Origin of the sequence: Shewanella xiamenensis, from assembly GCF_014647135.1 — a bacterium.
GTDB classification, from domain to species: Bacteria; Pseudomonadota; Gammaproteobacteria; order Enterobacterales; family Shewanellaceae; genus Shewanella; species Shewanella xiamenensis.
Window position 1 is genome coordinate 1 of record NZ_BMOP01000011.1, and the last position, 115,343, is coordinate 115,343.

A 115,343-nucleotide genomic window follows, 5' to 3' on the forward strand; every position below is an offset into this window, starting at 1 on the left:
TATGAGGACATAGTGGATGCCTGCAGCCAGGCATGGAACAGCTTTATCAGTTGTACAAAACGCGTGGTAAAGATGTGCTCTCGGGAATGGGCAAAGGTGACTGAACTTTAATGCGGAATGGTATAACAGCAATGTTAGGGCTTTTTCGTCTTTGGAGTTTATCTATTTTAATTGTCGCAGAATCCTGTTCTACAGCATTTATCCCTCTCATTTATTGAGCGCATCACTGTGTGATGTACCATACCAATCGTATTCAATATCTGTTCATTTAGCGGAGTACAAAGCACTTTAGGCAAGGTGAAGGCTTGAAGGCATAATGGGTTCTGCCAAAAGCCTTGAGCGCAGCATAAGCGCTTTACCATGCAGTGAACACCTGACAGCCTCAAAGGCATCCTGCTTCCTGTGGGGTTGACTTAAAATGGAATAACTCTTTCTGCGTTAATGCGCCTCGAATTGAAATACCTGTAAGGCTATGAACTGATGAGATATTTGATTTGGCTGGTTTCAATGGCGAGCTAAATTTAGTGGTATCGGGACAGTGTCAGTGGTTTGCTTAAATGAACTTGAGAATGAAAATACTCGACTAAAAAGCGGTTAAAGGCTGAAGTAATAGCAGAGATGATAATCCAATTTTGTTGACCACTATAAATCCCCCTTTAGTGATTAGAAGAATATAGCCTACTTAAAAATCACTAAAAGTGAGCCATAGGGATCGCTCTTATCGGCCAGATTTAAACTGGTTTATAGCGTCTCTAAGGCTAATATTCTGTCAACTAAATAGCTTAAAAGCTTTGTTTGACTAAGAATCGCCATTCCCAACTGTTTACTGAATCGCCCCCCGTGTAAGGTACCGAAAAATCGATATGGGCGACGTTGCCATAACTGGATCTAGATGAATAAATCCGCGCGCCAATACCTATGCTACCTAGCGGGCCGTTGACTTCGTTATTGTCGGCTAAGGGACCGCCAGAGGCTTGGCCTACATCCGCAAAGACTGCCCAGCCGAGTTCGGCTAATTGGTATAAGTTGATATTCGGATAATTGCGGATTTCGGCGGTAAATAACCATTGGTTATCCCCTTGTTGATATTCGTTGGGATAACCTCGTACTCCAGTTTCATCCCCAAGTCCTTGAGTTAGATCGAGATAGGTATTATTGGACAGGCTTGCCCAAGCTTTGCCATAGGCAATCCATTTTGGATTGATTTGATAGAAGTATTCCGCTTGTACATTAGCCTGAAAAGTGTCTTTTTGCGTGGTGCCTAGAGTGCTGGTCGCGCCCATTTCCAGTAACCAAAGATGTTCATCAAATTTATAACCCCTACTGGTTTGCCATTTAAAGTGGTAACCCACTGGGTTATTGTCGCCGATATCATTGGTTTCAATACCGAGTTGGATATAGTGATGCCATCCTAAGTTAAAGTCTTCATTATTACGGATCAGGTGCACGTTGTTGAGTATCTGAAAATCATCTTGAACATATTCATAGGCAATCCAGGGATACATAAAGTCCCTATCATGTGGTAACTCTGAGTTGGGATACACCTCTGAATTGGCAAACTCGTGTTTGTCTTGGGTAAAGCCAGCAATAAAGCGAGACAGATTGTCGTTGCTTCTATTGAGTAACCAACCATATTGCAAATTAAGGTAATCGACAGTGTGGGCAAACTCGTTCACCTCTTGCCCATTTTGTCTCAAAATATCGGTGCGGCTATCATCTAAAAACTCGGCCGAGTACATGGTCTCAGTATTCAATGAATAGAAAGGCTTGCTCACGTACACATGTTTAGCTTGGCCGTCACTATTATCATAAAATTCAGCGGCGACAATGCCGTGATCAATAAAACTCACGGGTGCCTCAAAGGCAAACTTATAGCCAGTGCGGGATTCGTTAGATTGATACTTTAAGCGGGTGCGAATGCCAGTACCTAGAAGGTTATCTTCTTTTACGCCAAAGGAATAACGAGTGTCACCTCCTGAGCTGCTAAAGCTGGCCGTTGGCAGTAGCGACCAGTTGTCCCAAGTTTCAATAATAATGGATTCATCTTCGAGGGGAGAATCCGTTTGGGGATCCTTCTCACTTGTATAAACTTTGGCATCACGAATATAGGGTTCGGCGCGCAATAAACGTTGAGACTCATCGAGATCTTTTTGGGTGACCGTATCGTTTTCGCTAAAGGTAAGCTTATCGCGAACCACATATTCCTTGGTATTTATATGCAGATAGTTCGCCCAACGGTGGATAAAAAATGCATCGGGATCTGACTCGTCGAAGATAGGATTGCTTACAACGATGATCTTACTAACCTTTTTTGGGGCTTGATCCGAGGTGGTTTTGGGCGCAACCTCATCCGCTGTGGCTAGGTTGACTAGACCACAGAGGCAACAAGGTAGAATCGATGCATACAGGGTAAACTTCTGCATAAAACCACTCCCGTAAACTGGATGGCAACAGCTTAAGGTTCTGCTGCTTCACAATTTAATAACACACGGGATATGACGATTAGTCAAGTAAACATTTTAATAAGATTATGATTTTACATAAGGTTATTTTAAGAATAGGGCTGGAGTTGGCGCCAGCCCTGAGGATGAATGTTATAGCGTACGCCTTGGTGGTACTACGACGTTGGCAAAAATCAGTCCGGCGATAAGCGACATAAAGATCAAAAAGATCTGCGAGCCAATATGGGATTGGTTAAGCATAGTTTCGCCGGAGATCAGCGCGTTCAGCCCTATGTAGGTTTTACTGCCGGGTACTAAGATCACAATGCCTTGCAGCAATGCAATTGAGGCGGGAGCCTTCATCCAACGGGCATAAAGATTGGAGTAAACTCCTACGGCTAGGGCACCAAAAAAGATCCCCACCGAATCCCCAAAAAAGTGCCCACCTAACATGGCGGAGAAAAATGCGACAATTCCCGCTAGAACGCCCCAAGGCGAATCTTGCATCCGTGCTTTAAAGATGAACACCAGCGCCATAGAAAGGATGGGCACCGCCGACCAAATCGCCCAGCGAGGCAATCCTTCCGGTTCGATATAAATGGCCTCACCGAAGAAGGCTTTACCAATTGCCATCCCCAAAACTGCACCAAAATATAGCTTAAACAACAGCATACTGGCGTCCATGATCCGCGCTGTGCCCGAAATCAAATCGCGTGCCGCCAGCTCAGCAAGCCCCAAGGTTAAGGCTAAACCGGGAATAAAGATGATGATCGAGGAGAGGATCACCACCGGAATATTAATATTAGGGTCGATGCGGGCAATGGCGCAGGCGGCAATGGCGCAAACAATCGTCGCGAATGGCTCTAACACTTCTGCCATGCGAGTCGAGCGCTCGGCGCGGTATACAAAGCCATAGACTAGCAAGCCTAACAAACCAGACCAAAAAACATCGTTCCACCCTGTGCCCATCAACATGGCAAATGCCGCTGCTGAGGTGCCGAAGGAAAAACAAGTTAGTGCTGGGCCGTAGGGGTTGGGTTTGTTGGCAATTTCCTCTAGCCTGTCTAAGGCTTCGGTGAGCGTGCGTTTACCTGAGGTGAGTTCATCCACCAGTTCATCGGTGCGGGCGAGAGAACCTAAATCCAACTCGCCGGGTTTTACCCGCGCAACATGGTTATATTCTTGATCGGTATCGTGTTGTAATACGAAGGTCATGGAGGTCGGCGAGATTAAAAAATAACCTTCGATTCCGAGCGTCCGAGAAACGGTTTGTAAATGGGTTTCAAGACGGTAAGCGGGTGTGCCAAACTTATGCAAAGCCTTACCTAGCTTAATGATAAATTTACGCTTTTCGAGAAACTGTTCGTTATCCAATCGGGCTATTCGCTGTATAAAAAGTTGTAAGAGATTGCGCGCGCATATTAACCTATCTCGTCACTAAAAGGTTAATGGCTTTTAACCTTAATACAAATAAATTGCTGAATTTTTGCGGTGTATACCGCGCTTATGTTAATTAAAAGGGAGTTGCTATGCCATTAATCGTAACAGGGTTTTACGCCAGCTTGACTGGGTTGTTAATCATTGCTTTAGCGTATCGAGTGGTGAAATTAAGACGAAGCCAAAAAATCGGTCTCGGTGACGGCGGTAACGATGCTTTAGCACTGGCGAACAGGGTGCACGCAAATCTAATTGAGAATGCGCCCATCGTATTGATTTTAATGCTAGTGGCCGAGGCGGGTGGCTTAGCGCATTTCTATTTGCACTGCTTTGGTACTGTATGGATTGTAGCGCGTTTACTCCATGCTATTGGCTTAACTCAAGGCAAAGGCGGTTATCATTTCGGCCGTTTTTGGGGCGTGTTGCTCACTTGGTTGGTGACTATCAGCCTAGCCCTAGTCAACTTAGTGCATTTTTCCCAAAGTCTGTAACTGCTGGGATAGGTAATGGCCGTCTAAGCCATATCCTTAGCCACTTTAGGGGTATTAAGCGCATTGGCGTAAATACCCCGAAAAACACCTCGGCTGCTGTTTTTTTAATCGCACTTATCCCTGTTTGCCTGCTATACTCCGCGTCCCTAAATCGGTGCGGCTTGCTTTTGTCTGCACCTTTGTTTGACATTACGCTTTTGGGTCAAAATCGATGCAAGTTGAATCCACACTGTTTAGCCATCCCAAGTATTGGGCCGAGTGCTTTGGCACTGCGCCTTTTTTACCTATGTCTCGCAAGGAGATGGAGAAATTAGGCTGGGACAGCTGTGACATTATTATTGTCACTGGCGATGCCTATGTGGACCACCCAAGCTTTGGCATGGCGGTCATTGGCCGGATGTTAGAAGCCCAAGGCTACCGTGTCGGGATTATTGCTCAGCCCGATTGGTCGAGCAAAGATGCCTTTATGCAGCTTGGTCGCCCGAATTTGTTTTTTGGTGTCACCGCCGGCAATATGGATTCGATGATCAACCGTTATACCGCCGATCGCCGAATTCGCAGCGATGATGCCTATACTCCTGGCGATGTCGGCGGTAAGCGCCCCGACCGCGCTGTGACGGTTTATACCCAACGTTGTAAAGAAGCTTACAAAGATGTGCCTGTCATTATCGGCGGCATCGAAGCGAGTCTGCGCCGTATTGCGCACTACGATTATTGGTCGGATAAAGTCCGCCGCAGCGTGATTTTTGATGCCAAGGCCGACATTTTAATGTACGGCAACGCCGAGCGTCCGCTGGCCGAAGTGGCGCGTCGTTTAGCGGCGGGCGAAGCGATTGCGGATATCCAAGATGTGCGCGGTACTGCCGTTATCCGTAAAGAGCCTATGCCCGAGTGGCGTGGGATGGATTCTCGCAAGATAGATCAACTACATAAGATCGATCCTATCCCGAACCCCTATGGCGCCGACGATGTGGGCTGCGCCAATTTATCAGGCCCATCGGATGTTAAAATTTTCGATAACGATGCGCCAAAGCCTATCAGTGTGCAGCCGCCACGCCCTAAGCCATGGGATAAAACCTATGTGCTGCTGCCTGCCTTTGAAAAGGTCTCTGAGGACAAATACTTATACGCCCATGCTTCGCGGATTTTGCACCAAGAGCAAAACCCTGGTTGTGCGCGGGCGTTGTTCCAGCCCCACGGTGACCGTGGCGTGTGGGTGAACCCACCAGCTTGGCCACTCAATACCGACGAAATGGATGCCGTGTTCGATTTACCCTATAAACGGGTGCCGCATCCTGCCTACGGCAAGGAGAAAATCCCTGCCTATGACATGATCAAAACCTCGATCAACATTATGCGCGGTTGCTTCGGAGGCTGTTCATTCTGTTCGATTACCGAGCATGAAGGCCGGATTATCCAGAGCCGTTCGCAAGAATCGATTATCAAAGAAATCAAAGATATTCAGGATAAGGTTCCCGGTTTTACTGGGGTGATTTCTGACTTAGGTGGCCCCACTGCCAACATGTACCGCCTCGGTTGTACCAGTGAAAAAGCGGAGAAAACCTGTCGCCGTTTATCATGTGTGTATCCATCGATTTGCGGCCATTTAGGCACAGATCATAAACATACGATCGACTTGTACCGCGCCGCTCGCGCCGTGCCCGGCATTAAGAAAATCTTGATTGCTTCGGGCGTGCGTTACGACTTAGCGATTGAAGATCCTGCTTATGTCAAAGAGTTGGTCCAGCACCATGTGGGCGGCTATTTAAAAATCGCCCCTGAGCATACCGAAGAAGGGCCGCTCAGCAAGATGATGAAACCCGGCATGGGCGCTTACGATAAGTTTAAAGAGCTGTTCGATAAGTTTTCTAAGGAAGCGGGTAAAGAGCAGTTCCTGATCCCTTATTTTATTTCGGCGCATCCGGGCACGACCGACGAGGATATGCTTAACCTCGCACTCTGGTTGAAGGAGCGTAAGTTTAAGCTCGACCAAGTGCAAAACTTCTATCCATCGCCAATGGCGAATGCGACGACCATTTATCACACTGAGTTGAACTCACTGAAAAACGTCAAGCACACCAGTGAGGTGGTGCCAGTGCCGAAGAAGGGCCGCCAACGCCGCCTGCATAAGGCGCTGCTGCGTTACCACGACCCAGCAGGTTGGCCAATTATCCGTGAAGGCTTGATTGCCATGGGACGTGAAGATTTGATTGGTAACAGTCCAAATCACCTCGTTCCACCAGAAGGGCGCAACGAACGTGGCCCTAAATGGATGAAGGATGCCAACCAAGGGCAAAAAGCCCTGACACGCTTCTCGGGTAATCAGTTTGATGAGCGTAAAGGCAAAGGCGATGCCAAGGGCAAACCGAGCGCAAGCAAGCCTAAGGGACCAAAGTCTGGGGCGAATGCGGCGCAAGGTCAGCAGCCTAAAACCAGCCGTCCGGGAGCTAAGGCGCCTTTTGGTCAGTCGGGCTTTAAGGGAAAATCAGAGCAGGGTAAGGCTGGCCACCAAGGTCGCGGAAACAAAGCCTCTTCAGGCCGTCAGCACGCCAAGTAACGGTGAAAAAAAGCCACTCCAGTAAACCTATTTGGAGTGGCGCAGAGATGATAGTAAACCAGCGGTACCATCCAATGAGTGTGTGGCGAGCGTTTGTAGACGGAACGTGCGCCGCACCTCGGTCTCAAATGGGCCCACGGATATGAGGAACGTGAGCCACTATCCCTCAATGTACGGGAGAGCCTGATGAAGACTTTCCATTCCTAAAAGAAGTAGTTAATCCCTACCGCAAAGCCATTATCTTCCTGCGCTTCGAGTGCTGGATCATCCATATTGCTGAAATCTAACTTCATTTCGGCAAACATCACAGTGTCGTTACTGTAACGGTAGTGCAGGCCAAGCATGGCGAATTGGCGGGTCCATTTGCCTTGGATGGGCGTACTGGCATCTGTATCTAAGTCCAAATAGCTGAGGACAATCATAGGCACAAAGCCATTATCGAATTGATAGGCCGTCATCAGCTCAGCGCCAGTAGCGTCGTAGAGTTCGCCGCCGACTAGCTCATTGTTCTTACTCTGATGGGCGTTAAAGCCGACGTAGAGACCGCTGGCTTCGCGGTTATCGGCGTAGTGATAGTAATCACCATACATGGCGCCGATACCGACGATTTCGTTGGTTTCATCGACTTGAGTGTTTCCTAGGTGACCTTCAAAGTCGCCACGGTTAACGCCGGCGAGCAGTTTAAATTTGTTGGTGAGTGAGTAGGTTAGGCTAGCGCCGTAACTGCTATCGAAATTAAGCTCAGAGTTAGCCATTTCGCTGCCGTCATCGTTTTTTAAGGTGACATCACCATTGGTTTTGGCGGCGTATTGTAGGGCGATTTGCACTGGGCCAAAGCTATTGCGGTAGATAAACGCGGAGTCGGCACGGCCAGTTCCGGTTAAACCGCCATCGCTAAAGGCATAGGCACCGACACTATATCCGGCGAAGACGTTCGGTAAGTCCGTTGTGCCTGCGACATCGTAGTAAGCGCCCCATTGCTTACCAAAGCTGAGGCTACCCCATTCATCGTGTGACATACCGACATAGCCTAAGCGGTTGTAGAGGAAGTCTTCGGTTTTTTCGGCGGCCAATTTGCCACCTTGCATCACTAAACTGTCATCGCTAGACACCATGTTGATGCCCCATTCCGTGGTGGCAAAGGCGGTCCAGCCATTTCTCTCGCTGCGTTCAAAGCTAAATCGTACTCGGGAGGAGTCATCGATTACTGAGGTATCGTGGCTGTCGTTGAGTGCCGCGAAGCCTAACCAACCGCTTAAATCTAATGAATTTTTTTGATCGTTATAGAGTTCAATCGCTTGGCTGCTGGTGGCCACCAACAGCATAGGTAGCATTAACGCTATGCAGGTTTTTTTCATCATTCCACCGAAATTTGGCAAGTTTTGTCTGGGGACCTTAAGCACTGTGGCTTAAGGTCCCTAAAGACGGATTGCTGTTAAGTTTCTTATTTATTAAGGGATTAGACTCGCAGGTGCATTGTGCTCACGCCGCTTTGATCCCAACGCTTGGGGTTTTATTTGAAATCACCCCGTAGATGGTCCAACCGAAGAAGGTCGCGATAGCACCTAACATCACAGCAGTTTCACCAGAGCTATAGAGGGCGTAAAAGCTATACAGAGCACCGATAATCGCAATCACGTTGGCGACACGGGCTTTGTTCGCTGGCACCTTGAGTTGTTTTTGCATCACACCTAGCGCTGCCATCGACAGGATATAAGGCACAATGTTAGTTACCACCGCAAGGTTAACGAGCGCTTCAAACTGTTTGCTCAGTGATGGGCTGATAGTCATCAAAGACAGCAGGGTTTGAATCGAAACGATGATGGTCATCCCCCAAATTGGCGCATCTGCTTTGCTGACTTTAGCGAACACTTTAGGGAAGAAACCTTCATCGGCAGAGGCTTTAAACACTTGCGCGATAGTGAACTGCCAACCGAGCAATGAACCTGTACAGGAGATAATGGCGCAGGCCATTACGATTTTACCCACAACAGGGTTAAACATTTGCGCGAAGGCTAAACCAAAAGGTGCGTTTGAATTAGCAAGTTCGGCGTTAGGCACAATCCCAGCTATCACGTTGGTGGAAACGATATAGATAAGCGCCGCTCCTAAGGTTCCGCCCATTACGGCGATAGGAACGTTTTTCTCTGGGTTATCAACGGCCTCTGAGTTAGCACAAGCCGATTCTAAGCCAAGGAATGCCCATAAGGTCATCGCGATAGAACCGCCTAAGGCTTTGAAGAACGGCATATCATGTGGGTTCCATGCGCCTTTATAGAGGTCGATGTCGAACCAGAACCAACCGACTAACGACACGCCAATCACTGGCAGAATAATCCCCCACACGGTCACGCTGCTCACGCGGCCTGTAATGCGAGCACCACCAAAGTTTGCGACAGTGGCTAACCAAAGCACGCCAATGGTGGCAAGACAGATAGCCATTGGGCTTAAGTTCACTTCGAGCAGCACCGCGGCATAACCCACGGCGGAGATAGCGATGGCGACGTTAGCGATAAGTAGCGAAACCGCATAGGTGTAGTTCGCCATAAAGTTACCGCTGCGGCCAAAGGCATATTCGGCATAACCGCCCATACCACCAGTTTTTTTACTGAACATCCCGCATTTTGCAAACGCAAAGGCCAGCGCGGTTGAGCCTGCGGCGGTCACAAGCCAAGAAAGCACAGAGATAGTACCGACTTGGGCTAATTGGGTGGGCAGCATGATAATCCCAGAGCCCATCATATTAACTATGGTGATAATCGTTAATTGGACAACGCCAATTTTATTTTCTGATTTACTCATAATAATGACCTAATAATATAATTCATTATAGAAGGTTGAAATTGACTGTAGAGCGGGGTTAATTAACTCTACAGTCAGATTCAATTATTTATTTAATACATAACCTAAGGCTTGGATTTTTCCGTCTGGGGTGCTTTCGAGGTAAACACCTTGTAATTCTGGAGAGAATCCGGGTAATAAATTGATGCCTTCTTCAAGGGCTAGGAAATAACGTTGTACTGCGCCACCCCATATTTCACCTGGCACCATACATAACACCCCTGGTGGATATGGCAGGGCGCCTTCTGCGGCAATTCGCCCTTCGATTTGTGACAGTGGCACTAATTCAACATTGCCGCGAATAAACTCGAGGTTAGCTTCCTGTGGGTCCATTACTTTTGTTGGGAAGTGAGCATGGCGGAACATTTCTTTTTGCAGTTGTTTTACGTCATGGCTTACATAAAGGTTGTGCATTTCTTGGCAGAGTTGACGAATGGTATAGTCTTTATAACGAGCTTTATTGGCGTTATAGACGTTTGGCAATACTTCCGATAATGGCGCATCTTCATCGACTAATTTCTCGAAGCGAGATATTTGCGACACTAAGTGCTGCATTTTTGCCATATCTTCCGCAGGTGTCATCAAGAATAAAATCGAATTTAAGTCGCACTTCTCGGGAATAATATTATTTTCACGTAAGAAGTTAGCCAAAATCGTCGCGGGAATACCAAACTCAGTATATTTACCGGTTTCGGCATCAATACCTGGCGTAGTTAATAGGAACTTACAAGGATCAACGAAATATTGGCCTTTTTCATAGCCCTCGAAGGAGTGCCATTTTTGTCCGGGTTCAAACTCGAAGAAACGTAAATCATCGGCCATTTGTTCAGTTTGATAATCCTGCCATGGGCGCCCCTCGATCATACTTGGGATAAATGGCTTGATATATTTACATTTTTTAAGCAGTAACTTACGCGCTTCAATACCGGCTTTTACCGCTTCACGCCACAGATAACGGCCGCTGGCGCCTTCGTGCATCTTAGCGTTCACATCCAATGCCGCAAACAGCGGGTAGAAGGGGCTGGTAGAGGCATGCATCATAAAGGCGTTGTTGAAACGTTTATGGTTGCAGTATCTGGCTTGGCCTTTGATATGTTTATCTTTTTTGTGAATTTGCGAGGTTTGTGAGAAACCGGCCTGTTGTTTGTGTACTGATTGAGTCACGATAATACCGGGATCGTCAGGTGTCAGTTCCAGCAGCAGTGGCGAGCAGTCGTTCATCATAGGAATAAACTGTTCATAGCCAACCCAAGCCGAGTCAAACAGGATGTAATCACATAGATGACCAATACGATCAACCACTTGGCGAGCATTGTAGATGGTACCGTCATAGGTGCCGAGCTGGATAATCGCTAAACGGAATGGACGTTGTTCATCGGCTCGTTCTGGTGCTACTTCGCGAATTTGTTCCCTTAAATAAGCTTCTTGGAAGCAGTGGGCGTCGATACCGCCAATAAATCCGAAGGGGTTACGGGCAGTTTCTAAGTAAATCGGTGTTGCGCCCGCTTGAATTAACGCGCCATGGTGGTTGGATTTGTGGTTATTACGGTCGAATAACACTAAATCACCTTTAGCAAGTAGCGCATTGGTAGCGACTTTATTTGAAGAAGAAGTCCCGTTAAGCACAAAGTAGGTTTTATCGGCGTTAAATACCTTCGCCGCGTATTTTTGTGCATCCAGCGGCGCACCTTCGTGGATCAATAGATCACCGAGTTTAACGTCGGCATTACACATATCTGAGCGGAAAATGGTTTCACCAAAGAAATCGAAAAATTGGCGGCCCACAGGATGTTTACGGAAGAATTGACCACCCTGATGGCCTGGGCAGGCAAAGGTGGAGTTACCCATTTCCACGTATTTTTTCAGTGTGCCAAAGAAAGGTGGTAGTAGAGCTTGCTCATATTTTTGGACGGCGGTTTCGACCTGTTTTCCATAGAAATCGGTATTGCTACCGCAGAGTTCAAATACCCCGGTAATCGAGGAGCAAATATCATCTGGGAAGGTTTCTTCACAGCAAACGGATACGAAAATAGGCAGTTTTAATCCGGTATTTTTAATTTTTTCAACAATACCATTTTTAACATCATCAACAGAAACTACAGCCGCGCCCACATCGCAAAAATCTGTGGTTAATACATTGACAACTTCTCTGTCTATTTCAAAACATGATCTAACAGATAAGCTGGCGGCAACTTTTAATGATTTCATCGTTAATTTCCCTTTTACTTTAAAAAGTTTTGGATACAACTTGGCCTATACCTAATTAAAAATATTAATGGTATTAAATTAGATATGGCTATTCCGTGTGCAGATATGATGAAGCTATAAGTCGTCCAAGAATAAATAGATAGATTTATTCAAAATGAATGACTTAGCCGCAGCGTTACTGCACGAGCAAAAGAATGCTTTGATTTAGGTGCGAGATAATAAACCTGAAAAAAAACAGTACGATAAGTGTATGCGCTTACGAGGGCAATACCACTTTAGACCTGTTAATTGGTCTACTACCTACGCGAAGATTAGCGAAGGAAGATAAATGAATGGTCGAAGTAATCACGTTGGCTAGGCATCATGATATGTCTAGTACGTCGAATATGTGCCATGATTTTAGATTTCCTCTTCATATACAACTCCATTATGAAATTCGAGAAAATTATTAATTCGTTTTATTACGGCATGGAGTTTATCTAGGTGTTGCCAATAAAAATATGATCGGTGTCTTATTTTTAATTAACTGTAATTATTTATTGCAATAAGTTTTATCTGTGTAATTACAGTCAATCATCCTTAAGTATCATTATCTAAATAACGAAAGTAAATATTGTCAGTTTATTTTTAAAATTAAAAATGCATAAATTTATAAATAATAAATATCTAATTACGCGCAAACTACAGTATTAATTTGCTTGGTGATTTATAGGGTACGCCATCCTTGCATAAAAATGCAGATGAAGTCTTTACAAAATCACTTGAGTGCTTAAATATGACAAAAAGTCGACACTTTTTCTCAATTTTGAGCATTTAGGGAAGAAAATTGGCGTTTTGAGGCAGGTTTGCCACTTAAGACTGACGTAAATTAGCGGTGTTACGTATCAATTGGAGATTGTGATGAAGCATTTACATAAGTGGATAGTCGGAATTGGATTATTTACCGCAGTATTAGGGTCGGTGCAGGCCATGACCTTATCGAGCAAAGATATTAGTGAAGGTCAGCAATTATCGAATCAATTTGTTTTTAATGGGTTTGGCTGTACAGGCGCAAATATTTCGCCCCAACTTGCTTGGCGCGATGCCCCTGAAGGCACGAAAGCCTATGCGGTGACGGCGTATGATCCCGATGCACCCACGGGCAGCGGCTGGTGGCATTGGGCAGTTTATAATATTGGTGGCGATCAACAGCAATTAGCGCAAGGTGCGGGTTCTAAAGCCAATGCATTACCTAAAGGGGCGATTGCGCTAAAGAATGATTTTGGCACCACCGACTTTGGTGGCGCCTGTCCACCGCAGGGGCATGGCATGCACCGATATGAATTTACAGTGTGGGCGCTACCGTCGCCATTAGAGTTACCTAAGGATGCCTCACCCGCGCTGTTAGGCTTTATGCTCAATGCACAAGCTTTAGGGCACGCTAAGCTGACCGCAGTGTATCACCGCTGATATTACAGGGCTGATGTATGATCCGCATGTTTGAATACGACTCGAAACAGGCGCAGTCACTCTCACGGGTGCCTGTGCATCAGCCCTCGATTATTAGAGTGATCCAAGGGGAAAAGTCGTTGCTTTGGCAAGATGATACCCTCGCCGTGAATGCGGAACAGCTATTATTGTTACCCGCCGGAAGCCATATCAGTTTCGTCAATCGGCCAATGAGCGGACGTTACCGAGCGGTGCAACTCGTCTTGCCCTATGAGTTGCCCTCAGGCGTTACGCTGGCGGCAACCGATAGGACGATGCCAAAGCCTACACAAACGATCTCACGCTCGGTCGATTTTGCCTGGAATGCGTTACTGCATAGTCTGACCTTGGCGCTGCCCACATCGGTGCAGATGCATTATTTAGCCGCATTATTGTTAAGTTTGCCGCAGCAAAGTAGTGTTAATTGGCTTTATGGGCATAAGCAATCGAGTGTCACTCAAGCCGTATTGGCAATACTGAGTCAACATCCTTCTGCCCCATGGCAGCAAGAGGAAATCGCCGACAAGTTGCATATGAGCAGTGCCAGTTTAAGACGTAAACTGGCGCAGGAAGACACTAGCTTTAGGCAATTGCTCGCAGAAGTGCGCTTGTGCCAGGGTTTAGCACTATTGCAAAACTCTAGCGATTCAGTTTTACAAGTCGCATTGTCTTGCGGGTACTTGTCAGCAGAAAAATTTTCAGCACGCTTTAAACAAACTTTCGGCCTGACACCCGCTGCATATCGCCGTACACTGTGAGTCGTCAATATCGCTAAATTAGGAAGTAGACATGGCAGAAGAGCAATTCACTGAAACTGGTTTTTGGAACAAAATCAAAATGTTTGGTCGCCAGGCTGGGCGTGAGGTGGTTGAGCGTGCTTTGTGGCTTTACTATGCTGCGCAAAAGCCTAATACACCTACGTGGGCCAAGTCGGTAATTTTTGGGGCCTTGGCGTATTTTATCTCGCCTTTAGATGCGATTCCCGATTTAACGCCGTTAGTCGGTTTTACTGATGATTTAGGGGCGTTAGCGGCGGCGTTGACTATGGTAACGCTTTATATTGATGATGAGGTTAAATCACTGGCTGCGGCTAAGTTAGCGTTGTGGTTTGGCGATGAGCCGACAACGCCTAAATCCTGATGTCTCTGTGCATTAAACCTTAAAAATATGATTTTATTAGTGGTTAATGAAGATGAGTTGGCTTAGTTTTTTGAGGGTAAAAAAATTTTCTGTTAAACGTTTCACTATTACGCAATTGCGCTATATGCTAGCGCTGTTTTGTGAACCCATTGTGTGTGTTTAGGCAAATAAATGAAAAATATTATGGTGGTGATCCTGTGGTTGATAGGAGTCTCTGCCGCCACTCCCGTGTTCGCCGATAAGGCCTCGCCAGAACAACTCGCTCGTCTGTACCTCGATTTTATGGCTCAAACTAGTCGTCAGAGTGAAACTCTGTGGCCGGGATTTCGTCTCGACGATAAAGTCCACCTCTTCAGCTATGCGGGCAGTGTTTGGTTACGTCAGCCCGGTGGTGAGATTATTAAAGACAACAGTGTGTTAGAGTCAGTTAACCTTCACTCTGGTCTATCAGTTAATTTTGGTTTTCCTCAGTATCAAGGGTTGGCTGGTGTGCTGATCCAGCTAGAGTCTCCCACGATTCAATTTGATAGTACGACAAAAACTGCCGATTTGCCTTTCGTGATTTGGGCTGGCAATAGCGTACATGAGGCGTTTCATTTTTACGCTCAATCCGAGTGGCGTGTATTAGAGGACGCTCGCCGCTATGAAGGGGAGGTCTACCCGCTTAATTTTGATGCGCGCTATTACCGTCTTCAGTTATTCAACTCGCTCATGTCAGCCTTAAAACAGCCCGAGCAACAAGCATTGTACTTAGGCCATGCGGCTTACTGGTTGCAGGCATGGCGTCAAACGGCGCCTAACGAAGATAAAGTCAGTTATGTGAGTGATTTAGTCGAAGGCAGTGCAAAATACGTTGAGTTGATTGCGGGCGCGCGCTTCCTGAGCCAAAACCAAACCTATCTCGGTTATCAACAGATACTGCTGCAATATGTGCAGGATTATTATCAACAGCAGCAAATGCTTGGCGGTTGGACGGCCGAAGCTGAGAATATCGGCGCACTTGCGGGAATACTGTTAGATAGCACTCAAGATGCCTATGTGTGGAAGGAGTCGGTGATGTCGGGCATGTTGCCCGTGGATTTACTGCTCGGCCGCATTAAGCCGATTGCGCCTCCTGTTGGGCAGAATATGACGCAGAAGAAACGGCTGCAGGATATGCTGGCCTACTATCCGGCGACGGAGCAAAAACTGACACAGTTGCTTAAGGATGTGCAGGACCCGAAAGTACCGTTATTGGTGATGCCGAGTGTGAGCGATAGCAGCAGTTTTATCGATGTGGGTGAGGTGCGCTCCGGGTTTTATGTGGTGCCCTATCAAGAAGAAATGACCCAAGCCTATTTAGGGATGAGTTCACAATTCAGTAACTTAAATCTAAATGGTAGTCCTTTGTTAGATGTACCTTTACAAAATTATTGTGAGGGCATTGAAGCTGCAACTCTGTTACCTTTGGGGTTCACCTTTCAGCGCGAAGGTCAGTATTTGGTGTTCAATGAGCCGGAAATCCATGGCACCATCCGGGTTTCTGCAAGTGTTGTTGAGGGAAGAACCCTCTACTGTGCGATGAATTAATATGAGAAAAAATCAGCTCGAATTTACCTACATGCGTGGCATCGCGATTATTTTTATCGTGCTTGGCCACAGTATTTATAACTCTGGGGAAGGGTTTCCGTTATTGCTGGAAAATTTACTCAGGGGAGGCACGGCGTTGTTCGTGTTTATCTCTGGTTATTTTTTTCATCGGATTTTTTATAAGGATTTCGATTACGGTAAGTTCATGAAGAATAAAGTGCAAAATGTGCTTTATCCCTTCTTAGTGGTTTCCGCTGTTGGCTTATTCTGCTTAAGTTTACGCTGGATTTTTATGGAGCATCAGCCACTTGAACAGTTGTTGCTCAGTATTTTTTATACCGTACGAAATGGCTACATCTTGTATCCGCACTGGTATATCCCGTTTATCATGGCGGTGTTTTTATTCTCGCCAGTGTTTTTGTGGTTTATCCGCTGCTCGCAGCAAATGCGTTGGACGCTATTTGTGCTGAGTTGTGTAGTGGCAATCCTACTCCACAGACCCATAGGTAACGTCAACTTCATCCATTCAGTGGTTTACTATATGCCTTTCTATTTGATTGGTATTCTATACTCCCAAGATGAACATATTGTGACGCGCTATGGCTCGATTTTCAGTGCATTAGCGGTGATCTTCCTGATCGTCAGTCTGGTCGAGCAAAGCTACATAGTGCAGCACATTGGTAACTACCATAAAGCGCCGTTTGAATATAACGGCATCGACTGGCAGTTTATCCAAAAACTGAGCCTGTGTGTGTTGGTGCTTAACTTCTGTGATTGGCTGTCAAAACGTAGTCGCTTACCTTGGCTTATCGAAATCGCCGAAATGAGTTTTGCGATTTTCTTTATCCATCCGCTGTTCGATATGTTGTTTAATACCACTGCAACGATATTCCGTTTCCGTTTTCCGCCTGGGTCTGCTATCACGAGTATTCTGTTCTCGGCCGCGATTTTTCTCTTCCTGATGGTGGGTAGTATTATCACGGCACGCTTTATCAAAAAACGTTTAGGTAACCGTTCTCGTCTTTACATCGGTTGGTAATCCTTCACAAGTACAGGGGAATTAAGTTTAAATTTATTCCCCTGTGTTAGCGTGTTTTGCATTGAATTTCCCATGGAAAACATAATGCAAACTATCACCTTAGCACGTCTTGGAATTGTCGGCCTATGGATGGCAACGCCAGTATTTGCCAATGCGACTCCCAAACCTGCACTTGCCATAGAACAAGAGACTTTCTTCAATCAATTAGCCGCCCATTGCGGTAAAGCGTTTGCGGGTAAAGTCGTCTCAAAGGACAGCGCCGATGCGGCTTTTCGTGATAAGTCATTAGTGATGCATGTGCGAGAGTGCAGCGATACTGAGCTGAAAATCCCATTCCATGTGGGAGACGACCATTCCCGTACTTGGGTGATCACTAAAACGGATCAGGGGTTAAGGTTAAAGCACGATCACCGCCATCAAGATGGGACTGAAGATAAAGTCACTATGTATGGTGGCGATACCGTCAGTATGGGAACCAGTCAAAAGCAATCATTTCCCATCGATCAGGCATCGATTGATAACTTTATGCAAAATGGCCTAACCCAGTCTGTCACCAATGTGTGGCATATAGAAGTTACGCCAAACACCTTCAGTTATTTACTCACTCGGGAAGCTCGTCATTTTCAAGTGGATTTTGATCTAACCCAACCGCAGCCTTTACCGCCAGTTCCTTGGGGACATGAGTAGGTTAAAGCGTAATTAAAACAAAACCTCTGAGCTTTTCGAGTTCAGAGGTTTTCTGGAAGCAGTCTTGTAATCTTAGTTAGCTCTAGGCTCGAAGGTAAAAGATTGTCCCGCCAGTGCGGCTTCAAACATTAGTCCACCCTTGGCAACGGTAAAGACCGCCATGCCATTGATATAGGCTGCGGTGGCAGATTGATTACCACCGGCTTGACCAGCGCCTGCCGAGTTGCCTGTGGTGCCCGCTTTGGCGTTAGCGCCCATATTAATGGCAACGGCAGAGGCTTGGGCATCAAACTCAAAACTGCCACTGGTGAACTCATTGTAGGATTTGGCATCTTTAAAGAAGATGATTTCACTATAGGCTTGTCCACCTAATTGAAATCCAATAGATAGCTGGGTTAGGCTGGAGTCTCCCATATATTGTCCCGCTTGAAAAACCCGACCTTTGCCGTAGGCGGCGCCAATACCAATCCCACCTTTGCCAACTGTTGGAAAGAGGGCGTAGCCATAGGCGGTATCAAAAAATTTGCGGGTTTCTTTGGCTTGGTGAAAATTTTTTAAAGCCTCAGTGTAACTATCATCTGCTTGCGCAGCTGGTGCCAGTAAACTGGCAATCAAGCAGGTCGATGCGACAACAAAAGATAAAATTGATTTCATGGCGTTCCTCCTTAAGTCTTGGTTCCATCAGACTACCCTTTGTTGTCACAAATGACAGCCTAAAGCTGCGTTAATGTCAGCTCGGATTCAGTTTTTCAATAAGACATGCTGCCAGTTTTGATTGCTAAGCGATGGTTTAGTTCTGAGGTGGATTGGGCGTGGTAGTCGATTTTTCCTTGCTATCGTTCGATTCTTGCTGCAGTTGCTGAATAAATTCAAACTCCTCTGGGGTGAGCACTCCTGAAGATGAAGATTCAACTTTGGGTTTAGGCACTGATAAATGGCCTTTCAAATACGCTGTGCGAGTGATCTGCTTTAGACCATAGGCGGCAAGTAAGTAAAAACTTAATAGTAAGCTTAAGCGGGGTAAGGCGTGGGATAAGGCTGAAAGCGAGTCGCCTAGATAAAAAGGCAGCACAACCACAAATACACGCAGTAGCCAGTTAAATAACATCGCTAAGGTTAGGCCAAATAACCAGCGGAACCGGATGAGTTTCAAGGTGTCCTGTGGTGCATCGCTCAATGGCGGTTGACTGACTTTATATTGTTTAAGTAGATGCCACAGAGCGACAAAATAGGCAGCTGTTTGAGTAAACAGCAACAACGGCATTGCTAAACTCCAGTGGCTGAAATCGATCGTCAGCGGATTATTAAAGAATTCAGCCTGAAACCAAATGGCGTTTTTATGTAAGTTGAGCCGCAAAGTAATATCTATAACTGCAAGCAGTAGTGTGATAATCGCCGGCCAATAATGCCATGAAAAACCAATAGGCTCAGTATGTTGCTCTAAACTGCGTTTGCAATAGAGGTAAAGCAGTGGCATGAGTAAAAAATAAATCGGGGCAAGCAAATTAAATAATATGTGGATAGGAATTGGCGTGTTATCACGGTTAAGCATTCCCGTCAGAAAATACAGTGCGATGAGACTTAGAAAAGCCGCCAATAGCTTTTGATTATTGTCCGAATGATAAAAGTAACGAATATAAATAGCTAACGCGAGGCAATGTAAGCCACCAAATAGGGATAACCACCAATAGGCTTGAGCAAAAAATGTATTAAATTCGTTCATTTTGTCACCTCGACGACCTGTTATATCAGGGAAATTCGAGGCGAAAAAGCATTCCTAGGTATTTTTCTGTGAAATGGCGATGCGTTGATGACGATTAGATGCGGCTTCGGGGACTGACGCAGGTACGGGATGACGCTCGGCCAGTAAGTGTTTGATTGCACGAATGGGGTGCGGTAACAGCATTCTCGGCCCCGCGAAAATCATGATCTCTTTGACCTGCGCCTTTTGGGCGGGCTTGTAGCAATGCACTGGGCACTTATTGCAGGTGGGCTTATCTTGCCCATAGGGACAACGGTCGAGGCGAACGGCTGCATACTCTAGCAGTGCTAAACATTCTTCACACAGGCCGGATGCCGTTTGGCCTTGGTGCTTAGCTTTGCAATAGATCTTCGCCATCGCGCTAATGGTTTGATGCTCGTAGCGCAGTTTGCCTGTGAGTAGGGCCGCTGAGTCCATGGGAATACCTTAGTCTGTTACTCGGTTAATCCCATCATAAGCAGCGGCTCGGGCTTGTTCAAAATTGAAGTCTCAATTTATGAAGATGCGCACAAAATAGGACTTTAAATATGCATCACCTTATCGGCGTCCAACGTCCATCGAGTAAGATCCTGCAAAGTGCCAATTTGTGCGCCTTCGAGTAGCATCTCCATATTCACTCCGCGTGCTTGTGCGCAGGTTTTACAAAGTAAAATCGGGACTTGCTGAGCGCTTAGGATCTCAAACATCTGTTGTAGGTTGTAACTTAAGTCAGGGGTTGTTTGATGCTTAAGGGCGCCAAACACCGCATCTGACATTAAAAATATTTTTAAATCAACTTGTTGCTCGGTTTGGTCCTTCAATGCTAACGCAATGCGGAGGCTATTGAAGAGTTTTTCAGTGCCATAGGGGCTGGCGTGGGCAACGATCAGAATGTTTTGCATTAGGCTTTCCTTAATTTTTTGCAAATGGTCATAAACCCTAACAGTCTAGCCTAATTGCGCCCGTCGATTTGCGCGCAAGATCGGATAAAACGGCATAAATACTTGATTTACACAGACACTATGGACTTTAATAGCGGTTAATCTCTGCTCAACTTTTGGACAGAACCCTTGCCAATTGTAGGTTATTAAGTCGCGTAGGCAAGCCAACTGCAATCGCTTCTGATGGGAAGCAGCCATTAAAGGTGAAGAAGAATGAAGGTCTTGGTCGTTTTTATACTGATCGCTATCGGAGTATTTCTATTTCGTCGTGCCCAGCGCTTGGCGAAGGAAGAACAAGAGGCAATGATGGCGAAGAAATCAACCGAAAAGACAAGGGATACCAGTGCTTCGCCTGCTGTGACCGAATCTGTACCTGAGGTTGCTCCGACAGCTCATCACGCGCCTGAGGATGCTCACTCTACTACGAAAGCGCCCGAAGTCGAATTAATGCCAAGGGAACTTGAGCCAGCCAATCGCGTTGAGCTGAGTGAAGATATTATCGATGTCGACATCTCTGCTTCAACCAATAGTGATAGTGTGATTATCGTCGCGGATGTTCATTCTACCGATGACAAAGAGGCTACAACGGCGCAGCCTGTCTCTCCTAAGGATGAAGCTCCGGTCATCAAAGCGAGTGAGGCTCAAGAAGAGCCAGTAGTCGTCGATGCGCCCGTTAAGGCTAAAGAAAGCGTCGAGAGTTCGCCTGAGGTAGCGAACACTCACTTGGTAAAAGATGATTCGCTTGCAGAACTTGGTCCTTGGGCAAACGTGACCCTGCAACGTGCAGCGGAAGAATACCAAAGTGCAGAGACTGCGCTGGTGCGCTATAACGCATTACAAAACGTGATTGGCGAGTGCTATAAGCAGCGCAAATCGGCCGAATATTTAGCCTATGGTGCAGCGCTGCATGGGTTGTATCTTGCGTTATTCCACAGTGCGAATGCCGAAAAGCCCAAAGATCTTGAGCTTAAAACCCCAGGTTTCATGCAGCTTGCGACCCTGTTAAACGATACCCAAGACTTTGATAAAGCAATTGCGCTCTGCCAAGAGGCGATCAAACTTGGTTTAACGGATGGCACAGTCACGGGATTTGAAGGACGCATTAGCCGTATCGAGAAGGCGCAGGCGAAAGCGACGATGGCCTAAGGGCATTGTCTGCCCGCGATAGTTGAGTTCGAGGTTTTGGTGCTCAAACGCGATTAACAATGCGCTTGAGATACCCTTAGCCGAAAAGCGGTTATTTAACTGGGTAAAGCCGTGTAGAATCCTGATACTTACCGCGCAAAAGGCGAACTAAGGTTCGCTTTTTTTATGGGCTATTTTTATGAAGTGTGTTGCGAGCTGTTTTAACCGAATTGTCAAAATGAAATTACCCTTGGCCATCTTATTTGCTAGCCTCAGCCTTGGCTTGAATGGTTGCACTAAAACGTCTGAGTGGACCTTGTTCTACTATAACGATGTGAGCGCTCCACCTGCGGCACCGCTGCAAGTTGATGATATTCATGGCTATTACGACACATTGGAACAATGCCAGCGTAAAGCTCTTGGTATGCAGAGATTAAAGCAAGATGATTATTTTGGCGCGGGTGCTTATCAATGTGGGCACCTCTGTGGGCTCGATGATAAGTCAGCGCTGGTGTGTAAGAGCTTGAGTCAATAGGTGGATAGAGATGAGGTTCAAACAGGATTTTTTCACCCAATTGCCTGAGTTTTACTCTCAAGTCTATCCGCAGGGAATAAGCAATCCCCATTGGCTGGCGTGGAGTGAAGATGCTGCCAAGTTAATCGACTTACAACAGCCGACGGATACGTTATTGCAGGGATTATCGGGTAACGCGGCTGTTGAAGGTGCAAGCTATTATGCGCAGGTTTATAGCGGGCACCAGTTTGGTGGCTATACCCCTAGATTAGGCGATGGGCGTTCGATTATCCTCGGTGAAGCAATCGGCCCTAATGGTACATGGGATGTGGCACTCAAAGGCGGCGGACCGACCCCTTATTCTCGTCATGGTGATGGCAGAGCAGTAATGCGCTCTGCGGTGCGGGAGTTTCTCGTTTCTGAGGCATTGCACCATTTAGGTGTGCCAACGACCCGTGCCTTGGCGGTGATCGGCTCTGATATGCCCGTTTGGCGCGAGAGCCAAGAAACCGCAGCCATTACTGTGCGTTTGGCGCGCAGCCATATCCGTTTCGGTCATTTCGAATTTTTCTGCCATAGCGAGCGTGGTCAAGCCGATAAGCTGACGCAATTGCTCAACTTTACCTTGAAGCAGCATTATCCGCATTTGAGCTGCGATCTGGCGGGTTATAAAGCTTGGTTTTTACAGGTGGTGCAAGATACCGCCAAGATGATCGCCCATTGGCAGGCTATCGGTTTTGCCCACGGGGTGATGAACACCGATAATATGTCGATTCTTGGTGATAGTTTCGATTTTGGCCCGTTTGCCTTCCTCGATACCTTCCAAGAAGACTTTATTTGCAATCATTCCGATCCTGAAGGGCGTTATGCCTTTGGGCAGCAGCCCGGCATTGGGCTGTGGAACCTGCAACGTTTAGCGCAGGCGTTGACGCCTGTGATCCCGTCAGATGATTTAATTGCCGCTTTGAATCAATATCAACATGCTCTAGTGCAGCATTATTTGATGCTGATGCGCGCTAAGTTAGGACTCGCTGAGCGAGCGGATTCGACAGCCGAGCAGGATCAACAGGACTTAGAACTCATTGGCCGCTTTACCGTGTTGATGGAGAAAAATCAGCTGGATTACAGCAACACTTGGCGTCGATTTGGTCAGCTTGATCCTAGCAGTGTGCACACGCCTTTGCGGGATGATTTTATTGATCTCAACGAGTTCGATACTTGGTATCAGGCATATCAGGTGCGGCTTGGTAAGGTTACTGATGTTGAGGCGTGGCAGCAGGCGCGTAATAACATCAATCCCAAGTATATTTTGCGCAACTATTTGGCCCAAGAAGCGATTATCGCCGTTGAAGAAGGGGATCTTGCGCCGCTACAGCGTTTGCACCAAGTGTTGCGTCAACCGTTTAGCGAGCAAGCTGAGCATGACGATCTGGCCAAGCGTCCTCCGGATTGGGGGCAAGGGCTGATTATGTCGTGCAGTAGTTGATGGAAGTAAAGATGAAATTAAACGCCATTCAGTTAGATAGCGCCGCGTTAAGCTTAAGTGTGAGCGGTGATATCGATTTTGATCATTTCGAAACCTTTGCCGAGCCGTTAGCCCAGGCCTTAGATTGCCGCGTGCGCGAGCGTCAATGGGGAGCCGATCGTCATCAATGGTTATTGGAGTTTGAAGGTACAGCACTTTGGCTCAATTATGAGTTTTACGGCAATATCTGTTGGCTGAGTGTGGAGCGTGAGGCTGATGTTGAGGTGCTAGAATACCTTGCCACGCTGTTAAGCCGCCACTTATGAGCGCGCCACCATTTAATGAGAGAGTTCCAATGAGCCTAGATACGTTAAATCAACACCAAAGTGCTATCGATAATGCTGATTCGGGAGCGGCCTTTGCTTTTCAAGCTCTAACACCGGATTTGATTTTAGATGCTATCGAAAGTCTTGGCATTTACCCTGAAACGGGCCTACTTGCACTCAATAGCTACGAAAACCGCGTGTATCAATTTCGCAGTGATGAAGGGCGGCGCTATGTAGTGAAGTTTTATCGTCCAAATCGTTGGACCAATGCGCAAATTCAAGAGGAGCACGATTTTGCCCTCGCGCTTGCCGAGCAGGAAATCCCGATGGCGGTGCCAGCCTTAGTGCAAGGGCGTACCTTGCACCATTTCCAAGGTTTTCGGTTTGCACTGTTTCCTTCCATCGGTGGTCGAGCCTTTGAGGTCGATAATTTAGAACAGTTGGAATTTGTTGGCCGTTTTATCGGTCGTATACATCAGTACGGCGTGCAGTCGGTTTTTCATGCCCGCGAACCGCTCAATCCGCAAATCTTAGGCGATGAGCCTTTGGCGTGGTTGAAACAATCAGAATTAGTGCCGACTTCTCTACGGGTCGCCTTTTTCACTGTGGTCGAACAAGTGCTGGCGAAGGTCAACACCGTTTGGTCGCAGCAATGTTTCAAACCGATTCGCTTGCATGGCGATCTACACCCAGGGAATATTCTTTGGACACCCGATGGGCCGGGTTTTGTGGATTTAGACGATGCCCGCATGGGACCTGCCATTCAAGATTTATGGATGATGCTAACGGGGGATAGGGCACAGCAGCAACTGCAACTCGAGATATTGCTCGAAGCCTATGAGGAATTTTGTGAATTCGATACGCGGCAACTGGCGTTGATTGAACCCCTACGCGCATTACGGATGGTGCACTATAACGCTTGGATTGGCAGGCGTTGGCAAGATCCGGCTTTCCCTATGCATTTCCCATGGTTTGGGGATGAAAAGTATTGGGAGCAGCAGATTTTGGCATTTAAGGAGCAACTCGCGGCACTTAATGAACCACCGCTAAGTTTGATCCCTTATTAAATGTGTGAACAGGGTGGGATTTACGTGGCTCTCTTGCCTAACGGATTGAACTCTCAGCTTGAGTTACACTCAAAAAATGAAATATGTTAGGCTCCAGCTATTTTAGATAATTGATTTAAGGAAAATTCATGAAAAAAGCATTACTTATGGCGGCAGCGCTGTTATTGGCTCCATTAGCGGTTTCGGCAGCGGAATACAAAGAAGGCGTACATTACACTGTGATTAATGATGGTCCCGCGACAGCTAAACCTGAAATCACCGAGTTTTTCTCTTTCTATTGCCCACATTGCTACAACTTTTCGAAAACGGTTGTGCCTAAAATTTTGGCTGAAAAGCCGGCAGGTGTTGAATTTAACCAAGCCCACGTTGATTTTATCGGCAAAGAAATGGGCGTAGAGATGTCACGCGCTTTTGCGGTTGCTCATCAACTCAATGTCGATGAAAAAATCGATGCGGCTTTATTTGCTGCCATCCATGACAAGAAACAACACTTTACTAGCCGTGACGATGTGCGTGCCTTATTTGTGGCTAATGGCGTTGATGGTAAAGCTTTTGATGCCGCAGCGGATTCATTTATGGTCAAAGCCCAAATGGCGAAAATGAAGCGCGATACTGAAAACGCGAAACTTTCTGGCGTGCCTGCAATAGTGGTGAATGGCAAATACCGTGTTGAAACGGGTGCGATTAAGTCCTATGACGAGCTATTAGACATTGCTTATTACTTAGCGAGAAAGTGATTATCTTAGGATTGCGGTGATTTAGTCATCTAATTGCAATCTAACTCATTGATAATGAATAAGTAACACAAAAGGAGCCGAGCGCTCCTTTTTTATTGGCCGCATCAAATTGTCCACAATACGTTGAACCAGTTTTGCGGAGAATGCGTATTAGGATTTAGGCAAAAAAAAACCGTACTTCCGATAATGGAGAGTACGGACTTGAGCCATATGGCTCATTTTTACCCTGAGTAACACGGATGATTTTAGATAAGCGTCAAAATAATGTCAATAGTCAAAATATTGACGTTTTGATTTGTATTTATCATTGCTTTATTTTTATAAATTAAATCAATTTGTTATTTTGTATTTATTGTAAGTTTTGAAAATAATTCTTTATCGATGAAACTCAATTGGTCATCTTTCTGTCAAATGACTGTGGTCAATAACAACAAAAATGCCTGTAGGGGGTTATATGAGAGTTTTCCCTGTCTACGCACCTAAGCTTATTGTTAAGCATGCGCGTATTTTTCTCACTGGCGTGATATGGGTAAAAGACTTAGGTCGATTGGAATTTGAAAAAGGAAGATTTTTATTACCGAGAAAAAGCCTGCCAAAAGTAAAGCAGGCTATCTTAGAGCTGAACGAATTGATTGAAGCGCAGAATCATCAAACTAAAACAGCTTAGATTTCACTATTGAGCAAGCCAACAAGTCCGGTAACTTTCTCGTTCCAAGAACTCAGTTCTTGCTGCAATTGTTGGTTTTGCTCACTTAATTGTTGGTTTTGCTCACTCAAGGTTGACGTCTTTTGCTTCTCTTCCTCTAGCTCCATTTTTAGAAGCTCGATAGTTTCGAGTGTAGCCTGGATCTTGGTTTCCAGTTTGGACAGTAATTCAAGGCTCATCTGGAGAGTCCTATAGTTTCTGGATGGGACTGTGATTCTAGCAGTGCCAAGAGCATAAGGAATAGCAGTCTTTGCCGTTTGGCTAAAAAATACCCGATAACGGAGTGCTAATTTAAGTTTTTTTGCATTTGTTATTAACTCGTTAGTATTCTTGGTTTTATTTTTTATCGGAATGGCCCATGTTGTCGAATTTGCTCGCCATACTTCCCCTGTTGTTAACCCTAGTATTAGCCCTTTGGTTGCGACGTACCTTAGTTGCCCTAGGTGTTGGTATCCTCTCGGGCGCCTTGATTATTGCCCACTTCAATATACTGCAAAGCTTAAGTTATCTTGTGGAGATAGGCGTTAAGCAGTTTTATAGCCAAGATGTATGGCAATGGTGGCATTTAAACGTGCTAATGGCCATGTTATTGCTGGGGAGCATGACACAGCTACTTGCCCGAAGTGGTGCGGTAGGGCAGTTCGGTGATTGGTTATATCAGCGTATTCGTACGGGCCGACAAGCGCGTATTGGTGTCGTATTGCTGGGTTGGTTAGTGTTTATTGATGGTATTTTTAGCTGCCTTGCCGTGGGCCATGTGTGCCAACCGTTGAGCCAGCGTTATGGTATTCGTCAGACGCAACTGGCTTATTTAGTAGACTCTAATGCGTCGCCGCTTTGTTCACTCTTGCCTTTTTCTAGCTGGGGGCCCTATGTGATGGCGCTACTGGCGGGACTCAGCTTTTTACCCGTTTCAGCCCTTGAAGCCTTTATCGAGGTGGCCTTATCCAATTTTTATGCGATTACAACTTTAGGTTTGTCGTTGATTGTGGCCTGGTTTGGGGTCGGATTTCATCCTGTGGAGAGGGCTGCGTTGGGAGCTGAGCCGTTGGATGCTGATCATGTTGAAATTGTATCGCCTAGCACCCAAGGGAATCCTTGGCTGTTGTCCATTCCGATGCTGACCTTACTGTGCGCCTCTGTCGGTTTAACTTTCTGGTCTGGCGCGCAGCAGGTGCCGTCATGGGATATTTCGGCTTGGTTAGCCAAAGCTGATATTGGCGCTGCGATGCGCGATGCGTGTTTGTTATCGACGTTAGTGACTCTAGTATTGTTGATGCTGTCGGGCCGAAGCATTGGGAAACTGCTGGGCGATTTAGCCCATGGGGTGCGGATGATCGCCTTTGCTATCGCGATTTTACTCTGCACTTGGATGATAGGTGCTGTAATCCAAGATCTGGGCGTGGCGAGTTTATTGGCCGATTGGGCAAAATGGTATTTATCCCCCAGTTTGCTGGTGGCGGGGATGTTCCTACTCTGCGCTATCATGGCCTTTGCCACTGGCTCAAGCTGGGGAACCTTTGCGATTATGATCCCCATCGGCGGAGAAATCGCCCATAACATGGATGCCAGCTTGCTGTTACCTGTATTAAGTGCGGTGATGGCAGGCTCGGTGTTTGGCGATCACTGCTCGCCAATTTCCGATACCAGCGTGCTGAGCGCGACGAGCTCAGGCTGTTTACCCCATGACCATGTGGTGACTCAACTGCCCTTCGCATTAATTGCTGCTGTTGCGGCATTAGTGGGATTTCAGTTAGTCAATTTATCTGTGGCAACAGTGTTTGTATGGTGTGGCGTGATATTTACGGCGCTAGGTTTGCTCATGCTAATGACGCGCTTTTATCCACCCTGGCTGGGCGCTCGTTCGCAGACAAACTAAGCCTTTCGGGGTAAAATGGTCACAGAATTAACTATCTGATTTAAGAGATTATCCCTATGAGCATTACCCGTTTAGATGTTGGTACACGTATGAGCAGCATAGTGATCCACCAAGGTACAGTGTACTTATGTGGCCAAGTGGCGAAGGATAAGTATCAAAACATCACCGAACAAACGACGACTATGCTAGAGGAAGTTGATACCCTGTTAGCGCAGGCGGGCAGTTCCCGTGAGCACTTGTTGTCAGCCACTATCTATCTAAAGGATATGAATGACTACGATGCCATGAATGCCGTTTGGGACGCTTGGGTACCACAAGGTCATGCGCCTGCCCGTGCCTGTGTACAGGCGGCGATTGCCGAGCCCGAATATTTGGTTGAAGTCTCTGTGATTGCAGCTGTAGCCAAGGCGTAAACCGCGATCGACAGCTAAGTCAGTCGTAAAGCCAAGTTAATACTTGGCTTTATTCGTCATCAGGTAATTGCTGCCAGAGATTCTGGTGTCATATCCGTCGCAACAACGCGATTTTCAATTAAAACAAGATCTTCAGTTAGAAATAGCGAGCCAGATTTGCCGGAATATTTGGGCTGTGCGAGGCATAATGTGCCTGCAAGCCTTGGGAGATGGCTTCAATATCCAGTGTTGGTAAATCTTGCGCTATGATGGCCGCAGCCCAAGATGCGTGGAGCTTGAGTTGAGTATAATGTTCAGTTTCAACAAACCGTGCCAACGAATAACGGCTGCCACCTAATCCGTGTCCCCAACCTTCGCTAACGTCAAAGGGGGAATCGAGTCGCTTGCTATCAAACTCCACCAAGTAGGGAGATTGGCCGTGGTGACCACCAGTCCAATCGCCTAATTCCAACAGCAGAATCATCCTTGCCATTTATTTTTGCTCCTTTGTTATTGGCTCGCAATCATAACACGGCCAAAACTAGCAGCGGGATCCGTCGGCGTGATGGCGATAATGCTATCTAGCCGCAGTGTTTGCTGGCCCGCTTGATGTTCAACGACCAGCCATTCAGTCTTATCGGCATGGGTCTGAGTCGTAATTGCCCGTGCTTGGCACTGGCTGCCGTCCTGTAACTCAATCTTGAGCCAATAGCTCCGAAGGCAAGCCAGCTCAAGGTAGTCATAATGGGCACAGGGGATCATTTTATAGTCAGACATCATCTTTCTTCTCAGTTGAATGATTTAGGTGCAATTCAAGGTCTCATCACTCAGTGATAGGAGGATTGAATATGAAATGCATCTTACTCGTTGGTCTTTTGTGGTTGCAGTGGTGGCAACCTGTATTTGCTCAGACATTGGCCCCATTTCAAGCGCAGAGTGCCGTGACCCGTCCTTATATTATCGAACTTTACACCTCGCAGGGATGCAGTAGTTGTCCGCCCGCCGAAGCTTGGTTATCTGGGCAGTTTAATAAGACCGATTTATGGCAGAAATATTTTCCGCTAGCCTTTCATGTGACCTATTGGGATTACCTTGGTTGGCGGGATATTTTTGGTCAAAAAGCATTTAGTGAGCGCCAATATCAACATTTAAACCAAAAGCATACACGGCAAGTGTATACGCCACAGTTTGTGATTAATGCTAAGGAGTGGCGTGGCTGGTTTTCGGGTGAATTAACCGAGATTTTTGCCGTGCCTCAACCTGAGGTGGGTGTGCTTAAAGTGCGTATCGCCAACCAGCAGCTTGAGGCGAGTTTTGTGCCACAGCAACCTTGGGGGCAGCATAAAGATCTGAGTCAAGCACGTTTACAGTTAGCACTCGTCGGCTCAGGGTTAACTAGTGAAATTAAACGCGGTGAGAATCGCCATAAGCAGTTAACCCATGACTTTGTTGTATTTAGCATGCAATCAATCCCTGTGAGTGTCCGTGCGACGGAGTTTGCTGCATCAGATTCAGCACTGTATTTTGAGCAATACCTCAATAGCATTCCGGCTACGGCGCAGAAGGCGCCGCAGTTAGCTTGGGTGGTGTGGTTAACGCTAAATGAAGAGCCCATACAAGCCGTCGGTGGTTGGCTTGAGGCGAAGCAGGGGGAAATCCAAAGTCAATAAGGGAAGTAGAATCAACCTATTCAAGATTACGGCAAGCTAATAAGACATTTTTGCAGGGTTATTTTATCGGCTAAGACTTTTAGATGAATCTCACCTATTGACTTTATTCCTGTCGCTACCTAGTCTGCTTGTTCAGTAATCAAGGTGGTATGCGATGGAAATAAAATACGATTTAAAACCTGCGTCCGAACGCCGTACTGAGCAATTCAAGCCCGAAGGAAATGTGGGCTTCGGTAGCCTCAGAACCGATCATATGTTTTTAATGGATTATCGCGATGGTGAGTGGCGCGATCCTCGTATTGTGCCCTATGGCCCGTTTGAAATGGCGCCGGGTGCGATGGCCCTGCATTATGGTCAGTCAATCTTCGAAGGCGCAAAAGCCTTTATGCATCAAGATGGCGAAATTTACACGTTCCGCATCAACAAAAACGCCGAGCGTATGAATCGCTCTGCGGATATTGTCTGCATTCCTAATATTGATGAGCAGATGCAAATCGATGCGATCAACGCCTTGATCGACGTAGACCGTCTTTGGTTCCCGATGCAAGAAGGTGCCTGTTTATACATTCGCCCCTTTATTTTTGCGACCGAAGACCGTCTGTCTGTAAGCCCAAGTTCGCGCTACACATTCTGCGTGGTGTTAAGCCCAAGTGGTGCTTACTACGCGGCGGGTGTGAATAAAGGCATTCGTCTACTGATCAGCAAGACTTACCATCGCGCCGTATCGGGTGGTACTGGCGCCTCTAAAGCAGCGGGTAACTATGCTGCCTCATTGCGTGCGGGTAAAGCTGCCGCACAGTTTGGTGCTTCGCAGGTGCTGTATTTAGATGCGAACAACCAACAGATTGAAGAAGCGGGCGCGATGAACCACTTCCACATTCTGAAAGACGGCACAGTGATCATCCCAACCTTCACCGATACCATTTTAAAATCGATTACCTCGCAATCTATTATGGAGCTGGGTGAATTGCTCGGCTGCGAAGTGCGCCAAGAGACGGTCATGCTGGATAAGTTTATCGCCGATATCGAATCCGGTGAGATTATCGAAGCGGGTGGTTTTGGGACGGCTGCCGTAGTGTCTGCTGTCGGTTCCTATATTTTTGAAGATGGCCGAGTGGTGACTGTGGGCAACGGTGAAGTCGGTGAGCATATTCAACGCATCTACAAGCTGTATACCGATATCCAGAAAGGCCATATTCAAGGCCCTGATGGCTGGGTGAGACGCGTTGAGCGTATTGCACCTTAATAGTTTCTAAATCAATACGATAAGGCTCCATTATGGAGCCTTATTCTTTTTCGTCTTGCCGCTTTTGTATCTGTTGTATTAAAAGTGTTTGGCAATCTTTGGCGCTCAGCGGTTTACTCAGCAGAAAGCCTTGGACTTGATCACAGCCTTGCAGCGCCAAGAAGTTAAGTTGTTCTTGAGTTTCAACCCCTTCTGCCACCACATTCAACTCTAGGCTGTGGGCGAGAGCAATAATCGCGCTGGTAATGGCCGCATCATCGGGGTCGTTGGTTATGTCGCGCACAAACTCGCGGTCAATTTTTAAGGTATCGATAGGGAAACGTTTAAGGTAACTCAAACTTGAATAGCCAGTACCGAAATCGTCGACAGCGATGGTTAAGCCTAATGCTTTGAGTTTTGAGAGGATATTAACTGACTCCTGTGGGTTGCCCATGATCATCGATTCAGTTAGCTCCAACTCAAGAGCCTGGGCGGGAAGTCCTGATACCGCAAGGGCTACTTCAATGGTTGAGATAATATCGGCCTTTAACTGTCTAGCAGACAAGTTAACGGCCATGGTGATATCGCTAAAACCTAACTCATTCCATTCGGCCAGTTGTTGGCAAGCGTGGTTAATCACCCAATGGCCTATTTGATTGATCATGCCTGTTTCTTCCGCGAGGGGAATAAACTCGGCGGGAGAAATGGGGCCTAATTCTGAATGCTGCCAGCGCAGTAGTGCTTCAAGCCCTGTCAGAGAGCCATTGCGTAGGCAAAACTTAGGTTGATACACCAAGCTTAACTCATTGTGGGCGATTGCTTGTTTTAACCCCGTTTCGAGCAGCATATGGCGAGTCGCCATCTCATTGAGTTTATTGGTGTAAAACTGAAAGTTATTTCGCCCGAGAGCCTTAGCATGGTACATGGCGGTATCGGCAAATTTAATTAATGAATCCACATCTACAGCATCATTAGGATAGAGACTGATACCTATCGAAGTGGAGATAGTGAGGGATTTGTCCTCTAATAAGAAGGGCGCTTGAAAGGCTTTGAGCACTTTTTCCGAAATTAACGTCGCTGCTTTAGTTTTCGCCACACCTTCTAGAATAATGGTAAATTCATCACCACCCAAGCGGGCTACGGTATCTCCTTCGCGGACGGCATTTTGCAGCCTATGGGCCACTGCTTTGAGTAATAGATCGCCAATGTGGTGCCCCATAGAGTCGTTAATGTGCTTAAAACGGTCGAGGTCTAAAAACAGTAGGGCGACAATATTATTCGATCTATGTGCTTGAGATATCGCGTGATTAAGCCGGTCTTGGAATAAGGTTCGATTAGGCAGCCCTGTGAGCGTGTCAAAGCTTGCGAGGAAACGTAAATCTTCCTCGGCCTTTTTACGCTCTGTAATATCAGTAAATACCGCCACAAAGTGGCTAGTTTCACCTTTTATGTCAATTACTTGATTTATCTCGAGCCACACCAAAATTGCTCTACGGGCCTTATTGCGGATCCAAATTTCTCCCGCCCAATGTTTATGGCGTAGTAGTTGCTGTTCAATGCTATTAAACAGATCCCGTTGTTTTCTACTATAGGCTAAGTGAATTAAGTATTTATCACTAATCTGCCGCTCTGAATAACCAGTTATATTGCTAAAAGCGGGGTTTACCGAACGGATTCGATAGTCTAATCCTGCCACCACGACGGCTTCATTCATGCTATTTAGCACTTGTGAGGAGAGTACCAGCTCGTTTTCGATCAGCTTGCGCGAGGTAATATCCCGAGTTGTGCCCGTCATACGAATGGGATGGTCCTGCCCATTAGCTTCAACAACTTTACCCCGCTCAAGGATCCAAACCCATTTGTTGGGCGAATGCTCAATGCGGTATTCCACTTCAAAGAAGGGAGTGCGTCCTTGTAGGTGTTCGGCTAACTCGTGCCTAAATCTTTCCCTATCTTCAGGATGAGCATTGTCGTGCAGTAGATGGTGACGGTTCCATTGAGGGACAGGTATATCTGTATGCGTTCGGTAAACCTGTTGTTCTTGGATATTCCAGTCCCACATTCCGTCGCCCGAAGCCCAAAGCGCCAGTTTAAGCCGTTCTTCAGATGCACGAATGCTAGTTTCAAACTCTTGTTGTTGGCGACGTTTTTGTTTGCGCCATTTTACTATCCATATCAGTAGAGTCAGTGTCAGTAGAATATAAAGCGCATAGGCCAATTCGGTGCGATAAAAAGGTGCATTGACGGTTAAATCGACCAAAAGCGTATAGTCACCTTGACGGTTGTATTCAAGTGAGTGGCGCACATGGAGCACGTAGTTGCCTGGATCGATATTAGTGAAGGTGATTTCATTGCCTGTCGGTAAATCGTGCCAATGGTTATCAAATCCTTCGAGGAAATAACTAAAGCGGTTTTTTCCTGTATAGCTAAAATCCAGTGAGGTGATTTCAAAGCTCACTAATTGATCTGCGTAGTTCATTACGATTTTCGGCGGATGACTCAGATCTAAAATCGTCTGTTTTTGGCCGGCAATTTTATATGCGGTGAGTGCTACCTTCGCTTCACCCCTTTTGTCAGGTAGGATTTTAGGGTTAAAGCGATTGATGCCATTAATTCCGCCAAACCAGAGATCGCCATCACTGTCTTTAAGCTTTACACCACCGTTAAATTCCAGTGCCTGTAAGCCTTCCTGTTCGTTGAAATTAATAATTTTGTTATTGGTAGGGTTTAATTTTCCAATACCGGCATTGCTACTGAACCAAATATGATGCTCATCGTCCTCCAGCAGAGCGTAAATCGTATCGCTGGGTAGACCTTGTTCACGGGTATAATCACTAAAAATGGGCAATAAGGTTTGATACGATAGCCGACTAATGCCACCGTGGGTCGCAAACCAAATATCACCATTACTTGCGACTAAGATATCCCTAATGCGGTTATTGATAATGCTGTTTTTGTCATGGGGGTCATGGTAAAAAACGTCGCCATGCCCTGTTTGTATATCTAATTTTACTAGTCCATTGAGCGAACCAATCCACAGAATATTATTATTGGCCCTAAGGGTGAGTAACAGGTTTTGTGTAGGATGAAAATTTTCAATGCCTGTTAGCGAAACAGGCGTAAATTCATCATTTACAGTGGATTTCCGATATAGCGCATGGGATGTCGCTACCCAGAGCCTATTTTGATCATCTAACTCTAGACTGCGGATATAGTTCGCTTCTGCTGAGGTGTCTTTGCTATCTGCTACATTGAGTAGGCTAAATTCACCGTTTGGAGCCAGACGCCCTAGTCCATAGTTACTGGCAAACCAGAGGACGCCTTGCTTATCTTGAATAATCGAGCGCAGAGTGAGGTTTAAGTATTGAGTCCCTAACCCTAATGCCTTGGCAAACAAAGTGCTGTAGTTTTCATATGTTTTACTATTTCGTGCTAACCGCTTAAGGCCAGCGCCTTCTGTTCCTATCCACAGTGCCTGATCTTGGCTGCGGTAAAGGCTACGGACATTATTGCTCTGTTGAGGTAATTCGGTCGTATATTCAAACAGATGCTGAAAATATTGACGGCGAGTGTTGATCTTATTCAATCCAGAATAACTCGCGCCGAGCCATAGATTGCCAAAAGGATCTTCTAGCAGGGATAAGATATTGTTTTCACTGATACTGTTTGTACGTTTGGGATCAAATTTATGATAAGTGGCAACGAATTGATCTGCCTCTCTTTCTAATTGTATTAAACCCGCTTCAGGTCCGACGACCCAGAATTGTCCTTGGGATGTTTGAACAAAATCTTTGATATAGGGAACATTATTTTCTGCTTGCCAGATGATAGTCCCTTGTTGAGTGGTCAGATCATAGTGCCAGAGCTGATTACCAAGCGCTAAGCTAATTGCTCGACTTGAATTGGCTTTAATCTGATAAGCAATCACATCCTGCGGCACATTCAGCCGCGTAATCGTATTTGCACTTACAGCAAAGGTACCATTATCCCTGGTTCCTGCGAGTAAATAGGTGTTATCAACATTGGCAAGACTGGTGATATAGGGTTCAACGCTGGTTCCTAGTGAAACTTGGGTTAAGCGTTTTGTTCTTGTGGAAAAAGAAAACAAGCCACTTTGAGTGCCAATCCACAGCGTATTGCCGACAATATTGAGTTTAGTGACCCTGGGATCGGTGAGACCCTGTTCTATGCCAATGCGTTCAAAGGTGCCTGTTTTTAAATTGAGCCGATTTATACCTTGGCTAAAAGTGCCTACCCAAAGATAACCTTGGGCATCTTGGATAATATCCGAGATATAACTTTCTGAAATGCTTTGAGGATCATTAGGGGAGTGGATAAAAAGATTGAAGTTGTAACCGTTATAGCTATGGAGTCCATCTTGAGTGCCAATCCACAGCATGCCAGCACTGTCCATAAATAGGCTGGTGATTGTGTTTTGGTTTAACCCTTCTTCACTGCGGATATGCTCAAATTTAAGCAGTGTATTTGCCGCATTAAGCGGTAATGCCAAGCCTGCGGGAAGCACCGCAACAAAACTGAGAATGCAGAGCACGCTAACGATTAGTCTAAGGATTGGTTGACTCAAAGCTACCCCTATCATTCCCTACTTTTTCCCCAATTTTGGGAGGTATTATTAACGTTACTTTAGGAATGTCGCGTTAAGAATGAGACTGACGCGATCTCAGTTTTAAAATTAAAATAATGGTTAATTTATTCACAGATTTATATAGCGTAAGGTGTTTTTATCAATATCAGCTGTGACCAACGCAAGTTTAGCATTTTTTACCGAATGCCAACATATTGCAGCTCGCAGGGAAGATAAATAAAAAAAGACCTTGCCGGAAGGGGGAGAAGCAAGGCCTTTGGTTGAACTCTATTGATAGGGTGATATCAATCAACTTGAAGGTGCGAATCAGTTGTCTGGTTTTATACGGTGGGCACGCGTACAAAACCCTCCATCAGCACTCGGGCGCTGCGGCTCATAATGGCTTTAGTCACTGTCCATTCGCCGTTTTGTTGCATGGCCTGTGCGCCGACGCGAAGGGTGCCTGAAGGATGGCCAAAACGTACCGCTTCCTTCTCACCACCGCCTGCCGCGAGATTGACTAAAGTGCCGGGAATCGCCGCCGCGGTACCAATCGCTACGGCGGCCGTGCCCATCATGGCATGGTGTAGTTTGCCCATAGATAGGGCGCGTACCAGAAGATCGATCTCCTCCGCTGCAACTGCTTTGCCGCTGGATGACACATAGCTTTTGGGCTTAGCCACAAACGCTACCTTTGGCGTGTGTTGGCGTGCGGCCGCTTCATCAATATGTTTGATAAGCCCCATACGCAGTGCGCCATGGGCGCGAATAGTTTCAAACTTGGCAAGGGCAGCGTTATCGCTGTTGATATCGTCCTGCAGCTCAGTGCCTGTATAACCCAAGTCTTCGGCATTGATAAAAATGGTCGGGATACCCGCGTTAATCATGGTGGCATTAAAGCTGCCAATCCCGGGTACTTCGAGTACATCCACTAAATTACCCGTTGGGAACATGCTGCCACCATCGCCGTCTTCGTCAGCGGCGGGGTTCATAAATTCGATCTGCACTTCGGCGGCGGGGAAGGTCACGCCATCGAGCTCAAAATCGCCAGTTTCTTGCACCATGCCATCGGTAATCGGCACATGGGCAATAATGGTTTTTGCAATATTGGCCTGCCAAATACGCACGGTGCAGATACCGTTTTGTGGAATGCGATCAGCATCAATCAGCCCATTGCTAATAGCAAATGCGCCGACGGCGGCGGTCAAGTTGCCGCAATTACCGCTCCAATCCACAAAGGGTTTGTCGATAGACACTTGGCCAAACAGATAGTCAACATCGTGGTCGACTTGGCTGCTTTTAGACAGAATAACCGTCTTGCTGGTGCTGGAAGTTGCGCCGCCCATACCATCAATCTGTTTACCATAGGGGTCGGGGCTGCCAATGACGCGCAGCAGTAGTGCATCACGGGCTGGGCCGGATACTTGGGCTGCTTCGGGTAAATCTTGCAGGCGGAAAAATACCCCTTTACTGGTACCGCCGCGCATATAGGTTGCGGCTACTTTAATTTGGGGCGGGAAAAGATTCTTGCTCATGCTATTAACTCCAAGGGGAATAGCGAAAAGGTTAGCGTTGATATAGGCGGCAAGCTTGTCGGCATTACCGCCTTTTAGCGCGAGCCTTACTTCAGATTCGACTCTAAAAAGTCCTGCGCAAAACGCTGTAGTACACCGCCAGCTTCATAGATTGATACTTCTTCGGCGGTATCTAAACGGCAAGTTACTGGCACTTCGACGCGCTCACCGTTTTTACGGGTGATGATAACGGTGAGATCTGCACGTGGCGCGATATCACCAACAACATCAAACACCTCGGTGCCATCGATGCCATAGGTGGCGCGATTCTCGCCCGCTTTGAATTCAAGCGGTAACACGCCCATACCGACTAGGTTAGTGCGGTGAATCCGCTCGAAGCCTTCGGCGACAATGGCCTCAACGCCCGCTAAGCGCACGCCCTTGGCCGCCCAGTCACGGGATGAACCCTGACCATAGTCGGCACCAGCGATAATGATCAGCGGCTGTTTGCGATCCATATAGGTTTCAATGGCTTCCCACATGCGGGTCACTTGGCCTTCTGGCTCGATACGCGCCAGTGAGCCTTGCTTCACCTTGCCATCGACTATCGCCATCTCGTTTTTGAGTTTAGGGTTGGCGAAGGTCGCGCGCTGGGCGGTTAAATGGTCGCCCCTGTGGGTCGCGTAGGAGTTAAAGTCTTCCTCTGGTAGGCCCATCTTGTGCAGGTATTCGCCCGCCGCGCTGTCCATCATAATCGCGTTCGATGGCGATAAATGGTCTGTGGTGATGTTGTCACCTAATACCGCGAGTGGACGCATGCCCTTGAGGGTGCGTTCACCCGCTAATGCACCTTCCCAGTAAGGTGGGCGGCGGATATAGGTCGATTGTGGACGCCAGTCGTACAGTGGGCTGACTTTATCGCCATAGTCGACGCTCAGGTCGAACATTGGCTCGTAGACTTTGCGGAACTGCTCTGGCTTCACGCTTGCCGCAATCACAGCATCGATTTCGGCATCCGTTGGCCAAATATCGATTAAGCGCACTGGCTTGCCGTCTTTATCGTGGCCTAACACATCTTTCTCAATATCGAAACGAATGGTGCCCGCAATCGCATAGGCAACCACTAACGGTGGCGATGCGAGGAAGGCTTGCTTAGCGTAAGGGTGAATACGGCCGTCGAAGTTACGGTTACCGGATAATACGGCGGTGGCGTAAAGATCGCGGTCGATCACTTCCTGCTGAATCATCGGGTCGAGTGCGCCGCTCATACCGTTACAGGTGGTGCAGGCAAAACCGACGATACCAAAGCCTAAGGACTCAAGCTCGGGTAATAGATTGGCTTCTTCTAAATACAGTTGTACCGCCTTAGAGCCGGGGGCAAGTGAGGTTTTCACCCAAGGTTTACGGCTTAAGCCTTTGGCATTGGCGTTACGTGCCAGCAGGCCCGCCGCAATCACGTTGCGTGGGTTACTGGTGTTAGTGCAGCTAGTGATGGCCGCAATAATCACTGCGCCATCTGGCATTAAGCCTGGCTCGTTTTCAACCACGCCGCTGATGCCGCGCGCGGCCAACTCTGAAGTCGGAACGCGAGCATGGGGATTTGATGGGCCAGCAATGGTACGCACTACCGATGATAGATCAAAATGCAGGGTACGTGGGTACTCGGCCTGCTTGAGATCATCGCTCCACAAACCTGTGGTCTTGGCATAGGTTTCAACCAGCTTCACTTGCTCGTCGCTACGACCCGTCAGGGTTAAGTAGTCCAGTGTCTGTTGGTCGATATAGAACATGGCGGCGGTGGCGCCAAATTCTGGCGTCATGTTAGAGATAGTCGCGCGATCGCCAAGGGTTAAAGCCTCTGCGCCTTCGCCGAAGAACTCAAGGTAAGAAGAAACCACTTTTTCCTTACGCAGGAATTCGGTCAAGGCTAAAACGATATCGGTAGCGGTGATGCCCGGCTGAGGTTTGCCTGTGAGCTCAACGCCGATAATGTCGGGTAGACGCATGTATGAGGCGCGGCCCAGCATCACGCTTTCGGCCTCAAGTCCACCCACACCGATAGCGATAACGCCCAGCGCATCTACGTGTGGTGTATGGCTGTCGGTGCCCACTAAGGTATCGGGGAAGGCCACGCCATCACGGGCATGGACCACGGGTGACATACGCTCCAGGTTAATCTGGTGCATGATGCCGTTGCCCTGTGGGATCACATCGATGTTTTTAAACGCTTTTTGAGTCCAGTTGATAAAGTGGAATCTGTCTTCGTTGCGTCTGTCTTCTATGGCGCGGTTTTTCGCAAAGGCATCCTTATCGAAACCACCATATTCCACAGCTAGGGAATGGTCGACAATCAGCTGGGTCGGAACCACAGGGTTAACCTGCGCCGGATCGCCCCCCTTAGCGGCAATCGCATCACGCAGACCCGCTAAGTCTACCAGCGCGGTTTGCCCTAAAATATCGTGGCACACCACGCGGGCCGGGAACCATGGAAAATCCAGTTCCTGTTTTGATTCAATAATTTGTTTTAGTGAGGCGGTTAGCGCCTCTGGCTCGCAGCGACGCACTAAGTTTTCCGCTAACACACGCGAGGTGTAGGGTAGTTTAGCGTAGGCGCCGGGGCTGATGGCTTCAACGGCTTCACGGGTATCGAAATAGTCGAGTGCTGTGCCTGGTAAGGGCTTGCGATAGAGGCGATTCATAGCTGTGGTCATAGTGGTAATGTCCGTACCTATTTGTACTTCGGTGGCCGCTATCGCAGCCACATAGGGTAAATTCGGCTCTTTTATTAAGGCGTTAGACCTAAAGAGCTCATGCGGAACTGACGCTTAGCGCCAGTTCCTGTTGTGTTATTAACGCTCTGCAATCGGCACGACTTTACGTAGCGCTACACCCACATAGTCGGCACTTGGACGAATAATGCGGTTGTTTGAACGCTGCTCCATCACATGTGCTGCCCAACCCGTTACCCGTGAACAAACGAAGATCGGGGTAAACAGCTTGGTTGGAATGCCCATGAAGTGGTAAGCACTGGCATGGAAGAAGTCGGCGTTACAGAAGAGTTTTTTCTGTTCCCACATCAGGGCTTCACAGGCGACCGATACGCGGTAGAGGCGATCATCGCCATAATCTGTGGCCAGTTTTTCTGACCATTCTTTGATGATGGCGTTACGAGGATCTGAATCTCGGTAGATGGCGTGACCAAAGCCCATAATCTTTTCTTTGCGCTCGAGTTTACCCATGAGCACATCGCGGGCATCGGCTTCGTCTTTCATATCTTGAATGAGTTCCATCGCCGCTTCGTTAGCGCCGCCGTGTAGCGGACCACGCAGTGAGCCGATAGCACCAGTGACGCAGGAATGCATGTCCGACAGGGTCGATGCACACACACGGGCGGTAAAGGTTGAAGCGTTAAACTCATGCTCTGCATACAGAATTAATGATACGTCCATTACCTTAGCGTGCAGCGCCGATGGCGCTTTGCCGTGCAGCAGGTGCAGGAAGTGAGCACCGATTTGCTCATCATTGGTTTCGGTTTCGATGCGTACACCATCGTGGCTAAAGCGATACCAGTAGCAGATGATCGATGGGAAGGCCGCCAGTAAACGGTCGGCAATTTGGCTTTGCTCGCTAAAGCTGTGCTCGGCTTCGAGGTTACCCAGCATAGAGCAACCGGTACGCATGACATCCATTGGGTGGGCGTCGGCAGGGATACGCTCTAATACTTCTTTTAATGCCTGTGGCAGGCCGCGCATGCCCTTAAGTTTGGTCTTGTAAGCTTCGAGTTGTGCTGTGGTTGGCAGCTCACCGTAGAGAATGAGGTGTGCGACTTCTTCGAAGGTGGCGTTTTCGGCCAAGTCCTTCACATCGTAACCGCGATAGGTCAGGCCGCTGCCCGATACACCTACGGTACTTAATGCGGTCTCACCCGCGCTCTGGCCACGTAATCCTGCACCACTTAATTTTTTTGCGTCTGACATAATCCTTCCCTTCCGTTAACGCTATGGTTATTGCAGACAGGCTCAATATTGGCCGTCTACCTTTTTGGTTAAAGCTGCATAATGTTGGCGAAATACTCGTTTCGACCTTATGTAGGGTTGCAGCGTGTCGGTGATGCGTGAGCCGTTATTTGAGGTCGCGGCTCGCGCATCTGGGTATCAGTAACAACGCGAAGCCTAAGCTTCTACTGACGTCCATGGTCTGTACTTATCTTTTACTTATCTTGGCTAAACAATTGATCTAACTTGTCTTCAAAGGCGTGGTAGCCCAAGTACTTATACAGATCCGCACGGGTCTGCATAGTGTCTAATACATTGCGTTGATGACCATCATTCATCAGCGCTTGCATCACTTTCAGTGCGGCTTGGTTAGCGGCGCGGAAAGTGCCGAGTGGGTAAAGCACCATGTCGGCGCCCGCTGCGGCAAGTTCTTCTTTGTTGAACAATTGGGTTTGGCCAAATTCGGTCATGTTCGCCAGGATTGGTGCGTTAACCTGAGCCTTGAAGTGACGGTATTGGTCCAGCTCAGTTAAGGCTTCGGCGAAAATCATGTCGGCACCCGCGGCGATATAGGCTTTTGCACGTTCGATACCCGCTTCTAAACCTTCAACGGCAACCGCATCGGTGCGCGCCATGATCACAAAGTTAGGATCGGTACGGGCATCGACGGCGGCCTTGATACGGTCAACCATTTCCTCTGTGCTAACGACCGCTTTGTTGGGTCTGTGGCCACAACGCTTTTGTGACACTTGGTCTTCCATGTGCACGGCGGCAACACCTGCTTTTTCAAATTCTTTAATTGTTCGGGCGATGTTGAAAGCGCCGCCCCAACCTGTGTCGATATCAACCAGCAGTGGCAGTTGGGTTGCAGAGGTGATACGGCCAGCATCGATCAGCACGTCGTTCATCGAGGTCATGCCTAAATCCGGTAAACCGTAGGAGGCGTTCGCTACACCCGCGCCCGACAGATACAGGGCTTGGAAACCCGTTTGCTCCGCCATCAGGGCGAAATAGGCATTGGTGGTGCCGACGATTTGCAGCGGTTTTGAGTTAGCAAGAGCTTGGCGAAAACGTAATCCTGCGCTTTGGGTCATGGTCTTGTCCTTATCCTATTAAAAAGTACTGAATGATCAGTATTCGATGCTTATGGGCCGCAACGCCTTAGTTAATATTGGCTAAGGTTTCTTTCGCGGCGGCGTTAGCTTGTAATTCAATCAAGCGTAATTCGGTATTTTTACGGCCTTGCTCAATATGGCGACGCATCAACAGGCTAGCGAGTTCACCATCACGCTGGGCGATGGCTTCGACTATGCGTCTGTGTTCGGCAATGGCTTTTACTGGGCGGTTCTTATTGGTGCACTGATAGCGATACATCCGCAGCAGATGATAAAGCCCGCCAATTAAGGTTTCTTGCAGATGTTTATTGCCGCTGGCTTGGATTATTTGATAGTGGAAGTCGACATCGCCTTCCTCTTGAAAATAGGTATCGCCATTGGCCAGCGCGGTTTCTTGCACGGCGAGCAGGTCTTGCAACTTCGCCAGCTGTTCTGGGGTAATGCGGCTAGCGGCGAGTTCGCAGGCCATACCTTCGAGCACGCTACGTAATTGATATAAATCGTTTAACTCGCTCACTGTGAGTTGAGCAACACGGGCACCCACATGGGGCGCGCGGACAACGAGACGTTGTCTTTCTAAGGTTTGCAGCGCTTCACGGGTCGGGCCTCGGCTGATGCCATATTTTTCGGCGAGGGCTTGCTCGTTGATCTTACTGCCTGCAGGCAGTTCACCCTTGATGATGCTGGTTTGTATTTGCACCAAAATTTGATCGGCTAAGGTGGTCGACGATTTTTCGCTGGCGAGGGATTTCACTTTATTCGTTGGGCTCGTCGAGGCATGGGCCACTGAGCTTTGGGTGTCATCTATGGGGAATATGGTCTCTTGCTTCAACATACTGCGCATCACTCGTTGATTGCTGGATTGTCGACAATGGGTAAAAAATAGTCCTGTCAAATGCCATTGTCAACAATATGTTTACTTAGACGTAAGTCTATACTTCTGGCGTTTTGATTTTTAGCTGATGTATTTGTTGGTTATTTTGTATTTAATTTGATTTTGATAATTTTATCTTCTCTATTTTTTAATTGGTAATTGTCGACAATTTTGGTGTCGAGTGATGTCAGATGGTGCGATCAAGCACAGCTTTTACCCCATTGCGACTTATTGAGTACAATGCAGAGGAAGTATTGGTCGGCACTCACAGGGTGAAGGTATAGAGGGGCAAGATGGAGAAAATCCTCATTAGCAGTTGTTTGCTTGGGCAGGCGGTGCGTTATGACGGCGGTCATAATCTGCTGCAAGACGAGTGGATGCAGCGATGGCAGCGAGAAGGGCGGATAGTGGCGTTTTGTCCTGAATGCGCGGGCGGATTACCCACACCAAGGCCTGCGGCCGAGCGTGTTGGCGATCTAGTGCTAACAGCGCAGGGTGAAGATGTAACAGCGGCTTTTAGGTTGGGAGCACAAAAGGCGCTTGCTTTGGCTCAGGAGCAAGGCATTAAGATAGCGATTTTAAAGGCGCGTAGTCCTTCCTGTGGTAATCAGCACATTTATGATGGCAGTTTCAGTAAGCATTTAATTGCAGGGCGGGGAATGACGGCCGAACTTCTGCTGGCGGCAGGTATGAGTGTGTTTAATGAAACGGAATTAGCAGAAGCGGCAATGAGGCTGGCACAGCTAGAAGTGGAATAAGCGGGCTAGGTAAGCCTAACCCGCTATCGACTCACATACGTTAGTGAAGCTGCATTCGTTAATCTGTATTAGTGAAGCTGTGTGTGGGTGCTGGTGGCACTATCTGTTAGCTGCTGATGTTGCTGCAAGAGTGCAGCAATTTGATCATCTTTTTCCGCCCAAACTTGGTTTAACCAACGCTGAAACTCGACCCGATATTCCGATTCTGAAAAGTAGCGAGTAGCGTCGACCTGCGGTACTGGCAAGGCTCGCACCCGTACAATAATCTTGCGTACTTTGCCGTTCATTACGCCAAATAACACATCGTCTGGCGCATCCGGATACACTACCGTCACATCCAGTAGGTTAGTAAATTGCTCACCCATGGCGGAAAGTGTAAAGGCAATACCACCTGCTTTAGGCCGGAGTAAATGACGGTAAGGTGAATCTTGGCGCTGACGCTTATCTTCGGTAAAGCGGCTGCCCTCAACGTAGTTGATAATTGATGTGGGCATATTTTTAAACTTCTCACAGGCACGGCGAGTGGTGGCTAAATCTTTACCCTTAAGTTTCGGATTTTTCTTGAGTTTTGCCGGGCTGGTTCTGTCCATAAAAGGCATGTCGAGCGCCCAGCAACCTAGGCCCATAATAGGGACATAGATCAGCTCTTTTTTGAGGAAGAATTTCAACATGGGGATATGGTTACGCAGCAGGTAAGTCTGCGCGGCAATATCAAAGCCACTGAGGTGGTTACTGATTAGCAAGTACCAGCTGTTTTTATTGAGCCCTTCAAGTCCTTCAACATCCCACTCGATTTTGGCAATCAAATACAAAATGCCACCATTGCAGGTTGCCCATGCCCACATAAAACGATTCATCAGTCCGGTCACTGCATTGCGTGCGCCTTGAGCTGGCATCAACATTTTCACTAAACCACCAAGGCAAACCAAGGTTCCCCAAAGGGCGGTGTTAATGATCAGCAGGCTCAGACTGAGAATAAACAGCACTGGGCCGGGGAGAAAATTCAACATAGAGGTTTTACCTTACTTCTTGGTCCGCTTGCCCAGCCAATTGGCTGATCACTTGATCTTTAGCGAGCCAAAGTTCATTCAATTGTTCTTGGAAGCTAATTTTAAACTCGCGATCATTCATATAATCGCCACGCATATCTGGCGAAATATCCTTCACTGTTATGTGTACTTTAACCTTTGGCAGCTTGCCTGTCAGGTAGTCCCAATAGCTTGGGACGCTATCTGGATAGTAAATCGTGACATCGACTAGCTTGTGGATCTGTTCTCCCATGGCGGATAGCGCAAAGGCCATGCCGCCCGCTTTAGGTTTTAACAGATGTTGGAACGGTGAGTTTTGTTTTTTATGTTTGGCCTTAGTAAAGCGTGTTCCTTCGACAAAGTTCATCACACTCACTGGCTTAGTCTTAAACTTTGCGCAGGCTTTACGGGTGATCTCGATATCTTTGCCCTTGAGTTTTGGGTTCTTTTTAAGTTGTGCAGTGCTATAGCGGCGCATAAAAGGAAAATCTAATGCCCACCATGCTAGCCCTAACACGGGCACATAAATCAGTTCTTGTTTCAGGAAGAATTTCAAAAACGGGATTCGACGATTAAATACGCGCTGCAGGATCAAAATATCGACCCAAGACTGATGATTAGCGATCACCATATACCATTCTTTGGTAGAAAATTGGCTATCGCCCGAGAGCTCAATTTGCACTGGGTGCAGCACACGTTCAATCACCCCATTGACGCTTATCCAAGCGCTGGCGCAAAAGTCGAGAAAATAGCTCGTCGCCGTTCTCAACACAGGCAAAGGAATAAGTTTAATGAAGCTGCCCAGAACAATGGGTACAACCCAAAACAGCGTATTCACGACATAGCCTAAGAAAGCTATGCACCCTTTTAATTGTGAAAACAACGTCCCCATTGGCGCCCCCTGATAAAAATTGGAGGCCTATGTTACTCGGTGTCGGCGTTTGGCTCAATCTTAGGGCGGCTGGTCGGGGCATTTGTTAATATTTCGAGTCTCAATACTGTTGGGATAAACGGGCCAATAATTTATCCATAGCCCGATAACCTAAGGCTTGGGCGAGGTGGCGTCTTTCGGTATTGGGGGCCTGCTCAAGGTCGGCAATGGTGCGGGCAACCCGTTGAATACGATGAAAGCTGCGCACGGATAATCCTAGTTTAACGACGCTCTGTTCTAAAAAAACTAGGTCAGCATCATTGATACCACTAAATTGCTTAAGTTGTTTGCCTGATAGTTCGCTGTTAAGCACGCCCGCTCTGGCGAGTTGAATATCGCGGGCGCATTTTACTCGTTTGGCGATTTGATGGCTGGTTTCGCCTTGTGCCGACTGTTGCGTTAGGGTGCCTGCGGGAAGTTTGGGGACTTCGATGGTGAGATCAAATCTATCTATAAACGGGCCAGAGAGTCTGGCGAGATAGCGCTGGATTTGATCGGGTGTAGCTCGATTGGGGCCGTCGATATCGCCACTCGGGCTGGGGTTCATGGCGGCGATCAATTGAAAACGGCTTAAAAAGGTCAGTTTTGCCGCCGCGCGGGAGATCACCACTTCACCTGTTTCCATCGGTTCACGCAAACAGTCGAGCACTTTTCTTGGAAATTCAGCGACTTCATCCAGAAATAATACTCCGCGATGGGCCAATGAAATTTCGCCAGGCTTAGGAATACTGCCACCTCCGACTAAGGAAATTGAGGAGCAAGTATGATGCGGCGCGCGAAATGGTCGCTTAAGAAAGTCCTCAGGTTTGATATTGATGCCCGCGACGGAATGAATTGCAGCCACTTCTAAGGCTTCTTCATAATTGAGTGCAGGTAATAGCGCCATCATGCGGCTGGCTAGCATGGTTTTGCCAGTACCCGGCGGGCCTAGCATCAAGAGGTTATGGTTGCCTGCAGCGGCGATTTCAAGTGCTTGTTTAGCTTGGTATTGACCTATCACCTCGCTAAGGCAAGGCGTGGACTGTGCCGGCTCATCCGAGATCCACTCGAGCTGTTGCTCCAACATGGGGAGTGGCGCTTGTCCATGGAGAAACGCCGCTAAACTTTGCAAATGGGAGCCAAAGTAGACCTTAGGATAGCCAACTAACTCGGCATCGTGGCGATTATCGAGTGGCAGAATTAACTGATTATTATGGCGTTTAGCCGCAATGATTGCTGGTAGTAATCCTTGGCAGTGGCGGATTTGCCCTGAGAGGGCAAGTTCGCCGACAAATTCGGTATCCTTAAGGCTTGTGTGGGGGATTTGCTCTGAAGCAGCCAAAATGCCGATGGCGATAGGTAAATCGTAGCGGCCGCCTTGCTTGGGTAAATCCGCCGGCGCGAGATTAACGGTTATTCGCCGCATCGGAAACTCGAACCCCGCATTGATCAAGGCGCTGCGTACCCGCTCGCGGGCTTCTTTGACAGAGGCTTCTGGCAAACCCACCAGATTAAAAGCCGGCAGGCCATTACTGAGATGCACTTCAACCGTGACTTCGGGTGCTTCAACCCCACAACTGGCTCGGGTATGCACGCAGGCTATCGCCATAAACAAATCCTTTTGTTGATCTTTTGAGCAGAGTTTGAGTGTAGCAGTAATTCGCCTAAGGGTTTTCAATTCACAGGATCGCTGCCCGCCTGCGCCGCAAGCTGCTGACTCAGGCTTTAGCGTTAGCGTGATAGCATCGGCAATTTGACCTGCTGATCGATAGCATATATTTGATAGAAATGATAAAAAGCAAACATTGGAGTCGTGAGGTCAATATGGATATGTTATTAGCAGAAAATTCCCCCATTCGTCAGCAGCTGCTAGAGCAAAAGCTGGCGCAGTTTAAAGACCCACATCTTGCCCACGTCCTCTCGGCGTTTATTCGCAGTAGTGTCGATCTCTATCCCAGTGCAAACGAAGACTATAGCCAGTTAGGTAACAGCCGACTGGGTGGATTGCCGGATTTACCTGTAGGGAGGGATTATCCGGTGACCTTGGTCGGAAGGGAGGCGATGCTGGATGCTTACGCTGAGGAATTCGACCACACTCGCGAGTATATCGAGGAGCATTATGGGTGGTCGCAAGATTGGGATTGGGACGAGGCTGCGCAAGCCTTCCGTGTGCCGATGCAATTTATCGCACAAATCAATTGTAGCGAACTGAAGGCGTTGCAATCTTATTTGCCTCGAGAGGGGCGATTGTTGTTCTTTTTGGAGCGCTGGCGATTCTCGGAAATGCTTCGCGGCCATGTCTATTATGTCGGTGAAGATCAGCAACTGAACTCTGGGAAAGCGATTGCCGCACTTAAGTTCGACGATGCGGTATGTGCAAACTATGAGTATGAGGCGGCTTATCAACTTCAGGGGATTGCTAGCATTAAGATGATAGCCCCTGACATGATTAATAGTGACAACCCGCATTTAGTAAGGTTAGCCAAGGCTCGTTTACAAGCGCTACCTGAACCGCAACAAGCCATGGTGCTGGAGGCCCTAGCGGTTGTGGATGATGAATTGATACCAGAGTGGCAAGATCAGCTCAAGGGCTATGAGCTGATACAATTGAATGAGCAGGGGTTAATTCCCGGTCAGATTCTCACTCAATCGCAATGGGCTAATACCGAGTGGCAGTCATCTAACTTGCAGGCATTGCTCGTCCCCGAGCAGCCACTGCCGTATTACGATGGTATCGTCAGCATTAATGATTATGGAGATAGCCGCTATAAAGCCCCCGAACTCCACGCCGCGGCAGAGTTAGGAGGCAATGCCGAAGATTATCTGGTGCTACTTAAAGTCATCTACAGTGAGCATTCTATGCAATTGAATTTTATTATTCACCGAGACGATCTTGCATCGGGAAAATTCGAGCGCATTTACTGCATTTATGACAACTAGCTGAGCTATAACCAGCCTTTTTGTTTGGCAATGCGGGCGGCATCGATACGGTTGCTCGCATTGAGTTTGGCGATGGCTTCGGATAAATAGTTACGTACCGTGCCTTCGGCAATAAACAGCATCTCGGCAATTTCGGCGGTGGATTTGCCTTCGCTGGCAAACCGAAGGGCGCGGCGCTCTTTATCATTGAGGGGGTCGACATCGCCAATTGCCATCATTGCCAGCTCAGGATCGATAACGCGTTTGCCCGCCATCACTTGTTGAATTGAACTGACGAGGGTTTCTGAGGGCGCATCTTTTAGCAAAAATCCACCGACACCCGCTTCGATAGCGCGTTTAATATAACCTGCGCGGCCAAAAGTTGTGATCACCACCACTTTGGTTTGGCTATGTTGCTCCTTTAGCCAAGCGGCTAGTTCCAAACCAGTTCGTCCCGGCATTTCAATATCCGTCAGTAACAGGTCAAAATGCTGTTGTTTGAGAAGGGTTAATGCTTCGTCGCCATCGCTGGCTTGGGTAATGGTAAAACCGCCAGCAAGGGTTAGCAGTGCCGCTAGTGCACCGCGCACCATGGCTTGATCTTCTGCCAATAGAATCTTCATTAATCTGTTGCTCCCTGCAAAGGTAAAGTAACGCTAAAGGCATATCCCTGCTCAAGATTATAGCGTAAATGACCTCCGAGGCTATCGAGACGTTCACGAATACCTGTGAGCCCATTTCCTTCGATAAAAGGTCTTGCTAAGGCATTATCTTTAACCTCGACATTAAGGGTATTTGCCTGCTCACTAAATTGAATGCTGCATTGGCTCGCGTTGCTGTGGCGCAAAATATTATTCACGAGTTCAGTTAAAATCAGCACAAGTTGGCTTTCTGTTCTGGCGGGTAGTTTTGGTAATTCACCGATTAACTCTACGTAGATGCCTTTGTCCCTGAGTGAATGACATAGCTGGGTGATGCAACTTGCTAAGCCTTTGTGTTTATAGTCTGAGACGGTATGCCTTATTTGGCTCAAGCTTTCCCGCGCAATTTGTCCTAGCTCTTGTAGTTGAGTCGTTGCAAGTTGATATTCTTGTTTCGCCAGTAGTTTTTCGGCCAATTCAGCCTTTAGAGCAATCGATGACAAACTGTGCCCCATAATATCGTGCAAGTCTCTGGCGATACGCTCCCGTTCAACCATAGTGGCTAAGGTGCTGATCTCTTTGGCGCTTTGTCGCTCCTTCAATCTATGCTGGTAACGTCTTCGCTCTGCTTTACCGAGCATACCAACCCCTAATACTAAGGCTGAGCCGTACATTGGAAAATAGTAGCTATTGAATTGACTAACGTAGTTGAGCAAGAACAGTGTAACTAGTATCCCGAGCCAGCATAACAAGCTAACTCTAAAGGAATAAAAGAAACCAATAAAGAAACTGGCAAAGGTAAAGAGTGAGATGGACCCGGGATTAATAGGGGTAATGGCTATAGCAAGTACTAACATGCCGATAATAGGCCGATGGGCGCTGCGGAAATTACAGCGGTAGGTCCAAAAATAGCAGTAAATAAAGGGAACCAGCACGGCTAAAATTAAGATAATTTGCCAGCTAGGATAAGGCGTAATAAACAGCGGTATCAGATAAAACGCGAGGTTTATTAAGTACACCCATGCGAGCTTGCGTTCCAATTGTAGGGGGTTATTTGTCATATCGCTTCGCCTAAGATCCATTTTGCGGCTGCTGAGAGTAGGATTGGCCGTAAGCATTAGCCAATCCTTTTGCCTTTTCTGGGGTTATTTTGCACTTATTTGCTGATTTTGTTGAAGTAAAAACTTAGCCCAACCATAATCTTTTTCCACTTGCAGCGCCTGTTGCCAATCTTCGATAGCCCCTTGGGCGTCACCTAACTCCTGTTTTGCGAGTCCGCGCCAAGTGTAAGCCTCTGCCTCACCCCAGCAAATGTTCTCGCAAGGTTGATTAAATCGCTCAATCGCATTGCTGGCGAGTGTCTTGGCAACTTGCATGCTGCCTCCAAACATTGCTGGCGTATTATAGGCGGCAATCGCTTTTACTAATGTGACCCGCGGATTAAGCGGCGCCAGCTGTTCGGCCTGAGCAATGGCGTTAGCTGATTTGATCCCAAGCGCAGCGCCTTTGCTGTTATCCAAGGCGATTTGCATACCATACACGGATGATAATAGTGCAAGGGATTCGGCATCGGCTTGGCTGTTGGTTAAGGTTTCTAAGCTTGCTTGAGCCGAGGCTAAGGCATTCTCTGCCATTGTTTTTTGTCCGATCACATTAGCGCTGATGGCTAAGCGATAGTTAGCATAAGCTGCCTCGTAATCTTGAGTGACAGTGCTGAGCTGTTGCAATTTATCAATATTCAGCGTGTTAGTCGCTTTGTCTACTTCAGCGATATTGGAGCTTGAGTTCGAGGCCGCGAACGCAGGCGTGCAGGCGAGAGTAAGGCTTGATAACAGTAAAAGTGTTTTCATGGTATTTCCTTATTGAAGTGATAACCCATTGCTTGGGGACGGCTTCATTATCAGAAATACCTTGGTCTGAGTTCAGGCACAAAGGTCATCAATAGTGCATGACAAATGTCATGTCTTAACCCTAAAAGCAAAACACCGGAGTGGCTCCGGTGTTTTAGTAATTTAAGGTGAACGCGTAAATCGTTAGACTACCGCTTGGCTGCTAGCTTGGTTAACGAGGTAAACCATGTAGCCTAAGTAAGCAATAAGCAGCGTGGCACCTTCGCGGCGACCAATTCGTAGGCCAGACCAAGCAAAGGGTAAAATGATTACGGCTAACGCTAGCATGACAATAAAGTCTAAGGGTTGGAAACCAAGCCCAGATACAGGATAAACGACGGCGGTCACGCCAAGAATACCTAATATATTAAATATATTTGACCCAACGATATTACCAATAGCAATATCGCTTTCGCCTTTGAGTGCCGCTAAAACCGAGGTCACTAGCTCTGGCATACTGGTACCAATAGCGACAATAGTCAGGCCGATAATGACTTCACTAACACCAAATACTTTGGCTAAATCAACAGCGCCATTCACAAATAAAATGCCACCGCCGACTAACATTCCGATGCCGACAATAATAAACGCGATTGAAAGCAATGGATTTTTAGGACCTTCTTCAATCACTTCACCATCGGCATCAGTAGTATTTTTGGCGCTGAAATAGCTGAAAACCAAGTAGCCGACAAGGAGTGATAATAAAATGATGCCGTCAGTCAGGCTGAGTTCGCCATCTAGCAATAATCCCCAAAACAGCATAGAAGCGAGGATCATCAGTGGAATATCCCGTCTTACCATCTGCGATTGAACTTGGATCGGGCGAATAAGCGCAGTAATTGCCAAAATTAAGCCAATGTTGGCGATGTTAGAGCCAATCACGTTACCCAGTGCAATGCCGCTATTGCCTGCCAAGGCTGACTTTACGCTTACCGCAAGCTCTGGTGCGCTGGTACCGAAAGCCACAATCGTTAAGCCGATCACCAGCGGCGTAATCCCAAGACGAAGTGCAATGGAGCTTGCGCCACGGACTAAGGCCTCTGCGCCTAAGGTTAAAATAATAAAGCCGCCGATAATTGAAAGTGCAATAAGCATTTTGGACTCTGTTAAACCTGATTGAGTGAATTAATTTAAGGTGTATCACCTTACGCTGATAGGCGCACATGATACGTGTTTTTAATTTGCTTTGACAGAATATGTCATAAAAAAGCACGCCGAAGAGCGTGCTTTAATCATAACGGTGCGCTTTGACGTTATTTTGCGACTAACTCATCTTCCCAGCGTACTTGAGCACCACGGATCCCGTCCACCCTTTCGCTAAAGGCTTTCTCAAGCACGTGGCGCTTGATCTTCAGTGTGGGGGTTAATACATCGTTTTCGATGGTCCAAGGTTCACTCACCACCACAATGGCATCCACATGTTCGTGGGATTCTAAATGTGGATTCACACTATCGAGTGTCGCTTTAAGGGAAGCGCGTACTTCTTCACGGGCTTGTAGGTTAGCTCCCTCAGAGAGTTGCACTAGGGCTACAGGGTGCGGCAAACCAGATCCAATAACACAAATCAGCTCCACATGAGGATCTTGTGCAAGCTTGCGCTCAATGGGCACTGGTGCCACATATTTGCCTTTAGCGGTTTTAAAGTTGTCTTTCACGCGGCCAGTTATCGTCACACAACCATCGGTATCAATGGCGCAGAGATCGCCGGTATGGAAGAAACCATCAGCATCGAAGGCCGCCGCGGTGGCTTCAGGTTGCAGATAATAGGCGGTCATTAGGCCTGGGCTCTTAATGAGTAGCTCGCCATCTTCACCTTGGCGGATTTGGCAATCCTGCACGGGTTTACCCACAGTGCCGATTTTACGCGCATCGAAAGGGTAGTTGATGATGGAGTAAGCACAGTTTTCTGTCATGCCCCAAGCCTCACAAATATCCAGCCCAATACTGTGATACCAGTGGATGAGTGAGGGTGGAATAGGCGCTGAGCCAGAGCCGAGTAAACGGCAATGGTTGAGTCCTAAGCCCTTATGGATCTTGTGTTTTACTAGGCTGCTAATCAGTGGAATTTTTAGCAATAGATTGAGTTTGCCAACACCAATCTTGTCGATAATGTTCTTTTGGAACAGGCTCCACAGGCGTGGAACGGAGAAAAACACCGTTGGTTTAGCGCGCTGCACATCCGCAACGAAGGAGTCTAAGCTTTCGACGAAGGCGACTGTACTGCCTGAATAAAAGGATGAGCCTTCAATCGCCACGCGCTCGGTAATATGGGCTAACGGTAAGTAGGACAATAATCTATCTTTACCATCTGTACGTAGATCGCGCACCACCGCTTGGCAAGTCCAACCATAGCTAGCATAGGTTTGAATCGCACCTTTAGGTTGACCCGTTGAGCCCGAGGTATAAATCAGCGTCATTATCTGATCGGGTTCGGCTAATGGCGCTTCAATCAACGGGTTGCCCATATTGAGCAATTGTTCCCATTGATATTGAGCTGGCATGGTGTCGTAGGGCATCGCAAGGCGCAGCAATTCGCCGCCGACACCGGCTTCTTGATCGGCCCAATGATCGAGCTTACCGAGGACAATCGCTTTAGCCCCACTATGCTGCAATACATAGCGAATGGTATCTGGATTCGCAGTCGGATAAATAGGAACGCTGATATAGCCGCCGTGCATCAGGGCGAGGTCGGTGATAAACCATTCGGCACAGTTTTTAGACAGAACGGCAATCTTATCGCCCGGCTCTAAGCCTAAATGACGCAACGCGCCAGCGAGTTGTTGGACTTTTTCTTGTACTTCATTCCAAGTGAAATCAAGGTATTGCCCCTTGATTGGCTGGCGCAAATAAATCTCATCCCCACGCGTATTCGCCCAGTGCGCCAGCATTTCAATTGGCGTCTTAATCGCTTTATCCATAGGCAATTCCCTGTTCTTTATTGTTATTTTCACCCCAACATAGGTGCCCAGTATGGCGAGTTTTGTGAGGCCGCGCAAATAGTTTGCAAGATTGTAAAATCACTAAATCTGCAAAACAGCCTAATGGGCGAGTATGAAATGAAAATGAACTTAATCACAGGTCAGAGCAGGAGCCGCAGGGCGCATTAGGCAATAAAAAAGGCGCCTAAGCGCCTTTCATATCAGTTGAAGCTTACAGCTCCATCACGCCATCCATTTCGACTTGCGAATCTTTAGGTAACTGCTTCACACCGATAGCGGCGCGAGCTGGGTAAGGTTGGCTGAAGTAACGGCTCATGATCTCATTCACTTTGGCGAAGTGGCTTAAGTCCGTTAGGAAGATATTGAGCTTAACGATATCGTTGATTGTGCCGCCAGCTGCGGTGCAAACAGCGGTTAAGTTTTCAAACACTTGCACGACTTGCGCCTCAAAATCATCGCTCACGATTTGCATTGTGCTTGGCACCAGTGGGATTTGGCCGGATAAATATACAGTGTTGCCGACTTTAACCGCTTGAGAATAAGTGCCAATTGCCGCTGGGGCGTTTTCGGTCGCGATAATGATTTTTTCTGCCATGACGCTCTCTCTAAAGTAATGATCAACGATTACGGGATGTACGCAACACCTCGGGCAGTACCCGGATACGGCGCATCACGTTAGCTAAATGGATCCTATCCTTCACCGAAATCCGCAGGTTAATCAAGTAAACGCGGCCATCACGCTCTTCGGTGCTAAGGTTGTGAATGTTCGAGCCTTCGGCGGCGATAATTGAGGTGATCTTCGCCAGCGCGCCTTGGTGGTTAACAATTTCAACCCGCAGATTGGCTTGATACTCGACGCCTTCGACATTGTCCCACTGTACGGGAATGTATTTATCGGGTTCGCCTTGGTAACCGCGAATGTTAGCGCAGTTTTCCATGTGGACGACTAAGCCTTTACCTTGGCTCACGTGGGCAATCACCGCATCACCAGGGATGGGGCGGCAGCAGTTAGCGAAGGTTACTAACATGCCTTCGGCGCCACGGATTGGCATCAGGTGAGAATCGCGGCTCTCTTGATTCTCTAAATTATCGCCAATCAAACGTTGGGCGATGACTATGCTCATGGCATTGCCAAGGCCGATGTCGGCGAGTAAGGAATTTAAATTGGCGTGCTTGGTATCGCGCACGACTTTATCAATCTGCTCGGCTGGAATGCTATCGAGTTTGGTTTTACCCAGCGCATGGTTAAGCAAGCGGCGGCCAAGGGCGATAGCATCGTCCGCTTTTAGGCTCTTAAGCACTTGGCGGATTTTTGCGCGTGCTTTACCCGTCACCACAAAGTTAAGCCAAGCGGCATTCGGACGCGCGCCTTTGGCGGTAATGATCTCAACGGTTTGGCCGGAGATTAATGGCTGGCTTAACGGATAAGCTTGGCGGTTAACGCGGGCGCCGACACAGGTGTTACCCACATCGGTGTGGACTTCATAGGCAAAGTCGACGGCGGTGGCGTTAACCGGTAATTCTAAAATGCGACCTTCGGGGGTAAACACGTAAATCTCTTCGGGGAAGAGTTCGGTTTTGACGTTTTCCACGAATTCGAAGGAGGTGCTGGCGCTCTGTTGCAGTTCCAGCAAGCTTTGCATCCACTTGCGGGCACGCACTTGCGTGGTGGTGCCTTGACCATCGGCACCGCCTTTGTAAGCCCAGTGGGCCGCAACCCCTTTATCGGCCATTTGATCCATATCTTCGGTACGAATTTGGATCTCGACGGGTACGCCGTGGGGGCCGAATAACGAGGTATGTAGCGACTGATAGCCGTTGGCTTTGGGGATAGCAATATAATCTTTAAAGCGACCTGGACGTGGTTTATACAGGCCATGCATCGCACCGAGCACGCGATAACACGTATCGATGGAGTCGACAATCACGCGAAAGGCGTAGATATCCATGACTTCTTGAAATTGCAGCTCTTTACTCTGCATCTTGTTGTAGATGGAGTAGAGGTTTTTTTCGCGGCCTTTGACTTTGCCTTTAATGCCCGCATCGTTTAGGCGGGTTAACACCGCAGCCTCAATGCCTTGAATGAGTTCTTTACGGTTGCCTCGGGCGGCTTTCACTACTTCCTTTAATACCCGATAACGCATGGGATAATAGGCTTGAAAACCCAAATCCTCTAACTCAGTCTTGATATTGTGAATACCAAGTCGGTTGGCAATCGGCGCGTAAATCTCTAAGGTTTCACGGGCAATACGACGGCGTTTGTCAGGACGCAGCGCGCCTAAGGTGCGCATGTTGTGGGTGCGGTCGGCAAGCTTGATGAGAATAACGCGGATATCCTGCGTCATCGCCATCATCATTTTGCGAAAGTTTTCTGCTTGAGCTTCTTTCTTATCGCGAAATTTCAGCTTGTCGAGCTTAGACACCCCTTCAACCAATTCAGCCACCGATTCGCCAAATCGCTCGGCTAAATCTTCTTTGGTGACATAGGTATCTTCGATGGTGTCATGCAGCAATGCCGCCATCAGCGTCTCATGGTCGAGACGCATTTCGGCGAGGATGCGGGCAACCGCAACCGGATGGGTAATATAAGGTTCGCCGCTAGTGCGCATTTGCCCTTCATGGGCATCACGCGCAACTTGGTAAGCCTGCTTGAGCAATTCTACCTGTTCAGGTTCTAAGTAACCGGAAGCAGACTCCTTTAGACCTTCAAACAGATACAAGTGGCAGCTCTCCTTTACCCAAACAGGTGTGACTCAATCAAACTTATAGTGAACGGCCTTCAGCGATAGCTGCAACAGCTGCGATTTCAGCAGCTTCACGCTCACGCACAGTTTGACGCTCATCAGCATCTAAAGTGTGAGCATTCACTAAACCTAGTTCGATTTCACGCAGGGCGATAACCGTTGGTTTGTCGTTCATCTCTTCAACCATAGGGTCTTTACCCTGCACGGCGATTTGGCGAGCACGACGCGCCGCAACCAGGATCATATCAAAACGGTTGCCGATTTGTTCTACGGCGTCTTCTACAGTTACGCGAGCCATGTGTTGAAACTCCAGTTTATCTAGGGAAAAAATGACGCAAAATTGTACACTATGGCAGTTAGCCTGCCAACAGATCGTTAAGCATATCATTTTGCGCGTGGATCTGACTAGCACCCGTTAAGCGTTGGCTGCGAATGATCGCCCGCAGATCCGCCAGTGCTGTGTCGAAATCGTCATTGACGATAATAAAATCATATTCTTTATAGTGCGACATTTCAGAAACCGCCTGTGCCATACGGCTGGCGATCACATCCTTGCTGTCTTGGCCGCGGCCAGTCAGGCGACGCTCTAGCTCATCCCGTGAGGGTGGCAGAATAAATACGCCCACGGCTTCTGGCATCAAAGCTTTGACTTGTTGGGCACCTTGCCAGTCGATATCGAGGAACACATCAATACCTTGAGTTAAGGTGTGCTCAATCACATGGCGCGATGTGCCGTAGTAATTGCCAAACACTTCGGCCCACTCAAAAAAGGCATTTTGCGCGATCAGTGCTTTAAATTCTTCAACATTAACAAAATGGTAGTGTTGACCATCAACTTCACCTGGGCGCGGCGCGCGGGTGGTGTGCGATACTGAAACCTGCATATCGGCAGGTTTGTCTTTTAACAATGCCGAAATTAGCGAGGATTTACCCGCACCACTTGGCGCTGACACAATAAATAAATTTCCGCGTGCGGTCATGAGCTAAATATCCAGTTGGTTAACGCAAGAAGGGCCCAGAAAGCCGAGTATTATACAGATTTTGACCTTAAAAACGCTAGGGCTTGTTAGCCAGCAATTGTTGTCTATTTATGTTTTGCGACAGTTAACGCTGCCGTTGGTGCATTTTTACGGTTTACTGTGACTCAAAGATCGGATACTGAAAATCTCTGCGTCCCTAAGCCTTGCTGAGCTTGAGAATTAAGCCTGATTTAGCTTTAGATGGATATAATCAGCATTTTTGCTTATCTAGCGTCTTATTGCACTGACAATTGCGGCTAAATTCGTTACGCTCATGCCTATGCGACATTGAGAGTCGTGTGCGCTTGAATTATTTCACTATAAAGGAAGGGTCGTGCTGTTAAAATCTCTTTTCTGCCTTCACGGGCGTGATTCCCGCCCCCGCTTTGTTGCTATCAGTGTTGGTGTCTATTTAGGCATATCACTGGCTGTCGCCGCATTTGGGGCGAACTTTCTCATGTATCTTTTAGCGTTAGCGGGCCTGCCTTTACTCGCCCTCACGGCGCTGCGTCGTTTAAATGATGCGGCTAAGCCTAAGGCCTTGGTTGCAGTCTTTATTCTGCCGCTACTGATTTTACTGGCGCTGTATATTGTGGCTGCGCCACCAGTATTGGCGATATTAGGGTTAGTGTTGGGGGCTGGCGCGACTTTTTGGGGAACCCGTTTGAAGTCGCCAACCATAGTGGATTACCGTTTTGGTTATTATGGACCAGCACTCGATGCGCCTATCTCGCAGGCGATCCCCCGTCGCCGAGTTGAACCTGTGATCACGCCAAAGGCGGCCACGGCGCAAAATGCGGTGCCTGATGTATCAGTAAATATTCCTGTTGCGGCTCCGGCAGAAGCTTATTCCCAGACAGAGCCAACTATTTCGTCTGCTGTTGCTGAGCCAGAACTTGAGGTGTTGCGCCAAGATGAGCTGCGCTTTGATGCCTTAACTAAGATGACTGCCAATCCAGCGGATTTTGTGGTGCCTGATGCTGTAATTGAGGGGCATGCCGATTTTCGTCCCGCTAATCCGAGCCGAGTAGAGCAAACGCGAATCGACCTCGCCGAGGTCGATTTAGCTCAAGTGGATTTGCAGGGAGAAGAATTTAAGCGTGCGCCGCTTGATCCTGCTGAGCACAGTGATGAGCCGGTGTGGCGCTTTGATCCCGATGACAATGCCGATGTTTTTAATGACACCGAGCATGCTGAAGAAGTGCGCCGTCGCCGCGCCGAAGCTAAAGAATCCGGTTCTATGACCGAATTGTTTAGGGGCGTCGCGGAGTTTTTTGCTCCTTACCGTCGTTATATTAAGTTGCCTAAATTACCTAAGCCGGAACGCCGTTACTGGCTGCCTGTCGGCGGCGGTGCGGGCGCTGTGTTGTTAGTCTTGCTGGTATGGGGATTATGGCCTAGTTCCGATGAGTCGCAGGTAGACGAATCGGTTGTGCCAGCGGTGCCTTCAGCACCTATTGCAGCAAGCGATCGTGTGACCTTAGATCTGCCCGACGGTTTTTCGGTGGCATTAGAGCAAGATGTATTAATTATTCGTTGGTTGGGTGAACGCGACAAGCCGCAAAACCTGTGGTCTATTGCTACGGCGAAGGGTGATAAGAGTTGTAGTGCATTAGTGTTTAATAATGGCACTGAGTATCGCACTATCACTGTGGATTTGCTTGCCGACTCTGCCACTGAAGCGCGTTTCACGCCGCTTGATACCGCTAATATCATTACCGATTTAGCCCGCCGTGGCAGCATTGGTTTGTGTGGTTATAAGTTCAGCCTCAAAGGCAGCCAAGCGGTTTTAGAGCCAAATCGTGCCTTTGGAACTTATTTAGCCCGTTAAATAGATAAAAATAAGCTTAAATGCTAGTCAGGATTAGAGGGGTAGATTACACTTTTGCTCCTCTTTTTCTCCGATCTTGTGTTACATGCGCTCGCATAGCCGATGACGGCGAGGTTCGGGAAAATTTCTTTAATACGAACTGAAAACTCAATCCCACATGAATACAGATTTGACCTTAGTCATTATGGCGGCGGGCCTTGGAAGTCGTTTTGGCGGCGATAAGCAGTTAGCCTCCCTTGGGCCAGCTGGCGAACCCATGTTGGTGTTATCTATTTTATCGGCTATTCGCAGTGGATTTCAGCGTGCTGTATTAGTGATCCGCCCTGAGCTTGAGGCGGAGCTCTCCGGGATATTGACGCAGTTTTTACCCGCAAACTTTGAATATCACTTTTGCTACCAGTCATTAAGTGATTTACCACAAGACGCAATGCTTGCTGATTTTAGCCATCGTTTAAAGCCTTGGGGGACAGCACATGCGCTCTGGTGTGCCCGCGATTGGGTAACAGGACCAATGGCAGTGATCAATGCCGATGACTTTTACGGTGACAGCGCCTTTGCCTCGTTAGCACAAGGCTTAACCGCCAGACCTAAGGATTGGATGATGGTGGCTTATCCTATCGAGCTAACGTTATCTGAACATGGCGGAGTAAACCGTGGCTTATGTCAAGTTGAGCATGGGCAGTTACGCTCGGTCGCCGAGTGGTTAAATATTCAAGCTCAAGATGATGGTTTTGTGGGCGAAGGGCCAATGGGATTAGCAAAGCTTCCTTCACAGTCGCTGGTATCCATGACCTGCTGGGGCTTTTCGCCAAGCATATTTGATGTTATTAAACAGCAATTAACCGCATTTATTGAACAACAGGGCCAATTGCCGAAATCGGAGTGTTATTTGCCTGCTGTGGTTCAGGCGGCAATTGAGCAAGGTGTGCCCGTTTATGTTGATGTGGCCAGCGAACCTTGGCTCGGTGTGACCTATCCGCAGGATACTGTCTGGGTAAAGCAAAAATTAATGGAGTTATTGGGTGATAAAACTCATTAGGCAGTCAGTGTTGCCTCATTTTGGAATTGAAGCCGACGAGGCAAAAATCTCAGCGTTAGGGAATGGTCATATTAACGACACCTTATTAGTGCGTTGGCCTACGGGTGAATTGGTGCTGCAACGTATTAACACCCAAGTGTTTAAGACGCCGCAGGCGCTGGTGAGTAATGCCGATAAGATCAGCCATCATTTATGCGCCAAGGCATTGCAGCAGCAATATGGTCTGCAAGTGGTTAGCCCTTGTCTTACCCAAGAGGGTGAACTTGCTATTGATTTAGGTGAGCAGGGATTTTGGCGTGCGATCAGTTATTTACCCCATAGTTTAAGTATCGAAGTGGTGAAGTCTGAAGCGCAGGCTGAAATGGCCGCCAAGGCCTTTGGTCACTTTGCCTGTGCATTAAGTGATTTTGACGCCACCGAGCTTGAAGATGTGATCCCGCAGTTTCATCACTTGCCTGGGCGGATGGAAATGCTGCGCCAAGCGGTGCAGCAGGATAAAGCCAAGCGCTTAGAGTCGTGCCGTCAATGGGTTGATTACGCGCTGTCGCAGCAAGGTTTATTGGATGAACTGGCTGAAATCTCGCCGCAGTTACCGCTGCGGATCTGCCATAACGACACGAAAATCAACAATATGTTGTTTGATAAGCGCGACATGTCGAGCATGGCGATTATCGATTTAGACACCTGCATGAAAGGTCATCTAATGTATGACTTTGGCGATATGGTGCGTACTTTCTGTTCGCCCGAGGAAGAAGATTCTACTGCCCTTGAAAATGTTAAAGTGCGCCAGTCGATCTTTGCCGCCATTTGCCGTGGCTATTTAAGTGAGCTCTCCGAGGTATTAACTGAGGTCGAAAAACGCAGCCTTTGGCTTGGGGCGCGAGTCATTTGCCTGATGATCGGCGTGCGTTTTTTAACGGATTATCTCAATGGCGACGTGTATTTCCACGTGCACCGTGAGGGTCATAATCTGGATAGAGCGGCGAACCAGTTTACCTTGTATCAAAGCCTGTTAGATCAAGAAGCCGAGTTAAAGGCTTGCTTCTAGCCCTAATCAAACGCCCCAAACGGGGCGTTTTGTTTTTTGCTTATATACGACATAATTGCACCATTAAAAACCCTTAGTCGCATATGGATTTGGCTTGGAATGGGCAACCACGAAGTACCCACTGCATTAACTTGCGCGCGCCGTAGCGCCAGAAATCTCTGGTTAAGATGTACTCTGCGTCGTTCACAGCAGGAAGCCGTTGCCTCATCGATGATGACGGCAACCAGCGATAACTTTTTTAACGCTTACGCGATTTTTCTCGGTGCTAGTCTTGCGCAAATGGGCTTTGTTACTGGTTTACCGCAGCTCTTTGGGGCGATGTCGCAGTTAGTTTCTGTCTGGTTAGCGAGCCATTTTTCCCGTCGCGGGTTTATCGTTTGCTGCGCAGCTTTGCAAGCTGTTGTGGTATTGGCGATGGGCGTGTTGGCGGCCTTTCGCCCCGATCACGCAGTGTGGATATTTATCGCGCTCGCCGTGGGATACCACGGTTTTATTAATCTTATCCAACCCCATTGGCGCGCGTGGATGGGGTCTATCGTGCCTGAACGTCGCCGTGGCGCCTTTTTCGCGGCGCGTACCCGCTTAACCATGGGCGCATCCTTAAGCGTGTTCTTTATTGGCGGTGGTATTCTGACCTTGACCGATTCGCAGCAAATGGCCTGGTTGGGTTTTACGCTGCTGTTTTCGATTGCCGCCATGGGGCGTTTTGTCTCGGCTTGGTTATTACTGCAAATGCACGATCCTGATCCGCGTGAAGCCAAGCAGTGCGGCGTGTTTATCCAAACCATTCGCAATTTTCGCGGCGCATGGAAGGATAAAACCTTTCGCCAGTACAGCTTGTTTGTGGCCAGTATGCAGGCGATGGTCGCCATATCGGCGCCATTTTTCGCTGTGTATATGCTAGAAGACCTGCACTTTAGCTACATCGAATTTGTGCTCGCGAGTGTGGCCTCGATAGCGACTCAATTTGTGACGCTAAAGTTTTGGGGGCGATTTAGCGATCAATTCGGCAATCGTTTGGTGATGATTATTACCAGTTGCATGATCCCAAGCTTGCCATTGTTATGGCTGTTTTCCGATAACTATCTGTATATTCTCCTTATTCAGGCATTTTCGGGCCTCGCGTGGAGCGGCTTTACCTTAAGTACCGCCAATTACCTTTATGATATTCGTCCCTTTCGCAGTGACTTTGCGACCTATGCAGCGTTGCAAGCGTCACTCAGTGCGGGATTCGTATTTGTGGGGGCGATGGTTGGCGGCACGATAGCCTCCCATGCGGCGGACTTTTTAGTCTGGTCAGGCTGGAATGCTTGGCTCAGTAGCCCGATTTTTGTAGTGTTTTTAGTATCGACCATACTGCGCGCATTTGTGACACTGTGGTTTATTCCGCGCTCGGTCGAACCCAAAGTCAGGCCTCGGCCGCAGTTACTGCAACTTATCTTCCGTATCCGCGGTTTTAATGCAATTTCGGGCGTGAGTCTCGACTGGCTAACTGTGGTTAAGCGTCGGAAAAATAATGAGTAACCTAGAACCTAGAACCTAGAATCTAGAATCTAGAACCTAGAACCTTGGCCCTAGATTTTATAATCAAAGAACTTACGTTTGTCTGGCCCCGAGGCATTGGCGCTGATCTTATTCGGGTGTTTATATTCATCCCAACTGGCCACATTGCGGCCGACATTGAGCTTAGGAAAGCTCTGCTGATTTTCGGTAGCGGCTAGGCCCATAAAAGCCAATAGCTGACCGAGGGCACCTTGTTGGCTCACATCGATACTGAGTAAGTCGTGTCTGCCCGCAAAATAGTCGAACACGCTTTGTTTATGGCGCAGATAACAATCGATAAGATGTTGTTCATCCTGCGGATTTTCGACTATACCTACGCCAAAGCTATGGCGAAAGCTGCGCTTCATGATTGGGTGGAATCGGCCAGTTTTGGCATCTAAATGTGGCAGCATTCGACCGAGTAACATCTGCATCGACGGCACCCAAGAGTCTAACTCTCGGTCAATATAGACAAATTTGGCCTCGGGGAAGAGTTTATCTAACTGTTTGAAATCACTAAAACAAGGCGCATCGGAAATCGCATCAGCCTGCATAAAGGCTGCTTTAGTAAACGCCATATGTGCCACTTTTAAACCTTGCTCCAATAGCGCCACGCTTACGCTCGTCGTCCCAGTACGGGGCAAGCCGATAAAAATAACCTTCTGTTTTTGCTCGGCAACAACCGACTCATGCTTAATCGCATTTGGCTCGATTGCACTCGGCTTGGTTGCACTTGGCTCGATTGCGCTTGGCTTGGTTGCATTCGGCGCGAGTAAGCTTAGCCTGATGTCATTTGGTTTAGTCGAATCGCACTGTGGCTGATTGAGCTGCACATCTTCACTATGGTTATGCCTTTGAGAATCAGGAAGGGTGGCAATAGTTGCGTTATCAGGCATGGATTAGGCTCGGCATTGTTGTCAGCGTGGTCGCGATGGGTAGGTAAATTGGGGTTTAACATTAGCGTTTTATCAACGTTGGCAGTATATCGCAGTGCACAGGTTTTGGCAGCGCAAAGCTGGCGTTGCGTCGGTATTGCGTTGTAGAGGCAATCAACAGCATAAATTCCTTTATGCTAGAAGCAGTTGGGCAAGGTGAGGCGATTACTTGTATTATTTGCCTCATTTAGTGAGGCGAATAGGTTTGTTAATTGACTCATTGTGTGAGTAAAATAGGCTTGTTATTTGACTCATGGGGTAGGATATGTGGATTTGGCAGCAAGCCGATTGGCCTAAATTTCATTGGAATGCCAGCAGCATTGATGTCTTGCTGCGTCAGGTCTATTTCAATCAGGGCCAACTCCTCGGCAAGCAAATGCTAAGTCCCGACGACAACAAGTTAACCTCAGCGGCGGCACTCGACACCTTACTCGCTAATATTATCCATTCCAGTGCCATTGAAGGTGAAAAGCTCAATGCGGCTTCGGTGCGCTCATCCTTGGCTAAAAAACTCGGTGTGTCCGAAGACAAACCGTATCCGACCACGGCACAAACCGATGGTTTAGCCGACATTATGCTCGATGCCTTAAAAAATTTAGATACAGAGTTAACCCTTGAGCGGATATTAGGTTGGCATAAACAGTTATTTCCCCAGGGTTATACGCTGTTTAATCCCGTTATTGGTGGAGCGCTACGTGGCGATACGCCTATGCAAGTTGTCTCAGGCCGGATTGATAAACCAAGGGTGCATTTTGAGGCCCCCTCTCGAGCGACTTTGGACGCTGAACTCTCACTGTTTATCGAATGGTTTAATGCTTCACGGCAAGAGCCTGGCTTAGATCCGCTTATCCGTGCGGCGATAACTCACCTTTGGTTTGTGACTCTGCATCCGCTTGATGATGGTAATGGGCGCATCACGCGTTTATTGACCGATTTAGCTTTAGCGCAAGCGGAAAAACGCTCAATTCGTTTTTACGCAATGTCGGTCAGTATTCTGGCCCGTCGCCAAGCCTACTATGACATTTTAGAGTCCACCCAAAGGGGCGATGTCGATATTACTCCTTGGTTAGTATGGTTTTTTGAAACCCTCAATGATTGCTTACTCAATGCGATGGCCGATGTGAACAAGACTCTGCGGAAAACGCAGTATTGGCAAAATCTCGAGCAATCCCTATTGAGTCAGGAGCAAGCCAAAGTGCTCAATCGGATGTTAGATGGCGATTTTGAATTAGGGATGAATAGTGGTCAATATCAAAAGGTCGCTAAGGTGAGCCGCGCCACCGCCACCCGTCACCTTGCGCAAATGGTCGAGCAAGGCTTTTTAGTAAAAGCCGACGCCGGCGGCCGAAGTACGAGGTACTTATTGCCGAGTGGGAGGTAGTGAGTGCTGAGCTTTAAGGCTCAACAGTGGCCACAAAATGGTATCGCCCGCAGGCACGCCGTAAACTCTTCCATGAGGGCTCCACCGCGCCATCCATGGCGTAGAGGGCCTGCCCATCGATACCATTTTCCGCTGTGCAGCCCTCGTATAGAGTCAACTTCAGTGTGAGCCTTGAATGAGGTTACAAATTTGTAGTTGAATAAGCGCATACTCACAATTGATATCTACGCTTCTTTTAATTAAATATCAGTATGTTATATTTCATCAAGCTTATTGAGTAAGGATTGGTGACGAATAATGGAAATTCAGATTGGTGATGTACTGAGATATAAAAAGCCAGCATGTGGAGAAAACATGTATGAAGATGGCTACCTCAATTTCCACTTTCTAACCAAATCCATCGACGTCAACAACCTGCAACTTGAAAAGGGAATCAATCCCTGCGCCAAAATCAAAACGAGCTTGGGTCAACTTGTGCGCCCGGCAATACTGATTTCCAGTAGCCCAAATAAAAAAGGATCAGTAGAAACCCCCTGGGAAGATTTTTATGACGTTGATAATGGTCATATTCGCTACTTTGGTGACAACAAAGAACCAGGTAAAGATCCTGCTACCGCACAAGGAAATAAAGCACTACTTGAAGCGTTTCGTTTAGCCCATTCACACAGTGTGGACGAGAGATTATTAACTCCACCTATCTTGTTTTTTAAGCGGGCGATAGTTAATGGTGTCGCTAAAGGCTATCCGCAATTTTATGGATTGGGGATCATCAACAGTGTTGAATTAGTGACTCAGTGGGACAATAAATTAGCTCGCACTTTTACAAATTATGCCTTTGATTTTACGGTGCTTTGTATTGCCGCAGAGCATGAAGAGTTCGAATGGGATTGGATAAATAGCCGCCGTAAAAAAGGCTTTTCGCTCGCGATAACCAATAATGCCGCCCCTAAAAGCTGGCGACAATGGCTAAATGAAGGTAGTAACTCTCTTAATAAATTACGCCGTCGAGTTTCCAAACTGAGTCTTGAGAAAACGGTAAACCAAAAGCCTATTCCGGGATCGGAGTCCGATAAAATTTTAAATCAAATTTATGATTACTATGCCAACAAGAAGCATAGATTTGAGGCACTCGCTGAGGTTATTGCAGAGCGCGTAATCGATAGGGAGCTTGGCATTTATCAAAAAGGCTGGGTGACTCAAGGCTCAGGTGACGGTGGTGCCGATTTTATCGGTAAGGTGACGTTGGGCTGTGGATTCTCCAAAGTGGAGTTGATTGTGCTAGGGCAGGCAAAATGTGAGTCACTTAATACGCCAACAGGTGGTAATCATATTGCTCGTACTGTGGCCCGCTTAAAGCGTGGTTGGCTCGGCGTCTATGTAACTACCAGTTATTTTTCTGACTCGGTTCAACGAGAAGTGATTGAAGACAAGTATCCAATTATTTTGATCCATGGTCGTAGACTTGCGGAGGAAGTTGCTAAAATTGTCTATGAAAGCGAAGCGTATTCGAATGTCACTGAGTTTTTAATCGCGATGGATGCAGTGTATCCATCGCGATTAAAGCAAAGGCAAGCTGAAGAGATTCTAAATTAGTTAATGAAATCTAATCCAACTCTAGATTTTGATACCCCAAGTCTACCTAGTAAGTTTAATGCATATTCATATCTTAATTCTGCAACTACAGTACCTTCAAATGGTGTGATTTTTAACTCAAGACCTTGCTCACATGGCTGAGCAGAATATAACTTCAACTTTCCGTCATCTATATTGAAAATCCCTTGTTTTTCCACATAAAAATCTTTGGCCTTAGGGTTTGCTTTACCATCGATTCCTACAGTAAAACTAAGAATTTTAATTTCATCTACATTTTTATTTGGTTTGATAAATATCATATTGTTAGATGTAGAATGTTCAATCACTTGTATCATTAAATCATCATCAGAAAAAGATGGGACATTTTCTGGTGCAATTTTTAAGCTCCTTATCATACTGTCCCTAGTGCTCTTTAAAGCTTCTCTAGCATCAAACATCTGCACTAATGTAATTGGCATAAGTTGATCCAATGGATTAATATCTTGAGCTTTATCACTATGATAAATATTTTTCTGCCCAGGTACTAAGTCACAGATTGGAGTTAAACAAAGCCAATAATTATGATTAATTTCTAAAATATGCCCGGTGATTATGTGATGTGTTGTTATAGTTCTTGAGCAACTAAAACAGTTCGCATGTAAGATTTGTTCAACTTCACTTTCCATAACTTTAGTATCTACGAAGTAGTTTAGTGCGCTTTGTTGGTCAGTTTCTAAAACTTTTATTTTGTTGACTAAATTTGCCGTAAACGTACCAAGTTCATATTTTATTTCTGTAGCAAGTTCCTCCCATAGCTTGGATATTGTGTTCCATGCTGCGGTTTGAATCTCACTATTATTTTCAGCTTTTAATAACTCTTTCAGCCAAGCAGCTTGTAAGTACTTTTTGTTAAGAATGTTGCTTGAGGCTGAAACCCCTTTGCTTTCTATTTCATTTCTTAATTTAGATAAGATAAGTTTATGTGGGTGTGGCCGCCAACTCTCCATAGCTTCTAGGAGTTTATTCGGGATCTCACTCACTGGCGTTTGTTTTTTTCCTATTACGGTTAGAAACAAATCCTCAGTTTTAACCCATGTGGTTTCGCCATTTTTTCCCCAGTCAAAATGTTTAGCAGTTTCCAGGGAAAACTTATCATCATATTCTTTAAGTATTTCGATACATACCCATTTTATTAATAGCTTTTTGCCTAAATTTATTTCTTCGGGTTTTTCATCATATATAGATGAAAACTCATCAAAAAATTCATGCGTAAGTGAACCATTTCTTAACTCAGTTTCGTGATTTTTAAGTAGTAATAAAAGATCAATTTTCGGGATTGAATTAATTAACTTTTCTCTAATGTTTGGTTCTTTAATTTCCCATAGATCTAATGCATCGTTTACTAATTTTAATGGTGTTGGAGGTAAGCTTGCTAACGCAGGCTTAGCTTGTAACGAGACAACAATGTCGGTAAAAACATCATTTACAGAACCCTTTTCACCCGTATACCCTTTAGTATGTACTGCAACAATATTAAAGTGTCTATTATTAGATAGATTTTTTATTATATTAATAGATTTCTGGCAGAAGCCTTCATCTTCACCATCTAAATGATAATCCAAAATTAAAAGATCACTATGATGAAGTCTACTCGATACATTGTCGATAGATAACTTGTCTTCTTCACCATCATAAACATCTAATAGCCAGTTATATTTTATATCACGGCTAACGGCAATGATTTCTGAGAGACGCTTAATATCTTCACTATTAAAATCATCTCTACCTTTTGTAACCAGAGCATCTAAGGTCGGATATTCGTCATCAATCACAGTAACTGTTCTTATAGGGTCAATATAAGCCTGTTTTAGAAAAGGTTTGTAATCAAACTCCATATTATTACGCATTTTTTATTCCCTTAAAATCAATTACAAAATTAGCACCATTTAATATTTTATGTTGTGGGCGTGATTCATAATATATCTTATGACCACCTGCTGCTAAATTCATCTTACAGAGATACAAACCAACCCCGCGACCTCCACGTTGTTTCTTTGTAAAGAAAATCGTGAATAAGTCATCAATATCATCAATGTCAACACCAGGGCCGTTATCACTGATGTAAACTAATCCGTCCTTGGCAGCTAGAATAATTAGGCGGTTTTCTTCAGTTGTTTCTTTAACCCAATATCTAGCATTATTTATTAAGTTTATGAAAACAGGGTATATTCTAGATGGTTGTTCATAGATAGATATTTGTGAAAATGCTTCTGTTTTTACAAAATCAATACCTGCTTTATCTAAGCGTGATTTGAAGAAATCATTTACATATTTGTATATATCATCGCCAGTTAATCTGGCTTTCACTTTTTCACCGGATAATTTCAACGGGCTTAAAAATCGCCATGAATCACTTAATGACTGATGAGCCTGAGTTACATTGGCCAAATCTTTACTCTGTGATTCAGTAAGCTCACTTTTACTTAATGAGTCAAGACCACGCTCTATAGTCATGTCGAATCCTTCAATCTCATGACCTATTATTTCAACAGAAATACCTAATTGAGCTAAGGCATGAATTTGGTCGAGTTTTTTCTTTAATTTTGTATTTTCATTGACAGATTGAATTGCTAGACCTTCAAGATCTATTTGTTCTCTTAAGCTTTCAATTGCGGTAATGTATGGCTTGAGAGATTGCTGTATTTCAATATCTTGTTTTTCATATTCTAAGTCTATCAGTGCCATTACATGTTCAAGTGTTGTTCTTTTAGCTGCTAAATCATCGAGATGGACAGTAAGATTTTTATGAAATTGCTTATTTGCAGTATCCACAAGTTCATCAAATCTCGAGATTTCTGCTTTTAATAATTCTCTACCTTCATTAGCATACTTTCGTATTTTTGCATGAAGAACACCTGCTTTGCTCTTGAAGTCTTTTTCAGCAATTTCAATATCTTCTTTAGTCGTTAGTTTTTCAAGCGCGAGATTAATCGAGGAGCTTATTTGCTTCACTAGCTCCTTAGCATTCAACTCTATATCTCTATAGTCTCGATAAGATGTTTCTATACTGCCTAATGTTCTAGGAATTGGGCTTAGAGAAAAGTTTTTTAAACGGCCATCTAGTTCGTTAAGTTCGTGTTTGAGTCTTGTTAATTCGTCTTGGCTATCAAAATTACGATTTTCTGTCAGGATATTTGTGAGCTCGATAAGCTCGTTCCTAGTTATTTCAAGATGAGCCTTATTTTTATTAATAGTGCTTTTTATTCTATCTTGCTCTTTTTTTAATAGTTTCACTCTGTCTTTAGCTGCTTTATCGGCGGCGTGTTTAGCATTTATTTCTTCTAATTTATCCGCGCGTACTTGAGATGATCTGCCAATAAAGCGCTTTGCAATTTCAATAAGGATGTTTTCAACAACTTCACGGAATAACTTTGAAGCTTTATTATCAATAATACCTTCACGGCCAGCTTTATCTTTTAAATTCGGATTTCCATACTTTGTTATGTTAACCCCGCCAAAACATGCTCTATTTGTAAAAACGTATAAACCAGCATTTTTAGACCTTCTTTTTTCCATTTCAAAGAAGTCATTATCTTCTCGGCCATACGGCATGACTCTGAGATTATCTCTAAATACCATACAGCCACCAAAAAGCTCTCTCATTTTGAAGAAGTTGCTATATTGTTCATCAGAGAGAGAGCTGTTTACTCTTGTTACTTCAAAAGTACCAAGACGGATTGAAAAGGCACCAAAATGAGTATCTTTTCTCATTTTATACCGTGACTTAGGTTTTACAGTAACATCGTTAAACCATTCACCAAATGCCTTTACATTTCCTTTAAATAACCCTTCTTCGCTGATATCTCCTTCGATAATATGCTCAAGCTGATCAAAGTTAGAAATATCGAAATTTCTTACTTCATCGATAATAAAACGTTGCAGGTGACCATTCCAGGCGACAACCGAAGTACTAAAGTCGGTAATTCTGTCTTCACCTGGGCGGCAAAATGGGTTGACAAAGCTACTTAGAGTTTGAATGAATCTTTCTTTTGCTCGTATTTCTGTGCCATCAGACTCAGAACCGGAATCTGCAGATAGTTGTGCTGTTAGATCTTCATTAATAGAGGCTATAAACATACCCGTGCCATGGCTTGAGTTGCCACTCCAAACAGGCCAAGTATCTAAATGTCTATCGGTAAAACATGTACCTATAACTGTTTCTTCAATTGCGATTTTAGTAGAGTCTTTTTTCTCAATAAGCTCTTGTTCATGGAATGACTTCCAAGCCAATTCGACTCTTGAGTCTCGTTCATTGTCTGAGCCATCACCCCATAAGTTTCCCATGAGTTTATCGAACATATCAGGTAATAACATTTGGACTTCGGAGCGAGTTGCGAATTCAACAATAGGCAGTTTAATATCATGAAGCATAAGATATGGGTTTTCGAACAAACGCCAATCTAATAGACATGCAACAAATTGCTCATTTTTCTTTTTAGATATTAATAGCATTAGTGAACCTAATGCTGCACAAGATAAGCGTCCTATCCCTTTTTGGCCTTGTTTTACCCTAATTCTGTCTATTCCATTTCGATCTTCTAAAGGGGTTTCTGTACCAGTTGCTTTTGATTCTGTGCCAACAGTAAGCCATTTACTCCGAAGGTCATCTAGTGACATGCCATGACCGTCATCCACGAGTGTGGCTACTGGGATTTCCCCATCAAAGATATTCAATGAAACATTACGGGCATAGGCATCATAAGCATTTTTCCAAAGCTCAGAAATTGCCGTTGGACAATCTGCAATTTGTTCCCGACCTAAATGGTCAATTGTGCGGGCACGGGTTTGAAATGATACTGATGAGAGCATGGGGCTTCCCTAACTAAAATTCCTTATTAGTCAGGATAATATGCTTTTTTTTAGGCAGAATAAATAGACAATTAAGCTAGGGTGTGATGATTTTTTTGATAGTGTTAATTAGCACTTTTCCTAATTTAACAGGAACAGCATTACCTATCTGTTTACCTTGCTGGGTTGAAGTACCCAGAAAATTAAAGTTATCAGGGAAGGTTTGTAATCGAGCGGCATGGCGTAGTGTCATACCTTGGTTTTTCCAAGGATGAACAAAACGGCCTTTAGAGGGATTGTTACATCCGGTAGTGATGGTATTACTTGGTAAGTGGATCATTACTCGGCCATATACGTCTTTATGACCTTTATATCCATTTGAATGACAGGGCAGCCTAAATTCTTCGCCAGCGTCTTCGCGGCTTCCATTTAAAGGCGTGGCTTCAAATTGCCTAATCATTTTAGGTGTTGGCCGCATTGTGATGTTACAAGGATCACCCTCTTTTACGGCTTCACCATATTCTAGGTTTAGCAGGAGATCTCTTGCTTCATCATCTGCAAGCTTAGTTTTTGGTCGAAAATACTCTTCAATATATTGCTCGATAAGGTCTGCTGGTATTTTTTCAAATACAGTTGAGGCCGTTTTCCAGTAAGGTGATTTATTACTAGACGGTGAGAAGTGTGTCGCTGCTGGCGGAAAATTTGCAGCATCAACATTTAGGTCTTTACGTGTACCAAAGATAAAAACACGTTTACGGTTTTGTGGCACGCCATAGTCTTTAGCATTGAGAATATCGCAAAAATGGATGGTATAACCATGGGTTTCTGCGAGAGCTAGAAGCTGATTGAGATAGTTTTCATGGCGTTTCCATAAAAGTCCCGCCACGTTTTCAATCAAGAACGCTTTTGGTCGTAAACCATCAACAAAATCAAAATACTTCAACAGAAGCTGATTTCGGGGATCATCAATACCTGCACCGTTAATCCGATGAGTCGAGAAGCCTTGACATGGTGGGCCACCAAGGAGCAAATCCAATTTTCCTGGTTTGAGCTTTAACTCTGTCATTAAGGCGGGCAAGTCGACAGCATTAATATCGCCATTAATTAACTTAGTTGGTGCTTTTAGGCGTTCAACGAGGTTACGTTGATAAGTAATGGTAGCGGCTGTATCTAGTTCGATAGCTGCGATGACATCAATGCCACATTGATGTGCGGCAAGAGATAAGCCGCCAGCACCCGAAAATAGATCTATCGCTTTCATTAATCATCAGTCCAAACTCAAATTTCGAACCGCAAATTATACATGGCAAGCACTATTCCGCTAGCTTTTAGTTTGTGATTGAGGAGTTTGTAATTGTGATAAAACTTAATGACTAACTTATATTCACGTCGTACAAAATAACGCCACATGCTTAGTCGTTAGAAAGCTTTTTTGCAGAAATGCTTTTGGAGCTATAAGTACAGATACCTGATAGAGCTGAGGCCATATTAGAATCGACATTGTTGCACCAGTGACCGTCTAAAACAGGGAGGTTTTAGTCGAGCCTACATGGAGGTATGAACGGCGTGTCACTGGGGAAATAATGGAGGTTAAGTGACTCATTTTATGTATCACTTTCTACTCTGTTTTTTAAATTTGATCATTATATCAATTGGTAATGAGTGGACCACCCATAAGCAACTAATCCTCTTTTGCCCTAGAATTTATAAATTGTTGTGCATCTGCCAGTGCAAAATCAAAATGAAATACTAGCCCTGATTGAATTACTTTATTATCAAAGCATACGAACCATTCAAAGCCTCCCCTGAACCGATCTGGGTTTCGTTCGATGTAGATCACGTATCCACACCATTCTTCTTCATAAGCGACAAAATAAGCCTCTTCAAACTGGCTAACGGATTGGTATTCCATGATGTAAACCTAGTGTAATTGTAGGCTTATATTTTCAGTCATTGCTGTTGTATGTTCCACGGACTATGAGTCACATCGAATAGTTTTATTTTATTAGTTGGGCATTTATGTCGTGGTTACCGTATTGAAACGACTTTGGCATTCAGTTGCTGTTTTATCTGCTCAAGGTAGTGAATTAGGTCACTGGGTTGTTCAAATTCAAGCTGTAGTGTTGGTTGAGAAGCGGTACGGATTTCTGGGTGTAGGTTGTCGCCGTCATTTACGGCTGAAATGATGCTGTAGCGGGGATAATCTTCTTCGCGGCAGATGGGGTCGGCATAGTCGACCCAAAGAATAAAATAGTGGTTGTTGTGTTTGAAGTAAAAGCTGGGACACATGTCGTTTTGGTAGCTTTTATCGATGAGAAATGTGTATAGGCTTAGGTCGAAGCCAAGCTCAAATTTATCGCCAAATGTTTGCTGATAAGCACTCATTTTTTTGCCTTAAATCATCGCATTAAGTGATGTTAAGTATAGCTGAAGTATTTGCTTAACGAACTGTTTTATTTGGTTTAAATGTGTTTTCATTAGTCTGTTTTGGCTGTGTGGTTATGTTCGTTATAACCATTATGTAAAGCCGTATTTATCGTTAACCCTAGCTAATAATTGCCCTATTTTTTGCTAAGAACTCCATCAAAAATTCAATTAATACCGTCACTTTGGTCGGTTGGTATTTTCGCTGTGGATACACGGCGTAAATGCCATGTTCGGGTAACGGATAGTCAGTAAGTAACGCCTGTAAATATCCGGTTTGCAGAGCTGGCTCAATAATAAAATGTGGCAGGTTGGCGATGCCAAGACCATCGAGACAGGCCTGATGGATGGCATCACTATTATTGACCTGATAGTTGCCTTTGGGTTGAACACGTTGCACGCCATCGGGACTGTGGAAACTCCATTCCACACCATCTTGAAAGTAACTGTAAAACAAGCAGTTGTGCTGAGTTAACTCGCTAGGAGTCATGGGTAAACCGTGCTGCGCGAGATACGCGGGGGACGCGCAAATCACGCTCAAACAAGGGGCAATTTTACGGGCGATAAGGCTGGAGTCGGGTAATTCGCCGATACGAATGGCTAAGTCGAAGCCGCCTGCGATTAAATCTGTGGTCTTGTCATCCATTTGCATTTGCAGCTGGATATCGGGGTAACGCCTTAAAAATTCAGCTATTAATGGCGCAATATATCTGCGTCCAAACACCATAGGTACTGAAATCCGCAAATTGCCTTTAGGTATTTGCTGCAATTCGGAGATGGCATCTAATCCTTCTTGGGTGAGCTGCACTGCGGGGCGAATGTACTCGAAATAGCGCGCGCCAGCGTCGGTTAGGCTTAAGCTGCGGGTGGTGCGTTGTAATAGTTGAATCCCTAAGTGTTGCTCTAACTGTGTGATTCGTTTGCTGATGGCTGATTTGCTCAGTCCAAGCTTTTGTCCCGCCGCAGAAAAACTACCGCATTCGACCACAGTGACAAAAATGGGTAGAGCAGAAAAATGTTCCATGTGCGTCCTATTCTGTTGAGGCGAGGTTGGTTACTGCATTTCGATTCGATGTAATGAGTCTTCACTTAAGCGGGCCAAGAGATAAACCAGACAGGGCGCGTTTACTGTTGAGTTATGTTCAACAATAGGTTGCATTATCACGGTATTATCCGTCATGGATAAAGATAGTAGACTATTTTGCAACAAAAACCGTGTTCCCATAAATAGAATCTTGCGCCTGTTTTGCGCGTTCGATGCCATGTTGGATGAGGCCGACTGCATGATCCCAAGTTGAGTTTGGCGATGCGTTAATTTGCTATGGTGTTAGCGGCTTCCCTATACTGCCAGTGGTGGCAATTTTTAGAGCTTCAGTGATTAGTTACATTTTATCTTTTGTTAGGAGTGTTATTTTGTCCTCAAACCAAACCTATTCCTCAGCCACGCCCTATGCTTGGGTGCTTTTCGACGCCGATGAAACGCTATTTTATTTTGATGCCTTTGAAGGACTAAAGTTGATGTTTGCTGGCTTTGGTGTTGAGTTTACTCAGGCCGACTTTGAGGAATACCAAAGGGTAAATAAACCGCTTTGGGTTGCTTATCAGGATGGCAAGATCAGTGCCGCAGAGCTGCAAACTATCCGTTTTGAGCCTTGGGCAGCAAGGCTTAATGTATCGCCACAAATCTTAAACAGTGCATTTTTAGCCGCCATGGCTGAGATTTGTGCGCCGCTGCCCGGTGCGCGCGAATTGCTATCGGCATTGCAAGGTAAGGCTAAACTGGGGATTATCACTAATGGCTTTACTGAGTTGCAGACGGTGCGCTTACAGCGAACAGGCTTGCAGCATCATTTTGATATTTTAGTGATTTCAGAGAAAGTCGGCATCGCCAAACCCGATGTGGGTATTTTTGAGCATGCGCTTGAGTTAATGGGGCGGCCAGCGCGTGAGCAAGTATTAATGGTGGGTGATAACCCGCATTCCGATATCCAAGGTGGTATCAATGCCGGTATTCATACTTGTTGGTACAACGTCCATGGCCATGCTGCGCCAGCGGGGATCACCCCACATTATCAAGTGAACTCCCATCAAGAGCTACAACAGATGCTGGGGCTTTAAGACAACATTTGGGGTACATATTGCCGTACACATAATGCGAAAAGGGGTTAACCTTTGCAGGTTAACCCCTTTTCTAACAATCACTTAATCTAAAAGATTAGTTCATGCCATATTTCTTTAATTTCTTACGCAGAGTACCGCGGTTGATACCTAGCATGTTTGCTGCGCGGGTTTGGTTGCCGCGAGTGTGTTGCATGATGATGTCAAGCAGAGGTGCTTCAACTTCACTTAGCACCATTTCATACACTTCTTGTGCTTCCTGACCGTCCAACTGTGCGAAGAAGTTAGTTACGGCACGCTTAACAGCGTCACGTAATAACTGGGGCTTGATAGTGCCGTTTGCGGTTTCGATTTTGCCAACGGTAAGCTGGTGAACTTCTGTGTTAGTTGTCTGATCAAACATTCTATTCTGCTCTTTATTAATTCTTTACTAATTCATCAAAATAATATTCCACGAGGGAATACTGTTCTGCAGCGGTTTCCAGCTGATTAAAGTCAGCCCGAAACTGGCGCTGATCCTCCTGGTCTAGGTACCATCCGATATGTTTTCTGGCGAAGCGGATACCCTTATATTCACCATACAAATCATAAAGTTTGGTGAGGTGTTCCAGCATCACTTGACGCTGTTCTACCACCTCAATGGGCGCTAGCTTATTACCCGTCTCCAAGTAGTGCTGGATTTCTCTGAAAATCCAAGGTCGTCCTTGAGCACCCCGTCCTATCATCAGAGCATCGACACCGGTGTAATCCAGCACAAAGCGGGCTTTCTCCGGACTGTCGATATCCCCGTTTGCGACAACAGGAATCGAGACATTCTGTTTAATTGCTTTAATGGTGTCGTACTCGGCGTCGCCTTTGTACATGCATTGTCTCGTGCGGCCATGAACGGCCAGCGAGGCAATGCCACAATCCTCGGCAATCTGGGCGATTTGAACACCGTTCCTGTGTTCAGGCTCCCAGCCTGTGCGAATTTTTAACGTAACGGGCACATCTACTGCAGCTACCACGGCTTGTAAAATGTCTTTTACGAGGGGCGGATTTTGCATTAAGGCTGAGCCAGCCAGCTTTTTATTCACTTTTTTTGCAGGACATCCCATGTTGATATCAATGATATGGGCGCCTTGTTCAACGTTGAACTGGGCGGCCTGCGCCATTAACTCTGGATCTGCACCTGCAATTTGCACTGAGCGAATACCTTCCTCACCAGAATGTGTCATACGCTGGCGGCTCTTATCCGTATCCCAAACCTCAGGATTGGATGAAAGCATCTCCGACACCGCTAAGGCTGCACCATAACGAAGACAGAGATTACGGAAAGCTTGATCGGTGACACCTGCCATTGGTGCCACGATCAGCTGATTCTTCAGTTGATAGGGTCCAATCTGCATTTACTGTTTCACCTTAGCTCTTCAAAGGGGCGCTATAGTAGCCCTTTTTATTGGCCGTGAAAAGGTCAATAAATGACCTAGGAGCAATTTTTTTTCTTGACTTTTTAGCCTTGAGAAGTAATCGGCAAAATTAGTCTAAGCCAGTGGTGGCGCATGTTGCGCCACCCTTTAGCGTTATTTGCGCGTACCTGTCAAGCGGCTCCAATCTTCTTTGTGAGCCGCTTCGTCCATGTCGAACCATTGGCTATAAAAGTCAGAGATTTCTTGCGCTTGCTCTTTTAGGAGTCCAGAGAGGGCTAATTTACCGCCTGTTTTGACTCGGTCGGCGATAAGGGGGGCGAGTTCGCGCAGTGGGCCTGCGAGAATATTGGCAACTAATACATCGGCCTTAAGATCGGCGGGTTGATCTTCAGGCAGGTAGAGCTCGAGTTGGTCGGCAACATCGTTACGCTCGGCATTGGCTTTTGAGGCGTCAATGGCTTGATAGTCGATGTCGATACCAGTGACTTTTTTCGCGCCCAGTTTTAGGGCGGCAACGGCAAGAATGCCTGAGCCACAACCAAAGTCGATCACTTCTTCGTTGCTTAGATCTAAGCTGTCTAACCACTCTAAACACAGTGCTGTCGTGGGGTGAGTGCCTGTGCCGAAGGCCAGACCCGGATCTAAGATCACGTTGACTGCGCTTGGATCGGGGACTTCACGCCAGCTTGGGCAAATCCACAGGCGTTTACCGAATTGGATTGGGTGGTAGTTATCCATCCATTCGCGGACCCAGTCTTTGTCTTCAATCTGCTCGATTTTATGGCTGAAGTGTTCACCTAAAAACGGCAGGGTTTTCAGCATCTCAATGCTTGGGGTTAGATCGGTATCGGCTTCGAATAGCGCGACAACCACGGTATCTTGCCACAGCGGGGTTTCACCCAGTTTAGGTTCAAAAATCGGGGTGTCTTTACCATCTTCAAAGGTAATGGAGACTGCGCCTTCTTCCATGAGTAAGTCGCTGATGGTTTCTGCATCATCACTGTTAGTGTTAATGCGGAGTTGGATCCAAGGCATGGGTTAAATCCTGTGGCTAGGGTTAAAAAATATCACGCTATTGTATACCCAAACCGCGCTAAATTGCAGAATTCGGTGGCAATTTCGCATTGTTCGATTAGATAAATGAGTTGCTGTGCAGCAGGGGATTGGCGAGTGATAAATGGATTTTATTCTACGCCGACAAAGAGTTAGTCAGTCATCCTTTTTGTGCGAAAATGCGAACCGGTCGTTTCGATTTTTAGTATAAACATATGAAATATAATGGTTAATTGGTTTTACCTTTGTTTGGTTTTTTACTTGATTTTTGTGATCGCCTTCTAAGAGTTGACGCTGCTCCCGTGAGTTACCTCACGCTTTAAATCTGTGACGCTCAGCCGGGTATTTTGTTACTGCTATGGTGTAGTTTGCAAAGAGGTGTCAACAAACCATCAAAGGTAAAAGCAAGATGATAAGCGTAACGCGCGTTCACACTAGGGTGAAAACACAGGGGATAGGTCACCCTTGGTCGGCTAAGGCTGATCGATTACAGAGCGCGACAGGCATTATGTTGGGATGCTTCCTGTTGTTGCATATGCACTTCGAGTCGAGCATTTTGCTGGGCAAAGAGGCATTTTACCAAGTAGTACAACTGCTTGAAGGCGGTATGTTTAGTAGTACAGGCCATGGCTTTCCGATGGTTACTAAAGTCTTCTCGGTTTTTATGCTGTTAGTGGTGATATTACATGCCGCAGTTGCGCTTAGGCGGTTTCCGGCACAACTGGGTCAGTGGCGGGCATTGCGCTCGCATTTAGGTGGCATTAATCACCGTGATACCCATGCATGGTTTTGGCAGCTCATTACTGGCTTTATTCTGTTTTTCCTGGTGCCTGTACATCTGTTTACCATGATCTTAAATCCTGAGATTGGCCCACATTTATCCGCCGAGCGTGTTTATCACGATAATGCTTGGCTGCTATATGCCTTATTGCTGCCCGCAGTGGTGATCCACGCCATGATTGGTTTGTACCGTGTGGCAGTTAAGTGGGGCATTACCACTCAACGCTCCGGCTTACGTAAACTCGCTAAGATATTAATTATCTATTTGTTGTGTCTAGGTAGCGCTAGCTTAGTTACTTATATGTTGATCGGCAGCGAGTTGAGTGTTCCTGTGCAGCCCTATGTGCCCCAGTAATTTGAATGCCAATCCTGCTGCGCGCGTTGCACTGAGATAATTCGCCGCAGGATTTTGTGTCGCTGCCACTCGTTTTTATTGGTTCTATCGCTAATAGTTAAGCATTCGATTAATTATTCGCCTCCTAGTTGATCTAACTCAGGTTTGTTGTTGGATTTGTGAGCGATATTAATTTTTAAAGATCACTTAATGAGCTTGGCTCAATAGAGCCTGTGGCGCGAGGCGAAAGCAATGGCAATCAAACTAAGTATAAAAAAATGGAGTGCGTGGCTGGATTTAAGCCAGAGTGTGTCGGGTGTCATTTTGGCGGTGTTTTTATGGACTCACTTAGTGTTGGTGTCGTCCATATTGTTGGGTGGCGATGCCATGAACTGGGTGGCTCGCACTATGGAGCTAAGTTTTCTCTCTAGTGATGGTCATGGCTATCCCTGGGTGGTGACTTGTATTGCCATCGGTATCGGCGCTTTAGCGTTAGTGCATGTGCTAGTGGCATTGCAGAAGCTACCGATGAGTTTGCGTCAGCAAAGGGCGCTGCAACAGCAGATGCAAGTGATTAATCACAGCGATACTCGCCTGTGGCGCTGGCAGGCCATTACGGGTGTGGTGATCCTGTTATTGCTGCCAGTGCATCTGTGGCTTATTGGCTCGGCGCCTGAAACCATAGGTCCGCAGGGCAGCGCCGAGCGGATTTGGAACCAAGGCGTGTGGATGGTGTATCTGCCGCTATTGCTGACGGTTGAGTTACATGCGGCCATCGGGATTTACCGCGTAGCACTAAAATGGGGCGCGGCGCGTGATCTCAATAGTCGCAGCCGTTTACGTAAGATCAAAACGATTGTGAGTATCGCGTTTGTCACTGTAGGGATTGCCTCTTTATTGGCATTTTTACCCCATGCGAGTTGAGCGAAATATAACAAAAGAGTGTTGTCCTAAAACAATAACAGCAGTACCCGTTAAGGAGCAGGCGTGAAACTGATTTATACCGATTCATTAGTGGTTGGTGCCGGATTGGCAGGGCTAAGGGTTGCCATTGCCTCTAAAGAGCGTGGGCTGGATACCTTAGTGCTATCGCTTATTCCTGCCAAACGTTCTCACTCCGCCGCAGCGCAGGGGGGAATGCAGGCAAGCCTTGGCAACGCAGTTAAAGGCATGGGTGATGATGAAGATGTGCACTTTCAAGACACTGTGAAAGGTTCGGACTGGGGCTGTGATCAAGAGGTCGCGAGAATGTTTGCCCATTGTGCGCCCAAGGCAGTACGTGAGTTAGCCAACTGGGGGGTGCCTTGGTCACGTGTTAGTGCTGGTCCACGGGAAGTCATTGTTAACGCCCAAAAAGTCACGCTGCAAGAAGCCGAAGAAGCCCACGGGTTAATTAATGCCCGCGACTTTGGTGGCACCAAAAAATGGCGCACCTGCTACACTGCCGACGGTACAGGCCACTCTTTACTCTATGCCATTGATAACAAAGCCATTTCGATGGATATTCCGGTCCATGAGCGCGTCGAAGCGCTGGCGATTATCCACGATGGAGAGCGCTGTCACGGGGTGATTGCCCGCTGTTTAATCACGGGCGAGTTGCGTGCCTATGTCGCGAAATCGACCACGATTGCCACTGGTGGCTATGGCCGGATTTACGAAGTTTCAACCAATGCGATTATCTGCGAGGGGATAGGTCAGGCGCTGGCACTCGAAACGGGGGTTGCGACCCTTGGTAATATGGAGGCGGTGCAATTCCACCCAACGGCGATTGTGCCCGTGGGGATTTTAACCACCGAAGGTTGCCGTGGTGATGGTGGTTTATTGCGGGATAAAGACGGTTATCGTTTTATGCCGGACTATGAGCCAGAGAAAAAAGAACTGGCATCGCGGGACGTAGTGTCTCGCCGTATGACTGAACATATGCGTAAAGGTAAGGGCGTCGATAGCCCCTATGGCCCGCATTTATGGCTCGATATTACCCTGCTTGGGCGCAAACATATCGAAACCAACCTGCGTGAAGTGCAGGAGATTTGCGAGAATTTCCTTGGGATCGACCCTGCAAAGGATTGGATACCCGTGCGTCCGACTCAGCATTACTCCATGGGTGGCATTCGCACCAAAGCCACCGGTGAAAGTCCGCAGCTTAAGGGCTTATTCAGCGTCGGTGAAGCGGCCTGTTGGGATATGCATGGCTTTAACCGCTTGGGCGGTAACTCGCTCGCTGAAACCGTAGTGGGCGGTATGATTATTGGTAAATATGTCGCTGATTTTTGTGAGAATAATAGCCTTGAAATCAATACCCAGCTTGCCGAAAAATTTATGCGGCAGGTACAGACTGAGATCGACACCTTAGTCGATGGCGATGGTCAAGAAAACCCCTTCGAACTTAAGCACGCAATGCAGCGAATTATGATGGATTACGTGGGGATTTTCCGTAATGGCCCTGAACTCGATAAAGCAGTGACAGAGCTGAAAGCCCTGCTTGAACGTTCACGCAAACTCGGTATTAAGTGTAAAAAACGCCACGCCAACCCAGAGCTGGTAGAAGCTCTAAGGGTGAAGCGCATGCTCAAGGTAGCGCTGACCGTTGCTTGCGGCGCTGCCGCTCGCACCGAAAGCCGCGGTGCCCATGCCCGTGAAGATTATCCACAGCGTAATGACCGCGATTGGCTTAATCGCACCCTCGCCAGTTGGCCTGATGCCAATGCGTTGGAACCCGTGTTGAGCTACGAGCCGCTAGATGTGATGAAGATGGAACTGCCACCGGGATACCGGGGTTATGGTATCGACAATGCGATTGCTCACCCCGATACCGCTAAACGTGAGCAACAAATTGCTGAAATTTTGGCTGTGCTCGGGGAGGATGCCGATCGCTATCAACGCCAAGCGGCGCTGATGCCTTTCGAGCTGCCGCCCAGCCTGCAAGCTCAAAATGAACGTTTAAGTGATACCTTACAAAAACCCTCTGCCAATGCGTTAGGAGAAAAATCATAATGACCCAAGGTCGCCAGTTAACCTTTAATATTTTTCGTTATGATCCACAGGAGCCAAACGATAAGCCGAAAATGGTGCGTTACCAGCTCACCGAAACGCCGGGGATGACAGTATTTATTGCCCTCAATAAGCTGAGAGAAGAGCAAGATACGTCGTTGCAGTTTGACTTTGTCTGTCGGGCAGGGATTTGTGGCAGTTGTGCCATGGTGATCAATGGTTTTCCGACATTAGCTTGCCGCACCTTAACCGCCAAATATCCCAAAGGCGAGATCACCCTGATGCCATTACCTGGCTTTGAATTGATCGGTGATTTATCGGTTAACACGGGTAAATTTATGCGTGAACTCGCTGAACGGTTAAAGCTATGGTTACATCCTAAGGCGAATGATATCAGCATCCATCGCCTCGAAGATCCTATGGCTCCTGAAGAAGCTGCTCGCCTGTATGAGTTGGAGCGCTGCGTCGAGTGTGGCGTTTGCGTATCAGCCTGCGCGACCAAGCAAATGCGCGAGACCTTTGTCGGTGCAGTTGGCATGATGAAAATTGCCCGCTTTGAGCTCGATAGCCGTGATGCCCGCACTGCGGAGGATTTTTACCATGTGATCGGTAATCAGGATGGGGTGTTTGGGTGCATGACCTTGCTCGGCTGCCAAGACAACTGTCCGAAGGATTTACCCCATATGCAACAGATTGCTTATCTACGCCGAAAAATGGCGATGACGTTGGTTTAGCTTTATTTACGCAGTTGATTTAAAAATAGAAAGCGCCAAATTTGGCGCTTTCTTGTTGGTGATGCTAGCAAGCATAACTCTTGTGGATCTCGACTTTCTCTACTAACTGCTCGGAGGTGGCGACAAAGGTATTAAAGTGTGGGCTTGCCATATGCGCATCCAGTGCTGCTTGGGATTGCCACACTTCATACATCCAAAACTGATTAGTATTATCTAAAGAATGATGCAGCGTATACTCCAAACAGCCTGCCTCGGTGTGGGTGTCACTTACCAGTTGTTTGAGGACTTTAAAGAGTGAATCACTCTGGCCTGAATGCGCTTGGATTTGCGCAAAAACCGTGATTTTCATTGGCTAAATCCCTCAAGCACAATTTTACCAATCGCTTTGCCCGACTCAATTTGTGCATGGGCCTTTAGCAAGTTTTGCGCATTAATCGTGCCGTAATGCTCACCAAAGGTGCTTTTTACTTTGCCGGTATCGATAAGCTCTGCAATGCGATTGAGTAGATGGTGCTGGGCAATCATATCCTCGGTTTGATACAGGCTGCGGGTAAACATCAGCTCCCAATGCAGCGACAGGCTTTTACGCTTAAGCTTCATCACATCTAACGGGGCTACCGGATCATCAATCAGTGCCAGTTTTCCTTGTGGTTTGAGCACTTTTACAATTTCGTCAAAGTGCTTATCGGTTTGGGTCAGGCTAATCACATGGGTGACATCGGCTATATCTAGCTTAGCCAGCTCTTCCGAGAGGGGTTTATTGTGATTAATCACTGCATCGGCACCTAAGGTTTGCACCCAAGTTGCTGATTCTGGCCGTGATGCGGTACCGATAACCTCTGCTCCAGTCAATTTGACCGCCAGTTGAGTGATAATCGAACCCACACCGCCAGCCGCACCGATAATTAAAATACGTGCATCCGTGGCGGAGCCATCTTGTGGTAGACCTAAACGGTCAAACAGCAATTCCCAAGCCGTGATACTGGTTAAGGGTAAGGCTGCCGCCTGTGCGTTGCTTAAGGTTTGCGGTTTATGGCCGACAATGCGCTCATCCACTAACTGATATTCGGCATAACTACCACTGCGGCTAATATCGCCGGCATACCAAACTTCATCGCCTACCTTAAATAGGCTGACTTTGTCCCCGATAGCTTTTACAACGCCAACGGCATCCCAACCGAGGATTTTATACTCCCCAGCAGGCGCTGAGCTTGATGCGCGGATCTTGGTATCGACGGGGTTAACCGATATGGCCTTAACCTCGACTAACAAATCAAAACCCGTTGGAGTTGGTTTGGCTAATGTTATGTTTTCTAATGCATTATGCGCATCGACTGCGCCTGCTGTTTGGTAACCTACGGCTCTCATAATCATTCCTCACTGGCGACTCATGTCTGTCACTTGTCATTGAGCACCATTGTGTGAAATATTAACCTTTAGATAAACGGGGTAAAGTTTGTAATTTTTTCAAAGGAAATTTGATAATCATGTTGCTTAATGATCTCGCCTTATTTGTTCGCGTTGCCGATTGCGGCAGTATTTCGGCCGCAGCGGCCGAAATGGACCTCTCTGCTGCTTCAGCGAGCGCAGCGATTAAACGTCTTGAAAAACAGCTTGATACTAGTTTGTTTGTGCGCACGACTCGCAGCCTTAGATTAACCGCTCAAGGGGAGCGTTACCTGATCCATTGCCGCCGCGCCTTAAGTGATCTCGCCCTTGGAGAGCAGGCGATTGCCAGCGATAAAGGTAAGGTCTCTGGCACCTTAAGCCTGTCGGTTTCATCTGACTTTGGGCGAAACTTATTTGTCCCTTGGCTCGATGACTTTCTCTTGGATTTTCCACAGCTGCAAGTACGTCTGCATTTGGGCGACAACATCAGCAGTTTTTACCACGATAAAATTGATGTGGCGGTGCGTTATGGTAAGCCGCAGGATTCTAATCAAGTTGCCTTTCCGATTTGCAGTGCCGACAGAGTGTTATGTGCATCGCCGGACTATCTTGCCAAATTTGGTCAACCCGAAACCTTAGAGCAGCTAACACAACATAATTGCTTGTTTTATAAGTTAGATGAGAGAACTCACGATCAATGGCAATTTGAGCGTGATGGCCAGGAATGTAAAGTCCGCGTCACGGGGAATCGTAGTGCGAATGATGCTGAAATTGCGCGCCGCTGGGCGGTAGCAGGAAAGGGGTTAGTGTTTAAGTCGAGCTTAGATTTGGCAGAGGATATTATGGCTGGGCGTTTAGTGCCCTTGTTGCCAGAATATCGCGGCGAGTCGGTCAATTTATACTTAGTGTGCCCTGGACGCGAACATGTCACACCCGTGGTGTTACTGCTTCGCGAAATGTTACGTCGCCGTTGTAAAGAATTGCAAACTCAACTGGCTGCTCATCATATTATCCCAAACTACCGTTAAGCTATTTGCATTATGGTGGCATATGTAAATAATCGCACTGCATGTTGTTATTTATTGTTTTTAATCTGTTTTTAAATTGTGTCTTATGGCGGTTTTTTCTGTTATGAATTGTGTTGTTTATGTTTAATGTCGCTAATTTTTTCTGATCTAACTCATATTTATTTTAATTGCATATGAGTTGTCGCTGGCTTGAGTTGAAAAGCATTTTTTTTCGTGCGTATGATGCGATAAATGTATCGTTTTGTATCTTTAACTGTGGGTCACAGTGGAGATTATTTATAGTATGACGTATTGACTGAAAATGTTAACTAAATTAGCCACAAAAAATTACTCAAAAATACCGAAACATCTTCATCCAATAGTCGGTGGATTACTGGTGCTCGGAATATTATGGTTGAGCTTATCGCTAAGTGTTTCTGCTAAAAATGAAATTTATTCTTTTGAAAAGAATGATTTTTTAATGGCTTCGACACTTGTGGCGCAGAGTGAGTTTGTGGGCCATAAATCGACAATCGTACTGAATGAATATAGCGTTACACTTTGGAATTGGTTTTGTGAAACTAATTTTGAAAGCATATTTATTGGACTGTCATTTTTTGTTTTATTTAGTGTTATTTATTTCATTTCAGCTATTTTTCTGCGTAGTTACATTCTTAATTTGGAACATTGTTATTCCATTTTACTTAATTGGATAAAGTCTATTCAAGCAAGTACATCCTAGCGCTATATAGAGCGCATGCTCACTATCAATATTTTCATCAAAATATAAATCAAGGTTTTATTATGCAACCAACGAATAATCAATATTATTCGTCGATTTCTCGTCGACGAAATAAATGGTCTATGTTTTTCTGCTTGCAGGTGATGCTGGCGAGTTTTTCATTTGTCGGCCAAGTATTGGCTGTCAATGAATTTGAGTTAGCCACGGATGCACAAGCTGCAAAATGGTCTGGCTACGTTAATGTTGGGTTTACCCGAAACATTTATGACTCGGATAGTTATTACGCCTATCAAGCCTATAACATCGATAGCCGGATCGATTACAAGGCAAATTGGGGCAATGTGCTGTTTACCCTTGGGGGCGAAAAGCAAACATTGCATGGCAAAGAGTCCAGTTTTTATGACCCTTTGCTGGAATACCGCACACCACTGTATGCCTTAAGCGATACCGTCTCATTCAAAGGCAGTTTAGGTGTGTATCTGCCCGCAGAGCGCGAATCGAAATTGGATAGGTTGCAATATGCACCGCGTATTGCTGCGTACTTATTTTGGAGCCCGCTAGATAACCTAAGTTTTTATTTTTCACCGCGCTATCGCTACAACGCTTACCAATACAAAACCGCTGGTGAGCGCGTGTTAGTTGAACAGCAACTCGATGGATTACTCGATGCTTATTGGCAAATTACGGCTAATTGGTATTTGGATGTGAGTGGTCGTTATCGAGTCTCCAAAAACTATTACGGTCGTCGACTCGATGATCAATTTACCTTTGCCCAAGAACTCGGTTGGTCGTTTAAGCCTGACTGGGTGTTGGCTGTTGGTCATAACAATAGTGGTCGTTTCTATAACCCAGAAGTGGGGACATCTCAGGGATTTGAGATTTATGACAAAAAGAGTTCAACCTTTTATTTGTCAGTTACTAAATATCTATAAAAACAGTAGTTAAGAGGAATCTATGAAGAAGTCCATGGTATGTCTGGCGATAACCAGCGCACTGACCCTTGTGGGGTGTGGTGCCGGTGATGAGCCTTATAAAGAACTCCCCAAAGATGAAAAGCAAGTCACCACTGCCGACATCGATAAAGCCACTGAGCGGCAATATCTCTACATTCGCAGCGTGGGTAAGGCTCCGCGTTATGCCGCCGAGGTGCGAGGTTTTACCCAAGGTGATCCTAAGTTGGTAACCTTGCATAAAACAGAGAATGGTATCCAAGTACGTCAAATTGACCGAGATAATATCGGATTAGGCCATGACAGCCGTTATCCTAATGAATATAACCAAGCGCCAGTGTTAACCATTCCTGGTGAATATATCGACTTTAAATGTACCGAAGATAAATGGCGTGAGTGTATTAACGTAGAGCAAGTTAACACCGATGCTAATTTAACATGGCAGGATAAGCGCTACTTTGTCCCCGATTTTGCCAAAGCTAAAATTGCCGAGTTGGGCATTAATGACATATTTACCTTTGGTGAATGTGTGACTGAAACAGAGGCCCCACGTCTAGTGAATACTCAAGGCCAAAAAGGCTATGAGATGGATTTAGCTAAGGGCGTGGTTAACTTTGAAATTGAGCATACCTATCAGGCTTCACCAAGTTGCTTTAACCAATTTTACGGTGGCAACCTCGACAATCTATCCTTTACGACCACTGAGTTTATTTCGATTGTGGCGGTGGATCAGTTAGCCAGTAAAGACTATCAAGCGATTCCCTATGCCGAAAATGAAAAGGGCGCATTTGGTTTCTTTACCTCTTCCCATACTTACCGTGATGCGACTGATTCAGAGGGCGTTGACGGGTATGTGCGTACTTACATGAATCGCTTCAATCCGGCCAAATCGGAACTGACTTATTACCTGAGTAATAATTTCTACGACGCGAAAAATAAGCCCTTTTTGGATGCTGCTATTGAGTCCGTGACGGCAATTAATATTCAAAACAAGTTGTATAAAACGGGTTTTCCACAGATAAAACTTGAGCAAGCCCACGATAAACGCCATGGCGACCTGCGCTATAGCAACATCACTTTATTTGATGAACCGCTGGATAATGGTTTGGCGGGTTATGGCCCATCCGCGGCAAACCCGCTTACAGGCGAAATTGTGAGTGCGCGAGTCAATCAATACAGCTCGAATCTAAAACAAGGCGCAGTACGTTACTATCGCCAAGTGCGTTTAGATTATAACAGAGGCAAATTGGACGCGAATTCAGTCACATCGTTAACGGGCGAGCCTTATGTGTCGAATTTGAACAAGCCAGATGTCAGCGTTGATGCTGTGCCAGTGGAGGCGGCTGCATTTGAACAACCGACTCAGCAGCTTATTGCAGCACCCAAATCAATGTTATTAACGCCTAAGGATAATAGTCTCGATGCTTTGGCGGATTTTGATGAAAAAACACAAGCGTTTTGGTCTGAAAATTCAATGATGCATGTGGATACCGTGTTTGCTACAGGTGGTAGTAATCGTGAATTACCTCGCGGTATCAAAGGTCATGAAATTGATTGGAAAAAAGCCGAAATGTGGGTTGATGGCAAAGTGGGCGGTAAATTAGCGGCATTTGAAGATTTGCCAATAAGTTTACAAGACTCATTAACTACAGCCCTTGCTGCACAAGCATTTGCCGGCACCTTGACCCATGAATTAGGGCATACCTTTGGCTTAAGACATAACTTTGCTGGGAGTCGCGACCACGACAATACCTTTAACCAAGCACAACTGACGGAGTTAAAAGCCGCCTTTAGCGATGCAGGTTACCCAGATATTACTGTTAATGCCGAGTTTTCGAGCCAAATGGACTACAACGTGAATCGGTTTGCAACCACGTTTGAACCCTATGACTTAGCGGCGTTACGTTTTGGCTATGCCCGCGAAGTGGAAACAAAGGCTAACGAATTTGTATCGCTCAAAGCGGAAGATGCTAAGCGTCGCGACGAACTTGCCAAAGGCATTGTTAACGGGGATACCCGATTTGGCGCGCTTTACAATATTGAGCAAAACAATAGCCTACGTCAGTATTCTTATTGCACAGATGAACATGTGTCCCTTAACAGCAACTGTAATCGTGGTGATGCGGGTAAAAACTTAGATGATATTAACCAGTTCTATATCGATAAGTATTTTGATAGCTACGAGACCATGAACCTACGCCATAATCGTCAATCTTTGTTTGAGGATCATAGTCTAAGTTACACCATCAATCGTAAAGTTCAGTTTGATGAGATACGTCAATTCATTGAAGATGTGAGCTTTTTAGAGCAATTATTTGGTCTATCAGAAAACTTTTTTGCTGGTGAGTGCGACCGACTGGCTGCGGCAGGTAGCGAGGCTTGGTATTGTGCGAATCAGCGGGCGATGAATCAGTCGGCCGATTTCTTCCTTAAGCTAGTGGGAGAAAACGACGCCACATTGGACGTCACATACAAGCAAGCTGATGGCAGCGTAGCGTTAAGACAGCAGTACAATTTTGCTAAGGTACTTGAGCAATATCGTTTTAAAAGCGGCGATATGAAGGCGCAATTTGAGCCGGGTGAGGTGATCAGTCAGTTCTCTGATTCCCCAGAAGCCTTGAAAGAGTTGATCATTAAATCGCAAATAAATCCTCAATTTCAGGATTTATTAACGGCTGATGTTAGCTTTTCGGGCCGCTTACTCAATGGTATTAAAACGCCTGCATCCTCACCTAACCATCCGTATGTGAATGAGCGCGACGTGTTAGGTGTATGGCCTGATAAATTGTTAGCCGTGCGAGCCTTAGTATCACGTACCACCCCACGTAGTACTTCGAGTCGTGGTTATAAAGCATTGGTTGATTTACCAAATGTGGGTCCTGTATTCCAAGACATGTTGTGTAAGATGACCATGGGTGAAGGCCCTGGGCTGACTCGTGGTAATGCACCGCTCTTTACCGAAAGCTGTGGCGTGAGTGGTAAGCTCGATAGCTATCTGCCTTATTACACTGATTTTGCCCAACAAAGTATTGAGCCATTACCTAATTACGATCGTTCAGTTTCACGTTACTTCCAATTTGATACTGTTAACGGCCAGCCAAAAGGTAAGAGCAATTTACTGCAGATGATATTACGTCAAGTGGTACTTGCATCGGTTGACAGTGATTATCAAGGCGAGCAAAAAGCCAGAGTATGGCGTGAATACGTCGGTATTCATCTAGCCGGCCCTGCATTAGCCACACAAGCGGAAGTGACAGTAAATGGCCGTGTGTATGCTGCGACCGCAGAAAACACTTTAGCATTGGCGCTGATCAACCGAATTAAAGAAATGGAAACCTTTAAGGCGCAGGTCGGCGAGGCCACGCTTGCCATCAAGTTAAACAACGGTACAGTAGGTGAGATAATTGATGGGCAACTAAGCCGAGATCAGTTAGTACTCAGTTATTTGCCTGTGCTTGATTAAGTCAGTTGAATCGAGTGAGCCGCACCCGCGGCTTTGCAATCCATCACCATGTGTAAAACGTAAAAAAAGGCCGCTCAGTGAGCGGCCTTATTATTCATGCAATCTTATATGGCTTAAGACTTTGCGCGTTTCATCGCGGTGAAGAATTCTTCGTTAGTCTTAGTCATCGCCAGCTTATCAATGAGGAATTCCATTGCACTGACTTCATCCATTGGATTGAGGATCTTACGCAGGATCCACATTTTTTGCAGTTCGTCTGGATTTGTCAGCTTCTCTTCACGACGAGTACCACTGCGGTTAAAGTCAATCGCAGGGAAGACGCGTTTTTCAGCGGCTTTGCGTGACAGATGCAGCTCTTGGTTACCAGTACCTTTAAACTCTTCGTAAATCACTTCGTCCATCTTAGAACCGGTATCGACTAACGCAGTAGCGATAATGGTTAAGCTGCCGCCGTGTTCGATGTTACGTGCTGCACCGAAGAAGCGTTTTGGACGGTGCAGTGCGTTGGCGTCCACACCACCGGTTAACACTTTGCCTGATGAAGGGATTACAGTGTTGTAAGCACGCGCTAAACGGGTGATAGAGTCGAGCAGAATCACCACGTCTTTTTTGTGTTCGACTAAACGCTTAGCCTTTTCAATAACCATTTCAGCCACTTGTACGTGACGGCTTGCTGGTTCGTCGAAGGTAGATGCAATAACTTCACCTTTAACGAGGCGTTGCATCTCGGTTACTTCTTCTGGGCGTTCATCGATCAGCAGAACCATCAATACCACTTCAGGGTTGTTGTAGGTAATGGATTGTGCAATGTTTTGCAGTAATAGCGTTTTACCCGCTTTCGGTGGCGCAACGATCAGACCACGTTGACCTTTACCGATAGGTGAGCATAAATCCAGAATACGGGCAGTGATGTCTTCAGTTGAGCCATTACCACGCTCCATACGCATACGTTCTTCTGCGTGGAGTGGGGTTAAGTTTTCAAAGAGGATTTTATTGCGAGAGTTTTCAGGTTTATCAAAGTTAACTTCGTTAACTTTTAACAGGGCAAAATAACGTTCACCTTCTTTTGGTGGGCGAATCTTACCAAAAATGGTGTCACCCGTTCGCATGTTGAAACGGCGAATTTGGCTTGGTGACACGTAAATATCATCAGGGCCAGCTAAGTAAGATCCATCTGCACTTCGTAAGAAACCGAATCCGTCTTGGAGTATCTCTAATACGCCGCCACCGAAAATGTCTTCGCCACTTTTGGCGTGGGCTTTAAGGATGGAGAAAATAATGTCCTGCTTGCGAGCACGGGCCATATTTTCGAGTTTCATGTTTTCGGCTAGCGAAACTAGGTCGGATATCGGCGTGTCTTTTAATTCAGTTAAGTTCATGTTGGGGATCTTGTGTTACGCGACAAAGCTTACCGCGATCAATCAGTAAAGTTTGTGATTCAGGATAGTGATTGACGAGCGAGAAGTGGTTTAGTTAGAAAGAATCTGGTTATTAAAGTAGCACTAACAAAGCGGGGCGTCCAGAAATTTAGGGGCATTCCGGCACAATTTAATTTCAGCTTGTGCCGGAGGTCACTCATAACGACAACAAATTAGATTTGTGCGTCGATAAACTCTTTTAACTGAGTTTTAGAGAGCGCGCCAACTTTGGTCGCTGCCAACTCACCGTTTTTGAATAACAGCAATGTTGGAATGCCGCGAACGCCGTATTTCGCTGGAGAAACGTTGTTCTGGTCAACGTTTAATTTAGCGATAGTCACGCGACCGGCATACTCTTCGGCAACGTCGTCAAGGATTGGCGCGATCATTTTACATGGACCACACCATTCAGCCCAAAAGTCTACCAATACTGGTAAATCGGCCTTTAATACGTCGTTTTCGAAGCTGTCGTCGCTCAGGTATATAATTTTATCGCTCATGATGTTCTCCAGTTTGGTTGCCATTGCTGGTTTGTTAATGGCTTACCATGTATATTGGGGCTGAAAAATAGCTTTTCAAGTTACCTTTTACAATGTGGCTATTTCAAACGATCGAGTATCTTATTGCAACCCCAAATGGTATGCTTGCGCTATGAGCCAAACACATTTATCAAATCAAAAATTTGCCGACTTACCTCTGCATCCTGAGGTTAAACAGGCCCTTGCCGAGAACGGCTTTGAATTTTGTACGCCGATTCAGGCGTTATCATTACCCGTATTACTTCAATCAAAAGATATCGCTGGCCAAGCTCAGACGGGCACTGGCAAGACAATGGCGTTTTTGGTTGCCACATTTAACCATTTATTGTCGACCCCTGTTCCTGAAGGACGTCAATTAAATCAACCGCGTGCCATTATCATGGCGCCTACCCGTGAATTAGCCATTCAAATTGCTAAGGACGCGATTTTACTCGCGAAACATACTCGCTTAAAGGTGGGGATTGTTTACGGTGGTGAGAGTTACGACGTCCAACGTAAAGTGCTAGACCAAGGTGTTGACATCTTAATCGGTACAACCGGACGGATTATCGATTATGTGCGTCAGGGCATTATTAGCTTAAATGCGATTCAAGCCGTGGTGTTAGATGAAGCCGATCGTATGTTCGACCTCGGTTTTATCAAGGATATTCGTTTCTTATTCCGACGCATGCCTAATGCCGATCAGCGCCTGAACATGTTGTTTTCAGCGACGCTTTCAATGAAGGTGCAAGAGTTGGCTTATGATCATATGAATGATCCGGTGAAAGTCGAAATTGCCCCCGAAGAAAAAACCTCAAAGAATATCAAAGAAGAAATTTTCTATCCTTCCCAAGAAGATAAGATGCGTTTATTGCTAACGCTGATTGAAGAAGATTGGCCTGAGAAAGCCATTGTTTTTTCAAACACTAAGCATAGCTGTGAGAACTTATGGGCTTGGCTTGAGGGTGATGGTCATCGTGTGGGTTTGCTCACTGGGGATGTGCCACAGAAGAAACGTATTCGAATCCTAGAGCAATTTACGCAAGGTCAATTAGATATCTTGGTTGCGACTGACGTGGCTGCACGCGGCCTGCATATCTCCGATGTTTCCCATGTTTACAATTATGATTTACCAGATGATTGTGAAGATTACGTCCACCGTATTGGTCGTACTGGGCGAGCGGGTAACAAAGGGGTATCAGTTAGTTTTGCCTGTGAGGAATACGCGCTGAACTTGCCTGCGATTGAGACTTATATTAATCACTCAATCCCAGTGAGTAATTATGACCGCGATGCCTTACTGGATGATATTCCACAGCCAGCTAAGATTCATCGTAAACATCCAGCGGGAGCTCGTAATTTACGTGAGCGCTCTGGGGTGAGTCGTACTCAAGGTGCACATCGTAGTGGTGGTCGTCCACCTCGCCATGACAGGACGCGTAGACAGCCGTAAATGCCAACACCCGCTTATGCTGCCATTACTTTAGGCTCTAACAGTTTTAATATGCTGATCGCTAAAACAAAAGGTGGTCAGCCACATATTATTGCTAAGTACAAACGTAAAGTAAGGTTAGCCGAAGGGATTGGCGAAGACGGCTATTTATCACAGGAAGTGATGCAACGAGGTTTAGATTGCCTCGCCATGTTTGCCCAAATGTTAGCACTGCATAAAGTCCATCCTAATCATGTTGCTGTGATTGCCACAGCAACACTGCGTACTATCAATAACGCCGACGAGTTTAACCAGAGGGCAATTCCACTTCTCGGTCACCCGATTGAGATTATTTCGGGCATGCGTGAAGCTGAGCTGATTTATCAAGGTATGGTGGCAACAACCTGTGGCCAAGGTCGACGCTTAGTGATTGATATTGGTGGAGCAAGTACCGAATTTATTATCGGGGATGGTCATCAGGTTCAGTTTAAGACTAGCTTGCCTATGGGCAGCGTGACCTTTAACCGCCGTTTCTTCAACAACGCGCCGTTGCAAGAGCTCGATTTTGACGATGCTAAACAGGAAGTGCTAGCAGTCTTAGGTGAACATAGGCAAAGGCTAAAAGACTTAGGATGGCACTGTGTGGTGGGGGCTTCTGGCGCAGTGCAATCTGTGGTCGAAGTGCTAATGCACCGTAAGCAGTCTGAAATAATCACTTTGGCTGTGCTGACACAGCTGAAAGCGGAAATCCTCGCCGAGGAAGATGTGAGTCTTGAGGGGATTATCGGCTTAAGCGCCGAACGTGCGCCGACATTTGCCGCAGGGGTGGCGATTTTACTTGCGCTCTTTGAACTCTTAGGAATTGAGCAGTTGGCGCTATCAGGTGGAGCATTGCGTGAGGGTGTGTTAGTGATGCTGGCGCAGCGGATTTTAGAAGAAACGATTTAATACGATTGGTATAACCTCACATCTATTATTAAAAGACAAAGGCCGCCAAGTTTACTCTTGGCGGCCTTTGTTATTATTCGGGTACAGATTACTTTAAGATCTCGGCTAAATCTTTTTCGAGCGAAACGGTTGGGCGTTCAACAATGCGGCCAATTTCTTTACCTTGTTGTTGCACGATAAAGGTAGGAATACGTTTGAATTCGTATTTTGCCGCCAGTCCTTCAGGGTCTTGCTTGCTGCGATCGACACCAATATAAGTCACTTTAATATTGGGGTTCGCCACTTCTTCGATAATGCGGATAAAACGTGGCGTTTCGCGATGACAGTCTGGGCACCAAGTACCAATAATCACGACGATTTCTGTTGGTTCTGTGACTTTTTTGAGTGGTGCTAAGGCGTCGGTATCGACTTGGTAGCTTTTGTAGCCCTCAGCAAACTCATTGAGATCTTTTACTAAATGTTGCGCTTCAACTACACCGGTTAAAATCACTTCTTGTTTCTCCTCGCTGCAGGTGGCAATCAAGCCCTGTTTTTGCTCTTCAAAGCCACAGCCGCCATTTGCTAGTACTTGGCAACTAAAAAATAACGCGGTCGTGGCGAGTAATGCTTTAACGTTATTGTGCATGATATGCCCTCAAAATCGAAGAAGAATAATGAATTTGCATTCAAGCACTAATTTACGTTTTGTAAAAGTTGTGAATGAATTAGCTGCAAGCCAGATCACGTATCGCTAATGTAAATCTGGCTGTTACCCATAAAAAGATGTGATTAGTTTTGTGCTAATAGCTTGGCGAGGATAGGTTTATTAGCATCAGGGAAGTCGTAATGGGTGAGCTCGTGCTTATCGACCCAGACGATTTGTTGTCCTTCAAGACCTTGCGCCTCGCCCGTAAAGTCACTCACAGTGTGAATATCGAGTAGTACCTGTTTATCTGGGTAGTCGTAGCTTAACGCCATAAAAGGTTCGCTCGAATGGACGTTAAGCGCCACTTCTTCTTTTAACTCACGAATTAAGGCTTGGGTAACGGTTTCGTTTTGCTCCACTTTTCCACCGGGAAATTCCCATTTGCCGCCTTGATGTAAATGCTCTGGGCGCTTGGCGAGTAGGATTTGTCCGTCAGTATTAAGAATAATGCCCACGGCAACATGAATACGTTTTGTCATAAATTTCTACTTATCACTGTATGAACAACAATCCGAGACTCGTCGGTTCTGGTCGTTGGTAAATACACGGAGTTGTTGTATGAGGCTTATTCTTTAAAGAAGCTTTCTTCGTCGTAACCAAGTTCGTCTAAAGCGTCGACATCAAACTCAGATTTGACTGGAATGGCGTGTTTCTCCGATGCCCAATCACCGAGATCGATCATCTTACAGCGCTCACTGCAAAAAGGTTTGAACTCTGACTGAGGGCTCCATTGTACTGGAGTTTTACAAATTGGGCAGTTGACGGTTAACGGCATAATGGGGATCTCTTGATTTACTGCTGAATAACGAATAACGAATAACGAATAACGAATAACGAATAACGGTTATCAATGGCGTTAGTGTAAAGGCTTCACGCGCAGGTCGCTAGTAAGAATTCGATGCTACGGTCAGAGTGGCGTTGTTGATCGAATTGTACAAAATGAATGGCGTAACGATTTTTATGGCCACTGATCGTGGGATAACAACCGTGGGAAGCATCGACTTTGACTCTAACTAATGACAGGGCTTGAGTGCTATCCCCTTGATAAAAACCGGCATGAGCGGTGGCATTATCGAAATCAGCGGTACTGCGGGTCAGTTGAAGCAAAAGCGTGATGGGTGTGAGTAGGGGATCGAAATGACTTATCCAAGCTTGATAATCCTGTCGTCTTTCTTCCCAGGGTTTGGCGAGCCAAAAATGCAGTTGGGGAAGGTCGAAGTTACAGCAGGCACCTGGCATACCAAAGCGTTGCCTGAGAGCAGATAAGAATCTGTCTTGCTTTAGCTGGCTCCCACAGCGTTCGGGACGTTGTAATGGTTCTCTGGCTTGGGTTAAGGCTTGAATATAAAAGCGGATTTGTTCGCTATCGACATGCTCGAGTTCTTGCCATTTGCTCAGTTGCAGTAGATTTCGCTCGATATCTTTGAGGACCTCATTGCGGTAGTCGCAGCGCTCCGAGAGCTCGCACAGGGAAAACAGAGGGTAGAAACATCTATGCTGGTGGTCGTGATTTAGGTTATTACAGAGCTGCTTGTTGAGGTATTCGAGCCGCAAGTAGCTGCGGATCTTCTCATTTAAAGGCTGTTCATAAACTAAGTCAGTCATGGGCGTTGTGATTACCAGATAATTGTAAATAGCGCTGATGCAATGCTTGCACCTCTTGTTTTAGCGTTGATATCTCTCCCTGATTATCAATAATGTCATCGGCTCTAGCGAGTTTTTCACTGCGGCTACACTGGCTCTCAATGATGTTATTTACTTGAGTTGCATCGACATTGTCCCGCTTTACGGTACGGCTTATTTGTAATTCTGGCGAAATATCCACCACTAAAGTCCGATTGACTAACCTATCTAACCCGTTCTCAAATAGCAAGGGTACAACCATAATTACATAGTCTGAGGTGGCATTTTTGACTTGCAAAAGCATTTCTTGGCGGATCATAGGGTGCAGCAGTTGATTTAACCACTGACGCGCTTGTTCATCGCTAAACACTCGCTGCCTAAGTTTTGCGCGGTCAAGCTCGCCCGAAGCCGTTAAGATTTCTGTCCCAAAATGGTCAATAATGGCGTTTAATCCGTAGGTGCCTGGTGCGACGACTTCTCGGGCAACGACATCGGCATCGACTAGGCAAACACCTTCTGCCGCAAACAGATTCGCCACGGTCGTTTTACCACTGCCAATCCCGCCCGTTAAACCGACAACAAATTTGGACATAAAACTCTCTTAAAAGCGATGAAGGACGTGCTTATAGGACCTAGAATCTAGAATCTAGAATCTAGAATCTAGAACCTATAAGGCCGAAGCCAGTTCTATAACGTACTTAAATACCAATCCACAATAGGTTGACCCCATATTAGGGCGATCCAACCTGCGGCGGCAATGTAAGGACCAAAGGGAATCGGATTTGCCAGTTGATTACGTTTGGTCACGATCAGCGTGATGCCTACGAGGGCACCCACTAAGGATGAAAGTAAAATCACCAGTGGCAACATTTGCCAACCAAGCCAAGCACCAAATACGGCAAGCAGCTTAAAGTCACCATAGCCCATGCCTTCTTTACCGGTTAACAGCTTAAATAGCCAAAAAATCGACCATAAACTTAAATAGCCTACTGCGGCACCAATAATCGCATCGGTTGGGTTGGTAAAGGTATGGTTGAGGTTAATGAGTAGTCCTAACCATAGCAGGGGAAGTGTCATCTGGTCGGGAAGCAGCATTTCATCCAGATCGATTCCGGTGAGCGCAATCAACACAAAAGTGAGTATTGCAGCAAATATAAATTGCCCGCTGGGGCCAAAATGCCAGGCGAGTGTTGCAACGAGTAACCCTGTTATTAGCTCAATAATCGGATAGCGTGAGGAAATGGGGGCATGACAGGCAGCGCATTTTCCCCTCAACATTAACCAACCTAAAATGGGTAAATTATGCCAAGGCTGGATGGCGGTTTTGCATTTAGGGCAGGCAGAACCTGGTACCACTAGATTGTATTTTTCAGGATAGTTATCTATAGGCTTGTTAAGCTTTTCTAAACCGACTTGTTTGACTACATCTGCATGATATTCCTGCAGATACTGATTACATTCCTGTTGCCATTCGCGCTTCATCATCACCGGAAAACGATGGATAACCACATTTAAAAAACTGCCAATAGTTGCGGCAAACACAAAACTTAAGCAGATAAAAAGCCATGGTGCTTGGTCAAAAGTGTGACCCAATAAAGTGAAAAATTCAGTCATTATTCTTACTTAATTATATTGTTCAATGTAAAACGGATTTTAGGCCTCTAGGACGCTTCGCTGCTCAGGCGTCGCTGCGCTATTGCTAGAACCTAGAATCCATAAGGGCGTAGCCCGTTTTGCTTTTTCTGGCTGCTGTGCTTTTTGCAACGTTCTAGCCACCAACCACCTTACCCATTTGGAAGATGGGTAAATACATAGCGACAATAAGGCCACCAACAACAGTACCAATGACCACCATCATGATAGGTTCAATTAGGCTGGATAAACCATCGACAGCGTCGTCTACTTGCATCTCATAGATAGTTGAAACTTTATTAAGCATATTATCAAGAGAGCCTGATTCTTCGCCAATCATCACCATTTGGATCAGCATATCGGGGAACAGCCCTGTGGTTCGCATTGCCACGTTCATTTGCATCCCCGCCATCACTTCTTGGCGGATTTTTAAAATGGCTTTACGGTATACCGCATTGCCCGATGCCCCTGCGGCTGATTCTAAGCCGTCGATTAAGGGGACACCAGCGGCAAAGGTGGTGGCTAAGGTACGGGCAAAACGCGCCATAGCGCCTTTGTGTAGAATGGGACCAATAGCTGGAATTTTTAAGATGACTTCGTCAACTCTGTCTCTCACGATTTGCGAGTTCCTATGAGCCCTCACAAATAAAAATACGCCAGCCACTATGGCACCCAAAAAGATATACCAAGAGGATTGTAGGCCGCGGGAGATATGCAAAACCAATTGGGTAAATGCAGGTAACTCGGCGCCAAAGCCCTTAAAAATATCTTCAAATTGTGGCACCACAAACAGTAATAATAGTGCTGTTACTAAAATAGCGACTATTACTACTGCTGCCGGATAAAACATGGCTTTTTTAATCTTAGATTTTAATGCTTCAGATTTTTCACGGTAGGTCGCAATACGATCAAACACTACATCGAGTGAGCCTGAATGTTCACCCGCAGCAACTAAGTCAACATAGAGATCATCAAAATAGCGTCGGTGGGGGCGCAAAGCATCAGATAACGGAATACCCGATTGGATCTCCGACAAAATTGTCGCTAACAGTTCACGCATTTTTGCTTTTTCATGGCCGCGACCCAGTAATTCAATGGTAGTCACTAATGGCACCCCAGCGGCAAGCATGGTGGCAATTTGCCGAGTCACCATAGCAATATCCATAGGGGTAATTTTGGCATCGCCTAATTTAAATAAGGCGGCCGATTGTTTGCGAACGGTTTTAGGATTTACCCCTTGAGATTTTAACTTGCTACGAACCTCAGCAGCAGAGGCCCCCCTCAGTTCGCCACTGGTTTTTTGGCCGTCGCGGTTAACACCTTTCCATTCAAAGGTATAAATTTTAGGTTGGCTTTTTTGCTCAATCTTTTTTGGGCGAGGCTTTTTTACTGTGGTTGCCGTAGCCATAAATTATCCCTGTTGGTTGTAAAGCTAAGAAGGACGTTGCTGCACAACTGTTAGAACGCTCACATGCTCGCTCTAGCATCTAGAGCCTAGCTCCTAGAAGGGCGCAGTCCGTCCCGCTATTAAAAACTGGTTACCCGATTCACTTCGGCAATACTGGTTACACCTTGGAGCACTTTTAGTAGCCCAGATTGCCGCAGGTCGCGCATCCCTTGGGCCTTGGCTTGAGCAGCAATTTGCAATGAATTGCCCCCTTCCATAATAGTACGGGCAATTTCATCTGACATCTTCATCACTTCGTAAATACCTACCCGTCCTTTATAGCCACCAGAACAATGCTCACAACCCACGGGTTTATAGGTGATAAACCCTTGGGCGATTTGTGCATCAGTAAAGCCTAAACGTTGTAGCTCATGTTCAGGTATCTGTTCGGGTTGTTTGCATTCTGGGCAAAGTCGCCGTGCAAGTCGCTGAGCAATAATTAAATTGACTGAGCTGGCGATATTATAGCCGGGGACGCCCATATTAATTAAACGGGTGAGTGTTTCTGCCGCCGAGTTAGTATGCAGGGTTGATAGTACTAAGTGGCCAGTTTGCGCGGCTTTAATGGCAATTTCGGCGGTTTCAAGGTCACGGATTTCCCCGACCATCACCACATCGGGGTCTTGTCGCAAAAAGGAGCGTAGTGCTGAGGCGAAGGTTAAACCCGCTTTTAAATTAATATGGACTTGGTTTACCCCCTCAAGGTTAATTTCCACCGGATCTTCGGCGGTGGAAATATTACGCTCGGCGGTATTGAGGATATTTAAGCCTGTGTAGAGCGAAACGGTTTTACCCGAACCCGTTGGGCCTGTCACTAATATCATGCCTTGGGGTTTGGCTAGCATCTCAAGGTAGAGCTTTTCTTGATCCGGCTCGTAACCCAGTTTTTCGATGCCGAGCTGTGCGGAGGAGGAATCCAATATCCGCATTACAATTTTTTCGCCCCACAGGGTCGGCAGGGTGCTTACCCGAAAGTCAATCGACTTAGTGCGGGATAGCTTCATTTTAATCCGGCCATCTTGGGGGACGCGGCGCTCGGCAATATCCAGCTTTGACATTACCTTTAAGCGCGCCGAGAGTCGCCCTGCTAAACTAATGGGGGGTTCTGAGACCTCATGCAAAATACCATCAATACGAAAACGGATACGATAGCGTTTTTCATAGGGCTCAAAATGTAAGTCAGAGGCGCCTTTACGAATGGCGTCAGTTAATATCTTGTTGATATAAATAACAATAGGGGCATCATCACTGGCTTCGCCTGCGTTTTCTTCTTGGCGCTTATCGGTATCGGTAATCTCGATACCGGCAAGTGCTGCTTCATCCATGCCGCTTAAATCAAGGCCAGTAATATCTTCTTCTAATATCTTTTCAAGGGCTTTAGCGAGCTTATCCTCTTCCACCAAAATCGCTTCGGCATGTAGGCCTGCACTAAATTGGAATTCCTCAAGGGCGGCAATATTGGTGGGATCGGAGGTGGCGATATATAGGCGATTACCGCGTTTAAATAGCGGTAAGCAGCGATGCTTTTCAATCAGTTTTTTGTTAAGAAATTCTTCTGGAATGGCACTAATATCAAATTCGGCTAAATCCAGCAGCGGGGTGCCATATTCCTCATAGCAAAGCTCGGCAATGCTGCGAGCCGACACTAGCTTAGTCTGCACTAAGGTAGTGACCAAGGTTTGTTTATTTTGGCGGGATTTGGTGATGGCACTTGCCATCTGCTCTTCATTAAGCAGACCTTTACGGATGAAAAGGGTGGATAATCCCAGGTGAAGGCCAGCGGATGGCATGAAAAACTCCTATCTCCATTAGTTTTTCCATCATAGCGGCAAAAAGGTTATTTGTCATATATAAAAAAGCTCAATTAATCACAAAAAAATGAGTATCATCATAAGGATGCGAATTTATATACCGCTTGCAAAAGTAGCAATGTTTTACCATAAACTGTACTGTGGATTAATGGTCGATAAATAACAATGCCTTATCTTCAAGTCGCTTAGATTTACTTGACTAGAACGCGCAAATAATCGGTCATTTGGCGATAAAATCTAACGCTCACCATCGGGGACAAATCTATGATGGTATGCCCAATTAAGGATACAAATATTGAAATCAATCCCGATTGTTAGCCGGATTATCCTGCTCACTTTCTTCGCGCTATTTTTTCTTGGCTCGGTATTATCTGGTTATATCACTGGATATCTGGGGGTGGATAACGCTTACGATCTTAAGCGAATACTGGTTGTCCTATTTATCGTGTGTTCAGCGGTTGGCCTTTTGTGGCGACCGAGTATCCCAATAATCGTCACATCGCCTTTTACACTGTGGGTGGTGGCAAGTCTATTTATACTCGGTTTGTTATCAACCTGTTTTAGCCAACATCCATTTTGGTCATTCGTTGAATTAGCCAATTTTTTATTATTGCTCTGTTTGTTTTACGTCATTGGTGTATTGATTGCGGATATAGGCAGAACTGCTGCGCTGCAATATTTTTTTGGATTTGCATTATTTTTCTCAATTTGTATTGCAGTTAAGTTTTTTTTGCTGCTGCTATTTCATGCCCTTGATGACAATCGGCCCGATGTGCATTCTTTAGTGGCAGGCTTTATGAATGTAAGGTTTTTCAATCAATTGCAAGTTATGCTGCTGCCGCTGTTGTGTTTATCTTTTTATATCGAACCACTTAAAAAATATAAACGGGCAGCCATGGTGACCTTTAGTGTGTTGTGGTTAATCCTGCTGCAATCGGAGGCTCGCGGCGCAGTATTAGCGCTGGTAGTGGCGGCTGTTGTGGTATATCGCTTTTTATCTACCGATCTGCGTAAAGGGTTTATTCGCCCTATTTTAAAGGCGGTGGCTTTCGGCACGCTTTTATGGCTGGTGCTGATTATTATTATTCCACTGTTTATTTTTGATAGCCCAATTTGGCAATTAAGAACCAATAGCTCTGGCCGGATTGATATGTGGATTTATATTTTGCATGCGATCCCTGAACGTATTGGCTTAGGTTACGGGCCAATGAGTTTTGCTTGGGCAGAGGCAAGACCTTTACCTAATGCTCACCCGCATAATGCCCTACTACAGTTTTTATATGAGTTTGGTGTGGTTGCGTTTATTTTACTGGTAAGTTGGTCGCTGATAACATTATGGTCAATATTAAAAAGACTTAAATTATTAGGGGCAAAGTCGAGTGAGCATTTGGCTAAAAACTCACAAAGTAGCCTCGATATAGGCTCACATATAGGCATAGAGAAGGACACTACCGATATAGTGTTGGCATTTGCTCTGTGCGCAATATGGATTTATGCCATGTTTGATGGGGTGATAGTAATGCCATTATCCCAAGCATTATTAATGGTATTATTGGCACTTAATTGCCGCCAATATCAACCGCGAGTGATAGCACTATCTTGGAAAGTGGGATTAATTGCAGCAGTGATAACCTGTGCTGCACTGTTAATCGCGAGCCTTGGTGATACCGCACTAAATCAGCAACTTTATCCAAGATTATGGTTAACCGGGATTATTAATTGATATAAATTTGATAAAAATAAAAAAGCCCCAAAAGGGGCTTTAGGTTTTAGGTATTAACTAATGTATTAGCTACCAGCTTTGATGCCTGCGCCATTTTCACACAACTCTTTATCACCAGTAGCGGTAGCAGTAGTAGCAGATGCTGCATAAGTAATTGAACCATCTGCCTCGACGGTACCTGTGAGAGTACATTTGTTGCCCACGTAGGTAATTACTAATTCAGAACCTTGTACTGGAGTTTCTGGTTCAGCTGTTGCTCCCATAGTTGCAATATTTTTCTTAACAGTATCACACGCAATACCTGAAGTTACACAGGCTGATGCGGTAGAGGCTACACTGCCAACTGCTTTCATAGCGGCACCACCATCAGAAGTCGTGATGTAGTCTTTATAAGCTGGCAATGCCACTGCAGCCAAAATACCGATAATGGCTACTACAATCATTAATTCGATCAAGGTAAAACCCTGAGCTTGCTTGTTCATCTTGATACCTTTCATTTTTTGCTCCAAATATAATGCAAATTGTTGTTTATCGATTGTGTTCGTTTCGGCTGCTTATCTTGATTGCTTGCAATGAATTGCTGGTTTTTTGGCTAGCGACAATTCACTTTGAGCTAATTTTGATAAGGAAGGCCGAAACGGCCATCTCGCCTAGGTAAAAGTTAGTACAAAGTTAAGTAAAATGAAACAACTTTTACGCATAAAGTATTAATTAAATGATTATTTTGTCTAAAAACTTGACGCTAAAACGTATTGCGTTCTAACAAATGTTTGACAATGTTAGTTAAGTTGACGCATTTAAAACAACGTCAAAACATCGGCGCGCACTATACCTGTGTTTTGTTGGGTTATTTAGTGGGTTTATGCTGTAAAGGTTGGGAAGCTCGAATCTAGGACGTTGCTGCGCAACTGCTAGGACGCTGGCAAGCTCGTTCTAGAATCTAGAGCTGAAATGCATAAAGCTGGATCCCCGCGTCGATAACTGCTCCTGCGTTATTCTACCTCCTGCATCCATGCAGTCGTTCGCGAGGATGACGGCTTATGGGCTGCTACTAGAATCTAGTACCTAGAATCTATAAGGGCGCAGCCCGCTCTACTTTTCTAGCCTTTCAGTCGCATTGATAGGTCTAAGGCGCGGACATGCTTGGTGAGGGCGCCGACGGAAATATAATCCACCCCCGTTTTGGCAAATTCCGCCAAGGTGTCTAAGGTGACATTGCCTGAGACTTCAAGTTTTGCACCTTTGCCTTTAGCTTGGCTTTTGGCATTTAGTTCAACAGCTTCGACCATCATAGTGATATCGAAGTTATCTAACATGATAATATCTGCGCCAGAATCCAGTGCTAATGCCAGTTCGGCTAAGGACTCGACTTCGACCTCAACGGGTTTATTGGGGTGTAAACTGCGCGCTGCATCCACTGCTTGGCGTATGCCACCACAGGCCATAATGTGGTTTTCTTTAATTAAAAAGGCATCAAATAGACCTATACGGTGGTTTTTACCGCCGCCACAGGTGACAGCATATTTTTGGGCGGTGCGCAGTCCTGGAATGGTTTTACGGGTATCGAGCAGCTGTGTGTGAGTGCCAGCAAGTTTGTCTACATAGTGTTTGGTGAGGGTGGCGACACCGGATAAGGTTTGGATAAAGTTCATCGCGGTGCGTTCGCCCGTCAATAAGGCGCGAGCGGGGCCGGATAATTCACACAAGACTTGATTGGGTAACACAAGATCGCCATCATCGACATGCCAATGCAGCGCGACTTCGCCACCTAATTGATTAAAGACTTGTTCTGCCCAGGCTTTGCCACAAAAAACCCCTTCTTCGCGGGTGATTAAGGTCGCTTCGGCATATTTATCTGCCGGAATCAGTTCGGCAGTAATGTCACCGTAGGCAATGGTTTTGGTATGCTCGTTGATTTCAGTGCCGCCAAGATCTTCATTGAGCGCGGTTTTTACGGCGTGGCGAATATCGTTTTCTAGCATGATTGGGTCCTTGCATTCTTGCATGCCACAGATGGCGTGCTTGAAATTGCTTGCTTGCATTTAGGGCTAAGATTACCACCTCGTGCGGGTGATAAAAAGTCACACGGATTTGGCCGAGTAATATTATCGTGCCGAAAAATAGCGATTTTGTTTGCGGCAGGTTATTTCTGGCTTGTCATTGAATTGCATATATTCAGTCACTTAATGCTGTTAGAGTAGTGCAGTTATTGCGGTATTTAAGGGGGAAATATGGGCTTTGATGCCGGATGGTTTACCTCGGCGCGGCGCTGTGAATCACCACATTTTAACCGTCGGCCCTTTGGAGAGATCAGCCTGTTGGTGATCCACAATATTAGTTTGCCCGCGGGATGCTTTGGGCTGCCTTATATTGATCAATTATTTCAAGGGTGTTTAGATACCAGTGCCGATGAAAGTTTCGCCGATTTAGCTGGGCTGGAGGTGTCGGCTCATTTTTTAATTCGCCGGGATGGCGAATGTGTGCAGTATGTGAGTTGTGAAGATAGAGCTTGGCACGCGGGTGTATCCCGTTATGGCGAAAGGGAAAATTGTAATGATTTCTCTATTGGTATTGAACTTGAAGGTACGGATACTGAACCCTATACTGCCGCCCAATATCAGCAACTTACCGCATTGACCCAAGCTTTATTGGCACAATATCCTGCGTTAACCGCAGAGCGGATTGTGGGACATTGCGATATTGCGCCAATGCGGAAGACTGACCCAGGCCCAAGCTTTGACTGGCAAAGATATTTAGCGGCGCTGCGCGACTTTTAGTATCTAGGACGTTGCTGCGCAACTGCTAGGACGCTCGCAAGCTCGCTCTAGAATCTAGAGCCTAGAACCTAGGGCCTAGAAGGGCGAAGCCCGCGCTGCTTTTTCTAGTCCGTCCTGCTTTTTTACAAGGAGTACTATCGATGGCATTATTTTCATTACTGGTCGCCATTCTTGTGGAGCGACTAAAGTTTCTTCCCGCCTCTTGGCAGTGTGATCGTGTACTGCAATCTTACCAATCCAGCTTTTTTGGCGATAAAGCGTCGCTTAATAACACTAATATGTTGCTGGCTTTGATATTGCCCGCGGGTGTGGTTTATCTGTTGGGTTGGATTGCGTCGGGTATGTTTTGGGGAGTATTAAGTCTCGCGCTATGGGTGCTGGTGGCGATTATTTGTTTTAATCATCAAAAACAGCGTGATACTTTTAAAAAATATATGCAGGCGGCGTGTCGTTCCGATGTGCAGGCCTGTTATCACTATGCCGCTGAATTAGATTGTAGTGAGTGTTTGGAGGCGGTTTCGGAAAAAGATTTAGGTGCCAAGGTCGGGCAGAGTGTTGCTTGGATTAACTATCGTTACTACGGTGCAGTGGCATTATGCCTTATTTTTCTTGGACCTGTGGGGGCAGTGTTATATTGCACTGCGCGCTTTTATGCGGAGGAAAATATACGTAAGTCACTTAATTTACCGCTGATTGAAGATATTATGTTTGCGTTTGATTGGCTCCCAAGCCGAGTGTTTTCCTTTGGCTATGCGCTCAGTGGTCAGTTTAGTGAAGGGCTCGCGGCGTGGCGCAATAATGCGTTAAATATCAATGCCAGTGCTAGGCAAGTGGTCACTGAAACTGCACTCGCTGCCCAGCCTTTGCCCGAGGTGTCTAGCGCGCCTGTTTGTGTGCAGTCGACCTTAGCATTGTTAGTATTAAGCAAACGCAACTTTACGCTGATGGTTGCTGTGTTATCACTGCTGACTATTTTTGGGTTGGTGAGTTAATAAGAAGGACGCTGCGCGGCTTCTAGAACCTAGGGTGCTTCGCTGCTAGGACGCAGCAAAAAGCGCTGCTCTAGGACGCCACTTCGTGGCTCTAGAATCTAGAGCCTAGAACCTAAAATCTAGAATCTATAAGGGCGCAGCCCGTTTTGCTTTTTCTAGCAGCTGCGCTTTTTGCAGCGCTCCAGAACCTAGCCGCTAGCACTTGCTCTCGTTGTGGTTTAATGGTCTGACCCCATGATGAGTTTTTTAGGCTATGCTCTCTCATCGTGAGCGGTTTTGAGTGAGATCACCTTTTAAGGTTGATTTTCAATCTGGACATCAAAAGTGTGATTTGATAAAGTGCGCTCACTCATAAAAATTGGTAAGACCAATTTACAACGGAGCTGAGCGCCAAATGGCCTATAGTAAAATTAATCAGCCAAAAATTTCTGATGTGATCATGGCGCAACTCGAGCAAATGATCCTCGAAGGCAGTTTACAGCCGGGCCAGAAATTACCACCGGAGCGTGAACTGGCCATCCAGTTCGAAGTATCTCGTCCCTCATTGCGTGAAGCGATTCAAAAACTTGAGGCGAAAGGGCTATTAATGCGCCGTCAAGGCGGCGGTACTTATGTCAAAGAGCAACTCTGGCAGAGTCTTGCCGATCCTATCGTTGAATTAATGACAGCCGATCCAGAAAGCCAATATGACTTGCTGGAGTTTCGTCATGCGACCGAAGGCATGATGGCCTATTTTGCCGCCCTGCGTGGCACAGACGCCGATATGCAAAATATCAAGCGGATGATCCTTGAGGTGGAAGCCGCCACCAATATCGAACAACAAGCTGCTGCCATTGTGCGCTTCTATCGCGCTGTTGCTGAAGCGTCACACAATGTGGCTATGTTACATCTCGTACTCAGTTTAACCCCTGTGCTGCATAAGAATGTGGCGCAAAACCTGGAGCTTTTAAGCCGCCGCGAAGAAGCTTCCACTATGGCTAACGATCACAGACGTGCTCTGCTCGCTGCAATCGTTCGTCGTGATCCTGAAGCCGCTAGAGAAGCCTCGAATGAACATTTAAGTTACATCGAAGAGGTGATGTTATCTGTGCGGGAAGAAGATAGCCGGTTGCAGCGAAGTTTGCGCCGTTTAAAGAGTGGCGCTTAAGTTCCCGACTTTAGCACTCGCTAAAGCGGAATATGCCGCAAACACCATTCATTATCATGTATATAGAGAAGGACAGTGTCATGTCTGAAGATATGCTACAAGACTTAGATCCGTTAGAGACTCAGGAATGGGTTGATGCCCTGCAAGCTGTATTAGAACAGGAAGGCCCTGAACGCGCCCATTTCTTATTAGAGAAACTGATCGATAAAGCCCGTCGCAATGGCACACACTTGCCTTACACGGCGACCACGGCCTATTTGAACACCATTCCAGCGGGTCAAGAGCCGCACATGCCAGGCAACCAAGAGATGGAACGTCGCATTCGCGCCATCATCCGTTGGAACGCCTTAGCTATGGTTCTGCGTGGTTCTAAGAAAGATTTAGAGTTAGGCGGCCATATTTCGAGTTTCGCGTCGAGTGCAACCATTTATGACGTGTGCTTTAACCACTTCTTCCGTGCGCCAAACGAGAAAGACGGTGGCGACTTAGTGTATTTCCAAGGTCATATCGCCCCAGGTATCTATGCTCGTTCATTCTTGGAAGGTCGTTTAACGGAAGATCAACTGGCTAACTTCCGTCAAGAAGTGGATGGCAAAGGACTGTCTTCGTATCCGCACCCTAAGTTGATGCCTGACTACTGGCAATTCCCAACAGTTTCTATGGGGTTAGGCCCAATCCAAGCGATTTACCAAGCGCGCTTCTTAAAATATCTGACTGACCGTGGTCTGAAAGATTGTTCTGAGCAAACCGTTTACTGCTTCTTAGGTGACGGTGAGTGTGACGAGCCAGAAGCCTTAGGTGCGATTGGTTTAGCTGCCCGTGAAGAATTAGATAACTTAGTCTTTATCATCAACTGTAACCTGCAACGTCTGGACGGCCCAGTACGCGGTAACGGTAAGATCATCCAAGAACTGGAAGGTGAATTCCGCGGCGCTGGCTGGGAAGTCGTGAAAGTGATTTGGGGTCGTTACTGGGATCCATTATTGGCCCGTGATACCAGCGGTAAGTTATTGCAGTTAATGGAAGAAACCGTTGACGGTGAATACCAAAACTGTAAAGCCAAAGGTGGCGCTTATACTCGCGAACACTTCTTCGGCAAATACCCAGAAACCGCCGAAATGGTAGCGAACATGTCAGATGATGACATTTGGCGCTTAAACCGTGGTGGTCATGACCCAGTTAAAGTGTACGCGGCATTAGACCATGCGCGTAAGACTAAAGGTCGCCCAACGGTGATCCTAGCGAAAACCGTTAAAGGTTACGGCCTCGGTGATGCGGGTGAAGGTAAGAACATCGCCCACAACGTGAAGAAAATGGGTATCGAGTCTATCCGTTACTTCCGCGATCGTTTCAATATCCCGATCCCTGACGATCAATTAGAAGATCTGCCGTTCTACCACCCAGGTCCAGATTCGGAAGAAGTGAAGTACATGATGAGCCGTCGTGCCGCGCTGCATGGTAGCGTGCCACAACGTCGTGAGAAGTTCAGCGAAGAGTTGGAAGTGCCATCACTGAAGATTTTCGATTCGATCTTAGCAGGCTCAAATGGCCGTGAAATTTCATCGACCATGGCGTTTGTTCGCGTACTGACTGCGCTGTTAAAAGACAAGAAAATTGGCAAAAACATTGTGCCAATTATCCCTGACGAAGCGCGTACTTTCGGTATGGAAGGTCTGTTCCGCCAAGTGGGTATTTATGCTCACGAAGGCCAAAAATACGTACCGCAAGACTCTGACCAAGTGGCTTACTATCGTGAAGATAAAACCGGTCAGGTGCTGCAGGAAGGTATTAACGAACTGGGTGCAATGTCATCTTGGGTAGCGGCTGCGACCAGCTACTCAGTCAACGATACACCGATGATCCCATTCTACATCTACTACTCAATGTTCGGTTTCCAACGTATTGGCGACATGGCATGGGCTGCGGGTGATATGCGTGCACGTGGCTTCTTAGTCGGTGGTACTTCAGGCCGTACAACACTGAACGGTGAAGGTTTACAGCATCAGGATGGTCACAGTCACGTACTGGCTAACACTATTCCTAACTGTATTACCTACGATCCAACTTATGGTTATGAAATTGCCGTTATCGTTCAAGATGGTATCCGTCGTATGTACGGCGAAAAACAAGAAGATATCTTCTACTACCTGACCACAATGAACGAAAACTATATTCAGCCTGAAATGCCAGAAGGTGCCGAGGAAGGTATCGTTAAAGGTATCTACAAGCTGGAAACGGTGAGTGGTTCTGGTAAAGGCAAAGTGCAGTTACTGAGCTGTGGCACCATTCTTGAGCAAACCCGTAAAGCGGCGCAAGCGCTGGCGAAAGACTTTGGTATCACTGCCGACGTATTCAGCGTGACCAGCTTCAACGAACTGACTCGCGATGGTCAAGCGGCAGAACGTTGGAACATGCTGCACCCAACGCAAACGCCAAAACAAGCGTATATCAGCCAAGTGATCTCCAGTGATGCGCCTGCAATCGCAGCAACTGACTACATGAAGATCTACGGCGAGCAGTTACGTGCATTTATGCCAACCGATTACAAAGTGTTAGGTACTGACGGTTTCGGTCGTTCAGACAGCCGTGACAACCTGCGTCACCACTTCGAAGTGGACGCTAAGTTCATCGTTATCGCGGCACTGAAGTCACTGGTTGATCGTAAAGAGCTGCCTGTTGATGTGTTAGCGAATGCCATCAAGGAATACGGCATCGACGCTGACAAGATCAATCCACAGTACGCGTAAGAGGCAATAAAAATGGCTGAATTAAAAGAAGTTTTTGTTCCTGATATCGGCGGCGATGAAGTACAGGTTATCGAAATCTGTGCTTCTGTGGGCGATACCTTAGCAGCGGAAGAGTCGATTCTGACCGTTGAAAGCGACAAGGCGACCATGGACATTCCTGCGCCTTTCGCGGGTGTGTTAGCCGAATTGAAAGTGGCCGTCGGTGACAAAGTCAGCGAAGGTACCTTAATCGCGATGATGCAAGCAGCGGGCGCATCCGCTCAAGCTGCTGCGCCAGTTGCTCAAGCTGCCGCTCCTGCGCCAGCTCCAGCAGCACCTGCTCCAGTACAAGCGGCTCCTGCCCCTGTAGCTGCCGCGCCAGCAACGGGTGCAACCCAAGTGGTTGAAGTCACTGTGCCGGATATCGGTGGTGACACCGATGTGTCTGTTATCGAAGTCTTAGTCGCCACTGGCGATAAGATTGAGGTTGACGCTGGCCTTATCACGCTTGAAACCGACAAAGCGACCATGGACGTACCATCGCCATTCGCGGGTGTGGTAAAAGAAGTGAAAGTGGCTGTGGGTGACAAGGTTTCTCAAGGCTCATTAGTGATCATGCTCGAAGTGGGCGGCGCGGCTCCTGCTGCAGCGCCACAAGCGAGCGCGCCAGCAGCATCAGCTCCTGTCGCTCAAGCGGCTCCTGCTGCGCCAATTGCTCCAGTTGCAGCTGCAGCACCAGTGGTTGCTGTTAAAGAAATCCAAGTGCCAGATATTGGTGATGCCAGCAATGTCGATGTGATCGAAGTGCTAGTGTCTGTGGGTGATATGATCACCGCCGACCAAGGTTTGATCACGTTAGAAACCGATAAAGCGACCATGGAAGTGCCTGCGCCATTCGCCGGTAAACTGTTGTCGTTAACCGTTAAAGTGGGTGATAAGGTTTCGCAAGGTAGCGTGATTGCGACGATTGAAACTGTGACTGCTGGTGCAGCTCCTGCACCTCAAGCCGCCGCGCCAGCACCTGCACCAGTCGCCCAAGAAGTGGCACCAGCTCCTGTTGCAGCCGCGCCGAGCCGTCCACCGGTTCCACATCACCCAAGTGCAGGTGCGCCTGTGTCTACTGGTGCGGTTCATGCATCTCCTGCGGTTCGCCGTTTGGCCCGTGAATTTGGTGTGGATCTTACTCAAGTGACGGGTTCTGGCCGTAAAGGTCGCATCATGAAGGAAGACGTTCAGGCGTATGTGAAATACGAACTGTCTCGTCCTAAGGCGACAGCGGCAACTTCCGTTGCAGCGGGTAACGGTGGTGGTCTGCAAGTGATTGCCGCACCGAAAGTGGATTTCAGCAAGTTTGGTGAAGTGGAAGAGATTCCATTAAGCCGTATCCAGAAGATCTCTGGTCCAAACCTGCACCGCAACTGGGTAACTATTCCTCACGTGACTCAGTTCGATGAAGCTGATATCACTGAAATGGAAGAGTTCCGTAAGCAGCAGAACGACGCGGCGGCGAAGAAGAAAGCCGATTATAAGATCACTCCGCTGGTCTTTATGATGAAAGCTGTGGCGAAAACGCTACAACAGTTCCCTGTGTTCAACTCAAGCTTAAGCAGCGACGGTGAATCACTGATCCAGAAGAAGTACTACCACATCGGTGTGGCGGTTGATACGCCAAACGGTTTGGTTGTGCCAGTGGTGCGTGACGTGGATAAGAAAGGCATTATCGAGTTATCTCGTGAGCTGGCCGATATTTCTATCCGTGCTCGCGATGGTAAGCTCAAATCTGCTGATATGCAGGGTAGCTGCTTCACTATTTCAAGCCTAGGTGGCATTGGTGGTACTGCATTTACCCCAATCGTTAACTACCCAGACGTGGCGATTTTAGGTGTGTCTAAATCTGAAATTAAGCCTAAGTGGAATGGTAAAGAGTTCGAGCCTAAATTGATGTTGCCACTGTCGCTATCCTACGATCACCGCGTGATCGATGGTGCAATGGCTGCACGCTTTAGCGTGACCCTGTCAGGAATTCTGTCCGATATTCGTACTTTGATTCTGTAAACAAATAAGGCTGCTCATCTTGAGTGGCCTTTTGTTTATTGTGATCAGTATCAAACACAGGTTAAAATGCGCCCACCTTACGCGCTGGCGCATTTTCGGTTGGCAGGATTACTCCCCTCCAACGGATTGAATGAGAATTAGAGGAAAACATGAGTAACGAAATCAAAACTCAGGTAGTGGTATTAGGTGCAGGTCCTGCGGGATATTCTGCTGCCTTCCGTGCG

General features: G+C 46.5%; 100 protein-coding genes (1 of these 100 running past the window's edge). 45 read left to right on the forward strand and 55 right to left on the reverse strand.

Annotated features, from left to right (window positions below):
- Positions 1 to 782: 782 nt before the first annotated feature.
- Both IEY09_RS11145 and IEY09_RS11150 read right to left on the reverse strand, forming a co-directional pair.
- The gene (locus tag IEY09_RS11145) at positions 783 to 2,423 is read right to left on the reverse strand and encodes a BamA/TamA family outer membrane protein (protein WP_188871077.1); all 1,641 of its coding nucleotides are present in this window, start codon (positions 2,421 to 2,423) and stop codon (positions 783 to 785) included.
- Between the two features lie 171 nt (positions 2,424 to 2,594).
- On the reverse strand, positions 2,595 to 3,815 hold the full coding sequence (locus IEY09_RS11150; RefSeq protein ID WP_037413798.1) for a threonine/serine exporter family protein: 1,221 nt from the start codon (positions 3,813 to 3,815) through the stop codon (positions 2,595 to 2,597).
- A gap of 155 nt (positions 3,816 to 3,970) precedes the next feature.
- On the opposite strand from IEY09_RS11150, the gene IEY09_RS11155 reads away from it, so the two are divergent.
- Entirely contained in the window at positions 3,971 to 4,369 is a 399-nt protein-coding gene (locus tag IEY09_RS11155) for an MAPEG family protein (RefSeq protein ID WP_037413796.1), read from the forward strand.
- A gap of 211 nt (positions 4,370 to 4,580) precedes the next feature.
- Positions 4,581 to 6,926, forward strand: coding sequence for a YgiQ family radical SAM protein (locus IEY09_RS11160; RefSeq protein WP_188871079.1), 2,346 nt, complete (start codon positions 4,581 to 4,583; stop codon positions 6,924 to 6,926).
- 203 nt (positions 6,927 to 7,129) lie between these two features.
- Here IEY09_RS11160 and IEY09_RS11165 read toward each other — a convergent pair whose 3' ends face one another.
- The 4 genes from IEY09_RS11165 to speFL all read right to left on the reverse strand — a co-directional run bounded on the left by IEY09_RS11165 (position 7,130) and on the right by speFL (position 12,403).
- Complete coding sequence (locus tag IEY09_RS11165) at positions 7,130 to 8,284, reverse strand: porin (RefSeq protein ID WP_188871081.1); 1,155 nt, start codon at positions 8,282 to 8,284, stop codon at positions 7,130 to 7,132.
- A 124-nt stretch (positions 8,285 to 8,408) separates the two neighbouring features.
- The gene (gene potE / locus IEY09_RS11170; protein WP_037413789.1) at positions 8,409 to 9,728 is read right to left on the reverse strand and encodes a putrescine-ornithine antiporter; all 1,320 of its coding nucleotides are present in this window, start codon (positions 9,726 to 9,728) and stop codon (positions 8,409 to 8,411) included.
- An 84-nt stretch (positions 9,729 to 9,812) separates the two neighbouring features.
- Positions 9,813 to 11,975: an ornithine decarboxylase SpeF gene (gene speF, locus IEY09_RS11175; RefSeq protein WP_188871084.1), complete on the reverse strand. Its 2,163-nt coding sequence runs from the start codon at positions 11,973 to 11,975 to the stop codon at positions 9,813 to 9,815.
- A 311-nt stretch (positions 11,976 to 12,286) separates the two neighbouring features.
- On the reverse strand, positions 12,287 to 12,403 hold the full coding sequence (gene speFL / locus IEY09_RS20385; RefSeq protein WP_367303096.1) for a leader peptide SpeFL: 117 nt from the start codon (positions 12,401 to 12,403) through the stop codon (positions 12,287 to 12,289).
- A gap of 472 nt (positions 12,404 to 12,875) precedes the next feature.
- Here speFL and IEY09_RS11185 point away from each other — a divergent pair, with 472 nt between their 5' ends.
- From IEY09_RS11185 to IEY09_RS11210, 6 genes are all read left to right on the forward strand, one after another.
- A complete protein-coding gene (locus IEY09_RS11185) occupies positions 12,876 to 13,424 on the forward strand; it encodes a YbhB/YbcL family Raf kinase inhibitor-like protein (protein ID WP_047534161.1) in 549 nt (182 codons plus the stop codon).
- A 17-nt stretch (positions 13,425 to 13,441) separates the two neighbouring features.
- On the forward strand, positions 13,442 to 14,200 hold the full coding sequence (locus tag IEY09_RS11190) for a helix-turn-helix transcriptional regulator (protein WP_188871086.1): 759 nt from the start codon (positions 13,442 to 13,444) through the stop codon (positions 14,198 to 14,200).
- A gap of 31 nt (positions 14,201 to 14,231) precedes the next feature.
- Positions 14,232 to 14,582, forward strand: a complete 351-nt coding sequence (locus IEY09_RS11195) for a YkvA family protein (protein WP_037413772.1) — start codon at positions 14,232 to 14,234, stop codon at positions 14,580 to 14,582.
- Between the two features lie 171 nt (positions 14,583 to 14,753).
- Positions 14,754 to 16,151: a hypothetical protein gene (locus tag IEY09_RS11200; protein ID WP_188871088.1), complete on the forward strand. Its 1,398-nt coding sequence runs from the start codon at positions 14,754 to 14,756 to the stop codon at positions 16,149 to 16,151.
- 1 nt (position 16,152) lies between these two features.
- On the forward strand, positions 16,153 to 17,190 hold the full coding sequence (locus tag IEY09_RS11205) for an acyltransferase family protein (protein ID WP_188871090.1): 1,038 nt from the start codon (positions 16,153 to 16,155) through the stop codon (positions 17,188 to 17,190).
- Positions 17,191 to 17,319: 129 nt separating this feature from the next.
- Positions 17,320 to 17,877: a hypothetical protein gene (locus tag IEY09_RS11210; protein ID WP_229777880.1), complete on the forward strand. Its 558-nt coding sequence runs from the start codon at positions 17,320 to 17,322 to the stop codon at positions 17,875 to 17,877.
- Between the two features lie 72 nt (positions 17,878 to 17,949).
- Here IEY09_RS11210 and IEY09_RS11215 read toward each other — a convergent pair whose 3' ends face one another.
- The 4 genes from IEY09_RS11215 to IEY09_RS11230 all read right to left on the reverse strand — a co-directional run bounded on the left by IEY09_RS11215 (position 17,950) and on the right by IEY09_RS11230 (position 20,520).
- Positions 17,950 to 18,531 (reverse strand): YSC84-related protein, encoded by a 582-nt coding sequence (locus IEY09_RS11215; RefSeq protein ID WP_037413762.1) that lies wholly within the window; start codon positions 18,529 to 18,531, stop codon positions 17,950 to 17,952.
- Between the two features lie 136 nt (positions 18,532 to 18,667).
- A complete protein-coding gene (locus IEY09_RS11220; RefSeq protein WP_037413761.1) occupies positions 18,668 to 19,600 on the reverse strand; it encodes a hypothetical protein in 933 nt (310 codons plus the stop codon).
- A 54-nt stretch (positions 19,601 to 19,654) separates the two neighbouring features.
- Positions 19,655 to 20,056: a nitrous oxide-stimulated promoter family protein gene (locus IEY09_RS11225; RefSeq protein WP_037413759.1), complete on the reverse strand. Its 402-nt coding sequence runs from the start codon at positions 20,054 to 20,056 to the stop codon at positions 19,655 to 19,657.
- A gap of 104 nt (positions 20,057 to 20,160) precedes the next feature.
- A complete protein-coding gene (locus IEY09_RS11230) occupies positions 20,161 to 20,520 on the reverse strand; it encodes a DsrE/DsrF/TusD sulfur relay family protein (RefSeq protein WP_188871094.1) in 360 nt (119 codons plus the stop codon).
- A gap of 252 nt (positions 20,521 to 20,772) precedes the next feature.
- Here IEY09_RS11230 and IEY09_RS11235 point away from each other — a divergent pair, with 252 nt between their 5' ends.
- The 7 genes from IEY09_RS11235 to IEY09_RS11265 all read left to right on the forward strand — a co-directional run bounded on the left by IEY09_RS11235 (position 20,773) and on the right by IEY09_RS11265 (position 26,460).
- Complete coding sequence (locus tag IEY09_RS11235) at positions 20,773 to 21,705, forward strand: hypothetical protein (protein WP_188871096.1); 933 nt, start codon at positions 20,773 to 20,775, stop codon at positions 21,703 to 21,705.
- 217 nt (positions 21,706 to 21,922) lie between these two features.
- Positions 21,923 to 22,219, forward strand: coding sequence for a hypothetical protein (locus IEY09_RS11240; protein ID WP_188871098.1), 297 nt, complete (start codon positions 21,923 to 21,925; stop codon positions 22,217 to 22,219).
- Positions 22,220 to 22,229: 10 nt separating this feature from the next.
- The gene (locus tag IEY09_RS11245; RefSeq protein WP_188871100.1) at positions 22,230 to 23,684 is read left to right on the forward strand and encodes a protein adenylyltransferase SelO; all 1,455 of its coding nucleotides are present in this window, start codon (positions 22,230 to 22,232) and stop codon (positions 23,682 to 23,684) included.
- 11 nt (positions 23,685 to 23,695) lie between these two features.
- Positions 23,696 to 23,989 carry a DUF3630 family protein gene (locus IEY09_RS11250; protein WP_229777873.1) on the forward strand — a complete coding sequence of 98 codons (294 nt, stop codon included), beginning with the start codon at positions 23,696 to 23,698 and terminating at the stop codon, positions 23,987 to 23,989.
- 29 nt (positions 23,990 to 24,018) lie between these two features.
- Complete coding sequence (locus IEY09_RS11255; protein ID WP_188871104.1) at positions 24,019 to 25,056, forward strand: serine/threonine protein kinase; 1,038 nt, start codon at positions 24,019 to 24,021, stop codon at positions 25,054 to 25,056.
- 128 nt (positions 25,057 to 25,184) lie between these two features.
- The gene (locus IEY09_RS11260; protein ID WP_047534208.1) at positions 25,185 to 25,793 is read left to right on the forward strand and encodes a thiol:disulfide interchange protein DsbA/DsbL; all 609 of its coding nucleotides are present in this window, start codon (positions 25,185 to 25,187) and stop codon (positions 25,791 to 25,793) included.
- Between the two features lie 454 nt (positions 25,794 to 26,247).
- Positions 26,248 to 26,460, forward strand: coding sequence for a DUF1107 domain-containing protein (locus IEY09_RS11265; RefSeq protein ID WP_011070699.1), 213 nt, complete (start codon positions 26,248 to 26,250; stop codon positions 26,458 to 26,460).
- Here the strand turns inward: IEY09_RS11265 and IEY09_RS11270 are convergent.
- A complete protein-coding gene (locus IEY09_RS11270) occupies positions 26,457 to 26,678 on the reverse strand; it encodes a cell division protein ZapB (protein ID WP_037413745.1) in 222 nt (73 codons plus the stop codon). The genes IEY09_RS11265 and IEY09_RS11270 overlap by 4 nt on opposite strands.
- Before the next feature lie 179 nt (positions 26,679 to 26,857).
- On the opposite strand from IEY09_RS11270, the gene IEY09_RS11275 reads away from it, so the two are divergent.
- Positions 26,858 to 28,378 (forward strand): Na+/H+ antiporter NhaC family protein, encoded by a 1,521-nt coding sequence (locus tag IEY09_RS11275; RefSeq protein WP_188871106.1) that lies wholly within the window; start codon positions 26,858 to 26,860, stop codon positions 28,376 to 28,378.
- A 56-nt stretch (positions 28,379 to 28,434) separates the two neighbouring features.
- Positions 28,435 to 28,791, forward strand: coding sequence for a RidA family protein (locus IEY09_RS11280; RefSeq protein WP_037413739.1), 357 nt, complete (start codon positions 28,435 to 28,437; stop codon positions 28,789 to 28,791).
- Between the two features lie 136 nt (positions 28,792 to 28,927).
- On the opposite strand, the gene IEY09_RS11285 is transcribed toward IEY09_RS11280, so the two are convergent.
- Both IEY09_RS11285 and IEY09_RS11290 read right to left on the reverse strand, forming a co-directional pair.
- Entirely contained in the window at positions 28,928 to 29,263 is a 336-nt protein-coding gene (locus IEY09_RS11285) for a hypothetical protein (protein WP_037413738.1), read from the reverse strand.
- Positions 29,264 to 29,280: 17 nt separating this feature from the next.
- Positions 29,281 to 29,547 (reverse strand): Rho-binding antiterminator, encoded by a 267-nt coding sequence (locus tag IEY09_RS11290; protein ID WP_037413736.1) that lies wholly within the window; start codon positions 29,545 to 29,547, stop codon positions 29,281 to 29,283.
- A 71-nt stretch (positions 29,548 to 29,618) separates the two neighbouring features.
- Between IEY09_RS11290 and IEY09_RS11295 the strand changes: the two genes are divergently transcribed.
- Together IEY09_RS11295 and IEY09_RS11300 are read left to right on the forward strand one after the other, a co-directional pair.
- A complete protein-coding gene (locus IEY09_RS11295) occupies positions 29,619 to 30,440 on the forward strand; it encodes a DUF1223 domain-containing protein (protein ID WP_055647885.1) in 822 nt (273 codons plus the stop codon).
- A gap of 154 nt (positions 30,441 to 30,594) precedes the next feature.
- A complete protein-coding gene (locus tag IEY09_RS11300) occupies positions 30,595 to 31,686 on the forward strand; it encodes a branched-chain amino acid aminotransferase (RefSeq protein ID WP_037413731.1) in 1,092 nt (363 codons plus the stop codon).
- A 40-nt stretch (positions 31,687 to 31,726) separates the two neighbouring features.
- On the opposite strand, the gene IEY09_RS11305 is transcribed toward IEY09_RS11300, so the two are convergent.
- The 6 genes from IEY09_RS11305 to IEY09_RS11330 all read right to left on the reverse strand — a co-directional run bounded on the left by IEY09_RS11305 (position 31,727) and on the right by IEY09_RS11330 (position 43,709).
- Entirely contained in the window at positions 31,727 to 36,265 is a 4,539-nt protein-coding gene (locus IEY09_RS11305) for an EAL domain-containing protein (RefSeq protein WP_188871108.1), read from the reverse strand.
- 326 nt (positions 36,266 to 36,591) lie between these two features.
- Positions 36,592 to 37,785, reverse strand: a complete 1,194-nt coding sequence (gene prpF / locus IEY09_RS11310; RefSeq protein ID WP_188871109.1) for a 2-methylaconitate cis-trans isomerase PrpF — start codon at positions 37,783 to 37,785, stop codon at positions 36,592 to 36,594.
- Between the two features lie 86 nt (positions 37,786 to 37,871).
- A complete protein-coding gene (gene acnD / locus IEY09_RS11315; protein ID WP_188871111.1) occupies positions 37,872 to 40,475 on the reverse strand; it encodes a Fe/S-dependent 2-methylisocitrate dehydratase AcnD in 2,604 nt (867 codons plus the stop codon).
- A gap of 138 nt (positions 40,476 to 40,613) precedes the next feature.
- Complete coding sequence (prpC, locus tag IEY09_RS11320) at positions 40,614 to 41,741, reverse strand: bifunctional 2-methylcitrate synthase/citrate synthase (protein ID WP_188871113.1); 1,128 nt, start codon at positions 41,739 to 41,741, stop codon at positions 40,614 to 40,616.
- A 233-nt stretch (positions 41,742 to 41,974) separates the two neighbouring features.
- On the reverse strand, positions 41,975 to 42,853 hold the full coding sequence (prpB, locus tag IEY09_RS11325; protein ID WP_011624354.1) for a methylisocitrate lyase: 879 nt from the start codon (positions 42,851 to 42,853) through the stop codon (positions 41,975 to 41,977).
- Between the two features lie 67 nt (positions 42,854 to 42,920).
- Positions 42,921 to 43,709: a GntR family transcriptional regulator gene (locus IEY09_RS11330; RefSeq protein WP_188871115.1), complete on the reverse strand. Its 789-nt coding sequence runs from the start codon at positions 43,707 to 43,709 to the stop codon at positions 42,921 to 42,923.
- 332 nt (positions 43,710 to 44,041) lie between these two features.
- Between IEY09_RS11330 and IEY09_RS11335 the strand changes: the two genes are divergently transcribed.
- Positions 44,042 to 44,506 carry a 2-thiouracil desulfurase family protein gene (locus tag IEY09_RS11335; RefSeq protein ID WP_099457107.1) on the forward strand — a complete coding sequence of 155 codons (465 nt, stop codon included), beginning with the start codon at positions 44,042 to 44,044 and terminating at the stop codon, positions 44,504 to 44,506.
- 68 nt (positions 44,507 to 44,574) lie between these two features.
- Here the strand turns inward: IEY09_RS11335 and yihG (IEY09_RS11340) are convergent, their stop codons facing one another.
- The 3 genes from yihG (IEY09_RS11340) to IEY09_RS11350 form a co-directional block, all read right to left on the reverse strand.
- A complete protein-coding gene (gene yihG / locus IEY09_RS11340; RefSeq protein ID WP_037431237.1) occupies positions 44,575 to 45,516 on the reverse strand; it encodes a 1-acylglycerol-3-phosphate O-acyltransferase, YihG family in 942 nt (313 codons plus the stop codon).
- A 7-nt stretch (positions 45,517 to 45,523) separates the two neighbouring features.
- Positions 45,524 to 46,426, reverse strand: coding sequence for a 1-acylglycerol-3-phosphate O-acyltransferase, YihG family (yihG, locus tag IEY09_RS11345; protein ID WP_037413712.1), 903 nt, complete (start codon positions 46,424 to 46,426; stop codon positions 45,524 to 45,526).
- 100 nt (positions 46,427 to 46,526) lie between these two features.
- A complete protein-coding gene (locus tag IEY09_RS11350) occupies positions 46,527 to 48,053 on the reverse strand; it encodes a YifB family Mg chelatase-like AAA ATPase (protein ID WP_188871117.1) in 1,527 nt (508 codons plus the stop codon).
- 215 nt (positions 48,054 to 48,268) lie between these two features.
- Between IEY09_RS11350 and IEY09_RS11355 the strand changes: the two genes are divergently transcribed.
- Entirely contained in the window at positions 48,269 to 49,384 is a 1,116-nt protein-coding gene (locus IEY09_RS11355) for a DUF1963 domain-containing protein (protein WP_188871119.1), read from the forward strand.
- Between the two features lie 5 nt (positions 49,385 to 49,389).
- Here IEY09_RS11355 and IEY09_RS11360 read toward each other — a convergent pair whose 3' ends face one another.
- The 9 genes from IEY09_RS11360 to gmk form a co-directional block, all read right to left on the reverse strand.
- Positions 49,390 to 49,986: a response regulator transcription factor gene (locus tag IEY09_RS11360; protein WP_037413708.1), complete on the reverse strand. Its 597-nt coding sequence runs from the start codon at positions 49,984 to 49,986 to the stop codon at positions 49,390 to 49,392.
- Entirely contained in the window at positions 49,986 to 51,065 is a 1,080-nt protein-coding gene (locus tag IEY09_RS11365; protein ID WP_188871120.1) for a sensor histidine kinase, read from the reverse strand. The genes IEY09_RS11360 and IEY09_RS11365 overlap by 1 nt, the downstream gene beginning before the upstream one ends.
- A gap of 84 nt (positions 51,066 to 51,149) precedes the next feature.
- A complete protein-coding gene (locus IEY09_RS11370) occupies positions 51,150 to 51,854 on the reverse strand; it encodes a tetratricopeptide repeat protein (RefSeq protein ID WP_188871122.1) in 705 nt (234 codons plus the stop codon).
- Positions 51,855 to 52,037: 183 nt separating this feature from the next.
- Entirely contained in the window at positions 52,038 to 52,988 is a 951-nt protein-coding gene (locus IEY09_RS11375) for a calcium/sodium antiporter (protein WP_055647874.1), read from the reverse strand.
- A 158-nt stretch (positions 52,989 to 53,146) separates the two neighbouring features.
- On the reverse strand, positions 53,147 to 54,811 hold the full coding sequence (locus IEY09_RS11380; protein WP_188871124.1) for an AMP-binding protein: 1,665 nt from the start codon (positions 54,809 to 54,811) through the stop codon (positions 53,147 to 53,149).
- A 232-nt stretch (positions 54,812 to 55,043) separates the two neighbouring features.
- Entirely contained in the window at positions 55,044 to 55,427 is a 384-nt protein-coding gene (ridA, locus tag IEY09_RS11385; protein ID WP_011070722.1) for a deaminase RidA, read from the reverse strand.
- 22 nt (positions 55,428 to 55,449) lie between these two features.
- Entirely contained in the window at positions 55,450 to 57,552 is a 2,103-nt protein-coding gene (gene spoT / locus IEY09_RS11390; RefSeq protein ID WP_037426421.1) for a bifunctional GTP diphosphokinase/guanosine-3',5'-bis pyrophosphate 3'-pyrophosphohydrolase, read from the reverse strand.
- A gap of 43 nt (positions 57,553 to 57,595) precedes the next feature.
- Positions 57,596 to 57,874, reverse strand: coding sequence for a DNA-directed RNA polymerase subunit omega (gene rpoZ / locus IEY09_RS11395; RefSeq protein WP_007651394.1), 279 nt, complete (start codon positions 57,872 to 57,874; stop codon positions 57,596 to 57,598).
- Between the two features lie 58 nt (positions 57,875 to 57,932).
- Positions 57,933 to 58,556 (reverse strand): guanylate kinase, encoded by a 624-nt coding sequence (gmk, locus tag IEY09_RS11400; protein ID WP_037413691.1) that lies wholly within the window; start codon positions 58,554 to 58,556, stop codon positions 57,933 to 57,935.
- Positions 58,557 to 58,929: 373 nt separating this feature from the next.
- On the opposite strand from gmk, the gene IEY09_RS11405 reads away from it, so the two are divergent.
- From IEY09_RS11405 to IEY09_RS11420, 4 genes are all read left to right on the forward strand, one after another.
- Positions 58,930 to 60,426, forward strand: a complete 1,497-nt coding sequence (locus IEY09_RS11405) for a hypothetical protein (protein ID WP_188871127.1) — start codon at positions 58,930 to 58,932, stop codon at positions 60,424 to 60,426.
- 157 nt (positions 60,427 to 60,583) lie between these two features.
- Positions 60,584 to 61,465 (forward strand): nucleotidyltransferase family protein, encoded by an 882-nt coding sequence (locus IEY09_RS11410; RefSeq protein WP_188871129.1) that lies wholly within the window; start codon positions 60,584 to 60,586, stop codon positions 61,463 to 61,465.
- Positions 61,449 to 62,513: a phosphotransferase enzyme family protein gene (locus tag IEY09_RS11415; RefSeq protein ID WP_037413685.1), complete on the forward strand. Its 1,065-nt coding sequence runs from the start codon at positions 61,449 to 61,451 to the stop codon at positions 62,511 to 62,513. Before IEY09_RS11410 ends, IEY09_RS11415 begins: the two co-directional genes overlap by 17 nt.
- 99 nt (positions 62,514 to 62,612) lie before the next feature.
- Complete coding sequence (locus IEY09_RS11420) at positions 62,613 to 64,037, forward strand: MFS transporter (RefSeq protein WP_188871131.1); 1,425 nt, start codon at positions 62,613 to 62,615, stop codon at positions 64,035 to 64,037.
- A gap of 50 nt (positions 64,038 to 64,087) precedes the next feature.
- Here IEY09_RS11420 and IEY09_RS11425 read toward each other — a convergent pair whose 3' ends face one another.
- Positions 64,088 to 64,951, reverse strand: a complete 864-nt coding sequence (locus tag IEY09_RS11425) for a sulfotransferase family protein (protein ID WP_188871133.1) — start codon at positions 64,949 to 64,951, stop codon at positions 64,088 to 64,090.
- A 304-nt stretch (positions 64,952 to 65,255) separates the two neighbouring features.
- Here IEY09_RS11425 and IEY09_RS11430 point away from each other — a divergent pair, with 304 nt between their 5' ends.
- Both IEY09_RS11430 and IEY09_RS11435 read left to right on the forward strand, forming a co-directional pair.
- Complete coding sequence (locus tag IEY09_RS11430; RefSeq protein WP_188871135.1) at positions 65,256 to 66,371, forward strand: Fic family protein; 1,116 nt, start codon at positions 65,256 to 65,258, stop codon at positions 66,369 to 66,371.
- Positions 66,372 to 66,668: 297 nt separating this feature from the next.
- The gene (locus IEY09_RS11435; RefSeq protein WP_188871137.1) at positions 66,669 to 67,964 is read left to right on the forward strand and encodes a restriction endonuclease; all 1,296 of its coding nucleotides are present in this window, start codon (positions 66,669 to 66,671) and stop codon (positions 67,962 to 67,964) included.
- On the opposite strand, the gene IEY09_RS11440 is transcribed toward IEY09_RS11435, so the two are convergent.
- The 6 genes from IEY09_RS11440 to IEY09_RS11465 form a co-directional block, all read right to left on the reverse strand.
- Positions 67,961 to 69,850, reverse strand: a complete 1,890-nt coding sequence (locus IEY09_RS11440; RefSeq protein WP_188871139.1) for a response regulator receiver domain — start codon at positions 69,848 to 69,850, stop codon at positions 67,961 to 67,963. The two genes, IEY09_RS11435 and IEY09_RS11440, sit on opposite strands and share 4 nt — an antisense overlap.
- Positions 69,843 to 72,812, reverse strand: coding sequence for an ATP-binding protein (locus IEY09_RS11445; RefSeq protein ID WP_188871141.1), 2,970 nt, complete (start codon positions 72,810 to 72,812; stop codon positions 69,843 to 69,845). Before IEY09_RS11445 ends, IEY09_RS11440 begins: the two co-directional genes overlap by 8 nt.
- 76 nt (positions 72,813 to 72,888) lie before the next feature.
- Positions 72,889 to 74,052 (reverse strand): DNA cytosine methyltransferase, encoded by a 1,164-nt coding sequence (locus IEY09_RS11450; protein WP_188871143.1) that lies wholly within the window; start codon positions 74,050 to 74,052, stop codon positions 72,889 to 72,891.
- Between the two features lie 420 nt (positions 74,053 to 74,472).
- Positions 74,473 to 74,703: a hypothetical protein gene (locus IEY09_RS11455; RefSeq protein WP_055648729.1), complete on the reverse strand. Its 231-nt coding sequence runs from the start codon at positions 74,701 to 74,703 to the stop codon at positions 74,473 to 74,475.
- Positions 74,704 to 74,819: 116 nt separating this feature from the next.
- Complete coding sequence (locus tag IEY09_RS11460; RefSeq protein ID WP_188871145.1) at positions 74,820 to 75,176, reverse strand: hypothetical protein; 357 nt, start codon at positions 75,174 to 75,176, stop codon at positions 74,820 to 74,822.
- A 160-nt stretch (positions 75,177 to 75,336) separates the two neighbouring features.
- The gene (locus IEY09_RS11465) at positions 75,337 to 76,239 is read right to left on the reverse strand and encodes a LysR family transcriptional regulator (protein ID WP_188871147.1); all 903 of its coding nucleotides are present in this window, start codon (positions 76,237 to 76,239) and stop codon (positions 75,337 to 75,339) included.
- Between the two features lie 389 nt (positions 76,240 to 76,628).
- Between IEY09_RS11465 and yjjG the strand changes: the two genes are divergently transcribed.
- Complete coding sequence (gene yjjG, locus IEY09_RS11470) at positions 76,629 to 77,333, forward strand: pyrimidine 5'-nucleotidase (protein ID WP_037426395.1); 705 nt, start codon at positions 76,629 to 76,631, stop codon at positions 77,331 to 77,333.
- Between the two features lie 97 nt (positions 77,334 to 77,430).
- Here the strand turns inward: yjjG and fis are convergent, their stop codons facing one another.
- From fis to prmA, 3 genes are all read right to left on the reverse strand, one after another.
- Positions 77,431 to 77,736 carry a DNA-binding transcriptional regulator Fis gene (gene fis / locus IEY09_RS11475; protein WP_006083371.1) on the reverse strand — a complete coding sequence of 102 codons (306 nt, stop codon included), beginning with the start codon at positions 77,734 to 77,736 and terminating at the stop codon, positions 77,431 to 77,433.
- Positions 77,737 to 77,752: 16 nt separating this feature from the next.
- On the reverse strand, positions 77,753 to 78,721 hold the full coding sequence (dusB, locus tag IEY09_RS11480) for a tRNA dihydrouridine synthase DusB (RefSeq protein WP_037413666.1): 969 nt from the start codon (positions 78,719 to 78,721) through the stop codon (positions 77,753 to 77,755).
- A 174-nt stretch (positions 78,722 to 78,895) separates the two neighbouring features.
- Complete coding sequence (gene prmA / locus IEY09_RS11485; RefSeq protein ID WP_069453756.1) at positions 78,896 to 79,777, reverse strand: 50S ribosomal protein L11 methyltransferase; 882 nt, start codon at positions 79,775 to 79,777, stop codon at positions 78,896 to 78,898.
- 427 nt (positions 79,778 to 80,204) lie between these two features.
- On the opposite strand from prmA, the gene IEY09_RS11490 reads away from it, so the two are divergent.
- The 4 genes from IEY09_RS11490 (at position 80,205) to IEY09_RS11505 (ending at position 84,634) form a co-directional block, all read left to right on the forward strand.
- Positions 80,205 to 80,930, forward strand: coding sequence for a fumarate reductase cytochrome b subunit (locus tag IEY09_RS11490; RefSeq protein WP_188871149.1), 726 nt, complete (start codon positions 80,205 to 80,207; stop codon positions 80,928 to 80,930).
- Positions 80,931 to 81,161: 231 nt separating this feature from the next.
- On the forward strand, positions 81,162 to 81,833 hold the full coding sequence (locus tag IEY09_RS11495) for a fumarate reductase cytochrome b subunit (protein WP_188871151.1): 672 nt from the start codon (positions 81,162 to 81,164) through the stop codon (positions 81,831 to 81,833).
- Positions 81,834 to 81,896: 63 nt separating this feature from the next.
- Positions 81,897 to 83,903, forward strand: a complete 2,007-nt coding sequence (locus IEY09_RS11500) for a fumarate reductase flavoprotein subunit (protein ID WP_188871152.1) — start codon at positions 81,897 to 81,899, stop codon at positions 83,901 to 83,903.
- Positions 83,903 to 84,634, forward strand: a complete 732-nt coding sequence (locus IEY09_RS11505; protein ID WP_037413651.1) for a fumarate reductase iron-sulfur subunit — start codon at positions 83,903 to 83,905, stop codon at positions 84,632 to 84,634. Before IEY09_RS11500 ends, IEY09_RS11505 begins: the two co-directional genes overlap by 1 nt.
- A 64-nt stretch (positions 84,635 to 84,698) precedes the next feature.
- On the opposite strand, the gene IEY09_RS11510 is transcribed toward IEY09_RS11505, so the two are convergent.
- Together IEY09_RS11510 and IEY09_RS11515 are read right to left on the reverse strand one after the other, a co-directional pair.
- Complete coding sequence (locus tag IEY09_RS11510; RefSeq protein WP_037426384.1) at positions 84,699 to 84,983, reverse strand: putative quinol monooxygenase; 285 nt, start codon at positions 84,981 to 84,983, stop codon at positions 84,699 to 84,701.
- The gene (locus tag IEY09_RS11515) at positions 84,980 to 86,002 is read right to left on the reverse strand and encodes a zinc-binding alcohol dehydrogenase family protein (protein ID WP_037426381.1); all 1,023 of its coding nucleotides are present in this window, start codon (positions 86,000 to 86,002) and stop codon (positions 84,980 to 84,982) included. The genes IEY09_RS11510 and IEY09_RS11515 overlap by 4 nt, the downstream gene beginning before the upstream one ends.
- Before the next feature lie 119 nt (positions 86,003 to 86,121).
- Here IEY09_RS11515 and IEY09_RS11520 point away from each other — a divergent pair, with 119 nt between their 5' ends.
- The 4 genes from IEY09_RS11520 (at position 86,122) to IEY09_RS11535 (ending at position 92,185) form a co-directional block, all read left to right on the forward strand.
- Positions 86,122 to 87,051 (forward strand): LysR family transcriptional regulator, encoded by a 930-nt coding sequence (locus IEY09_RS11520; protein WP_037426378.1) that lies wholly within the window; start codon positions 86,122 to 86,124, stop codon positions 87,049 to 87,051.
- 301 nt (positions 87,052 to 87,352) lie between these two features.
- Positions 87,353 to 87,772, forward strand: a complete 420-nt coding sequence (locus IEY09_RS11525) for a hypothetical protein (protein ID WP_188871154.1) — start codon at positions 87,353 to 87,355, stop codon at positions 87,770 to 87,772.
- A 62-nt stretch (positions 87,773 to 87,834) separates the two neighbouring features.
- Positions 87,835 to 88,704: a hypothetical protein gene (locus tag IEY09_RS11530; RefSeq protein ID WP_037413643.1), complete on the forward strand. Its 870-nt coding sequence runs from the start codon at positions 87,835 to 87,837 to the stop codon at positions 88,702 to 88,704.
- 22 nt (positions 88,705 to 88,726) lie between these two features.
- Positions 88,727 to 92,185 carry a zinc-dependent metalloprotease gene (locus IEY09_RS11535; protein WP_037413642.1) on the forward strand — a complete coding sequence of 1,153 codons (3,459 nt, stop codon included), beginning with the start codon at positions 88,727 to 88,729 and terminating at the stop codon, positions 92,183 to 92,185.
- A 113-nt stretch (positions 92,186 to 92,298) separates the two neighbouring features.
- Here the strand turns inward: IEY09_RS11535 and rho are convergent, their stop codons facing one another.
- Positions 92,299 to 93,564, reverse strand: a complete 1,266-nt coding sequence (rho, locus tag IEY09_RS11540) for a transcription termination factor Rho (protein WP_037413641.1) — start codon at positions 93,562 to 93,564, stop codon at positions 92,299 to 92,301.
- A 212-nt stretch (positions 93,565 to 93,776) separates the two neighbouring features.
- Complete coding sequence (trxA, locus tag IEY09_RS11545; RefSeq protein WP_011070766.1) at positions 93,777 to 94,103, reverse strand: thioredoxin TrxA; 327 nt, start codon at positions 94,101 to 94,103, stop codon at positions 93,777 to 93,779.
- Positions 94,104 to 94,254: 151 nt separating this feature from the next.
- Here trxA and rhlB point away from each other — a divergent pair, with 151 nt between their 5' ends.
- Positions 94,255 to 95,574 carry an ATP-dependent RNA helicase RhlB gene (gene rhlB / locus IEY09_RS11550; RefSeq protein ID WP_037413639.1) on the forward strand — a complete coding sequence of 440 codons (1,320 nt, stop codon included), beginning with the start codon at positions 94,255 to 94,257 and terminating at the stop codon, positions 95,572 to 95,574.
- Complete coding sequence (locus IEY09_RS11555; RefSeq protein ID WP_037426367.1) at positions 95,575 to 96,501, forward strand: Ppx/GppA phosphatase family protein; 927 nt, start codon at positions 95,575 to 95,577, stop codon at positions 96,499 to 96,501. It begins immediately after the preceding gene.
- An 88-nt stretch (positions 96,502 to 96,589) separates the two neighbouring features.
- On the opposite strand, the gene IEY09_RS11560 is transcribed toward IEY09_RS11555, so the two are convergent.
- From IEY09_RS11560 to pilB, 8 genes are all read right to left on the reverse strand, one after another.
- Positions 96,590 to 97,126: a thioredoxin family protein gene (locus IEY09_RS11560; RefSeq protein ID WP_011070769.1), complete on the reverse strand. Its 537-nt coding sequence runs from the start codon at positions 97,124 to 97,126 to the stop codon at positions 96,590 to 96,592.
- 143 nt (positions 97,127 to 97,269) lie between these two features.
- Positions 97,270 to 97,665, reverse strand: coding sequence for an 8-oxo-dGTP diphosphatase MutT (gene mutT / locus IEY09_RS11565; RefSeq protein ID WP_037413635.1), 396 nt, complete (start codon positions 97,663 to 97,665; stop codon positions 97,270 to 97,272).
- Between the two features lie 86 nt (positions 97,666 to 97,751).
- Positions 97,752 to 97,961: a DNA gyrase inhibitor YacG gene (yacG, locus tag IEY09_RS11570; protein ID WP_037413634.1), complete on the reverse strand. Its 210-nt coding sequence runs from the start codon at positions 97,959 to 97,961 to the stop codon at positions 97,752 to 97,754.
- A 95-nt stretch (positions 97,962 to 98,056) separates the two neighbouring features.
- Complete coding sequence (gene zapD, locus IEY09_RS11575; protein WP_037413632.1) at positions 98,057 to 98,791, reverse strand: cell division protein ZapD; 735 nt, start codon at positions 98,789 to 98,791, stop codon at positions 98,057 to 98,059.
- A complete protein-coding gene (coaE, locus tag IEY09_RS11580; RefSeq protein ID WP_047534370.1) occupies positions 98,784 to 99,401 on the reverse strand; it encodes a dephospho-CoA kinase in 618 nt (205 codons plus the stop codon). The genes zapD and coaE overlap by 8 nt, the downstream gene beginning before the upstream one ends.
- Positions 99,402 to 99,496: 95 nt before the next feature.
- Positions 99,497 to 100,423: a prepilin peptidase gene (locus tag IEY09_RS11585; RefSeq protein WP_188871156.1), complete on the reverse strand. Its 927-nt coding sequence runs from the start codon at positions 100,421 to 100,423 to the stop codon at positions 99,497 to 99,499.
- Positions 100,424 to 100,577: 154 nt separating this feature from the next.
- Positions 100,578 to 101,849: a type II secretion system F family protein gene (locus IEY09_RS11590; RefSeq protein WP_188871158.1), complete on the reverse strand. Its 1,272-nt coding sequence runs from the start codon at positions 101,847 to 101,849 to the stop codon at positions 100,578 to 100,580.
- 119 nt (positions 101,850 to 101,968) lie between these two features.
- On the reverse strand, positions 101,969 to 103,678 hold the full coding sequence (gene pilB / locus IEY09_RS11595; RefSeq protein WP_188871160.1) for a type IV-A pilus assembly ATPase PilB: 1,710 nt from the start codon (positions 103,676 to 103,678) through the stop codon (positions 101,969 to 101,971).
- A 316-nt stretch (positions 103,679 to 103,994) separates the two neighbouring features.
- Here pilB and IEY09_RS11600 point away from each other — a divergent pair, with 316 nt between their 5' ends.
- Positions 103,995 to 105,422, forward strand: a complete 1,428-nt coding sequence (locus IEY09_RS11600) for an O-antigen ligase family protein (protein WP_188871162.1) — start codon at positions 103,995 to 103,997, stop codon at positions 105,420 to 105,422.
- Between the two features lie 65 nt (positions 105,423 to 105,487).
- On the opposite strand, the gene IEY09_RS20355 is transcribed toward IEY09_RS11600, so the two are convergent.
- The gene (locus tag IEY09_RS20355) at positions 105,488 to 105,919 is read right to left on the reverse strand and encodes a pilin (RefSeq protein WP_275975426.1); all 432 of its coding nucleotides are present in this window, start codon (positions 105,917 to 105,919) and stop codon (positions 105,488 to 105,490) included.
- Positions 105,920 to 106,522: 603 nt separating this feature from the next.
- Positions 106,523 to 107,404, reverse strand: coding sequence for a carboxylating nicotinate-nucleotide diphosphorylase (gene nadC, locus IEY09_RS11610; RefSeq protein ID WP_088586229.1), 882 nt, complete (start codon positions 107,402 to 107,404; stop codon positions 106,523 to 106,525).
- 249 nt (positions 107,405 to 107,653) lie between these two features.
- On the opposite strand from nadC, the gene ampD reads away from it, so the two are divergent.
- From ampD to lpdA, 6 genes are all read left to right on the forward strand, one after another.
- Entirely contained in the window at positions 107,654 to 108,199 is a 546-nt protein-coding gene (gene ampD, locus IEY09_RS11615) for a 1,6-anhydro-N-acetylmuramyl-L-alanine amidase AmpD (protein WP_188871163.1), read from the forward strand.
- A gap of 140 nt (positions 108,200 to 108,339) precedes the next feature.
- Positions 108,340 to 109,191 (forward strand): beta-lactamase regulator AmpE, encoded by an 852-nt coding sequence (gene ampE / locus IEY09_RS11620; RefSeq protein ID WP_037413617.1) that lies wholly within the window; start codon positions 108,340 to 108,342, stop codon positions 109,189 to 109,191.
- 394 nt (positions 109,192 to 109,585) lie between these two features.
- On the forward strand, positions 109,586 to 110,338 hold the full coding sequence (gene pdhR, locus IEY09_RS11625) for a pyruvate dehydrogenase complex transcriptional repressor PdhR (RefSeq protein ID WP_011070781.1): 753 nt from the start codon (positions 109,586 to 109,588) through the stop codon (positions 110,336 to 110,338).
- A gap of 80 nt (positions 110,339 to 110,418) precedes the next feature.
- Entirely contained in the window at positions 110,419 to 113,085 is a 2,667-nt protein-coding gene (aceE, locus tag IEY09_RS11630) for a pyruvate dehydrogenase (acetyl-transferring), homodimeric type (RefSeq protein ID WP_037413614.1), read from the forward strand.
- A 12-nt stretch (positions 113,086 to 113,097) separates the two neighbouring features.
- A complete protein-coding gene (gene aceF, locus IEY09_RS11635; RefSeq protein ID WP_188871165.1) occupies positions 113,098 to 115,119 on the forward strand; it encodes a pyruvate dehydrogenase complex dihydrolipoyllysine-residue acetyltransferase in 2,022 nt (673 codons plus the stop codon).
- A gap of 149 nt (positions 115,120 to 115,268) precedes the next feature.
- Positions 115,269 to 115,343 carry the start of a dihydrolipoyl dehydrogenase gene (gene lpdA / locus IEY09_RS11640; protein ID WP_011715641.1) on the forward strand. It continues 1,353 nt past the right edge of the window, so 75 of the gene's 1,428 nt are visible here — the first part of the coding sequence; the start codon lies at positions 115,269 to 115,271; the stop codon falls past the right edge of the window.

What these genes read in the sequence shown, in the direction of transcription:
- IEY09_RS11255 (WP_188871104.1), top strand. Translation starts at nt 24,019, where the DNA reads ATGAGCCTAGATACGTTAAATCAACACCAAAGTGCTATCGATAATGCT.
- IEY09_RS11330 (WP_188871115.1), bottom strand. Translation starts at nt 43,709, where the DNA reads ATGTTGAAGCAAGAGACCATATTCCCCATAGATGACACCCAAAGCTCA.
- IEY09_RS11275 (WP_188871106.1), top strand. Translation starts at nt 26,858, where the DNA reads ATGTTGTCGAATTTGCTCGCCATACTTCCCCTGTTGTTAACCCTAGTA.
- prpF (WP_188871109.1), bottom strand. Translation starts at nt 37,785, where the DNA reads ATGAGCAAGAATCTTTTCCCGCCCCAAATTAAAGTAGCCGCAACCTAT.
- IEY09_RS11365 (WP_188871120.1), bottom strand. Translation starts at nt 51,065, where the DNA reads ATGACAAATAACCCCCTACAATTGGAACGCAAGCTCGCATGGGTGTAC.
- IEY09_RS11260 (WP_047534208.1), top strand. Translation starts at nt 25,185, where the DNA reads ATGAAAAAAGCATTACTTATGGCGGCAGCGCTGTTATTGGCTCCATTA.
- IEY09_RS11435 (WP_188871137.1), top strand. Translation starts at nt 66,669, where the DNA reads ATGGAAATTCAGATTGGTGATGTACTGAGATATAAAAAGCCAGCATGT.
- yihG (WP_037413712.1), bottom strand. Translation starts at nt 46,426, where the DNA reads ATGGGGACGTTGTTTTCACAATTAAAAGGGTGCATAGCTTTCTTAGGC.
- nadC (WP_088586229.1), bottom strand. Translation starts at nt 107,404, where the DNA reads ATGCTAGAAAACGATATTCGCCACGCCGTAAAAACCGCGCTCAATGAA.
- prmA (WP_069453756.1), bottom strand. Translation starts at nt 79,777, where the DNA reads ATGCCTTGGATCCAACTCCGCATTAACACTAACAGTGATGATGCAGAA.
- IEY09_RS11195 (WP_037413772.1), top strand. Translation starts at nt 14,232, where the DNA reads ATGGCAGAAGAGCAATTCACTGAAACTGGTTTTTGGAACAAAATCAAA.
- IEY09_RS11360 (WP_037413708.1), bottom strand. Translation starts at nt 49,986, where the DNA reads ATGAAGATTCTATTGGCAGAAGATCAAGCCATGGTGCGCGGTGCACTA.
- IEY09_RS11305 (WP_188871108.1), bottom strand. Translation starts at nt 36,265, where the DNA reads ATGATAGGGGTAGCTTTGAGTCAACCAATCCTTAGACTAATCGTTAGC.
- IEY09_RS11450 (WP_188871143.1), bottom strand. Translation starts at nt 74,052, where the DNA reads ATGAAAGCGATAGATCTATTTTCGGGTGCTGGCGGCTTATCTCTTGCC.
- IEY09_RS11215 (WP_037413762.1), bottom strand. Translation starts at nt 18,531, where the DNA reads ATGAAATCAATTTTATCTTTTGTTGTCGCATCGACCTGCTTGATTGCC.
- IEY09_RS11380 (WP_188871124.1), bottom strand. Translation starts at nt 54,811, where the DNA reads ATGGATAAAGCGATTAAGACGCCAATTGAAATGCTGGCGCACTGGGCG.
- IEY09_RS11560 (WP_011070769.1), bottom strand. Translation starts at nt 97,126, where the DNA reads ATGCACAATAACGTTAAAGCATTACTCGCCACGACCGCGTTATTTTTT.
- aceF (WP_188871165.1), top strand. Translation starts at nt 113,098, where the DNA reads ATGGCTGAATTAAAAGAAGTTTTTGTTCCTGATATCGGCGGCGATGAA.
- speF (WP_188871084.1), bottom strand. Translation starts at nt 11,975, where the DNA reads ATGAAATCATTAAAAGTTGCCGCCAGCTTATCTGTTAGATCATGTTTT.
- IEY09_RS11430 (WP_188871135.1), top strand. Translation starts at nt 65,256, where the DNA reads ATGTGGATTTGGCAGCAAGCCGATTGGCCTAAATTTCATTGGAATGCC.
- IEY09_RS11555 (WP_037426367.1), top strand. Translation starts at nt 95,575, where the DNA reads ATGCCAACACCCGCTTATGCTGCCATTACTTTAGGCTCTAACAGTTTT.
- dusB (WP_037413666.1), bottom strand. Translation starts at nt 78,721, where the DNA reads ATGCAGATTGGACCCTATCAACTGAAGAATCAGCTGATCGTGGCACCA.
- IEY09_RS11520 (WP_037426378.1), top strand. Translation starts at nt 86,122, where the DNA reads ATGTTGCTTAATGATCTCGCCTTATTTGTTCGCGTTGCCGATTGCGGC.
- IEY09_RS20355 (WP_275975426.1), bottom strand. Translation starts at nt 105,919, where the DNA reads ATGAAAGGTATCAAGATGAACAAGCAAGCTCAGGGTTTTACCTTGATC.
- IEY09_RS11300 (WP_037413731.1), top strand. Translation starts at nt 30,595, where the DNA reads ATGGAAATAAAATACGATTTAAAACCTGCGTCCGAACGCCGTACTGAG.
- IEY09_RS11235 (WP_188871096.1), top strand. Translation starts at nt 20,773, where the DNA reads ATGAAGGTCTTGGTCGTTTTTATACTGATCGCTATCGGAGTATTTCTA.
- IEY09_RS11265 (WP_011070699.1), top strand. Translation starts at nt 26,248, where the DNA reads ATGAGAGTTTTCCCTGTCTACGCACCTAAGCTTATTGTTAAGCATGCG.
- IEY09_RS11230 (WP_188871094.1), bottom strand. Translation starts at nt 20,520, where the DNA reads ATGCAAAACATTCTGATCGTTGCCCACGCCAGCCCCTATGGCACTGAA.
- IEY09_RS11220 (WP_037413761.1), bottom strand. Translation starts at nt 19,600, where the DNA reads ATGAACGAATTTAATACATTTTTTGCTCAAGCCTATTGGTGGTTATCC.
- IEY09_RS11225 (WP_037413759.1), bottom strand. Translation starts at nt 20,056, where the DNA reads ATGGACTCAGCGGCCCTACTCACAGGCAAACTGCGCTACGAGCATCAA.
- IEY09_RS11335 (WP_099457107.1), top strand. Translation starts at nt 44,042, where the DNA reads ATGGAGAAAATCCTCATTAGCAGTTGTTTGCTTGGGCAGGCGGTGCGT.
- IEY09_RS11530 (WP_037413643.1), top strand. Translation starts at nt 87,835, where the DNA reads ATGCAACCAACGAATAATCAATATTATTCGTCGATTTCTCGTCGACGA.
- IEY09_RS11210 (WP_229777880.1), top strand. Translation starts at nt 17,320, where the DNA reads ATGGCAACGCCAGTATTTGCCAATGCGACTCCCAAACCTGCACTTGCC.
- IEY09_RS11445 (WP_188871141.1), bottom strand. Translation starts at nt 72,812, where the DNA reads ATGCTCTCATCAGTATCATTTCAAACCCGTGCCCGCACAATTGACCAT.
- IEY09_RS11355 (WP_188871119.1), top strand. Translation starts at nt 48,269, where the DNA reads ATGGATATGTTATTAGCAGAAAATTCCCCCATTCGTCAGCAGCTGCTA.
- IEY09_RS11165 (WP_188871081.1), bottom strand. Translation starts at nt 8,284, where the DNA reads ATGAAAAAAACCTGCATAGCGTTAATGCTACCTATGCTGTTGGTGGCC.
- yihG (WP_037431237.1), bottom strand. Translation starts at nt 45,516, where the DNA reads ATGTTGAATTTTCTCCCCGGCCCAGTGCTGTTTATTCTCAGTCTGAGC.
- ridA (WP_011070722.1), bottom strand. Translation starts at nt 55,427, where the DNA reads ATGGCAGAAAAAATCATTATCGCGACCGAAAACGCCCCAGCGGCAATT.
- pdhR (WP_011070781.1), top strand. Translation starts at nt 109,586, where the DNA reads ATGGCCTATAGTAAAATTAATCAGCCAAAAATTTCTGATGTGATCATG.
- IEY09_RS11505 (WP_037413651.1), top strand. Translation starts at nt 83,903, where the DNA reads ATGACCCAAGGTCGCCAGTTAACCTTTAATATTTTTCGTTATGATCCA.
- aceE (WP_037413614.1), top strand. Translation starts at nt 110,419, where the DNA reads ATGTCTGAAGATATGCTACAAGACTTAGATCCGTTAGAGACTCAGGAA.
- IEY09_RS11285 (WP_037413738.1), bottom strand. Translation starts at nt 29,263, where the DNA reads ATGGCAAGGATGATTCTGCTGTTGGAATTAGGCGATTGGACTGGTGGT.
- trxA (WP_011070766.1), bottom strand. Translation starts at nt 94,103, where the DNA reads ATGAGCGATAAAATTATATACCTGAGCGACGACAGCTTCGAAAACGAC.
- IEY09_RS11290 (WP_037413736.1), bottom strand. Translation starts at nt 29,547, where the DNA reads ATGTCTGACTATAAAATGATCCCCTGTGCCCATTATGACTACCTTGAG.
- IEY09_RS11410 (WP_188871129.1), top strand. Translation starts at nt 60,584, where the DNA reads ATGAATACAGATTTGACCTTAGTCATTATGGCGGCGGGCCTTGGAAGT.
- IEY09_RS11200 (WP_188871088.1), top strand. Translation starts at nt 14,754, where the DNA reads ATGAAAAATATTATGGTGGTGATCCTGTGGTTGATAGGAGTCTCTGCC.
- rho (WP_037413641.1), bottom strand. Translation starts at nt 93,564, where the DNA reads ATGAACTTAACTGAATTAAAAGACACGCCGATATCCGACCTAGTTTCG.
- IEY09_RS11590 (WP_188871158.1), bottom strand. Translation starts at nt 101,849, where the DNA reads ATGGCTACGGCAACCACAGTAAAAAAGCCTCGCCCAAAAAAGATTGAG.
- IEY09_RS11525 (WP_188871154.1), top strand. Translation starts at nt 87,353, where the DNA reads ATGTTAACTAAATTAGCCACAAAAAATTACTCAAAAATACCGAAACAT.
- IEY09_RS11515 (WP_037426381.1), bottom strand. Translation starts at nt 86,002, where the DNA reads ATGAGAGCCGTAGGTTACCAAACAGCAGGCGCAGTCGATGCGCATAAT.
- IEY09_RS11425 (WP_188871133.1), bottom strand. Translation starts at nt 64,951, where the DNA reads ATGCCTGATAACGCAACTATTGCCACCCTTCCTGATTCTCAAAGGCAT.
- speFL (WP_367303096.1), bottom strand. Translation starts at nt 12,403, where the DNA reads ATGGAGTTGTATATGAAGAGGAAATCTAAAATCATGGCACATATTCGA.
- IEY09_RS11205 (WP_188871090.1), top strand. Translation starts at nt 16,153, where the DNA reads ATGAGAAAAAATCAGCTCGAATTTACCTACATGCGTGGCATCGCGATT.
- IEY09_RS11250 (WP_229777873.1), top strand. Translation starts at nt 23,696, where the DNA reads ATGAAATTAAACGCCATTCAGTTAGATAGCGCCGCGTTAAGCTTAAGT.
- IEY09_RS11190 (WP_188871086.1), top strand. Translation starts at nt 13,442, where the DNA reads ATGATCCGCATGTTTGAATACGACTCGAAACAGGCGCAGTCACTCTCA.
- IEY09_RS11440 (WP_188871139.1), bottom strand. Translation starts at nt 69,850, where the DNA reads ATGCGTAATAATATGGAGTTTGATTACAAACCTTTTCTAAAACAGGCT.
- IEY09_RS11350 (WP_188871117.1), bottom strand. Translation starts at nt 48,053, where the DNA reads ATGGCGATAGCCTGCGTGCATACCCGAGCCAGTTGTGGGGTTGAAGCA.
- gmk (WP_037413691.1), bottom strand. Translation starts at nt 58,556, where the DNA reads ATGACCGCACGCGGAAATTTATTTATTGTGTCAGCGCCAAGTGGTGCG.
- pilB (WP_188871160.1), bottom strand. Translation starts at nt 103,678, where the DNA reads ATGCCATCCGCTGGCCTTCACCTGGGATTATCCACCCTTTTCATCCGT.
- IEY09_RS11510 (WP_037426384.1), bottom strand. Translation starts at nt 84,983, where the DNA reads ATGAAAATCACGGTTTTTGCGCAAATCCAAGCGCATTCAGGCCAGAGT.
- IEY09_RS11270 (WP_037413745.1), bottom strand. Translation starts at nt 26,678, where the DNA reads ATGAGCCTTGAATTACTGTCCAAACTGGAAACCAAGATCCAGGCTACA.
- IEY09_RS11455 (WP_055648729.1), bottom strand. Translation starts at nt 74,703, where the DNA reads ATGGAATACCAATCCGTTAGCCAGTTTGAAGAGGCTTATTTTGTCGCT.
- coaE (WP_047534370.1), bottom strand. Translation starts at nt 99,401, where the DNA reads ATGTCCAAATTTGTTGTCGGTTTAACGGGCGGGATTGGCAGTGGTAAA.
- IEY09_RS11420 (WP_188871131.1), top strand. Translation starts at nt 62,613, where the DNA reads ATGGGCAACCACGAAGTACCCACTGCATTAACTTGCGCGCGCCGTAGC.
- ampE (WP_037413617.1), top strand. Translation starts at nt 108,340, where the DNA reads ATGGCATTATTTTCATTACTGGTCGCCATTCTTGTGGAGCGACTAAAG.
- IEY09_RS11145 (WP_188871077.1), bottom strand. Translation starts at nt 2,423, where the DNA reads ATGCAGAAGTTTACCCTGTATGCATCGATTCTACCTTGTTGCCTCTGT.
- IEY09_RS11155 (WP_037413796.1), top strand. Translation starts at nt 3,971, where the DNA reads ATGCCATTAATCGTAACAGGGTTTTACGCCAGCTTGACTGGGTTGTTA.
- IEY09_RS11370 (WP_188871122.1), bottom strand. Translation starts at nt 51,854, where the DNA reads ATGAAAACACTTTTACTGTTATCAAGCCTTACTCTCGCCTGCACGCCT.
- mutT (WP_037413635.1), bottom strand. Translation starts at nt 97,665, where the DNA reads ATGACAAAACGTATTCATGTTGCCGTGGGCATTATTCTTAATACTGAC.
- yacG (WP_037413634.1), bottom strand. Translation starts at nt 97,961, where the DNA reads ATGCCGTTAACCGTCAACTGCCCAATTTGTAAAACTCCAGTACAATGG.
- IEY09_RS11495 (WP_188871151.1), top strand. Translation starts at nt 81,162, where the DNA reads ATGGCAATCAAACTAAGTATAAAAAAATGGAGTGCGTGGCTGGATTTA.
- IEY09_RS11375 (WP_055647874.1), bottom strand. Translation starts at nt 52,988, where the DNA reads ATGCTTATTGCACTTTCAATTATCGGCGGCTTTATTATTTTAACCTTA.
- IEY09_RS11160 (WP_188871079.1), top strand. Translation starts at nt 4,581, where the DNA reads ATGCAAGTTGAATCCACACTGTTTAGCCATCCCAAGTATTGGGCCGAG.
- acnD (WP_188871111.1), bottom strand. Translation starts at nt 40,475, where the DNA reads ATGACCACAGCTATGAATCGCCTCTATCGCAAGCCCTTACCAGGCACA.
- potE (WP_037413789.1), bottom strand. Translation starts at nt 9,728, where the DNA reads ATGAGTAAATCAGAAAATAAAATTGGCGTTGTCCAATTAACGATTATC.
- IEY09_RS11585 (WP_188871156.1), bottom strand. Translation starts at nt 100,423, where the DNA reads ATGACTGAATTTTTCACTTTATTGGGTCACACTTTTGACCAAGCACCA.
- IEY09_RS11245 (WP_188871100.1), top strand. Translation starts at nt 22,230, where the DNA reads ATGAGGTTCAAACAGGATTTTTTCACCCAATTGCCTGAGTTTTACTCT.
- IEY09_RS11185 (WP_047534161.1), top strand. Translation starts at nt 12,876, where the DNA reads ATGAAGCATTTACATAAGTGGATAGTCGGAATTGGATTATTTACCGCA.
- ampD (WP_188871163.1), top strand. Translation starts at nt 107,654, where the DNA reads ATGGGCTTTGATGCCGGATGGTTTACCTCGGCGCGGCGCTGTGAATCA.
- IEY09_RS11240 (WP_188871098.1), top strand. Translation starts at nt 21,923, where the DNA reads ATGAAATTACCCTTGGCCATCTTATTTGCTAGCCTCAGCCTTGGCTTG.
- prpC (WP_188871113.1), bottom strand. Translation starts at nt 41,741, where the DNA reads ATGTCAGACGCAAAAAAATTAAGTGGTGCAGGATTACGTGGCCAGAGC.
- IEY09_RS11460 (WP_188871145.1), bottom strand. Translation starts at nt 75,176, where the DNA reads ATGAGTGCTTATCAGCAAACATTTGGCGATAAATTTGAGCTTGGCTTC.
- IEY09_RS11280 (WP_037413739.1), top strand. Translation starts at nt 28,435, where the DNA reads ATGAGCATTACCCGTTTAGATGTTGGTACACGTATGAGCAGCATAGTG.
- prpB (WP_011624354.1), bottom strand. Translation starts at nt 42,853, where the DNA reads ATGACCCAAAGCGCAGGATTACGTTTTCGCCAAGCTCTTGCTAACTCA.
- IEY09_RS11295 (WP_055647885.1), top strand. Translation starts at nt 29,619, where the DNA reads ATGAAATGCATCTTACTCGTTGGTCTTTTGTGGTTGCAGTGGTGGCAA.
- zapD (WP_037413632.1), bottom strand. Translation starts at nt 98,791, where the DNA reads ATGACTGACTTAGTTTATGAACAGCCTTTAAATGAGAAGATCCGCAGC.
- rhlB (WP_037413639.1), top strand. Translation starts at nt 94,255, where the DNA reads ATGAGCCAAACACATTTATCAAATCAAAAATTTGCCGACTTACCTCTG.
- rpoZ (WP_007651394.1), bottom strand. Translation starts at nt 57,874, where the DNA reads ATGGCTCGCGTAACTGTAGAAGACGCCGTAGAACAAATCGGCAACCGT.
- fis (WP_006083371.1), bottom strand. Translation starts at nt 77,736, where the DNA reads ATGTTTGATCAGACAACTAACACAGAAGTTCACCAGCTTACCGTTGGC.
- IEY09_RS11535 (WP_037413642.1), top strand. Translation starts at nt 88,727, where the DNA reads ATGAAGAAGTCCATGGTATGTCTGGCGATAACCAGCGCACTGACCCTT.
- IEY09_RS11490 (WP_188871149.1), top strand. Translation starts at nt 80,205, where the DNA reads ATGATAAGCGTAACGCGCGTTCACACTAGGGTGAAAACACAGGGGATA.
- IEY09_RS11465 (WP_188871147.1), bottom strand. Translation starts at nt 76,239, where the DNA reads ATGGAACATTTTTCTGCTCTACCCATTTTTGTCACTGTGGTCGAATGC.